At 56.8% G+C, this 108181-nt stretch carries 125 protein-coding genes, 1 tRNA gene and 1 pseudogene (1 of these 127 cut by a window edge); 62 read left to right on the top strand and 65 right to left on the bottom strand.

Going from position 1 to position 108181, the window contains the following annotated elements; translation table 11 throughout:
* Window positions 1-321 precede the first annotated feature (321 nt).
* The 3 genes from AC2FIT_RS17930 to AC2FIT_RS17940 form a co-directional block, all read right to left on the bottom strand.
* Window positions 322-519: a MerR family transcriptional regulator gene (locus AC2FIT_RS17930; protein ID WP_496831395.1), complete on the bottom strand. Its 198-nt coding sequence runs from the start codon at window positions 517-519 to the stop codon at window positions 322-324.
* Between the two features lie 82 nt (window positions 520-601).
* Window positions 602-1411, bottom strand: coding sequence for a hypothetical protein (locus AC2FIT_RS17935; protein WP_496831396.1), 810 nt, complete (start codon window positions 1409-1411; stop codon window positions 602-604).
* Window positions 1408-2574 carry a tyrosine-type recombinase/integrase gene (locus AC2FIT_RS17940; RefSeq protein WP_496831397.1) on the bottom strand — a complete coding sequence of 389 codons (1167 nt, stop codon included), beginning with the start codon at window positions 2572-2574 and terminating at the stop codon, window positions 1408-1410. The genes AC2FIT_RS17935 and AC2FIT_RS17940 overlap by 4 nt, the downstream gene beginning before the upstream one ends.
* 378 nt (window positions 2575-2952) lie before the next feature.
* Between AC2FIT_RS17940 and lptF the strand changes: the two genes are divergently transcribed.
* Window positions 2953-4092: an LPS export ABC transporter permease LptF gene (gene lptF / locus AC2FIT_RS17945; protein WP_496831398.1), complete on the top strand. Its 1140-nt coding sequence runs from the start codon at window positions 2953-2955 to the stop codon at window positions 4090-4092.
* On the opposite strand, the gene AC2FIT_RS17950 is transcribed toward lptF, so the two are convergent.
* The gene (locus tag AC2FIT_RS17950) at window positions 4089-4916 is read right to left on the bottom strand and encodes a LysR family transcriptional regulator (protein ID WP_496831399.1); all 828 of its coding nucleotides are present in this window, start codon (window positions 4914-4916) and stop codon (window positions 4089-4091) included. The genes lptF and AC2FIT_RS17950 overlap by 4 nt on opposite strands.
* 100 nt (window positions 4917-5016) lie before the next feature.
* On the opposite strand from AC2FIT_RS17950, the gene AC2FIT_RS17955 reads away from it, so the two are divergent.
* Window positions 5017-5607, top strand: a complete 591-nt coding sequence (locus AC2FIT_RS17955; protein WP_496831400.1) for an HD domain-containing protein — start codon at window positions 5017-5019, stop codon at window positions 5605-5607.
* Here the strand turns inward: AC2FIT_RS17955 and speB are convergent.
* From speB to AC2FIT_RS17995, 8 genes and pseudogenes are all read right to left on the bottom strand, one after another.
* Window positions 5604-6446 (bottom strand): agmatinase, encoded by an 843-nt coding sequence (gene speB / locus AC2FIT_RS17960; protein WP_496831401.1) that lies wholly within the window; start codon window positions 6444-6446, stop codon window positions 5604-5606. The two genes, AC2FIT_RS17955 and speB, sit on opposite strands and share 4 nt — an antisense overlap.
* The gene (nspC, locus tag AC2FIT_RS17965) at window positions 6443-7612 is read right to left on the bottom strand and encodes a carboxynorspermidine decarboxylase (RefSeq protein ID WP_496831402.1); all 1170 of its coding nucleotides are present in this window, start codon (window positions 7610-7612) and stop codon (window positions 6443-6445) included. The genes speB and nspC overlap by 4 nt, the downstream gene beginning before the upstream one ends.
* Window positions 7613-7722: 110 nt before the next feature.
* Window positions 7723-8934 (bottom strand): saccharopine dehydrogenase family protein, encoded by a 1212-nt coding sequence (locus tag AC2FIT_RS17970; RefSeq protein WP_496831403.1) that lies wholly within the window; start codon window positions 8932-8934, stop codon window positions 7723-7725.
* Between the two features lie 24 nt (window positions 8935-8958).
* Entirely contained in the window at window positions 8959-10848 is a 1890-nt protein-coding gene (gene speA / locus AC2FIT_RS17975) for a biosynthetic arginine decarboxylase (protein ID WP_496831404.1), read from the bottom strand.
* 121 nt (window positions 10849-10969) lie between these two features.
* Window positions 10970-12511, bottom strand: coding sequence for a di-heme oxidoreductase family protein (locus tag AC2FIT_RS17980; protein ID WP_496831405.1), 1542 nt, complete (start codon window positions 12509-12511; stop codon window positions 10970-10972).
* On the bottom strand, window positions 12471-12956 hold the full coding sequence (gene bfr, locus AC2FIT_RS17985) for a bacterioferritin (protein WP_068339295.1): 486 nt from the start codon (window positions 12954-12956) through the stop codon (window positions 12471-12473). The genes AC2FIT_RS17980 and bfr overlap by 41 nt, the downstream gene beginning before the upstream one ends.
* Entirely contained in the window at window positions 12904-13197 is a 294-nt protein-coding gene (locus AC2FIT_RS17990) for a (2Fe-2S)-binding protein (protein ID WP_496831406.1), read from the bottom strand. Before AC2FIT_RS17990 ends, bfr begins: the two co-directional genes overlap by 53 nt.
* 110 nt (window positions 13198-13307) lie before the next feature.
* Window positions 13308-14434, bottom strand: a pseudogene (locus tag AC2FIT_RS17995) (imelysin family protein); the annotation flags it as partial.
* Window positions 14435-14775: 341 nt separating this feature from the next.
* Between AC2FIT_RS17995 and AC2FIT_RS18000 the strand changes: the two are divergent.
* Window positions 14776-15258 (top strand): ZrgA family zinc uptake protein, encoded by a 483-nt coding sequence (locus AC2FIT_RS18000; RefSeq protein WP_496831407.1) that lies wholly within the window; start codon window positions 14776-14778, stop codon window positions 15256-15258.
* A gap of 240 nt (window positions 15259-15498) precedes the next feature.
* On the opposite strand, the gene AC2FIT_RS18005 is transcribed toward AC2FIT_RS18000, so the two are convergent.
* The 6 genes from AC2FIT_RS18005 to AC2FIT_RS18030 all read right to left on the bottom strand — a co-directional run bounded on the left by AC2FIT_RS18005 (window position 15499) and on the right by AC2FIT_RS18030 (window position 20673).
* A complete protein-coding gene (locus AC2FIT_RS18005; protein WP_496831408.1) occupies window positions 15499-15933 on the bottom strand; it encodes a c-type cytochrome in 435 nt (144 codons plus the stop codon).
* An 11-nt stretch (window positions 15934-15944) separates the two neighbouring features.
* Window positions 15945-16811, bottom strand: coding sequence for a CopD family protein (locus tag AC2FIT_RS18010; protein WP_496831409.1), 867 nt, complete (start codon window positions 16809-16811; stop codon window positions 15945-15947).
* Window positions 16812-16813: 2 nt separating this feature from the next.
* A complete protein-coding gene (locus tag AC2FIT_RS18015) occupies window positions 16814-17155 on the bottom strand; it encodes a copper resistance CopC family protein (protein ID WP_496831410.1) in 342 nt (113 codons plus the stop codon).
* 10 nt (window positions 17156-17165) lie between these two features.
* The gene (locus AC2FIT_RS18020; protein WP_496831411.1) at window positions 17166-17597 is read right to left on the bottom strand and encodes a c-type cytochrome; all 432 of its coding nucleotides are present in this window, start codon (window positions 17595-17597) and stop codon (window positions 17166-17168) included.
* Between the two features lie 1619 nt (window positions 17598-19216).
* On the bottom strand, window positions 19217-19777 hold the full coding sequence (locus AC2FIT_RS18025; protein ID WP_496831412.1) for a recombinase family protein: 561 nt from the start codon (window positions 19775-19777) through the stop codon (window positions 19217-19219).
* A gap of 149 nt (window positions 19778-19926) precedes the next feature.
* The gene (locus AC2FIT_RS18030; protein WP_496831413.1) at window positions 19927-20673 is read right to left on the bottom strand and encodes a hypothetical protein; all 747 of its coding nucleotides are present in this window, start codon (window positions 20671-20673) and stop codon (window positions 19927-19929) included.
* 293 nt (window positions 20674-20966) lie between these two features.
* Between AC2FIT_RS18030 and AC2FIT_RS18035 the strand changes: the two genes are divergently transcribed.
* On the top strand, window positions 20967-22199 hold the full coding sequence (locus AC2FIT_RS18035; RefSeq protein ID WP_496831507.1) for an AAA family ATPase: 1233 nt from the start codon (window positions 20967-20969) through the stop codon (window positions 22197-22199).
* On the opposite strand, the gene AC2FIT_RS18040 is transcribed toward AC2FIT_RS18035, so the two are convergent.
* The 3 genes from AC2FIT_RS18040 to AC2FIT_RS18050 all read right to left on the bottom strand — a co-directional run bounded on the left by AC2FIT_RS18040 (window position 22192) and on the right by AC2FIT_RS18050 (window position 24434).
* Window positions 22192-23610 carry a site-specific integrase gene (locus AC2FIT_RS18040; RefSeq protein ID WP_496831414.1) on the bottom strand — a complete coding sequence of 473 codons (1419 nt, stop codon included), beginning with the start codon at window positions 23608-23610 and terminating at the stop codon, window positions 22192-22194. The two genes, AC2FIT_RS18035 and AC2FIT_RS18040, sit on opposite strands and share 8 nt — an antisense overlap.
* A gap of 282 nt (window positions 23611-23892) precedes the next feature.
* Window positions 23893-23968, bottom strand: a tRNA-Ala gene (locus AC2FIT_RS18045).
* A gap of 139 nt (window positions 23969-24107) precedes the next feature.
* Complete coding sequence (locus tag AC2FIT_RS18050) at window positions 24108-24434, bottom strand: TIGR02300 family protein (protein ID WP_496831415.1); 327 nt, start codon at window positions 24432-24434, stop codon at window positions 24108-24110.
* 100 nt (window positions 24435-24534) lie between these two features.
* Here AC2FIT_RS18050 and AC2FIT_RS18055 point away from each other — a divergent pair, with 100 nt between their 5' ends.
* The 3 genes from AC2FIT_RS18055 to AC2FIT_RS18065 all read left to right on the top strand — a co-directional run bounded on the left by AC2FIT_RS18055 (window position 24535) and on the right by AC2FIT_RS18065 (window position 27147).
* Window positions 24535-25230 (top strand): M48 family metallopeptidase, encoded by a 696-nt coding sequence (locus AC2FIT_RS18055; RefSeq protein WP_496831416.1) that lies wholly within the window; start codon window positions 24535-24537, stop codon window positions 25228-25230.
* A 30-nt stretch (window positions 25231-25260) separates the two neighbouring features.
* Window positions 25261-25908 (top strand): GntR family transcriptional regulator, encoded by a 648-nt coding sequence (locus AC2FIT_RS18060; protein ID WP_068339278.1) that lies wholly within the window; start codon window positions 25261-25263, stop codon window positions 25906-25908.
* A gap of 111 nt (window positions 25909-26019) precedes the next feature.
* On the top strand, window positions 26020-27147 hold the full coding sequence (locus tag AC2FIT_RS18065; protein ID WP_496831417.1) for a lytic murein transglycosylase: 1128 nt from the start codon (window positions 26020-26022) through the stop codon (window positions 27145-27147).
* A 4-nt stretch (window positions 27148-27151) separates the two neighbouring features.
* Here the strand turns inward: AC2FIT_RS18065 and AC2FIT_RS18070 are convergent, their stop codons facing one another.
* Together AC2FIT_RS18070 and AC2FIT_RS18075 are read right to left on the bottom strand one after the other, a co-directional pair.
* Window positions 27152-28114, bottom strand: a complete 963-nt coding sequence (locus AC2FIT_RS18070; protein ID WP_496831418.1) for an acetyl-CoA carboxylase carboxyltransferase subunit alpha — start codon at window positions 28112-28114, stop codon at window positions 27152-27154.
* 168 nt (window positions 28115-28282) lie between these two features.
* The gene (locus tag AC2FIT_RS18075; RefSeq protein WP_496831419.1) at window positions 28283-28879 is read right to left on the bottom strand and encodes a LysE family translocator; all 597 of its coding nucleotides are present in this window, start codon (window positions 28877-28879) and stop codon (window positions 28283-28285) included.
* Window positions 28880-28952: 73 nt separating this feature from the next.
* Between AC2FIT_RS18075 and AC2FIT_RS18080 the strand changes: the two genes are divergently transcribed.
* Window positions 28953-29405, top strand: a complete 453-nt coding sequence (locus AC2FIT_RS18080; RefSeq protein ID WP_496831420.1) for an Lrp/AsnC family transcriptional regulator — start codon at window positions 28953-28955, stop codon at window positions 29403-29405.
* Window positions 29406-29522: 117 nt separating this feature from the next.
* The gene (locus AC2FIT_RS18085) at window positions 29523-30098 is read left to right on the top strand and encodes a PA14 domain-containing protein (protein ID WP_496831421.1); all 576 of its coding nucleotides are present in this window, start codon (window positions 29523-29525) and stop codon (window positions 30096-30098) included.
* 29 nt (window positions 30099-30127) lie between these two features.
* Here the strand turns inward: AC2FIT_RS18085 and AC2FIT_RS18090 are convergent, their stop codons facing one another.
* A complete protein-coding gene (locus AC2FIT_RS18090; RefSeq protein ID WP_496831422.1) occupies window positions 30128-31090 on the bottom strand; it encodes an L-malyl-CoA/beta-methylmalyl-CoA lyase in 963 nt (320 codons plus the stop codon).
* Between the two features lie 296 nt (window positions 31091-31386).
* Between AC2FIT_RS18090 and dgcN the strand changes: the two genes are divergently transcribed.
* The 3 genes from dgcN (at window position 31387) to AC2FIT_RS18105 (ending at window position 34288) form a co-directional block, all read left to right on the top strand.
* Complete coding sequence (dgcN, locus tag AC2FIT_RS18095) at window positions 31387-32388, top strand: N-acetyltransferase DgcN (protein WP_496831423.1); 1002 nt, start codon at window positions 31387-31389, stop codon at window positions 32386-32388.
* 63 nt (window positions 32389-32451) lie between these two features.
* Window positions 32452-33417: an N-acetyl-D-Glu racemase DgcA gene (gene dgcA, locus AC2FIT_RS18100; protein ID WP_496831424.1), complete on the top strand. Its 966-nt coding sequence runs from the start codon at window positions 32452-32454 to the stop codon at window positions 33415-33417.
* A 10-nt stretch (window positions 33418-33427) separates the two neighbouring features.
* The gene (locus AC2FIT_RS18105; RefSeq protein ID WP_496831425.1) at window positions 33428-34288 is read left to right on the top strand and encodes a D-amino-acid transaminase; all 861 of its coding nucleotides are present in this window, start codon (window positions 33428-33430) and stop codon (window positions 34286-34288) included.
* Window positions 34289-34327: 39 nt separating this feature from the next.
* Here the strand turns inward: AC2FIT_RS18105 and AC2FIT_RS18110 are convergent, their stop codons facing one another.
* The 3 genes from AC2FIT_RS18110 to AC2FIT_RS18120 form a co-directional block, all read right to left on the bottom strand.
* Window positions 34328-34642: a DUF1244 domain-containing protein gene (locus tag AC2FIT_RS18110; protein WP_496831426.1), complete on the bottom strand. Its 315-nt coding sequence runs from the start codon at window positions 34640-34642 to the stop codon at window positions 34328-34330.
* A 77-nt stretch (window positions 34643-34719) separates the two neighbouring features.
* Window positions 34720-34959 carry a DUF6868 family protein gene (locus tag AC2FIT_RS18115; protein ID WP_496831427.1) on the bottom strand — a complete coding sequence of 80 codons (240 nt, stop codon included), beginning with the start codon at window positions 34957-34959 and terminating at the stop codon, window positions 34720-34722.
* Between the two features lie 76 nt (window positions 34960-35035).
* On the bottom strand, window positions 35036-35773 hold the full coding sequence (locus AC2FIT_RS18120; RefSeq protein ID WP_496831428.1) for an N-formylglutamate amidohydrolase: 738 nt from the start codon (window positions 35771-35773) through the stop codon (window positions 35036-35038).
* Window positions 35774-35906: 133 nt separating this feature from the next.
* Between AC2FIT_RS18120 and pyk the strand changes: the two genes are divergently transcribed.
* The 6 genes from pyk to AC2FIT_RS18150 all read left to right on the top strand — a co-directional run bounded on the left by pyk (window position 35907) and on the right by AC2FIT_RS18150 (window position 41281).
* Window positions 35907-37352 (top strand): pyruvate kinase, encoded by a 1446-nt coding sequence (pyk, locus tag AC2FIT_RS18125; RefSeq protein WP_496831429.1) that lies wholly within the window; start codon window positions 35907-35909, stop codon window positions 37350-37352.
* A 234-nt stretch (window positions 37353-37586) separates the two neighbouring features.
* Window positions 37587-38024, top strand: a complete 438-nt coding sequence (locus tag AC2FIT_RS18130) for a universal stress protein (protein ID WP_224891753.1) — start codon at window positions 37587-37589, stop codon at window positions 38022-38024.
* Between the two features lie 14 nt (window positions 38025-38038).
* Window positions 38039-39589: an alanine/glycine:cation symporter family protein gene (locus AC2FIT_RS18135; protein WP_496831430.1), complete on the top strand. Its 1551-nt coding sequence runs from the start codon at window positions 38039-38041 to the stop codon at window positions 39587-39589.
* 182 nt (window positions 39590-39771) lie between these two features.
* Window positions 39772-39972 (top strand): 50S ribosomal protein L35, encoded by a 201-nt coding sequence (gene rpmI, locus AC2FIT_RS18140; RefSeq protein ID WP_010443552.1) that lies wholly within the window; start codon window positions 39772-39774, stop codon window positions 39970-39972.
* 14 nt (window positions 39973-39986) lie between these two features.
* Entirely contained in the window at window positions 39987-40352 is a 366-nt protein-coding gene (gene rplT, locus AC2FIT_RS18145) for a 50S ribosomal protein L20 (RefSeq protein WP_039523695.1), read from the top strand.
* A 245-nt stretch (window positions 40353-40597) separates the two neighbouring features.
* On the top strand, window positions 40598-41281 hold the full coding sequence (locus AC2FIT_RS18150) for a methyltransferase domain-containing protein (RefSeq protein WP_496831431.1): 684 nt from the start codon (window positions 40598-40600) through the stop codon (window positions 41279-41281).
* Window positions 41282-41379: 98 nt separating this feature from the next.
* Here the strand turns inward: AC2FIT_RS18150 and AC2FIT_RS18155 are convergent, their stop codons facing one another.
* Entirely contained in the window at window positions 41380-42771 is a 1392-nt protein-coding gene (locus tag AC2FIT_RS18155) for an aminotransferase family protein (RefSeq protein ID WP_496831432.1), read from the bottom strand.
* 222 nt (window positions 42772-42993) lie between these two features.
* Between AC2FIT_RS18155 and AC2FIT_RS18160 the strand changes: the two genes are divergently transcribed.
* Window positions 42994-44622, top strand: coding sequence for an acyl-CoA synthetase (locus AC2FIT_RS18160; protein WP_496831508.1), 1629 nt, complete (start codon window positions 42994-42996; stop codon window positions 44620-44622).
* Here the strand turns inward: AC2FIT_RS18160 and AC2FIT_RS18165 are convergent.
* The 3 genes from AC2FIT_RS18165 to AC2FIT_RS18175 form a co-directional block, all read right to left on the bottom strand.
* Complete coding sequence (locus AC2FIT_RS18165) at window positions 44619-44960, bottom strand: DOPA 4,5-dioxygenase family protein (protein WP_496831433.1); 342 nt, start codon at window positions 44958-44960, stop codon at window positions 44619-44621. The two genes, AC2FIT_RS18160 and AC2FIT_RS18165, sit on opposite strands and share 4 nt — an antisense overlap.
* A gap of 139 nt (window positions 44961-45099) precedes the next feature.
* A complete protein-coding gene (locus AC2FIT_RS18170) occupies window positions 45100-45297 on the bottom strand; it encodes a DUF2783 domain-containing protein (RefSeq protein WP_068339226.1) in 198 nt (65 codons plus the stop codon).
* A 5-nt stretch (window positions 45298-45302) separates the two neighbouring features.
* Window positions 45303-46913 carry an FAD-dependent oxidoreductase gene (locus AC2FIT_RS18175; protein ID WP_496831434.1) on the bottom strand — a complete coding sequence of 537 codons (1611 nt, stop codon included), beginning with the start codon at window positions 46911-46913 and terminating at the stop codon, window positions 45303-45305.
* 305 nt (window positions 46914-47218) lie between these two features.
* On the opposite strand from AC2FIT_RS18175, the gene AC2FIT_RS18180 reads away from it, so the two are divergent.
* Window positions 47219-48451, top strand: coding sequence for an adenylate/guanylate cyclase domain-containing protein (locus AC2FIT_RS18180; RefSeq protein WP_496831435.1), 1233 nt, complete (start codon window positions 47219-47221; stop codon window positions 48449-48451).
* A gap of 95 nt (window positions 48452-48546) precedes the next feature.
* On the opposite strand, the gene AC2FIT_RS18185 is transcribed toward AC2FIT_RS18180, so the two are convergent.
* From AC2FIT_RS18185 to AC2FIT_RS18205, 5 genes are all read right to left on the bottom strand, one after another.
* Window positions 48547-49356 (bottom strand): division plane positioning ATPase MipZ, encoded by an 810-nt coding sequence (locus AC2FIT_RS18185; RefSeq protein WP_224891761.1) that lies wholly within the window; start codon window positions 49354-49356, stop codon window positions 48547-48549.
* A gap of 303 nt (window positions 49357-49659) precedes the next feature.
* The gene (locus AC2FIT_RS18190) at window positions 49660-49887 is read right to left on the bottom strand and encodes a hypothetical protein (RefSeq protein ID WP_496831436.1); all 228 of its coding nucleotides are present in this window, start codon (window positions 49885-49887) and stop codon (window positions 49660-49662) included.
* Window positions 49888-50066: 179 nt separating this feature from the next.
* Entirely contained in the window at window positions 50067-50288 is a 222-nt protein-coding gene (gene rpmE / locus AC2FIT_RS18195; protein ID WP_068339212.1) for a 50S ribosomal protein L31, read from the bottom strand.
* An 11-nt stretch (window positions 50289-50299) separates the two neighbouring features.
* Window positions 50300-50683 (bottom strand): 50S ribosomal protein L19, encoded by a 384-nt coding sequence (gene rplS / locus AC2FIT_RS18200; RefSeq protein WP_068339209.1) that lies wholly within the window; start codon window positions 50681-50683, stop codon window positions 50300-50302.
* A gap of 98 nt (window positions 50684-50781) precedes the next feature.
* The gene (locus AC2FIT_RS18205; protein ID WP_496831437.1) at window positions 50782-51018 is read right to left on the bottom strand and encodes a hypothetical protein; all 237 of its coding nucleotides are present in this window, start codon (window positions 51016-51018) and stop codon (window positions 50782-50784) included.
* A gap of 46 nt (window positions 51019-51064) precedes the next feature.
* On the opposite strand from AC2FIT_RS18205, the gene AC2FIT_RS18210 reads away from it, so the two are divergent.
* A complete protein-coding gene (locus AC2FIT_RS18210; RefSeq protein ID WP_496831438.1) occupies window positions 51065-51865 on the top strand; it encodes a glycoside hydrolase family 25 protein in 801 nt (266 codons plus the stop codon).
* Here the strand turns inward: AC2FIT_RS18210 and trmD are convergent.
* The 9 genes from trmD to ffh all read right to left on the bottom strand — a co-directional run bounded on the left by trmD (window position 51862) and on the right by ffh (window position 58130).
* Window positions 51862-52659, bottom strand: coding sequence for a tRNA (guanosine(37)-N1)-methyltransferase TrmD (trmD, locus tag AC2FIT_RS18215; protein ID WP_496831439.1), 798 nt, complete (start codon window positions 52657-52659; stop codon window positions 51862-51864). The two genes, AC2FIT_RS18210 and trmD, sit on opposite strands and share 4 nt — an antisense overlap.
* A complete protein-coding gene (locus AC2FIT_RS18220; protein ID WP_496831440.1) occupies window positions 52656-53471 on the bottom strand; it encodes a hypothetical protein in 816 nt (271 codons plus the stop codon). Before AC2FIT_RS18220 ends, trmD begins: the two co-directional genes overlap by 4 nt.
* On the bottom strand, window positions 53471-53974 hold the full coding sequence (rimM, locus tag AC2FIT_RS18225; protein WP_496831441.1) for a ribosome maturation factor RimM: 504 nt from the start codon (window positions 53972-53974) through the stop codon (window positions 53471-53473). Before rimM ends, AC2FIT_RS18220 begins: the two co-directional genes overlap by 1 nt.
* Window positions 53975-54118: 144 nt before the next feature.
* Window positions 54119-54754 (bottom strand): 5,6-dimethylbenzimidazole synthase, encoded by a 636-nt coding sequence (gene bluB, locus AC2FIT_RS18230; RefSeq protein WP_496831442.1) that lies wholly within the window; start codon window positions 54752-54754, stop codon window positions 54119-54121.
* Between the two features lie 12 nt (window positions 54755-54766).
* Window positions 54767-55156: a 30S ribosomal protein S16 gene (gene rpsP, locus AC2FIT_RS18235; RefSeq protein ID WP_496831443.1), complete on the bottom strand. Its 390-nt coding sequence runs from the start codon at window positions 55154-55156 to the stop codon at window positions 54767-54769.
* 69 nt (window positions 55157-55225) lie between these two features.
* Complete coding sequence (locus tag AC2FIT_RS18240) at window positions 55226-55522, bottom strand: chorismate mutase (RefSeq protein ID WP_496831444.1); 297 nt, start codon at window positions 55520-55522, stop codon at window positions 55226-55228.
* Window positions 55519-56070 (bottom strand): GNAT family N-acetyltransferase, encoded by a 552-nt coding sequence (locus tag AC2FIT_RS18245; RefSeq protein WP_496831445.1) that lies wholly within the window; start codon window positions 56068-56070, stop codon window positions 55519-55521. The genes AC2FIT_RS18240 and AC2FIT_RS18245 overlap by 4 nt, the downstream gene beginning before the upstream one ends.
* On the bottom strand, window positions 56067-56621 hold the full coding sequence (locus AC2FIT_RS18250; RefSeq protein WP_496831446.1) for a GNAT family N-acetyltransferase: 555 nt from the start codon (window positions 56619-56621) through the stop codon (window positions 56067-56069). Before AC2FIT_RS18250 ends, AC2FIT_RS18245 begins: the two co-directional genes overlap by 4 nt.
* Window positions 56622-58130: a signal recognition particle protein gene (ffh, locus tag AC2FIT_RS18255; protein ID WP_496831447.1), complete on the bottom strand. Its 1509-nt coding sequence runs from the start codon at window positions 58128-58130 to the stop codon at window positions 56622-56624.
* Between the two features lie 307 nt (window positions 58131-58437).
* On the opposite strand from ffh, the gene AC2FIT_RS18260 reads away from it, so the two are divergent.
* A complete protein-coding gene (locus tag AC2FIT_RS18260; protein WP_496831448.1) occupies window positions 58438-58968 on the top strand; it encodes a prolyl-tRNA synthetase associated domain-containing protein in 531 nt (176 codons plus the stop codon).
* Here AC2FIT_RS18260 and AC2FIT_RS18265 read toward each other — a convergent pair whose 3' ends face one another.
* Window positions 58969-59709 (bottom strand): aspartate/glutamate racemase family protein, encoded by a 741-nt coding sequence (locus AC2FIT_RS18265; protein WP_496831449.1) that lies wholly within the window; start codon window positions 59707-59709, stop codon window positions 58969-58971.
* A gap of 73 nt (window positions 59710-59782) precedes the next feature.
* Entirely contained in the window at window positions 59783-60364 is a 582-nt protein-coding gene (locus tag AC2FIT_RS18270) for an FMN-dependent NADH-azoreductase (RefSeq protein ID WP_496831450.1), read from the bottom strand.
* 119 nt (window positions 60365-60483) lie between these two features.
* Here AC2FIT_RS18270 and AC2FIT_RS18275 point away from each other — a divergent pair, with 119 nt between their 5' ends.
* From AC2FIT_RS18275 to AC2FIT_RS18285, 3 genes are all read left to right on the top strand, one after another.
* Window positions 60484-61362, top strand: coding sequence for a LysR family transcriptional regulator (locus AC2FIT_RS18275; RefSeq protein WP_496831509.1), 879 nt, complete (start codon window positions 60484-60486; stop codon window positions 61360-61362).
* A complete protein-coding gene (locus AC2FIT_RS18280; RefSeq protein ID WP_496831451.1) occupies window positions 61359-62273 on the top strand; it encodes a DMT family transporter in 915 nt (304 codons plus the stop codon). Before AC2FIT_RS18275 ends, AC2FIT_RS18280 begins: the two co-directional genes overlap by 4 nt.
* A gap of 72 nt (window positions 62274-62345) precedes the next feature.
* Entirely contained in the window at window positions 62346-62759 is a 414-nt protein-coding gene (locus AC2FIT_RS18285; protein WP_496831452.1) for a universal stress protein, read from the top strand.
* A gap of 6 nt (window positions 62760-62765) precedes the next feature.
* Here the strand turns inward: AC2FIT_RS18285 and AC2FIT_RS18290 are convergent, their stop codons facing one another.
* Window positions 62766-63101 (bottom strand): ArsR/SmtB family transcription factor, encoded by a 336-nt coding sequence (locus AC2FIT_RS18290; protein WP_068339528.1) that lies wholly within the window; start codon window positions 63099-63101, stop codon window positions 62766-62768.
* 231 nt (window positions 63102-63332) lie between these two features.
* Between AC2FIT_RS18290 and AC2FIT_RS18295 the strand changes: the two genes are divergently transcribed.
* The 6 genes from AC2FIT_RS18295 to AC2FIT_RS18320 all read left to right on the top strand — a co-directional run bounded on the left by AC2FIT_RS18295 (window position 63333) and on the right by AC2FIT_RS18320 (window position 66954).
* Window positions 63333-63665 carry an AtpZ/AtpI family protein gene (locus AC2FIT_RS18295; protein ID WP_496831453.1) on the top strand — a complete coding sequence of 111 codons (333 nt, stop codon included), beginning with the start codon at window positions 63333-63335 and terminating at the stop codon, window positions 63663-63665.
* A 2-nt stretch (window positions 63666-63667) separates the two neighbouring features.
* Window positions 63668-64426 (top strand): F0F1 ATP synthase subunit A, encoded by a 759-nt coding sequence (locus AC2FIT_RS18300; RefSeq protein ID WP_496831454.1) that lies wholly within the window; start codon window positions 63668-63670, stop codon window positions 64424-64426.
* 69 nt (window positions 64427-64495) lie between these two features.
* Complete coding sequence (locus tag AC2FIT_RS18305; protein ID WP_005981269.1) at window positions 64496-64720, top strand: F0F1 ATP synthase subunit C; 225 nt, start codon at window positions 64496-64498, stop codon at window positions 64718-64720.
* Window positions 64721-64806: 86 nt separating this feature from the next.
* Entirely contained in the window at window positions 64807-65358 is a 552-nt protein-coding gene (locus AC2FIT_RS18310) for a F0F1 ATP synthase subunit B' (protein WP_496831455.1), read from the top strand.
* 5 nt (window positions 65359-65363) lie between these two features.
* On the top strand, window positions 65364-65924 hold the full coding sequence (locus tag AC2FIT_RS18315; protein WP_496831456.1) for a F0F1 ATP synthase subunit B: 561 nt from the start codon (window positions 65364-65366) through the stop codon (window positions 65922-65924).
* Window positions 65925-66093: 169 nt separating this feature from the next.
* Window positions 66094-66954 (top strand): glycosyltransferase family 2 protein, encoded by an 861-nt coding sequence (locus AC2FIT_RS18320; protein WP_496831457.1) that lies wholly within the window; start codon window positions 66094-66096, stop codon window positions 66952-66954.
* A 12-nt stretch (window positions 66955-66966) separates the two neighbouring features.
* On the opposite strand, the gene AC2FIT_RS18325 is transcribed toward AC2FIT_RS18320, so the two are convergent.
* On the bottom strand, window positions 66967-67737 hold the full coding sequence (locus AC2FIT_RS18325) for an FCD domain-containing protein (RefSeq protein ID WP_496831458.1): 771 nt from the start codon (window positions 67735-67737) through the stop codon (window positions 66967-66969).
* A 147-nt stretch (window positions 67738-67884) separates the two neighbouring features.
* Between AC2FIT_RS18325 and AC2FIT_RS18330 the strand changes: the two genes are divergently transcribed.
* The 4 genes from AC2FIT_RS18330 to AC2FIT_RS18345 all read left to right on the top strand — a co-directional run bounded on the left by AC2FIT_RS18330 (window position 67885) and on the right by AC2FIT_RS18345 (window position 73541).
* The gene (locus AC2FIT_RS18330) at window positions 67885-69084 is read left to right on the top strand and encodes an aminotransferase-like domain-containing protein (protein WP_496831459.1); all 1200 of its coding nucleotides are present in this window, start codon (window positions 67885-67887) and stop codon (window positions 69082-69084) included.
* A gap of 45 nt (window positions 69085-69129) precedes the next feature.
* Window positions 69130-69540, top strand: a complete 411-nt coding sequence (locus tag AC2FIT_RS18335; RefSeq protein WP_496831460.1) for a hypothetical protein — start codon at window positions 69130-69132, stop codon at window positions 69538-69540.
* A gap of 140 nt (window positions 69541-69680) precedes the next feature.
* Window positions 69681-73136, top strand: a complete 3456-nt coding sequence (locus AC2FIT_RS18340; RefSeq protein ID WP_496831461.1) for a chromosome segregation SMC family protein — start codon at window positions 69681-69683, stop codon at window positions 73134-73136.
* A gap of 54 nt (window positions 73137-73190) precedes the next feature.
* On the top strand, window positions 73191-73541 hold the full coding sequence (locus AC2FIT_RS18345) for a hypothetical protein (RefSeq protein WP_496831462.1): 351 nt from the start codon (window positions 73191-73193) through the stop codon (window positions 73539-73541).
* Between the two features lie 202 nt (window positions 73542-73743).
* Here AC2FIT_RS18345 and cbiB read toward each other — a convergent pair whose 3' ends face one another.
* Both cbiB and cobD read right to left on the bottom strand, forming a co-directional pair.
* A complete protein-coding gene (gene cbiB, locus AC2FIT_RS18350) occupies window positions 73744-74664 on the bottom strand; it encodes an adenosylcobinamide-phosphate synthase CbiB (RefSeq protein ID WP_496831463.1) in 921 nt (306 codons plus the stop codon).
* The gene (cobD, locus tag AC2FIT_RS18355) at window positions 74661-75626 is read right to left on the bottom strand and encodes a threonine-phosphate decarboxylase CobD (protein ID WP_496831464.1); all 966 of its coding nucleotides are present in this window, start codon (window positions 75624-75626) and stop codon (window positions 74661-74663) included. The genes cbiB and cobD overlap by 4 nt, the downstream gene beginning before the upstream one ends.
* 181 nt (window positions 75627-75807) lie before the next feature.
* Here cobD and AC2FIT_RS18360 point away from each other — a divergent pair, with 181 nt between their 5' ends.
* On the top strand, window positions 75808-76170 hold the full coding sequence (locus AC2FIT_RS18360) for a response regulator transcription factor (protein WP_496831465.1): 363 nt from the start codon (window positions 75808-75810) through the stop codon (window positions 76168-76170).
* Here AC2FIT_RS18360 and AC2FIT_RS18365 read toward each other — a convergent pair.
* Window positions 76152-77141: a glutathione S-transferase family protein gene (locus AC2FIT_RS18365; RefSeq protein WP_496831466.1), complete on the bottom strand. Its 990-nt coding sequence runs from the start codon at window positions 77139-77141 to the stop codon at window positions 76152-76154. The genes AC2FIT_RS18360 and AC2FIT_RS18365 overlap by 19 nt on opposite strands.
* 215 nt (window positions 77142-77356) lie before the next feature.
* Between AC2FIT_RS18365 and AC2FIT_RS18370 the strand changes: the two genes are divergently transcribed.
* Window positions 77357-77710, top strand: a complete 354-nt coding sequence (locus tag AC2FIT_RS18370) for a hypothetical protein (RefSeq protein WP_224891794.1) — start codon at window positions 77357-77359, stop codon at window positions 77708-77710.
* Window positions 77711-77960: 250 nt separating this feature from the next.
* Here the strand turns inward: AC2FIT_RS18370 and AC2FIT_RS18375 are convergent, their stop codons facing one another.
* On the bottom strand, window positions 77961-79133 hold the full coding sequence (locus tag AC2FIT_RS18375) for a MalY/PatB family protein (protein WP_496831467.1): 1173 nt from the start codon (window positions 79131-79133) through the stop codon (window positions 77961-77963).
* 94 nt (window positions 79134-79227) lie between these two features.
* Between AC2FIT_RS18375 and def (AC2FIT_RS18380) the strand changes: the two genes are divergently transcribed.
* From def (AC2FIT_RS18380) to AC2FIT_RS18395, 4 genes are read left to right on the top strand one after another with little or no spacing between them, the layout of a single operon-like run.
* Window positions 79228-79746 (top strand): peptide deformylase, encoded by a 519-nt coding sequence (gene def, locus AC2FIT_RS18380; protein ID WP_496831468.1) that lies wholly within the window; start codon window positions 79228-79230, stop codon window positions 79744-79746.
* Complete coding sequence (gene def, locus AC2FIT_RS18385) at window positions 79743-80237, top strand: peptide deformylase (protein ID WP_068339115.1); 495 nt, start codon at window positions 79743-79745, stop codon at window positions 80235-80237. Before def (AC2FIT_RS18380) ends, def (AC2FIT_RS18385) begins: the two co-directional genes overlap by 4 nt.
* A 2-nt stretch (window positions 80238-80239) precedes the next feature.
* Complete coding sequence (gene fmt, locus AC2FIT_RS18390) at window positions 80240-81154, top strand: methionyl-tRNA formyltransferase (RefSeq protein ID WP_496831469.1); 915 nt, start codon at window positions 80240-80242, stop codon at window positions 81152-81154.
* Between the two features lie 5 nt (window positions 81155-81159).
* Window positions 81160-81396, top strand: a complete 237-nt coding sequence (locus AC2FIT_RS18395) for a hypothetical protein (RefSeq protein ID WP_496831470.1) — start codon at window positions 81160-81162, stop codon at window positions 81394-81396.
* A gap of 153 nt (window positions 81397-81549) precedes the next feature.
* Here the strand turns inward: AC2FIT_RS18395 and AC2FIT_RS18400 are convergent, their stop codons facing one another.
* The 6 genes from AC2FIT_RS18400 to AC2FIT_RS18425 form a co-directional block, all read right to left on the bottom strand.
* The gene (locus tag AC2FIT_RS18400; protein ID WP_496831471.1) at window positions 81550-82176 is read right to left on the bottom strand and encodes a trimeric intracellular cation channel family protein; all 627 of its coding nucleotides are present in this window, start codon (window positions 82174-82176) and stop codon (window positions 81550-81552) included.
* Complete coding sequence (rnhA, locus tag AC2FIT_RS18405; RefSeq protein WP_496831472.1) at window positions 82173-82640, bottom strand: ribonuclease HI; 468 nt, start codon at window positions 82638-82640, stop codon at window positions 82173-82175. The genes AC2FIT_RS18400 and rnhA overlap by 4 nt, the downstream gene beginning before the upstream one ends.
* Window positions 82633-83217, bottom strand: a complete 585-nt coding sequence (locus AC2FIT_RS18410) for a class I SAM-dependent DNA methyltransferase (RefSeq protein ID WP_496831473.1) — start codon at window positions 83215-83217, stop codon at window positions 82633-82635. The genes rnhA and AC2FIT_RS18410 overlap by 8 nt, the downstream gene beginning before the upstream one ends.
* Complete coding sequence (locus AC2FIT_RS18415; RefSeq protein WP_496831474.1) at window positions 83214-83666, bottom strand: DUF3429 domain-containing protein; 453 nt, start codon at window positions 83664-83666, stop codon at window positions 83214-83216. The genes AC2FIT_RS18410 and AC2FIT_RS18415 overlap by 4 nt, the downstream gene beginning before the upstream one ends.
* Window positions 83663-84613: a 4-hydroxy-3-methylbut-2-enyl diphosphate reductase gene (gene ispH / locus AC2FIT_RS18420; RefSeq protein WP_496831475.1), complete on the bottom strand. Its 951-nt coding sequence runs from the start codon at window positions 84611-84613 to the stop codon at window positions 83663-83665. Before ispH ends, AC2FIT_RS18415 begins: the two co-directional genes overlap by 4 nt.
* Window positions 84614-84807: 194 nt before the next feature.
* Complete coding sequence (locus AC2FIT_RS18425; RefSeq protein ID WP_058283597.1) at window positions 84808-85383, bottom strand: LabA-like NYN domain-containing protein; 576 nt, start codon at window positions 85381-85383, stop codon at window positions 84808-84810.
* Between the two features lie 140 nt (window positions 85384-85523).
* Here AC2FIT_RS18425 and folK point away from each other — a divergent pair, with 140 nt between their 5' ends.
* The 13 genes from folK to recO all read left to right on the top strand — a co-directional run bounded on the left by folK (window position 85524) and on the right by recO (window position 96413).
* The gene (gene folK / locus AC2FIT_RS18430) at window positions 85524-86093 is read left to right on the top strand and encodes a 2-amino-4-hydroxy-6-hydroxymethyldihydropteridine diphosphokinase (protein WP_496831476.1); all 570 of its coding nucleotides are present in this window, start codon (window positions 85524-85526) and stop codon (window positions 86091-86093) included.
* An 86-nt stretch (window positions 86094-86179) separates the two neighbouring features.
* The gene (rpoZ, locus tag AC2FIT_RS18435) at window positions 86180-86533 is read left to right on the top strand and encodes a DNA-directed RNA polymerase subunit omega (protein WP_068339091.1); all 354 of its coding nucleotides are present in this window, start codon (window positions 86180-86182) and stop codon (window positions 86531-86533) included.
* Between the two features lie 27 nt (window positions 86534-86560).
* Window positions 86561-88693 (top strand): RelA/SpoT family protein, encoded by a 2133-nt coding sequence (locus AC2FIT_RS18440; RefSeq protein ID WP_496831477.1) that lies wholly within the window; start codon window positions 86561-86563, stop codon window positions 88691-88693.
* 16 nt (window positions 88694-88709) lie between these two features.
* Window positions 88710-89408 (top strand): DUF2062 domain-containing protein, encoded by a 699-nt coding sequence (locus AC2FIT_RS18445; RefSeq protein ID WP_496831478.1) that lies wholly within the window; start codon window positions 88710-88712, stop codon window positions 89406-89408.
* Entirely contained in the window at window positions 89401-90147 is a 747-nt protein-coding gene (locus tag AC2FIT_RS18450) for a pyridoxine 5'-phosphate synthase (RefSeq protein ID WP_496831479.1), read from the top strand. Before AC2FIT_RS18445 ends, AC2FIT_RS18450 begins: the two co-directional genes overlap by 8 nt.
* 39 nt (window positions 90148-90186) lie before the next feature.
* The gene (locus AC2FIT_RS18455) at window positions 90187-91164 is read left to right on the top strand and encodes an NADPH:quinone reductase (protein WP_496831480.1); all 978 of its coding nucleotides are present in this window, start codon (window positions 90187-90189) and stop codon (window positions 91162-91164) included.
* Between the two features lies 1 nt (window position 91165).
* Entirely contained in the window at window positions 91166-91585 is a 420-nt protein-coding gene (gene acpS, locus AC2FIT_RS18460) for a holo-ACP synthase (RefSeq protein WP_496831481.1), read from the top strand.
* Between the two features lie 57 nt (window positions 91586-91642).
* Complete coding sequence (gene lepB, locus AC2FIT_RS18465) at window positions 91643-92482, top strand: signal peptidase I (protein WP_496831482.1); 840 nt, start codon at window positions 91643-91645, stop codon at window positions 92480-92482.
* Window positions 92479-93156 (top strand): ribonuclease III, encoded by a 678-nt coding sequence (gene rnc, locus AC2FIT_RS18470; RefSeq protein ID WP_496831483.1) that lies wholly within the window; start codon window positions 92479-92481, stop codon window positions 93154-93156. Before lepB ends, rnc begins: the two co-directional genes overlap by 4 nt.
* Before the next feature lie 192 nt (window positions 93157-93348).
* Complete coding sequence (gene era / locus AC2FIT_RS18475; RefSeq protein WP_496831484.1) at window positions 93349-94257, top strand: GTPase Era; 909 nt, start codon at window positions 93349-93351, stop codon at window positions 94255-94257.
* Window positions 94254-94583, top strand: a complete 330-nt coding sequence (locus AC2FIT_RS18480; protein WP_496831485.1) for a DUF1491 family protein — start codon at window positions 94254-94256, stop codon at window positions 94581-94583. The genes era and AC2FIT_RS18480 overlap by 4 nt, the downstream gene beginning before the upstream one ends.
* 109 nt (window positions 94584-94692) lie before the next feature.
* A complete protein-coding gene (locus tag AC2FIT_RS18485) occupies window positions 94693-95592 on the top strand; it encodes a hypothetical protein (RefSeq protein ID WP_496831486.1) in 900 nt (299 codons plus the stop codon).
* Between the two features lie 95 nt (window positions 95593-95687).
* A complete protein-coding gene (gene recO, locus AC2FIT_RS18490; protein WP_496831510.1) occupies window positions 95688-96413 on the top strand; it encodes a DNA repair protein RecO in 726 nt (241 codons plus the stop codon).
* On the opposite strand, the gene AC2FIT_RS18495 is transcribed toward recO, so the two are convergent.
* The 3 genes from AC2FIT_RS18495 to AC2FIT_RS18505 form a co-directional block, all read right to left on the bottom strand.
* Window positions 96397-96789: an META domain-containing protein gene (locus AC2FIT_RS18495; protein ID WP_496831487.1), complete on the bottom strand. Its 393-nt coding sequence runs from the start codon at window positions 96787-96789 to the stop codon at window positions 96397-96399. The two genes, recO and AC2FIT_RS18495, sit on opposite strands and share 17 nt — an antisense overlap.
* Before the next feature lie 41 nt (window positions 96790-96830).
* Window positions 96831-97385 (bottom strand): hypothetical protein, encoded by a 555-nt coding sequence (locus tag AC2FIT_RS18500; protein ID WP_496831488.1) that lies wholly within the window; start codon window positions 97383-97385, stop codon window positions 96831-96833.
* Between the two features lie 200 nt (window positions 97386-97585).
* Entirely contained in the window at window positions 97586-99277 is a 1692-nt protein-coding gene (locus AC2FIT_RS18505) for an acyl-CoA dehydrogenase family protein (RefSeq protein ID WP_496831489.1), read from the bottom strand.
* 145 nt (window positions 99278-99422) lie between these two features.
* On the opposite strand from AC2FIT_RS18505, the gene AC2FIT_RS18510 reads away from it, so the two are divergent.
* A complete protein-coding gene (locus AC2FIT_RS18510) occupies window positions 99423-100187 on the top strand; it encodes a sulfite exporter TauE/SafE family protein (protein ID WP_496831490.1) in 765 nt (254 codons plus the stop codon).
* Here the strand turns inward: AC2FIT_RS18510 and AC2FIT_RS18515 are convergent.
* The 3 genes from AC2FIT_RS18515 to AC2FIT_RS18525 form a co-directional block, all read right to left on the bottom strand.
* Entirely contained in the window at window positions 100184-100726 is a 543-nt protein-coding gene (locus AC2FIT_RS18515) for a hypothetical protein (protein WP_496831491.1), read from the bottom strand. The two genes, AC2FIT_RS18510 and AC2FIT_RS18515, sit on opposite strands and share 4 nt — an antisense overlap.
* Before the next feature lie 33 nt (window positions 100727-100759).
* A complete protein-coding gene (locus AC2FIT_RS18520; protein WP_496831492.1) occupies window positions 100760-101050 on the bottom strand; it encodes a hypothetical protein in 291 nt (96 codons plus the stop codon).
* A gap of 383 nt (window positions 101051-101433) precedes the next feature.
* Window positions 101434-103032 (bottom strand): phosphoenolpyruvate carboxykinase, encoded by a 1599-nt coding sequence (locus AC2FIT_RS18525; protein WP_496831493.1) that lies wholly within the window; start codon window positions 103030-103032, stop codon window positions 101434-101436.
* Between the two features lie 347 nt (window positions 103033-103379).
* Here AC2FIT_RS18525 and AC2FIT_RS18530 point away from each other — a divergent pair, with 347 nt between their 5' ends.
* The 7 genes in view from AC2FIT_RS18530 to AC2FIT_RS18560 are tightly spaced (at most 39 nt apart) and all read left to right on the top strand, a layout consistent with a single transcriptional unit that may run on beyond the window.
* Entirely contained in the window at window positions 103380-104084 is a 705-nt protein-coding gene (locus AC2FIT_RS18530) for a response regulator transcription factor (protein ID WP_068339042.1), read from the top strand.
* A 32-nt stretch (window positions 104085-104116) separates the two neighbouring features.
* Window positions 104117-105835, top strand: a complete 1719-nt coding sequence (locus tag AC2FIT_RS18535) for an ATP-binding protein (protein ID WP_496831494.1) — start codon at window positions 104117-104119, stop codon at window positions 105833-105835.
* 4 nt (window positions 105836-105839) lie between these two features.
* Window positions 105840-106310: an HPr kinase/phosphorylase gene (locus AC2FIT_RS18540; protein ID WP_496831495.1), complete on the top strand. Its 471-nt coding sequence runs from the start codon at window positions 105840-105842 to the stop codon at window positions 106308-106310.
* Window positions 106295-107188, top strand: a complete 894-nt coding sequence (rapZ, locus tag AC2FIT_RS18545) for an RNase adapter RapZ (protein ID WP_496831496.1) — start codon at window positions 106295-106297, stop codon at window positions 107186-107188. The genes AC2FIT_RS18540 and rapZ overlap by 16 nt, the downstream gene beginning before the upstream one ends.
* Window positions 107185-107592: a PTS sugar transporter subunit IIA gene (locus AC2FIT_RS18550; protein ID WP_496831497.1), complete on the top strand. Its 408-nt coding sequence runs from the start codon at window positions 107185-107187 to the stop codon at window positions 107590-107592. The genes rapZ and AC2FIT_RS18550 overlap by 4 nt, the downstream gene beginning before the upstream one ends.
* A 2-nt stretch (window positions 107593-107594) precedes the next feature.
* Window positions 107595-107864 (top strand): HPr family phosphocarrier protein, encoded by a 270-nt coding sequence (locus tag AC2FIT_RS18555; protein WP_496831498.1) that lies wholly within the window; start codon window positions 107595-107597, stop codon window positions 107862-107864.
* Window positions 107865-107903: 39 nt separating this feature from the next.
* On the top strand, window positions 107904-108181 hold the start of the coding sequence (locus AC2FIT_RS18560) for a lysophospholipid acyltransferase family protein (RefSeq protein ID WP_496831499.1). Its footprint extends 622 nt past the window's final position; only the first 278 of its 900 coding nucleotides appear in the window; it begins with the start codon at window positions 107904-107906; its stop codon lies off the right edge, out of view.

Genomic DNA, 108181 nt, shown 5'->3' on the forward strand with positions numbered 1-108181 from the left:
ACAGGCCAAGTAGTGGGGCCTTGCCATCAGCTCCGCCTCCGAGCGGTACGAGACTATGCCCAACCGAGTGCAAACGCGCCATTTCGTCAACTGGAACGCAGTAGCCGTGGGCTTCAAACTTCCGTCCCATCACGAACCTCCTTGCGGTCGATCCGCTTTGCCGGGTCGCGGTGTTTGTCGTTTGAAAGATATTTTAAGCTCATGCTCATTTCCTCAAGCTTGCGCTTTAGGTCAGAACACGTTGCATTTCAGAAAGTCCTGCCACAGACTGTAAAACGAAATGTCCCGTGCCCATGATGACCCATGGAGCGCGGGTTTCGTCTATGCGGCTGCCGGATTGACGCGGTTCTTATCGAGCCAATTCAAAACATCCCGACCGAGATACAGAACGCGACTGCCAGACTTGATGTAAGCCGGTCCTTTCCCATCATGACGCCACTGTGCCAGCGTCTGAGGGGCACCAACTGTGCGCATCTCAGGGGCAGAAGATGGATAGTAGTTGTCCGGTTCAATCTTCATTTGCAGCACCTCCTTTCTATCTAAGGTGCTGCCAAATTACTTGAGGCTATATTGGACAGCAGGTAGCGCTGTCCAACTTTGTTTAATCCCCGTACCTTCTCCAAGTTTGCCTGTTAGCGTCGGGGCTTGTGCCAAGACCGTATTTCTTAAACACGATGCGACCTGCGTTTAAATCACTATGTCCTGCGGCAATGAGCGGACGCATTTTCTCCACTATCGCTTCTCTGTCGGATCTGTGTTTTTCGGAAGAAGCAGTGCCACCGGCAGAGCTTGCGGAAATCCATTCTTCGCCTCTTTGAGCGTTATCTTCATGCGCGCATTTTAGACGATATTCTTTTTCCAGCGCACCTAGCTCAACACCTAGCTCAACGGCTTCAATCGAGAATGGATTTTGGCCGGTGTTCCCTGCTAGTTCACGGGCGCGTACTATATCGAATTGGCAAAGTGTAATTGCCATGCGACACGCATACCAAAGTGGCGAGTGATCCTCCCTTGGACACACAATCCGGGACGCAAGGCGGTAGCCATCGTTAAGGATTTTTTCAATGCTGGATGGATATGGGCGGCCACAAACCGCCACTTCAAACCATGTTCGATAAGCCTCTCCGCCATCCGGTGGAATAAGCCAAAATGGGTCTATCCCACCTCGATAGTAAACAGGCAAATCCTCATTTCCCAGAAAGTCCTTTTTCTCATTCTCAAAAATTTTGCGACACTCCCCTTCTATGTTCGAGCGGAGGTCGTGAAATTTGCGAATTGGGTACAGTTGAAAATTTCCTGGAACGGGTTTGCCGGTAAGGAAGTCGTGTCTGAATCGGTCATCAATTAAGGTTTCCTCACGGTTGTACGTTGTGATTCCTTTGCCAACGACGAGGTTTTTTCTCGGCCTCATATTCGAACCACCCTTTCACACGTGTGTTCACCTTCGGCTTTAGTCACCGTAGCTGCCAACACCTCCAAAGCTTCACGCTTTTCATCCCGATAAGTCGCGCGGTCGTAGATGGCGGTAACGCTACTGTCAGAGTGACCCAAAACTCTTTCCACAATAAACCTGTTAGCCTTCCCGGATTCGTTGCCGGTTGTCATCAGCGTTGCGGCGGTGCGCCGGATATCGTGAAAGCGCCAGTCTGAGGTTTCAGAGTTTTTTTGCAGGGCTGCTTTTAACTTCGAACCGGGCCAGATTGGTTTTTTCCCGTTCGTGGAAAACACGTAATCACCGCGCCGCTTAACGCTGGCAATCAGCGCTGCCAGCGCCTTTGATAGCGGAACCTCATGGGCTGTAGCGTTTGCGGTGCGTGTGGCCTTTACCTTGTCCTTGGGGATAATCCATACATCGCCCTGAATCTCGTCGTAGCGCATTTGGGCAACGTTACTGATCCGCTGGGCGCTCAGCATCAATGCCTGAGTGAAGGGGCCAAAGGGGTAAGGCGTTTCGCATGCCGTCGCATAGAGTGCGACCCACTCATCAGTTGATAAAACCCGGTCTCTATTCCCCGCCTTGGCCCCCACTTTCAGCTTTTCCCAAGGGTTGCTCTTTATCATCTGTTCTTCGGCACACCATGCAAGAAAGGGTCGTAGATAGCTGACAACAGCACCGGCCCGGATCGGAGATGATTTCTTGCTGACATGTGTTCGTAGGTCTTGGCCGTGGTGAAAGGAAAGGTCGGTAGCTCTGATGTGTCCGATGCGATCCTTGGCCCAAATATCCCAAACAGATTGAATGTCGTGCCATGTCCGCAACTCACCTTCGCGGGCAGCCTTATAGGCGTCGAACAGGTCGGAAACGGTCTTAGCGTTGTTATCGACCCGCATCGTGTGCGCCCGTTCTTTGGCTTCTTCCGCCAGCTTGCGGGCTTCTTTTACGCTGATATGAGGGAATGTTCCAAGGCGTTCACGCTGGCGGCGCTTGCCGCGCGGTATCACTACTTCCCATACCTTTTGGCCCCGCTTGCCAACGCGCAGCACAAGGCCTCGCACGATTTCGTCCCTGACCTCATAGCCCCTGTCCTTGGGCTTGAGTTCTTCGGCCTTGCGCTCGTTCAATCGGATCTTCATTTTTTGTGCGTTTTTTGTGCGTTTTGTGCGTTAGGTAGCGATACTTCTTAATATACCGGGTTATACAAACACTGCAATTACATAGGGATATATGTGTGCGTGTATCGTCAGATATTAAAGACCCACGAACTCCAAAACCGTAGGTCGCGGGTTCGAACCCTGCTGCCCCTGCCATTTAAACCAATTTCAAAAAATAGGTGCCGGCCTGTCAACTCTCAGTGCTGTGCTTTTTGGCGGTGTGCGAGTAACTTCCTTGCCGCGCAAAATCTATTCCATAGAGAAACCCGGAATGGTGCCAGCCTATAGGTCGATCTCGGTTTCCTACAGCGGCGGAATGGCATATGGTTCTGTGTATTGCGAACACGCGTAAGAGGACCCATGTCGCGCTTCGATGGATATTTCCTGCGGCAATTGCTGATTCTGTTTGGCTTTTTCACCCTGGTTCTGGTCGGCGTGTTCTGGATTACCCGATCCGTCAGCCTGTTTGACCGTGTCATCAGTGGCGGACAGTCCGCCATGGTGTTCCTTGAATTTTCGGCGCTGACCCTGCCGACGCTGATCCGGACCGTAATGCCGATGGCGGTTTTCGCCGCGGCTGTTTATGCCACCAACCGCCTCAGCCGCGAAAGCGAGATGACGGTGATGCTGGCCACCGGCTCCAGCCCCTGGCGCTTGGCGCGTGCAGTGTTTCTGTTCGGCCTTGTGGCGGGCCTGATGATGGCGGTCATCAGCGTCTTTCTGCGCCCGGCATCGGTTGAACAGCTTGAACAGCGGCAGGCCGAGGTCGCCGGGGACGTAACCGCGCAACTACTCAACGAAGGGGAATTCCTGCACCCTACCTTCGGCGTGACGGTCTATATCGGTGGCATAGATCTGGATGGCACACTGTCCGAGGTGTTCGTCTCGGATCGGCGGGACGCGCTGAACCCGGTCAGCTATTCGTCGAAAACGGCCTATCTGGTGAATAATGAAACCGGTATTCACCTGGTGATGCTGGACGGGATCGCACTGCGGCTGGATCGGCAAGACCGAACCTTGTCTTCGACCCTGTTCGAAGACGCGTCTTATGACATCTCCGCGCTTGCCAACACGAATACAATGTCCGAGCGCAGCCTTGAGGCGATCCCAACTATCGAACTTCTGCGGGATCGTGATGCGATTAGCACGGCCGAGGGCTTTACCACGGGCGAATTGGTCGATGAATTGCATCAGCGGTTCTCATGGGTTGCCATTTGCGTCGCTGTGGCGCTTGCCGGCTATGCAACACTGATGTTGGGAAGCTTTTCACGCTTTGGTCTTTGGCCACAGATTCTTGTGGCTTTCACCATCCTGGTCTTGCTTGAAGGCGTTCGGGGCTTTGTTTCCCCGGTGGTGATCGACGAACCCCAGCTATGGATGCTGTTGTATCTGCCAGCGGCCATGGGCATTGGCATCTCGTGCCTGTTTTTGTTGGTGGCCGGGCGGCCCTTGATGCGAAGGCGACACAAGAACACCCAAGGCACGGTTGCGCAGGTTTAGGGTGGTGAACGCAGGTCGGTCAGGCAGGTCAGGATATCGTTGCTGGTAGAGCTGCCTCGTCGTGTCACCAGGTAGAGCGGCAGCATGAGGTCGACGGTACCTGCCACGGGGATCAGATCGTTGGAACACAAGTGGTCTCTGATCACGTATTCGGGGAAATAACCGGTGCCACCCCGCCGCAGGACATAGCGCAAAGCCATCAGGCAGTTCCCCAAAAACACGGTTTGGCCGGCGGCCTGCCGCGCGGCAGTGCGCACGTGGTCCTGGTAGACCTCACCCAGTTCCAGATTGACGAAAACGGGATCGTCCGTTGCCGGAGTTTTGACAAGCCGCAGACGCTCGGGGTTCAGTTCATGTGATTCAATGCGCGGGTCATTCGGTCGTTCGTGGGTCAGTGCAGCGTCAAGAACATGGGTGGCAACCGCGTCGATCATATTTAGGTCGTGATCAAAGTTTAGCGTCAGCAGAAGTTGGCCAAACTTTTGTTCAAACTGCACTGCAAGATCGACCAGCAATGGGTCCCAGATACTCAGTTGCGCGCCAAGGCGTAAAGCCACCCGGTTCTGTGTCTGCGCGGGCAGATCGCGTGCTGCAAAGGACCACAGCGACACCATTTGCTCTGCATAGGGCCGGAACTGCCTGCCGAATTCGGTCAGGTTGGTACCGCCTGCGCCGCGGGTGAACAGGGGCTTGCCGGTTTCTTCTTCGATCTGCCGAATACGTGCACTGATGGCTGTCTGAGTTACGTTCATTTTGCGTGCGGCGGCGTGGAAACCGCCCGTATCAGCGACGCATAGAAAGGTTTCAATTGCTTTGAGTTGCATACCGAAAGTATTTTTTCATCGTTCTGATAAAATCAATTCATTTTTTTGAGTATTCGATCTGTATTATGCTGTCGCCAGCAGACTAGCAAAGGACCACGCCATGCTGGACAAAAGCCACAAACCCACCTGGACCAGTTTTGAAGAGGCAACGAGGGCCGATTGGGACGCCGTGATGGAATATGAAGAGGCTTACAATGCCGCTTTGCCCGATCGGATTCTTGACGCGATCCGGTCTTTGAATGAGGACTGGACGCCCTATCCAGTGAACCGCTATCAACACAGCTTGCAGGCCGCCACGCGAGCCTATGAGGATGGTGCGGATGAGGAACTGGTTGTCGCAGCCCTGATCCACGACACTGGCGACATCCTTTCACCCTACAATCACGGCGAACTGTCGGCGGCGATGATGAAGCCGTATGTCAGCGAGAAAACCTATTGGATTCTAAAGCACCACTGCGTGTTTCAGGGTTACTACTACAACCATCATCTGGGCGGTGATCGCAACGCCCGCGACAAGTATCGCGACAGTCCCTATTGGGAGGATTGCCGCTATTTCTGCCATGAATACGATCAGAAAGCCTTTGACCCGAACTATCCAACCAAACCGCTGGACTTCTTCGAACCCATGTTGCGTCGCGTCCTGAACAAGGGCGAGGGGCATATGGAGTTGAACGAAACGGCCGAAGATTAACAGGCGGCCATCAGGCGATACACGATTTGCGCCGCGGTAAAGTCCCAGGCGGCATTGCCGTCGGGGGCTAATTCGACCACGTCAAAACCCACGCATTTGCGGCCTTTCAGAGCGTGTTCAACCAATCGCAGCGCCTGATAGTACCCCAATCCGCCCGGTACAGGGGTTCCAGTGGCAGGCATCAGTGACGGGTCCAAACCGTCTACATCGAAACTGACGTAAACCAGCTTGGGAAAGTCCTCGGGCAGGTCCATGGTATGGATGCCGCATGTGACCAGTTCTTCGGCATCCACATGGAAAACATGGTTTTTCAGACGGCTCTGTGCCTCTTCGGCTGAAAATGCGCGGACGCCGAACTGGGCCAGGCGGATGCCTTCCTCGGCCAGCAGATGCATGACCGAGGCGTGCGAGTGTTTTTCGCCATGATAAGCGTTGCGCAGGTCGGCATGGGCGTCGATCTGGACAATACCAATCGGTTGAGTCAAGGCGCGCGCCACACCCATGACTGCACCGTAGCTAAGCGAATGCTCTCCACCCAGTGTCACCGGGACTTTGCCCGCACGAACGGCAGCCTCGGTCCGCTGGGCGAGGCGGGCCATCACCTCAGGCATGGGGCCGGTGCAATCCAGCGGTTTTTCGGTGAATATCCCCTCGACGCAGGGTTCAGCATGGCCGGTAATGCGTTCAAGTTCATTGCTGGCCTCAATGATCGCGCCTGGGCCTTTGGCGGTGCCAGACCCGTATGAGACGGTCCGCTCCAGCGGCACAGGGATTACCCGGAACCGGGCGTCTTCGGTACGCTCTGATGCGGTCAATTCACTATCGAGGAAAATGCTCATGAGAGTCTGACCTTAAAGTCGTTGTAGCCGAATTGTTTGACGATTTTCAGTTCGTCCGTTTCGCTGTTCCACAGCGCAATGGTCGGCAATGGAACACCGTTGAATGTGTTGGTCTTGACCATCGAATAATGGGCCTGATCCAGAAAGGCAAAGCGCTGTCCGATTTCCAGCGGTTTGTCCCATGTGTAATCCCCGATCACGTCGCCCGCCAGACAGGATGGACCACCCAACCGATAAGTGTGGCCCGCGTTGGCCTCATCCATCAGGGCGGGGCGATAAGGGGCTTCGATCACGTCGGGCATGTGGCAGGTTGCCGAAATGTCGGTGATCGCAAGGTTCATGCCGTTGGTCGGCAGGTCGAGGATTTCGCCGATCAGAATGCCTGCGTCCAACGCGATGGCCTCGCCGGGTTCCAAATAGACATCGACGCCGTATTTCTCTCGGATGGTCTGGATAAAGGCGACCAGCCCGTCGCGGTCATAGTCATCTCGAGTGATGTGATGGCCGCCGCCGAAATTCAGCCATTTCAACTGTCCGATATAAGGCGCGATTTTGGGTTCAACGGCCGCCCACGTGCGCTGCAAGGGGTCAAACCCCTGTTCACAAAGCGTGTGCATGTGCAGACCGTCGACGCCTCGCATCACCTCGGCGGTTAATTGGCTGACCGGTGTGCCAAGCCGTGAGCATGGGGCGCAGGGATCGTATTTTGGAATCTCGCCCTCGGAATGTTCCGGATTGATACGCAGGCCGACCTGAACGCCCGCCGCATGCGCCTTGGCCTGAAAACGCGCCTTCTGGGCCGGAGAATTGAAGATGATGTGGTCAGACAGCGAAAGGATTTCATCTATATCGGCGTTTTTGTACCCGGCGCAGAAGGTTGCGACTTCGCCACCATATTCTTCGCGACCTAAACGAGCCTCGTAGATGCCGCTGGCGCAGGTTCCACCCAAATACTGGCGCACCAAAGGGGCCAGCGAGAACATCGAAAACGCCTTGAGCGCGCTCAGGACATGCGCCCCAGACCGGGCACCGATGTCAGCAAGGACCGTCAAATTCCGTTCGACTGCTGTTTCGTCGACCACAAAACAAGGCGAGGGCACGCGGCCAAGGTCGAAATTGCGGAAGGCGCCGGCGTCTCCGGCCTGTGTGGTCATCATGTCGGACATGTCCGGCGTCTCCTATTGTGGAAAGGCCGGGGGGCTCTGCCCCCCGAAGCCCCCCCGGGATATTTTTTGGCCAGATGAAACAGGGCGGCCGCACAGACCATCCTGAGCGATCAGAATTCGACCGGGCCGTCGAGCTCGTGGACCTGCCAGGGCAGGCCATGTTCGTTCAGCATATCCATGAAGTCATCGGGGTCGAGCTGTTCCATGTTCCACACACCCGGCTCGGTCCAATTGCCTTTCAGCACCTGAGCCGCGCCGATCATGGCGGGGACGCCGGTGGTGTAGCTGACGGCCTGCGAACCGACCTCGGCATAACATTCCTCGTGATCACAGATGTTGTAAATGTAATAGGTCTTCTCGCCCGAGCCGTCCTTGGCCTGACCCGTGGCGATGTCGCCGATACAGGCCTTGCCCTTGGTTTCCGCGCCCAGATCGCCGGGATCTGGCAGCAGGGTTTTCAGGAACTGGATCGGAATGATTTCCTTGCCGTCATGCATCACCGGATCGATGCGGGTCATGCCGACATTCTGCAGCACTTTGGCGTGGGTGATATAGGCGTCCCCGAAGGTCATCCAGAACCGGGCGCGCTCGATCTCGGGGAAGTGGGTCGAGAGGGACTCCAGTTCCTCGTGATACATCAGGTACATGTTTTTGGGGCCGATGGCGGGGAAGTCGAACTCGACCCTATGGGTCATGGCAGGGCTTTGATGCCATTTGCCATTTTCCCAATGACGTACTTCGGCCAGAACTTCGCGCAGGTTGATTTCCGGGTTGAAGTTGGTGGCAAATTCCTGATCGTTCGAGCCGCCATTGGCGTCCAGCACGTCGATCTGCCGGATTGTGTCCAGCTTGTGTTTTTTCAGCCATTTGGCAAAGACGGATGTCACACCCGGATCGAAGCCCGAGCCTAGGATGGCCGTCAGGCCGGCCTCTTTGAAGCGCTCCTGATAGGCCCATTGCCAGTGGTATTCGAACTTGGCCTCATCCTCGGGCTCATAATTCGCGGTGTCGAGATAGTGGATGCCGGCCTCAAGGCACGCGTCCATCAGCACAAGATCCTGATAGGGCAGCGCAAGGTTCACGAGGATTTCGGCGCCGGTTTCCTTGATCAGCTTGACCGTGTCGGCAACTTTGTAGGCATCCAGTTCGGCGGTCTTGATATCGACGCCCACGCGTTCTTTCACCGAATTGGCGATGGCGTCACACTTGGCCTTTGTCCGGCTTGCCAAAGTGATTTCGGTAAAGATGTCCGAATTCATCGCCATCTTGTGCACGGCGGCGTGCGATACGCCACCCGCGCCAACAACAAGTGTCTTACCCATGGGAAAAATCTCCTTTCGCCGGGGTTATTCGTAATAGGTGTACCCGTTGATCGAGTCGCGATACGCGCCCATCAGGGTTTTGCGATCCTTGGCCATCAGAGTACCGGTCGAGATCGCCTCGTCCACCATTTTGCGGAAAGCTGCAACACAGTCCTGTGGGTCGAATTCGACATATGACAGGACCTGGCTGATCGTGTCGCCCTCTTGTTCATGCAGCAGATCAAAGCCACCGTCAGGGCGCAGGTCGATGGTGACAACGTTGGTGTCACCGAACAGGTTGTGCAGATCGCCAAGTGTTTCCTGATAGGCACCGACAAAGAAGACGCCCATGAAGTATTCATCGTCTTCGGGTAGGGAATGCACCGGCAGGCTGGGCGATACACCGTCGGCTAGGATAAACCGGTCGATCTTGCCATCGCTGTCGCAGGTAATATCGGACAGAACTGCACGGCGATCTGGGGCCTGGTTCAGATTTTGTAGTGGTACGATCGGGTGCAGCTGGTCGATGGCCCAGACATCGGGCAGGGATTGGAACAGCGAGAAGTTGCAGTGGTAGATATCGGCGACTTTCTCAAGCTGCTCGTCCACATCGGTCTCCAGACCATCAGTTGCAGCCAGCGCCTTGAGACGGGCCATGAGTGACAGGTAGATGCGTTCGGCGCGGGCCATCTGGCGCAGGTCTACGTATCCTCGCCGGAACAGGGCGCGCAATTCGTTGCGATAGAAAGTGGCGTCGTTCCAGCATTCCTGCAGACGGTCGCTGCTGAGGTACCCATGAACAGCCGCCAGATCGGAAACAAGATGGTGATCTTCGGGCTCCACCCTAGGGCCGTTTGGTGCATCATAAAGGGTGCTTTCCAGCACGTTGAAGACCAGCATCGAAGATGTCGCCACCACTGCGCGCCCGCTTTCGGTGACAAGTGTGGGATGGTCCACTTCGGCCTCATCCATTGCGTAGGCTACGGTTTCGACCACATTGGCGCAGTATTCCTCGACCGTGTAGTTGATTGAGTTCTCGGCCGCCTTTTTCTCGCCGGTGTAATCGACACCCATGCCGCCACCTAGGTCCAGATGCGTCAGCGGCACGCCCTCGCGCGTCATTTCGGTGTAGTAGCGACACGCCTCACCCACGGCGCGGCGCACATCGTTGACGTCCTGCACCTGAGACCCAAGATGTGAGTGCTGCAATTTCAGGCAATGCAGCAGACCTGCTGCTTGCAGCTTATCGATCGTGGCGACCAGCTGGTCGGTGTTCATGCCAAAGGCCGAACGGTCGCCCGAGCTTTCTTCCCACTTACCGCTGATCTGGTTGGTCAGCTTCACCCGTACCCCGATCAGGGGTTCGATACCCAGCTTATTATAGACCTCAATGACCGTATCGGCCTCTTTCGGGCTTTCCAGCACGATGACCGTGTTGAAGCCGATCTTGCGGGACAGGATCGCCAGCTGGATGAACTCAGCATCCTTGACGCCGTTGCACACGATCAGGGCCTCGGGGGCCAGGCGATGAGCCAGAGCAACCACAAGTTCCGGTTTTGAACCGGCCTCAAGCCCGTAGTTGTATGTCTTGCCAAATTCGACAATCCGGTCGACGACCTGGGCTTGCTGGTTCACCTTGATCGGGAAGACGCCGCGATAGTTGCCTTTGTAGCCGACGCGCGCGATGGCGTCGCTGAAGCTTTCGTTCAGATGTGCGATCTCGTGTTGTAGATAGGATGACACACGCAAAACCATCGGTGATTTGATGCCGCGCTGGTCCAGATCACGCAGGATACCGGGCAGGCTGATCGCCGCCGCTTCGGGTGCCATGGGATTGCGCAGACCGATCTCGCCATGTTCAGTTACCTCGATGAGATCTCTGCCCCATTTATCAACCCCGTAGATGGAATGCGGTGCGTCGGGCGTCTGTTTCAATCAAGTCGGTCCTTAAAGTGAGGGTGCCAATTCAGCGCCCGCCAATACGGCAGCTATTTGATTCTTCCAAGTGTAATCTATGTGACAGGATTTGCCGAATTTACGCGGCGGCGCGGATCGTTTAGAGGCTTTCAAGAAAACGGATCAGGGCGTTGCGGTCAGCTTTGGGCATGGCAACCACCTTGTCGCGGGCTGCCTGTGCTTCGCCTCCGTGCCATAGAATAGCCTCCAGCAGCGTTTGCGCGCGGCCGTCATGCAGAAACTGGGTATGACCCGAGACCTGCTTGGTCAGCCCAATTCCCCACAGCGGGGGTGTGCGCCACTCGCGGCCCGTCGTGCGCCCTTCGGGGCGGTTGTCGGCCAATCCCTCGCCCATGTCATGCAGCAACAGATCGGAATAGGGCCAAATCAGTTGAAAGCTGTGTTCGGACCGGTCCGGCATACGATGGGTGACAAAGGCGGGCGTATGACATGATGCGCAGCCTGTGTCGTGAAAAACCTGCTTTCCATGCAGCACCTGCGGGTCGTCCACATCACGTCGCGCCGGGACACCCAGATTGCGGCTGTAGAAGGCGACAAAGTCCATCCCCTCATGGCCGATCTCAAATACGCGGTCATCACCATCGCCATGCACCGCGTCAACGCAGTCAACCTGTGCTGCGGTACAATCGCCATGGGCTGCAGGATAGAGCGGGTTGGAGATTCCGATATCGCCAGCGAAAGCCGACGCAGATTGATCCATGATCGTGGGCATTCCAGCCTTGTGTCCGAACCGCCCGATCATCGGCGCGCCATACTCTATCGCCCACACGATATTCGGGCGACCTGAAACCCCGTCACCATCCTCGTCCTCGGGGTCGGCATTGGCCAGCAGATCTTTTACCGGGATGGCCTCAAGCAATCCAAGGCCGATCATCTGAGGCGCCACGCGCGGGCTGAGCATCGCCTCGGGGTGCAGCGGGCCGTAGCGCGGGTCAGCCACAGTGTAGGTTGGATTGCGCAGGGTGACGACCTCACCATCTGAAAGGGTCACGGGCACGTCTTCGTACGCGATGTCCAAACGGTATTCGGCCGGATGGCCTGGCAGGGCCAAATCCTGCATTTGACCGCCATAGGTCGGCTCGGGCTGCGTGGCTATGTAATCTTCGATTTCGGCGTAGTCTTCGCCACCGGGGATCGACACACGCAGGAACATCGAGATTGCGTTGTCATTCGGGCCGTTGGGCGTGTGCCCGCGCCCGTCCTTGATATGACACCGCTGGCATGATCGCGCATTGTAAAGCGGCCCCAGACCATCCGACGCTAGCGTCGACGCCGGAGAAGATACCCAGATTTTCTTGAACAATCCGTTGCCGACCTTGAAATCCAGCTCTTGCTCAAAACTCAGGTTGGCTGAGGGCTGAGAGAACGCATCCGCATCGGTCCGGGCGCGGACGGTGGCGGCCCCGGCAGACAGTTCCTCGTAGGGTTGCGGGGTGCTGAAATCGTCGGTGGCAGCGATGACGCCGGCGATACGCGCGCGTTCATCCTTGGTGCGGGGTTCGAAATTCAGGTGGAGATCTTGCAGCTCGGCTGCGGGGGATTGCGTGGCCGCCAGAGCGGCCACCGCTAGGGCAACGAGACTACTCGCCCTCGTCCATTTTCGATGCGTTAAGCTGCGCATAATTGGCTTCACCGATCCTTTCGTACAGGTCGAGCTGCGTTTCGAGGAAGTCAATATGGCCCTCTTCATCGCTGATCAGGTCCTCGAACAGGGACATCGATACGTAGTCACCAGCCTCGCGGCAGTATTCGCGTGCCTCGACATACAGGGTTCGCGCGTCATGTTCGGCGGCAAGATCACATTCAAGCGTTTCCTTGGGGGTCTGACCGATCCTCAGAGGGTCAAGTTTCTGCAGGTTGGGATGGCCTTCCAGAAAGATGATGCGTTCAATCAGCTTGTCTGCGTGCCCCATTTCTTCGATGGATTCTTCGCGGCTTTTCTGGGCCATATGGCCAAGGCCCCAGTCCTCCTGCAAGCGATAGTGCAACCAATACTGGCTGACGGCGGTAAGCTCATGCCGCAGAGATTTGTTGAGATAGTCTATGACCTTGGGATCGCCCTTCATCTGCACTCTCCTGTGATGCCTCGGTGCGCAACGCACGAAGCTGCATGGGTACTTCCAGATTATCGTTCGATCTCATCGTGTCCAGAAAAAGCGGCATGCATCCGCCGCAATCCGCTGATTTTCCAAGGGCATGGTAGATCTTGCCAGGGGTGATGATCGCTTCCGAATCCGAGGTTCGCATCCAGTTGATTGCGGCCCGGATATCGTGATCAGTTATGTTTGTGCAGTGGCATACGATCATGGCGAATCTGTGCTCAGAATATTTCCTACTTAATTAGTCAGTTTTATAATCCGGGTCCAGTCGAAATTGCAGTGACCGGCAGGCCGGACGCATTAGCGCCTACGTGGTCCTTACTGGAAAACCGCGTCCGGGTTATCCAAGCTGTCGGATCCTTCGAAGTCGATCTGATCCAACTCCAAAGTGGTCACGATACGTTCAATTCTTCGCGCCTGGTCAATCAGCCCGTTGACGCCACCCATGATCAATTGTTCGCCACCTTCGTTGCCGCGCTCAAGCATCTGGTCGTAGGCAAATCCGGCCTCAGCAGTTGACTTGATCCGCCCCAAAGCTTGCATCGTGTTGGCCAGCTTGGCCTTCATCTCGGCGTCCAGTGCCGGGTCTGATGCGATCACCAGGTCAGACAGCGAAGCAACGGAGTGCCGTCGATGCGCGTGTAACTTCCCAGATAAACGTTCTGAATGCCCAAGCCGTCGTAATAGTGGCTGTTATGGGTGTTGTCCGAGAAGCAATCATGTTCTTCCTCGGGATCGTTCAGCATCAGGCCAAGGCGCATGCGCTCGCCAGCCTGTTCACCATAAGACAGTGATCCCATGCCGGTCAGGATGGCCGCGACGCCTGCAGTTTCATCCGCACTCAGGTACTGAGCGCGGCGATCGCAGTTGCCGCCGGTGCAGCCGTCACTCTGAACATAGTCGGTGTAAGGACGGTTGCCTGCGCCCGGACCGTGGCCGTTCAGGTCTTGTCCCCACAGCAGGAATTCAATCGCGTGATAGCCCGTGGCAACGTTCGCCTCGATCCCGTCGGCCTCGTGAAGTGTCTCGCCCAGCAGTTCCGGGGTGATCTGACCGGCGTCGATGGTTTCACCTGAAAGCTCGAACAAGGGGTTGGCGATCACGTTCAGCGCGGCGAATTCGTTTTCATCGGTCGGATCGCCATACGCGGCGTCGACATAGTCGATTAGCCCCTCGTCCAGCGGCCACGCGTTCACCTTGCCTTCCCAATCATCGACGATCGCATTGCCGAAACGGTAAACCTCGGTCTGCTGATACGGAACGCGAGCGGTAATCCAGGCTGCACGGGCTGCATTCAGCGTGGCATCCGAAGGTTCAGCGATAAGGGCGTTCACGGCTTCTTGCAGCGCTTTGGCCGCGATCAGGCTGTCATCGTATTTCGCTTCGGCGATGTTGGCGTAGGTGTTCAGAACATCAGCCTTCGACGGCGCATCCGCTGCACCGGCAGCAGAGGGTCAGAATGCTGGTGGCGTTAAGAAATCGGATCATTTGGATGACATCTTCCTGTCAGAAACAAATTCACAGGCGTCGCAGACGACGCGTTTGGCGCAATAACTGGTAAAATAGTCAGTTATGTCAACCTAAGTATTCTTTTCGGAACGACCGGCCCAAGCGCTTTTCTCAATCTTTGGCTTTTTGGTCCAAATTGAGTTAAGATTGCACGCAAAAACCAAGACTCTGCGTGACCTTAAACTTCGTAGCATGGAGCACACGATTCCTTGTTGGGCGGTGTCCGATTATGAAAAGTCCCGCTGTCTATCTGACCCTGATGTCAGGGGCCGCATTGTTGTACCCTGATGAGGCTTTTGCGCAGGAAATCGGTACAGGCCGCATGGAAATCGTGTTTTCAGATACGGCTTTTTCGGTGTCACTAAACCTGCCAGCCACAGAAATTCTCGGGCCTGAACAACCATCAGAAAATAGTGCAGCCCAGACATCGATTGCAGTGGCGATTTCTGATCTGTCCGAACCGCTGAAACTGTTTGTGGTAGCTGATAAAGCGGGATGTTTCACTGCGGTGGCCAATGTCACGCTGTCAGCCGTGGGGCTGGGGCAGGCCACGGACACCGCGCAGGAATTAAGTGGAAACCAAAACGATTTTCAGGCTGAATACCAGATACGATGCCAGAACATCCAAGCAGTCGAGACCATGCGTTTTGCATTCTTTGATCGCTTCCCGAATGTTGAAAAGCTGCTTGTTTATGTCAATCGATCCGGTTACCGCGGTTCTAAGGAAATATCGCGGACTGCGCCTGATTTGTCGCTCTGATGTGCGCGCGCGCAACCACATCTGGCCGTATGTAGAAGTTTTACTGCAACTATGCCGATAGTATTGTGAAATGTTTTGGTGGAGCCTAGGGGAAACGCCGCCGAACGCCTAATACACTGATAGTAAACACTATTGCTGTGTGTTGGTTTGCAGTGTGTCTCACCCTAGTGTCACACTTTGAAGTGCGCAACCTGCTACGTCGAACTGTGCATGCCCAAACCTACACCGGACTACTGCCTTCTACTGGTGCGGCAGGTTGCGGCTGGCCTGCATTTGCTGAACATCGTCGGGCCAAGTGGAGCGTATGTAGGCCAGCACGTTCCATATGTCTTCGTCGGTCAGAGTGCTTTCAAAGCCGGGCATGCCACTGTTGAAGTCTTTAATACCGCGTGCTGCCAATGCGTCTGCTCCACCTATTTTGGTATACTCGAACAGTAGCTGGTTATCATGGTGCCATGTGTGCCCTGTCACGTCATGTGGTGGAGCAGGCAACACTCCGTCATCGTCGGGTGTCTGCCAGTTGGGTTGGCCTTCCAGATTAACTCCATGGCATGAGGCGCAGTGCTCTGCATAGAGTTCCTGCCCATTCGCAAGGTCTCTATCTAACAACTCATGGTCTGCAGCGACGCTAGTACCAATAATGCATATAGCGAGTGCACACAGGTGTTTATTCATCTCTACCTACCTTAACTCGGAAGCGTTAGTACGCTCGTGAGTGTGGCTGTTGTCGCCAAAACCACTAATACGACTATTGCCTCAACCTCGATAGATCGGGCGAGGTGTCGCGCTGCTTTGGCCTCTCCACTTTGCATGGACGGAACAAATCGGAGCTTGTTCGCGGCTGCGAGGAACAACAACAGCCCCACAAGGAACACTTTGAATAACAGTGCCTGCCCGTAGCCAGTGAACAAGAGCCCTTGGAGATTGCCGACAAGTAACCAAGCCATCCATAGGCCAGCACCGATCAAAGCCGGTACAACCAACGCGGCAGTTTGCCCAAACCTATGACCTAGTTCAGCAGCATCTGTCAGATGTTCAGGCATGAGAGCCATACTCCGCAGCGGGCTAAAGATGCCCACCCAGAAGGCTACACATAGCAGGTGCAACAGGAGCAAGAGTTTGACGCCAACACTCTCTAGATCAGGCACGTGCCCGATCTGTGCAAAGGACCACAAAGCCACCGTGCCACCCAACAATGCTATCCATAGACCAAAGTGAGGAATAGATAGTCCCACAAGGATCATCACTGCGCCAAAAACGCGGTAAACAAGTACGTCGCCTACGGATGTCTGCCAAAGTAGACCAAGCATGTCTGGATCGACCATGCCGTCAACTCCGCCTGTTAAGGCGGCCCCACGAAGCATGAAGCCAACCACCGTTGCGGCGAGAGCAAGGCACGCTAAGGCCCTAGCTTGGCGCTTCATCACTCGGTGTATCGGTGAGACAAAGCGGGAATAGAGGTAACTAATAATCACAAGCCCGGTGGACCCCGCAAAGCCGATGTAGAGCCCTAGCTTTGCGAGGATCGTGGCAATACCCCACATGTCTGGCATGCTCATTCCACGGTAAAGGAAAACTCGCCCTGCATCGCATGGCCGTCTTCACCTAAACCACGCCACTCGATGACATAGGTGCCCGTTCCATTGGTCGGCAGTGGGATCGTGAACTCCTGACCAAAACTTGTCTGGTCGCCCAAATCCAGGCTTACGGCCGAGTGTTCTTCATAGGCCATCTCTATCCGTGTCAGCCGGATATCCTTAGAGAAGTTGAGGCCAATTTCAGCGGGCACAGCGGTTATTGTAGCTTCGTCGGCAGGGGTTGTTTCTTCGACCTTGGAATGCGCCAGTATGCCGCTGGGAAGAGCAGCCATGAGTGCGAGCGTTATGATCTTTTTCATGGTCCAGTCCTCAATTTATCCCGTTGGCACGTTGAATTTCTCGAATGTACGCGATCACCATAGCAACGTCACCTCGCGTCAGACCTTCCACTGGCGGCATGTCTCCAAACTGCCAATGGTGGCTTCTTACACCTTGTGAAACCGCCCGCTGAAAGGCTTCATCGGCATGGTGGCTGGGTTCGTATATTTTGTGGATCAGAGGTGGTCCTGCGCCTTTTACACCGACCGCATTGACGCCGTGGCAGGAGGCGCAGGAGACCTCAAAGACACGCTGGCCGATTGCGGCATTACCGTCTATGGGCGGCATCTGAATTGCGACTATAGCATCGCCTTCAACTGCCTCCTGCGGCGCGGTCTCTTCGATTGAACCGGGCCGAAGGGTTATGAAAGCGGCGACGGCAGCGACAGTGCAAACGCCGACTAGTAAGTAACTTTTTTTCATGGAGTAATCCTGACATTTTGGAAGCTGATAGTGCTGCGGATCATTGCGAACAGCAGCACGCGCAGGTCGCAGATGTTCGCAAGGATTTACGCTGCTTCAAAGGTCAGGGGGCTTGTATGGGTTATCTGGTTCAATCGGCTTGGCTTGAGCTCCAATCTGGAACTCGGGTGCAATTTCACGTTGATCCTGCGCGGCTTCTCCGTTCTGGGCGAGCAAAACATTTGCTTGGCAGATAGAGGGATTACACTCGCTGGTTCCTGAACTGTCCGGGTCATGGTGGCCGTGTAGGGTCGATTTATCGGTGCTATTATTCGCCACGGAAGCGTGTTTCGCCGATTGCATGTGGCTTTCACAGTGAAGGCCGATGCAGCCATCTGATCGCGCGTGAGCAACGCCTCCGAACCCGGTCATGATGACCAGAATGCCAGCGAGTAGCAAAAGTGAGTATCGTCGGATGACCATGGTTTGGGACGCTACCGCACGAGAATACGTATGACAACGCCAGCCCTTTGGATTTTCAGATAACGACCAACTTTAGTTCGGGCAAATTATTGAAGCTCCCCCTTATTCTCAAACAGCATTACTAGAAGAACGTCTTACTAACCCTTTAACTGTAGTGATGTGGACGACGTTTCAGTAGAGCGTTGACTTGTGTCAAAGCGTCGGTTGCCAAGTGGTTGGTAAGGTGTTTTGCATATGGATGAGAGCCGCTGCATAAAAAACATCCGAAGAACGGTGACGCTTTTTGCCGTACTAATATCTATGGCCGCATGCACGGGCAGGCATCACCATGGTGACTGGCACGGCCACGGTGCAGAAGGTTGCTATGGACCTCATCACGACGTTATTAACGAGGCTCATTGTGGGGCATTTGAGTAATCTGCTTTGCAAGGGTGCACTCACAAGCAACCGGTTCAGTCACTTTATGTTTGGTGGTCGCGAGGCAGCTTTTGATTTTGTATCCAATACTGCAGTCATTGGCCCGATACTATGTAAAGTATTTTGTAAAACAAACAGATAGAGTTTCTCATGTCTTGTGTTCTTACCAAGGTCACTAATGTTGATAGTGATATAGGGTAATCATGTAGTTCGGTAAGTGTACCGGTGTACATCTCTCTGTGGATATCCGGTTAGCTACACTGTGCTATCTAATGTATATACAGCCATTAATTATTTTAACGTATATCGGTTTACTATCCGGAATGTATATACATTGTGTGGTGTTAGTATATTATCTGGTTAACTAATAGCATATATACATAGAATAGTATCCGGTATCTTAACAGTATTGTATATACAGTGCATAGCAATAGTACAGTGCGCTAGTTCATATTATATTGTATATGCAGTGCATAAGTATAGCGTTAGCCAAGCTATCATATCTCTATGTAATCTGAATTATTAACCGTGCAGCGGCAGACAGATGACACATTCGGTAAATGCAATCTGTCGGCTATTTGCTCATCTGAGGGAGGGATAAGCCAATATCAGCACAAGTGCACACATGATTGCAAAGAAGATAGATTATCTCGCATAAACGCACATGTGTCAAACTGTCCATTACGGCCATGGTTCCGCCCTTTAACACCCGGGTCATTTTATCTCCGGGATGCGGATGGTCAGTTTGAACCCGTACTCATTATCCGGTAAACCGATGCGCGGCTGATACCTAGGTGTTTAGCGATCTTAGTTGCGCCGACGCCTTCACCCGCCAGAGCAAGTACCTCATCCGACTTTGCCAAAGCAGTTGGTTTGCGCCCTTTATATTTCCCGGCAGCCTTAGCCTTAGCAATTCCTTCCCTCTGACGTTCCAGCATGATCTCACGCTCAAACTCGGCGACGCTTCCCAGCAGGTTCAACATCAGCTTGCCTTGAGCCGTTGAGGTGTCGAGACTAAGGCCCAAGATCGTCAGGTGTGCTCCAACGACCTCAAGCTGACTGCGGATTTCCATCAGATGGGCCATAGAGCGCGCCAAACGGTCCAACTTGGTCACCACTAGGTGATCGCCTTCCCGAATGAAGTTAAGCGCCTCTGTGAGCTTCTCACGCGCTCTCACGTCCACTGAGGATACCTGTTCGGTGAATACCTTCTCGCACCCGGCCCGTTTCAGTTCCCGAAGTTGAGCATCAAGCCCCGCTGTTTGATCCAAAGTGGAAGTCCTAGCATAGCCAACAAGCATGATTTGTTCCGTCTCTTAAAGTCTAAGATATTGAGATACATACCGTCTCAAAATTCATAGTCAACATCTGTGAGACACATTTTGCGTTTATGCCAGTTGTGTCGCTGGGGCAGGGTCTAGTGAGGCAGTTGTTGGTATGTAGTACGCCTTCAATCCACACTTTCCGTAAAATACTCCGACACCAACATTTCTTTGGCGTCATTGAGTTCATTTAGACCGATCATTACTTCCTCACCCCGTTCTCGGAGCCCACAGGCAATTACGAGCGCGGCAATGAAGCCGTACTCAACACAGGCATATAGCGACTTGTTATATTCGAACGCTCCCAGAGAGTGGAGAGCAACAAGCCCGACTTCGATTTTACCGTCCTCGCGTTCTTTATCTATCCGTAGATGCGGTAGGACAGATTTGGGATTTGGGTGAGCGCCGAAGTCTATGGATGCTTGGTAGGCTTCATTTATTAGCTGCTGCGCACCAACTGAAACGTCGTCTTGCGCCTCAATGAGCTTTGCGGCATCAGGAACCGCCGACCTAAAGGCTTTTCTGCAAGCGCCGCCTGCCTCTTCACTTTTGTGTCGGTTGAGCCAGATCGCATCTTTGTCGCTATCGTGGCCAACTAAATAGGAATAACATGCCGCTTCTAGTGACGTCCTCAGCAGTGGTAGCGTAGCTGTAGCGTGTCCTGATAGGGCCACTCGGGTTGCACTAAAAAGTAGCATACGTGCATGCATTGCGAGGATGCCTTGCGTTGCCCCCATCTTGAGGTTTCCTGCAAGAAGCCGTTCAGCAAAGAAACGGTCACAAAGCTCGATGCCTTGAATTAAGGCAGAGTGCTCATTGAGTGCCTCCAAATTGTTCTCGTCTGCCGAAGCAAGGTACTTCCGTAGTTCAGACATAGAAGCGTCCTTCATGGCGATGCTACCCCTTTGGTTGTTCTCAAATAATCAACGCACAAATCGATTAAGACGTTTGCGTTGTAAACTCACTTATTTCACCGAGGGGTTATGGGGGAGTTTGCCACTCAGGGGTCTATAGATAGGGGCTTAAAAAAATATGTCGGAAATTGTGGAGCATAGAGAAGTAATTGCATAGGTTGTGACGGCAAAGTGATTTTAGGTGCTTGATGACCCAAAAGCTAATTAGTGATCGACCGGTTCTAACGTACAACGAACGGGACTTTGGGAACCTGATGGGAAGGGTACTTTCCCCTTCGAGGCCGCTTCAGTCTGAAGAGTTTCTGAAAGGTCGACAGCGCCAATTGGCTGAGATGAAGCAGGCACTGTACCAGCCGGGGCGACATGTATTGATCCATGGGCTAAGGGGCGTCGGTAAGTCTTCACTTGCCCAGACCGCAGCATACAGCCTTTCAGAAGGCGGTGACCCAATACTGGTTGGCTGCGATCACCAAAGCACTTTTACATCCATTGTCCGTGAAATTTTTGATGAAGCCGAGAACCGTGATCCCAAAGTGCGTGAGCGCGCCACCGAGATGGGAGGTGCGTTTGAACGGTTTGGGATTTCGCTGGGCAGAATACAAACCGTTACTGAAGGTCCAGTTCAAGCGCCTGTGTCCACCAACGACGCTGTTAGGTTAGTACAATACCTTACCGATCACTTTACTCAATTCCCTGTAATCGTCGTGGACGAGTTCGACCTTATTACTGACGCAGAGGAACAGGAACGATTTGCCACTTTCGTTAAGCAAATCTCCGACAAGCACGTCAATGTTAAGTTCATCATTTGCGGTATCGGTGAAAGCGTAGATGCTCTGATGTCGGCGCACGCTAGCGCGGATCGGTATTTTCACACTGTTGGTCTTGGGCAGCTTCCTTGGGAAGCGCGTGTAGAGATAATGGGTGAAGCGGCTAACGCTCTTGGTGTGAATGTAAGCCGCGACACTGCTATTAGAGTAGCTAGGATATCTGATGGTTTCCCACACTACGTGCATTTTCTGTCCGAGATGTTGTTCTGGCGGATTTATCACGATGCTAGCGATGGCGATGAGACAACAGAGCATTTCGAAAATGCCATGGCCGACGCATCGCAATCCATGGAAATGAGGCAGAAGGGCCCGTACGAGAGGGCAATACGCAAATACAACAATGACTATGAAAGCGTGCTATGGGCTGCCGCTGATGGCCATGAGCTTCAACGCAGAAGCAGCGACATATTCGATAGCTACCAGCGCATAATGCGGGAAGGCGAGGCTGAAGCACTGGATCGTACGCGCTTCAACCAAAGGCTCAACAATCTGAAGAAAGATGCCCACGGCAATATCATGACGGGCTCTCGTCAGGGTTGGTACGAGTTCACCGAGAAAATGATCCGGGGCTATGTAAGGCTACGTGCAGAAAGGGCCGGTGTACGGCTTGATAAAGACCATCCCCGCGCCCAGACAATAACTAGCTCTTACTTCACGTGACCGCAAAGGCCTCTAACGCTTCCTTCGACTGATCAAGCGAATAGCCCTCTTTAAAGTAGACTTGGTGCGTCACACTCTGTCGCTCATGTCCAATGATAAACTGTATGCGTTCAGTTTCTACATTTGCCCTAGCTAACCGAGTTGCGAATGTGTGGCGAAGTCCGTGGAACACGTGCGCATCAGACTTTATGCCCAAGTTCGTTGTGAACGTACGGTTGAACCACTTGCTGAGCTTTCCTCCATAGCCGTGCTTCGGGTCGTATGTGAAGTCTGGAAACAGTCTACTATGGCCTTGCGCTTGGCGTTTAGCCACCAAGTCCAATAGACCTAGTTCAATTAGCTTCGAATGGATCGGTACGCTTCGGTCCGCTGCATCGCTCTTTAGTCGTTTATTGTCTTCGCCTTCTTCGGTAAAGTCGATCACCCACATCCCGCTGTCGCGTCGAATGTCTTTGATTTGCAGCTGCGCTACTTCGTTCTGGCGTGCACCACTGAACATTGCGATCAGTGTAGCCCACCGATGGCTTTCTTTTTTGAAGAACTTGCTGTGTGGGTCTGTTAGGGCATCGTACGTCTTCTGTAGTGCGTCCTGTGTGAAGGGTGCACGATCCTTGATGGCACCTCCCTTTCTCTTCACAGTCAGGTCTTGGAACAGCGCGTCTTGTGCGTAACCATGCGCCTCTGCCCACACCCAGAAGTTTTTGTAGGTGCTTAGATAGCTGTTCACTGTGGCGTTGCTGATACGTTGCACATCTTCTAGTGCTATCGCCTCACGCAATGTCAGTCCTTGTGTGGCTGCGGACTTAGCTCTGTTCGCTGGTAAGGACAAAACCGCATTCTTTAGCTCTGCCGCTTCTTTCTTGCCAACTTGGTTCATGCCGCAATCTGCACCAAACCATTCTACAGCAATTGCCAATCCCGCTCGGCGTTTCTGAACTGTTCCGGGCGTCCAGTTTCCGATCTTCGCCTGCTCGGTGAAATAGGCTTCAACAGCTTGAGAAAGCGTAGGGCCGGTATGCTGGGGCGGCGTTGTTGTGTTGGGTGCTTCAGTGGCCTTCTCTGCGGCTATGAAGTCGTATTTCTCAAAGGTCTTATCGTGTTCCAATAGGGCTTTGGCTTGTGCTAATTGAGCTTTCTTGATTTCACCTAAAATCAGAAAGGCGTCTTCCCGCGTCTTGGGCTGTTCAACACCCGCGCCGTTACAGAACTTATCAAGTTCTAAGCGGGCGTAGTCTCTGCCAAGCAAGTCCCAATAGTCTTCATTGTCCGCTTCATAGTAGCGGATGGTTTCTATCAGGCGCTCTTTCTCATGCCGGGTATAGGGTCCGAGTTCGTCCCTGCGTGCCTTTGCCTTTTGCACTACTCTCTTGAAGTGCTCATGCACCTTTGTGCGCAGTTCGCCGTGGTTCATGCCCGATGCTTTAATATGGTTAGTTAGCGTTTCGCCGCACACTGCAAGATGCCGCGCCAGACTACCAGCCTCTTTTGGACATCTCGTACGCAACGACACCCTGAGGGTACTTCGCGTGGTGCTTGGTCTAGTGTGGGGTTTTGGTCTTGTGTTGGGCAGTGGCCAACGAAAGTAGTAGATGCCGTGTCGGGACAGTGAGAGATACGCATGCAGCTTCATTTTGTGTCACACCTGTGTGTCACACCGCTCTAATGCATACTATCTAGTTGTATTGTTAGGTTTTGGTGGAGCCTAGGGGAGTCGAACCCCTGACCTCTTGCATGCCATGCAAGCGCTCTCCCAACTGAGCTAAGGCCCCATTCAGGTACTGCCGAAGCAGTGGACGGACGTTTATGAGACGGCGGCTGCGAGTGCAAGTCCAAAAATGGAAATCCGCAAAACTTTCCGCGGTGCGTCCGTGGGGGCATGAGGCGGCAAGGCGCCGCCTCTGACCGGTTTCAGTTCTCGTCTTCCGAGGACATGTCGGTGATATCGTCCAGCGAGACTTTATCACTATCGTCGTCATCATCGTCCAGCAGATCGTCGTCCAGTTCGACGTCAACATTGTCGTCATCATCCAGAACCAGATCGTCGTCCGATGATTCTTTGCGCGCTTTGGCCGATGCGGCGTCTTCCGCGTCAGCGGCGATCATCCGGCTTTTGCCGGTCTCAAGCTCAACGATCTCGCCGGTATAGGGGCTGATGATCGGGTCCTTGTTCAGGTCGTAAAACCGCTTACCAGTGGTCGGGCAAACGCGCTTTACGCCCCATTCTTCCTTGGGCATGTCAAATCCCCTTGATATCAGGTGAGTCGTAATAATGATTCAGGTCACGTGCCACATGCGGCGGGCACTGTCAAAGCCTTTGAGCAGGAGAAACAGGCATATGGGAGATCACGCATTGCCGGGAACGCCTCCGGTGCCGCTGACGCTGCGTAAATCGGCGCGGGCGCGGCGGATCAGTCTTCGGATTTCCCAATTGGACGGGCGGGTTACGCTGACCTATCCGCAAGGCGTTCCTGAGGCAGAAGCGTTGAGTTTTGCGCGCACGAAAGAAGAGTGGATACGCCGACATTTGGACGACCAACCCGACCCGGCTGTGGTTCAATTCGGTCAAACCATTCCCATTGAGGGTCTGGAACGACGAATCGTTCCCGCACAGGGGCGACGTGTCCAACTGCAAGGCGACGAGATTGCGGTTCCAAAAGGCGCCGAAGCGCGGCGACTGGCACGTTTTCTTAAGGAATTGGCGCGGGACCGTCTGACCGGGGCCTGCGATGACTATGCGGCAATGCTGGGCCGGTCCTACTCTGGCCTGACCATTCGCGATACGCGATCGCGCTGGGGGTCTTGCAGCTCAGCCGGGGGGCTGATGTTTTCATGGCGTCTGATTCTCGCCCCGTCCGATATCCTGCACTACGTGGCGGCGCACGAGGTCGCGCACTTGATTGAGATGAATCATTCACCCGCATTCTGGGCGCAGGTTGAGCGGATTTTCGGTGACTACAGCGACCAGCGGCGATGGTTGCGCGACAACGGGGCAAAGCTGCATCAATACAGATTCGACGCGGTCATGAGTTGACCCTGCCGTCATTTGTGATCACATAAGCGGATGTTGACCACGCGCACTTCTGAATCCCAGACCGCCACACATGACCGCGTGTATCGCACCCTGCGCGCGCGCATTATGCACGGTGAGATAGCACCGGGGCAGGCGTTGACGCTGCGTGGGATCGGCAAGGAATTCGGCGTGTCGATGACCCCGGCGCGTGAGACTGTGCGTCGGTTGGCCGCCGAAGGGGCCCTGTTCCTGTCCTCTTCGGGCCGTGTTTCGACGCCAGAGTTGACCAATGACCGGATCGAAGAACTTGCCGCCCTGCGCGCGCTGCTTGAGGTCGAACTGGCCAGCCGTGCTCTGCCACGGGCGCATATGGCTTTGATCGATCGCCTGCAAAGCATCAATGTAACCGTGGCTGAGATGGTCACCAAACGGGATGCCGTCGGCTATATCCGCAGCAATCTGGAGTTTCACCGCACGCTTTATCTCCGGGCGCAAGCCCCGGCGATGTTGGCGATTGCGGAAACTGTCTGGCTGCAACTTGGCCCCACGATGCGCGCGCTTTACGGCCGGTTGCGGCGTACCGAACCGCCGCATAACCATAAGCTGATCATCGCCGCCCTACAGGCCGGGGATGAGCCCGGATTGCGTCTGGCGGTCCGTTCGGACGTGACCCAGGGCCTGCGCTTGCTGGTCAGCTAGGCGGCTTGTTGCCGAAGCTCTGAAATTGCGTCTGTCTGGCGTCGTGGTTCTGGTTTGAAGGCCGGGTCTGAGTTACGCTGTACCAAATCAAAACAAGAGCAGATTTCAGCCATGATTAATCGACGGATTTTTTCTTTGGGACTTGGGTCGACCCTGTTGGCCGCCTGTTCAACCGGAAGCTCAACCAGTACGCCAGCATCGCGGATGCAGGCCGTTCCCAATGCCGGATGGGACGCATGGGTGGCCGGTTTCAAAGGCCGGGCCGCGGCGCAGGGGATCTCGCAAACAACGATCAACACCGCCTTTCGGGGGGCTGGCTATTTGCCCGATGTGATCGAGCGCGACCACAATCAGGTCGAATTCAAACGCTCGCTTGAGGACTACTTGGCCATCGCGGCCTCGGATGATCGGATCGAGACCGGCAAACAGATGCTGGTGCGGTACGCCGGAACCCTGTCGCAGATCGAGGCGAAATACGGCGTCAACAAAGAGGTAATCGTGGCTGTATGGGGTTTGGAAAGCCGGTACGGCGCGCGGCGCGGGGATGTGCCAGTCGTGTCGGCGGTTTCGACGTTGGCTTATGACGGGCGGCGCGGTGCGTTTTTCGAAAAGCAGTTGGTGGCCGCCCTGAAAATAATTCAGGACGGAGACACCACCCCCGCGAACATGACCGGCAGCTGGGCCGGGGCGATGGGGCACACGCAGTTCATTCCGACATCGTATCTGGCCTATGCAGTGGATTTCACTGGTGACGGGCGGCGCGACATCTGGTCTGAGGACCCGACAGATTCGCTGGCCTCGACCGCCGCCTATCTGTCCCGCGCGGGTTGGGTACGTGGACAGCCTTGGGGGGGCGAGGTTGGTACGGTTTCGGGCACGCCTGCTGCAGTGTTGCAACCACAGAAGCCCGGGCCGCGCATTGCAGTGTTCCGTAATTTCCAAGTGATCAAGCGCTACAACAATTCGGACAGCTACGCGATAGGCGTCGGACATCTGTCTGATCGCATCGCAGGTGGTCCGCCGTTTCAAGCCTCGTTCGGACCGGATGCGACGGGTCTGACGCTAGAGGATCGCAAGGACCTTCAACGCCGCCTGACTTCGGCTGGCTATGACACACAGGGTGCAGACGGAGTGATTGGAAACAACACCAAATCGGCCATCAGCGCCTATCAACGAGCCTCCGGTCTGCCTGTGACCGGCGAACCTTCGGTCGCGTTGTTGCGCAGTTTGGGCGGCTGACGGGTTACGCCGCCAACCCTTTTGAGCCGATATCCAGGAACTTTTGACGGCGGTCCTTGATCAGGGCTGCCGCGTCTTTGCCGTCCAATTCTTTCAGCATCTGGGTAACTGCGTCTCGGACAGAGTCCATGGTGGCGGGGCAATCACGATGGGCGCCGCCCTTTGGTTCTTTGATGATAAGGTCGCAAACACCCAGCTTGTGTAGGTCTTGCGCGGTCAGGCGCAGCGCCTCGGCGGCCTCGCGCATTTTCTCGGCATCCTTCCACAGGATTGATGCGCAGCCTTCGGGTGAGATCACCGAATAGACCGAATGTTCCAGCATTGCGACACGGTTCGCCGTGGCAAAGGCCACAGCCCCGCCCGAACCGCCTTCGCCGATGATGACGGACACCAAAGGCACGCCGATCTTCAGGCACATCTCTGTCGAGCGTGCGATGGCCTCTGATTGGCCGCGTTCCTCCGCCCCTTTGCCGGGGTAGGCACCTGCCGTGTCGATCAGGGTGATCACGGGCAGGCCAAAACGCCCGGCCATCTCCATAAGGCGCACGGCTTTTCGATAGCCTTCGGGCCGGGCCATACCGAAATTGCGCTCGATGCGCGATTTGGTGTCTGACCCTTTCTCGTGTCCAATGACCATGACAGGTTGGTCATTGAACCGGGCCAAACCGCCGATCACAGCAAGATCGTCGGCAAAATTCCGGTCGCCCGCAAGGGGGGTGAACTCGGTAAACAGCGCCTCGACATAATCCTTGCAATGGGGGCGTTCCGGGTGGCGCGCCACCTGGCATTTCCGCCAGGGGGTCAGATCGCCGTAAAGCTCGTCCAGCAGCTTGGCAGCTTTGGCATCCAGGGCCGCAGCCTCTTCGGACACATCCATTTCTTCGTTGGCACGGGCCAACGCGCGCAACTCCTCGGCCTTGCCTTCGATCTCGGCCAGGGGTTTCTCGAAATCCAGATACTGGGTCATGACGCCTCTTAACGCGGAATTACCCTGCTATATGACCTGACGTCGCCCGGGATGCAACTCAGCAAGATTTGTGCGCGTGGAATATGCGACCACGATTGCGCAAAGAGAAGGAAGATATGCCAGCGGCAAACAGCTATCGGACCAAATTCTGCCCACCCTTGGCGCAATTCAGTTCGGCAATACAACGGGGTAGAGCGAGGCGACAAGCAAGGCGGCCATTGTCCAATTGAAAGCCGCCAACCGGCGCGGGTTTGTCAAGACCCGCGCCATCTGTTGCCCAAGCACAGTCCATGTGCTGACCGACGGCAGGTTCACCGCGCCGAAAACGAGGGACACGATGAGGATGGCCTGTAGCGTGTGATCCGGCGTATAGGCTGTGGTGGCCGTCAGCGCCATCGCCCATGCCTTGGGGTTCACCCACTGAAACGCAGCAGCTTGCAGAAAGGTCATGGGGTTGCCTGTTGTGTTCGTGCCCCTTACGGGGGCCGCATGCGCAATTTTCCATGCCAGGTACAGCAGGTAGACGACCGATACGACCTTCAGCACCGTGTAACTTACCGGATACCGGTCGAACATTTGCGCCAATCCGGTGCCGACCAGCAGTACCATAAAGCTGAACCCCAGCCCGATACCCAGCATATGCGGGATGGTCCGACGGAATCCGAAATTGGCACCTGACGCCATCAGCATCAGGTTGTTCGGCCCCGGTGTTATCGAAGAGACAAAAGCAAAGGCGATTAGGGCCAGAAGGATATCATAGGTCATGGTGCGGATATTTACCGCTGTTTGGCCAAATGAAATTGCGTTTTAGTGCATGATTACGATAATCTTGCAATTAATGACGAAGATGGATCCGATAAACAAACGAATATTGCGTGAAATTACGCGTGATGGGCGTATCAGCAACCTCGAACTTGCGGATCGCGTGGGCCTGTCGCCGTCAGCCTGTTTGCGCCGGGTGCAGGAGCTTGAGCGTACAGGCGTTATCTCGGGGTATCGCGCGGTGCTGAACCCGGCCGCGCTGGGCGTGGGGTTCGTGGCCTATATTGGCGTTGGTCTGGGGGAGCATACCAAGGCTGCGCAGGAGGGGTTCGAACGTGCGTTGCAGCGTGCGCCGGAAGTCGTCGAATGCCACAATATAACCGGAACGATTGAATATCTGTTGCGCGTGGAGTGTGCCGATCTTCCCGCCTACAAAACATTCCATACTGATGTGCTGGGTACGCTGCCGCATGTGACTTCGATCACCTCTTACGTGGTGATGGGATCGCCCAAAGATATGCGGGCCTGAAGGCTGGAAATGTCGCCTTTAACCGACTTGCGGGTGAAATCCTCAGGTCTTACTGTCATCTCAACGGGCTCGCGAAAGAGGACAAACCCCACCGACGCCACACACAGGGAGGTGACCATGACATTTGTTAGGACCGCAGTGATTGCCGCAGCCATTGCGTTAATGGCCGGGGCAGTTTTTTCCGCGCCGCTTAAACTGCAACCTGCCAATCCGCAGCCTAACCCAAAGGCCGGGTTGGATGTGAAGTACATTGGCAAGGGAACGCAGCGAAAAATCCGCGATCTAAGCCAGGCAAAAAGCCTTCTGGCTGACGCAAAGCCAGGGCAACCGCTTATTGGGTTGGACTACAGGGACACCAATAAGGGTGAGCCGGTCCTGACCTTCACTGACCCCTACAATGTCGCGGCCGAGATTACCGGTTACATGAAATTCGATTCCGCCGGAGTCTATGAAATTGAAACCTGGTCGAATGACGGGATCGAGGCGTGGGTTGGAGGCCAGCAGATTGGCCTTGTCCGGGGCATTCAGGGGTGCGAAGCCAATCAAAGAACCGAGGTCGAGGTGCCGCAGGCCGGATGGTACCCTTTGAAAATATACTATTTTCAAAAGCTTGGAACGTCCTGCCTGATGATGAAGTCGGGCAAGAAAGGTGAACGGTTCACCTGGACACCGAACAACGTCTTCGGGCGTTAGCAGTAAGGCACCCCGCAGGGTGCCTTTTTTCATCCATTGGCAGCAATCAGTTTGGCCTGTGCGACGATCACCTCGGCCTGTTTGATCGATGCGATATCGACCAGACGCCCTTTGTAGACGGTGGCCCCTTCACCATTGGCCTTGGCCTGTTCCATAGCAGCCAGGATTTCGCGCGCTTCGGATACGGCCTCGTCCGATGGAGTGAAAACCTGATTGGCCAATGCGATCTGTTTGGGGTGGATAGCCCATTTGCCGACCATGCCCAACGTGGCCGAACGTTTCGCCTGGGCGATGTAGCCCTCATCATCCGAAAAGTCGCCGAACGGCCCGTCGACTGGTAGTACGCCATGGGTCCGGCAAGCGGCGACGATGGCGGCTTGCGCCCAGTGCCACGGGTCGGACCAGTGTTTTTCACCTTCGCGCAACATGTAATAGTTCTCTTGCGTTCCGCCGATTCCGGTGGTCTGCATCCCCATCGAAGCCGCAAAATCAGCCGCCCCCAGACTCATCGCCTGCATGCGCGGGGACGAGGCCGCGATTTCCTCGACATGGGCGATACCGGCGGCGGATTCGATGATGACCTCGAAGCTGATCGGCTTGGTCCGACCTTTGGCGCGCTCGATCGCGGTGACCAGCGCGTCAACTGCGTAGACATCCGCCGCGCAGCCGACCTTTGGTATCATGATCTGATCCAGACGGTCACCAGCCTGTTCCAACAGGTCCACCACATCCCGGTACCAGTAGGGCGTGTCGAGGCCGTTGATCCGCACCGACATGTATTTTGTGCCCCAATCGACGCTGTTCAGTGCCTCGATCACGTTGGCGCGGGCAATGTCCTTGTCCGAAGGGGCGACCGAATCCTCTAGGTCCAGGTTGATCACATCCGCAGCCGATGCTGCCATTTTCGGAAACAGCTTGGTGTTGGATCCCGGCCCGAACAACTGACAACGGTTGGGGCGCGCAGGTGCGGCGGGTTGAAGGCGAAAACTCATCTGGACCTCTTCCGAGAAATGAAATTACAATTTTTTCACTCATTGAGGTATTAAATTGCGTGGCCATGCGCAAGCGCCTATATGCAGGTGCAGCAATGCAATTGCAGCACTTGCGGCAAAGTGAGTGTTCGGCTGGTGATTAAAGATTAATCGCTCTGAAAACTTGAGAGAAAATTTCAAAAGACTTAAATCTAACGCAAAATTTTCCCGCATGACCCAGTGATGCCAGAGGAAAACGCGAAACACTCGTCGGGTATGTCCCATAGGTTGCGATGGAAACAAAGGAGCAAACCGCGATGATCGAGACACCGTACCTGCTGTTTTTAGGCGATGCGCCCGACCAATTGGCGGCCAAAGTGGCAATTGGCATCAAGGACTGGCGTCCGGAAAATGCCGTTGGCCAATACCGGATGGATGGCTGCAAGGCTGATCTGGGTCTGACGGATATGTCGTTGACCGAAGCGAAAGAGGCCGGGGCAAAGACCCTGGTCATAGGTGTGGCCAATCGCGGTGGGGTCATCAGCCAGGAATGGAAAAAGGTTCTGGTGATGGCGTTGGAGGAGGGCTTCGATCTTGCCTCGGGCCTGCATAACTTGCTGCGCGATGAACCCGATCTGGTTGCCGTGGCCGAGGCGACCGGCCGCAAGTTGCATGATGTACGCGTGCCAGAAGTGGACTATCCGATTGCAAATGGCATCAAGCGCAAAGGCAAGCGTTGCCTTGGCGTTGGCACCGATTGCTCGGTCGGCAAGATGTACACGGCGATGGCGATGGATGCCGAGATGCGCAAGCGCGGCATGAAATCCACGTTCCGTGCCACCGGTCAGACCGGTATCCTGATCACCGGCGACGGTGTCCCGCTGGATGCTGTGATCGCGGATTTTATGGCTGGCTCGATCGAGTGGCTGACACCGGACAATGACGACGACCACTGGGACCTGATCGAAGGGCAGGGTTCGTTGTTCCACGTGTCGTTTTCGGGCGTGACCATGGCGCTGGTTCATGGCGGTCAGCCGGATGCTCTTATCCTGTGTCATGAGCCGACGCGAGAGCACATGCGCGGCCTGCCGACCTATCAACTGCCTTCGCTGGAGACACTGCGCGACACCGCGCTGGAGCTGGCGAAAGTCGCCAACCCGGACTGTCGGGTCGTCGGCATCTCGGTTAACACTCAGCACATGAGCGACGAGGACGCGACCGCCTATCTGGCAAAGCTGGAATCGGACATGGGTTTGCCTGCGACCGATCCATTTCGCTTCGGTGCGGGCAAACTGGTCGACGCACTGGCCGCAATGTGATGAACGGGCCCGGCCAGACATGTGTCTGGCGATCCTTTTAGGGAATGATGAAGGAGCGGTTGTGTGAAGATTGATGTCACGCGTGATGTGTTCCGGCTGGCGCAGGTCTTTACGATCTCGCGCGGGTCGCGGACCGAAGCGAAGGTGCTGACCGTGCGTGTCTCAGATGGTGTGCATCGGGGGTGGGGCGAATGTGTTCCCTATGCGCGCTACGATGAGACGCTCGGGTCCGTCGAGGCGGAGATCGCTGGTTTGCCAGCAGAATTCACCCGCGAATCGCTGATGGACCTTCTGCCCGCTGGAGCCGCCAGGAATGCCGTGGATTGTGCGTTGTGGGATCTGGAATGCAAACGCGCGGGTAAGCGGGCGTGGGAACTGGCCGGCCTGCCGGTGCCCGGCCCGGAGATTACTGCTTACACCCTGTCGCTGGACACGCCCGAGGCGATGCAGGCTCAGGCCGCAGCAAATGCGGATCGCCCCGTGCTGAAGATCAAGCTAGGCACACCGGACGACATGCCACGGCTCGAAGCTGTCCGCGCAGGTGCCCCCGGCGCCAAGATCATTATCGACGCCAATGAAGGCTGGTCGGCAGAGGTTTACGCCGATCTTGCGCCCCATCTTGTGCGGCTGGGTGTCGAACTGGTCGAGCAACCTTTGCCCGCAGGGGAAGATGACGCGTTGATCGGGATGGATCGCCCTGTGCCTGTCTGCGCTGACGAGTCGTGCCACGACCGGGCAAGCTTGCCCGCTTTGAAGGGCAAATATGATGTGGTCAACATCAAGCTCGACAAGACTGGCGGCTTGACCGAGGCGCTGGCCCTGCGCAGTCAGGCATTGGCCGAGGGCTATAAAGTAATGGTCGGATGCATGGTTGGCAGTTCTCTGGCCATGGCCCCTGCGACATTGTTGGCGCAGGGTGCGATGGTAACGGACCTTGACGGCCCGCTTCTGTTGGCCGAAGACCGCGACACCCCGCTGATTTTTGATGACGCCGGAGTGCATCCGCCAAGTGCGGCGCTCTGGGGTTGAGGAGACATATATGACCCGCACCGTTTACGTGAATGGCGAATACCTGCCCGAGACCGAGGCAAAAGTTTCGATCTTCGACCGCGGTTTCCTGATGGCCGATGCCGTTTACGAGGTCACCAGCGTTCTGGATGGCAAACTGATCGACTTCGACGGGCATGCGGTGCGACTGAAGCGTTCATTGAATGAGCTTCAGATGGCCGAACCCTGCAGAAAGGATGAACTGCTAGAGGTTCACCGCAGGCTGGTGGACCTGAACGGTATCGAAGAGGGGCTTGTCTATTTGCAGGTCACCCGCGGCAGCGATGGCGACCGGGATTTTGTGTTCCCGCCTGCGGACACCAAGCCAACGATGGTTCTGTTCACTCAGAACAAACCGGGTCTGGCCGACAGCGCGGCGTCAAGAACAGGTGCCAAGATTATCTCGATCGACGATATCCGCTGGGGCCGCCGGGATATCAAGACGACGCAATTGCTGTACCCCTCGCTTGGCAAGATGATGGCCAAAGCCGCCGGGTGTGACGACGCGTGGATGATCGAAGACGGCTATGTCACCGAAGGCACCAGCAACAATGCGTATTTCGTCAAGAACGGAAAGATCGTGACCCGGCCACTTTCGAATGACATCCTGCACGGCATTACGCGCAAGGCCGTGCTGCGCATGGCGGCCGAGGCGCAGATGGAAGTAGAAGAACGCCTGTTCACCATCGACGAAGCCAAAGAGGCCGATGAGGCCTTTACCACGTCTGCCAGCGCCTTTGTCATGCCTGTAATTGAAATTGACGGTGTCACGCTGGGTGATGGCACGCCCGGCCCGATTGCCAAACGACTGCGCGAAATCTATTTGGACGAAAGCCGCAAGGCGGCGATCTAAAAGGCAGGCCCGCCCGATCAGCGGGCCTTTTTTAGCGCTTCAGTCGGCTTTCCCGACATTCTCTTCAAACGCGACCTTGAAGGCGGCTTGCTTTTCCGGGCTGGCATCCGTTTGGTAATTGGCTTTCCAGTCATCCATGGTCATGCCATAGAAAATTTCGCGCGCTTCGTCTTTGCCCATCTCGATGCCTTTTTCATTGGCGGCTTCTTGATACCAGCGCGACAGGCAGTTGCGGCAGAACCCAGCCAGATTCATCATGTCGATATTCTGCACGTCTGTACGATCTTCCATCAGGTGCTTTTGCAACCGACGGAAGGCGGCGGCCTGAAGTTCGATTTCGGTTTGCTTGTCCATGGGCTGGCTCCGGGTGTTTTTGCTAGGGTCTGCACCTGACCTAGCGGTCCGGAGGCGATGTTTCAATAAACAGCACGTTAGGCAAGCCTCAAGGCTAGCCAAGGCACGATGCAGAAGATGAGGGTCAGAATTTTATAGGTGGCAAGATATCGGAAATACGTTCGTCTTACATCTGAACGCTCCATCTGGAACATCCTGCCGTGAACATCTGCGATCCAGTCCCGCATCAGTAAAATCATTATGGTGCTAAACAGCAGAACAGCGATGTTGAGCACGGCCATCCAACCAAAGAAAGAGGTCAGTAATTCTTGTGTCATCGTCGCCTCCTTTCTTTTGATATCTGGGGATTGGCGACCTGAATCTCAACGGTTTCGGCCTTGGCGGCACCTCGGCTTAAAGGCCGCTATCCACCAAGGCGTCTTGCAGGATGACAGCAAGCCGCTCAGCCCACGTGCGTTGTTGCACGTGGTCGGCGATCAGATCATTTCGCAGTTCGATCAGGGCGTTTGGCCGCCCGCGGGCGGTACAGTGCCGATCAATCGCATCCCCGGGCAGAACGCCTGTATAGGGTTCGTTGACACCCACGCACAGGTCGGGTTCAGCCTTTAGTCGGTTGACCAAAGGGCGCGAGAACCTTTCGTCCCGAGTGTGCAAAACCCCAACATGCCAAGGCCGTGGGTCGCGGCCGCGCAATTGGCGTGTGAATGAATGCATGGAAACGATCACCGCGTGCGGCAGGCTCGCCAAGCGTCCTAATTCCGCGTGGTAGGGGCGGTAATACATGTTCAGACGCCGTTCACGCTCGGCCGCATCAGCATGGCGGTTGCCGGGGATGATCGAGCCGTCATAGAGCTTCATCAAAAGGGTCGGGTCGTCCTCACCCCGGTTCGGATCAATCACAAGGCGCGAAAAATTGGCTGCGATCACAGGTGCGTTTAGTATCTCACCCAGATGTTTTGACACTTCATACGCACCCACGTCATAGGCAATGTGGCGTTCCATATCCTCGCGTGGCAGGCCAAGGTCTCCGCCATTGACTTCGGGTGGCACCGTGTTGGTAGCGTGGTCACAGGTGATGAGCCAACGCGAAGGGCGATCAGCCCCATGGATAAAAAACGGAGAATACGTCATAAGCCTGTCATCTTGTTTGCCGCAGGTTTAGGGCAGTTGCTTCGGAAATGGAATTGCGCAATAAGCGGCATGAAGAAATGTTTGCGGTAACAATTTTGCAAAATCAAGAAAACACCCAAGGAGTGCACCGCCAATGCGACGCCTGAGAAATGTAAAAATCGTGGCGACGCTGGGACCGGCGTCCAATGACTATGACACCATTCGCGCCCTGCACGAGGCAGGTGCCGATGTGTTTCGCCTGAACATGAGCCACGGTAGCCACGATGAGATTCGTGAACGGCATCGGATCATTCGGCAGGTGGAAAAGGACCTCGACAGCCCAATTGCGATTCTGGCGGACCTTCAGGGGCCGAAACTGCGTGTGGGTGTTTTTGCAAATGACGCGGAAGAATTGGAAGAGGGCGCCGTTTTCCGTCTGGACCTTGATCCGGCGCCGGGTGACGCGGGTCGTGTGTGTCTGCCGCACCCTGAGATTTTTGCGGCGCTGGAGCCGGGCGCGCGTCTGTTGGTCAATGACGGGAAAATCCGCCTGATTGTTCAGGACTGCGGCCATGATTTCGCCAGCTGCACGGTTGAGGTCGGCGGAACGATCTCGAACCGCAAAGGTGTGAATGTTCCTGATGTCGTACTGCCCTTAGCGGCGCTTTCGGTCAAGGACCGCGACGACCTGGAGTTTGTCTGCCAACTGGGTGTTGACTGGCTGGCGCTTAGCTTTGTTCAGCGCGCCAAGGACGTGTTCGAAGCCCGCGCGCTGGCTGATGGCCGCGCCTCGATCTTGTCCAAGATCGAAAAGCCAGCAGCAGTTGAGGCGTTTGACGATATCCTCGACGCATCGGACGGGATCATGGTTGCGCGGGGCGATCTGGGGGTTGAACTGCCGGTCTCTGCCGTGCCTCCGATCCAGAAACGACTGGTCCGTAAGTGCAGAAGTGCTGCCAAGCCCGTTATCGTGGCCACTCAGATGCTGGAAAGCATGATCGAAAGCCCGATGCCCACACGGGCCGAGGTTTCGGACGTGGCGACCGCCATCTACGAGGGCACCGACGCCATCATGCTCAGCGCGGAGTCTGCAGCCGGTGCCTATCCGATTGAGGCCGTGCAAACCATGAACAAGGTCGCGATCGAGGTCGAGGCTGACCCGACCTACACGCAGATCATCGCGGCGTCCCGGACGGCACAGGGGACAACGATCGCAGACGGCATTGTGGCAGCGGCGCGCGAGATCGCGGAAAAGACCGACATCAAGGCGATTTGCTGCTTTACCCAAAGCGGCACCACGGCGCTGTTGACCGCGCGGGAAAGGCCCGGTGTGCCGATCATTGCAATGACGCCTGCCACCGGAACCGCGCGGCGTCTGTGTTTAAGCTGGGGGTGCCATTGCGTGATGACGCCCGAGCTTGAGCGTTTCAAAGGCGCCGTGGTAAATGCTGCCCGCGCCGCCCGTTCCGGTGGTTTCGCGGCCGAGACCGACCAGATCGTGGTCACGGCCGGTGTACCGTTCAACGTACCCGGAACCACCAATATTCTGCGTATCGCGCCATGCGACGAACGTCTGATCTATAACACTGATCCGGGTTGATCCGGGTCAGTTTGGTGCCTTGAATCCTGGCTGAGCTTAAAATTTAAGCATAATAAAAACAATAATATCAATAAATTATGATGTTAATAGGTGAATTATTCAAATTTACCTCTATTTTTTGGTGTTTTTCCCCGATACTGGCGCCGTAGGGGCAGTCTACTCAACAAGTTCCAGGTTCCGGCTGCCCCGCCGGAGTGCGGGCTCCGGTATAATCTACAAAAACGGAGGAACGTTATGACAACCAAGATTGTCATTGGACTGGACGGGACAGAAACCGGGGAACGTGCAATCGCATTTGCCAAGGATTTGGCCGGGCGCATCAGCTCATGTGAGTTGCTTGTGGTTTATGTGATTGAATGGTCCCCATTCACTTTCCAGACACCAGAAGAAAACGCGCAGCGTCACAAGCGGCGCGAGGAAGAGATCGAACTGGCCACAACGCGTATCGTTACCCCTGCGGTGGACGCATTGAACGCCGCCGGTTTCACGGCTCATGGTATTGTACGTCATGGCGACGTCGCCGAGACGCTGAATGCAATCACGGTGGAAAATGGCGGCAACCAGATCGTCGTTGGGCGCGCCTCTGCAGACGGTTTCAAGAAACGTCTGTTTGGCAGTTCAACCCAGAATCTGGTGATGCACGCAGATGTACCCGTCACAGTCGTGAATTAAGGGGAGGGACAAGAATGACTATGTTTCGCAATCTGAGCCTTGCTGCTATCGCGTCCATGTTGGCCAGCCCCGTGCTCGCGCAAGACGCGACGGGTCTGGACGATAGGATCAATCAAGCCTTCGCCGATTTCACTGGCCCGTTTGTCAGCTTTATCTTCGCCCCGTTTCCGGGCACCGGCTTTCCGTGGATCGTCGGGTGGCTTGTCGTCGCGGCAACCGTGTTTTCGCTGTATTTCGCTTTTGTACAGTTCCGCTTTTTTGGTCACGCCATCAGCCTTGTAAAAGGCGATTATTCCGATCCAAATGACGCCGGAGAGGTTAGCCATTTCCAAGCCCTTGCCACGGCGCTGTCGGGCACTGTTGGCCTTGGCAATATTGCTGGTGTGGCAGTGGCTGTCGGCATCGGTGGACCGGGTGCCACCTTTTGGATGATCGTCGCGGGCCTGCTGGGCATGGCGTCGAAATTCACGGAATGCACGTTGGGCGTAAAATATCGCAACGAATACGAAGACGGCACCGTTTCGGGCGGACCGATGTATTACATGTCCAAAGGCTTTAACGAGTTGGGCTTGCCAGGCGGCAAGATTCTGGCCGTCCTGTTCTCGATCTTCTGTATTCTTGGCGCGCTGGGCGGCGGCAATATGTTCCAGGCCAATCAGGCGCACCAGCAGATTGCAGGCATCGTCGGCGACTTTCCCGGCTGGATCACGGGTCTGATCTTTGCCGGTATCGTCTTTGCAGTGATCGTGGGCGGCCTGAAGTCCATCGCGCGTGTGACTGAAAAAGTCGTGCCGTTCATGGGCATCATGTATGTGCTGGCCGCGCTAGTGATCATCATCATGCACGCCGATCAGATTGGGTGGGCATTTGGTCAAATCTTTGCAGGCGCTTTCACTGGTCTGGGTGTTGCTGGCGGCATGGTCGGCGCACTGATCCAGGGCTTCCGTCGCGCTGCGTTTTCGAACGAGGCGGGCGTTGGCTCAGCAGCCATTGCACACTCGGCCGTTCGGACCAAAGAGCCGATCACCGAAGGGTTCGTGTCCTTGCTTGAACCGTTCATCGATACGGTGGTGATCTGTACCATGACCGCGCTGGTGATCATCATCACCCAGCAGCTGATCATTGATCCGGAAACCGGCAACTACATGCTGAACGAAGCGGGCAACGCGATTGCCACCGTCGATGGCAACTCGGGTGTTAGCCTGACCTCGGCCGCCTTTGCCAGCGCCTTTGGCTGGTTCCCCTATGTGCTGGCTGTCGCGGTCGTTCTGTTCGCATTTTCGACCATGATCAGTTGGTCCTACTATGGCCTGAAGGCTTGGACCTACCTGTTTGGCGAGGGTCATACTACTGAACTGGTGTTCAAGGTCATCTTCTGCGTCTTCGTGGTTATTGGTGCGGCGGCCAACCTTGGTCCGGTGATCGATTTCTCGGATGCGGCGATCTTTGCGATGGCGGTTGTGAACGTCTTTGCGCTCTACTTCTTGATGAAAGTGGTGCGGCAAGAGCTGGCTAGCTATGCAGGTCGGTTGAAAAGTGGCGAGATCCGCAAATTCAGCCACTAGAACAATTTACCGGGGCAGCTGCGGTTGCCCCGGTGCCCGACCGCTGTACGAAAAGCGCAGATTCCGGTCGAAACCCCCTTGCCAGTATGAACGAACTTGCGTAAACGGCGCTTCTGATCGCGTGACCGGCCGAGATGGCATGCCGAGTCGCGTTTAGTACCGAACCCTGAAAGGAGACGGAAATGCCTAAGATGAAGACAAAGTCGAGCGCCAAGAAGCGCTTCAAGGTGACTGCAACCGGTAAGGTCCTTGCTGGCCAGGCCGGCAAACGGCACGGCATGATCAAGCGGACAAAGAAATTCATTCGCGATGCCCGTGGCAACACCACCCTGTCCGCCCCCGACGCAAAGATCGTCAAGGGCTACATGCCCTACGACCGCTAAGAGGAGATTAAGAGATGTCCCGCGTTAAAGGTGGAACCGTAACTCACGCCCGTCACAAGAAGATCATCAAAGCCGCAAAAGGCTATTATGGTCGCCGTAAAAGCAACTTCAAAGTTGCAACCCAGGCCGTCGACAAGGCCAATCAATACGCAACTCGTGACCGCAAGAACCGCAAGCGCAATTTCCGCGCACTGTGGATCCAGCGGATCAACGCTGCTGTGCGTAGCCATGACGAGGCTCTGACATATTCCCGCTTCATCAACGGCCTGAACCTGGCTGGTATCGAAGTGGACCGCAAAGTTCTGGCCGACCTGGCCGTGCACGAACCGGAAGCGTTCGGCGCGATCGTCGCCAAAGCTCAGGCCGCCCTGGCTGCCTGATCCTCTTTCAGAGAGACAGTGAAAGAAGGGCCGTCCCGTTTGGGGCGGCCTTTTTTTGGCAAATTCGAAAATTGTGGTTTCGAGCCCAAAGCAGACATACATACTGAAAAATGCTAAGTACGAAACTGGTCAATTGGTACTTTGTTGTTGGCATGCTCGAATTTGATACTGAGACAACTCGTTTATTAGATACCGTATATGAAGGTGCCGACGTCACGCGGAGGCGCCAAGGATCATTCGACGCCTTGAGACCAGCACCCGGAGAGGTCATTGCGGACATAGGATGTGGAAACGGCCTTTTGACGGCTGAGCTTGCCCGTGCGGTAGGTTCAACTGGTCGCATATTGGGCATTGATCCCAGTGAACCCATGCGGCGTTCGGCCAAAAGCCGTTGTCGCGCGTATGACTGGGTCGAAATAATCGACGGTGAGGCCGGGCAACTTCCTGTGGAAGACGCTGCGTTTGATAAGGCTGTATCAGTACAGGTTTATGAATATTTGGAGGATATTCCCGGCGCTGTGGCAGAGGCTTATCGTAGCCTAAAGCAAGGCGGTCGGCTTGTCATAGGTGACATCCATTTTGGCAGCCTGGTTTGGTTCAGCCAGAACCCCGCGAGGATGGAGCGAATGATAAGAGCTTGGGACAATCATTTTGTAGAAAGAGCAGTGCCTGCAGTCTTGCCCCCAATTCTACGTGAGGCCGGGTTCACCGTAGAAAGCGTAACGCCAATCACAATTTGCGATACCCAGCTCCGGCCAGATGGGCTAGCCAATATGATGATAATATTGATGAAAAAATTCGCCGAAACCAAGGGGCTTGTTCCGGACCGGGAAGCCATGGAGTGGGCGGAAGAGCAAAGCTTGTTGGCAAAGAAAGGGAACTTTTTCTTTTCGCTAACGCATTTCGTTGTCATCGGTCGCAAGCTTTAACAGTCGACCTGGTTTTGCCCCTTCCTTGAAAGGGATACCCACAAAAACTGAAACCGGCGCGGTGGGCACCGGTTTCTTAGATCAAACCGACGATTGGTCTACCCAAACACACGACCCAGCGCGCCATCGACTGCGTCGGTGATCTGGTCGATGTCATCCGCAGTTGCGATCAGCGCGGGTGAGAAGCATAGCGTGTTGTTTTTACCGGGAACCGATCGGTTGGTTGCTCCGATGATCACACCCTGCGACATGCAGTCGGCGACAACGGCTTGTGCCATCTTTTCGTCCACCGGTTCTTTTGTCGCACGATCCATCACCAGTTCAGCCCCAAGGAACAGGCCCTTGCCGCGAACGTCGCCGATGACCTTGTGTTTCTCCATCAGCGCCTGCAGGTTGCCGACCATTCGGTTGCCCATATCGGTGCAGTTTTGCAGCAGGTTCTCATCCTGAATAATGCGCATATTCTCGATCGCCGCGGCCGGACCGGCGGTGCAACCGCCGAAGGTCGAGATGTCGCGGAAATAGTTCAGCGGATCGGACGCATCATCCTTGAACATGTCAAAGACTTCTTCGGTCGTCACCATGCAGGCAATCGCCGCATAGCCTGAGGCAACGCCTTTTGCCATGGTCACGAAGTCCGGCTTGACGCCATACTGCTGATAGCCGAACCAGGTGCCGGTGCGGCCCACGCCACAGACGACCTCATCAATATGCAGCAGGATATCGTATTTCTTGCAAATCTCCTGCACGCGCTGCCAGTAGCCCTCGGGTGCTTCGATCACACCGCCGCCCGCTGTGACCGGCTCAAGACACAGGGCGCCGACAGTGTCAGGGCCTTCGCGCAGGATGACCTGTTCGATCTGATCTGCGGCCCATTCACCAAAGTTTTCTTCGGGCGCACCGTCCAGCTCGTGCTTGCGGTACTCCATGCAATGGGGCACGCGCACAAAGTCTGGCGCGAACGGTCCGTATTGTGCGTTGCGCTCATCCTGACCGCCTGCCGACATGGCGGCCAAGGTCGACCCATGATAATCGCGGTCACGGTACAGAATCTTGGTCTTTTTACCGCCATACCGCTTGTGTGCGATCTGACGAACCATCTTGAACGCCTTCTCGTTGGCCTCGGACCCCGAGTTCGTATAGTAGACGCGGCTCATGCCCGGCATTTTTTCGATCAGCATCTCGGCAAAGATAGATCCCGGTATCGAGCCAGCAGAGTTGGCGAAATAGCACAGCTTCATCAACTGGTCATAAACCGCCTTGCAGATCGATTCGCGGCCATAGCCCACGTTCACAGTCCAGACCCCGCCAGATACGGCATCCAGATGCTCTTTGCCCTTCTGGTCCCAGACACGCATGCCCTTGCCTTCGACAATGATGCGGGGATCATTGGTTTCAAAAGGTTTATGCTGGATCAGGTGGTGCCAGACGTGGGCGCGGTCGGCTTCGACCACGCGGGAAAGATCGTTTTCGTTGAACGTGCCGTCCATGACATGTCCTTTCAGTCAAATGCGGTGCGCGGAATGCGGGTTCAAGCCCGAACCGGCAGGTGTTTTCGATGGCACAGATCACCGCGAATGGCCTGCCGGAGATAGGGCCAGATTGCATCATCCCGTATGACCAGTCCATCCCTGCGCCGTATTAATACGGATTTGTCAGCCGCGCATCTTTATGATCAAGTCGCGCACAACACGAGTTGGGAGGATCGGCAGATGGGAGCCACGCAGATTTACGAGCGTCATCTGGATAAATGCCGCGCAAACTATACGCCTTTGACGCCGCTGAGTTTTATTGAGCGAACGGCGCAGGTGTATCCGGATTACCCTTCGGTCGTATATGGGGATCGCCGCTATAGCTGGGCGGAAACCTATACCCGGTGTCGGCGACTAGCCGGTGCATTGGCGGCGCGGGGTATAGGGCGGGGTGATACGGTGTCGATCATCGCCGCAAACATCCCTGAACTGTATGAGGCCCATTTTGGCATCCCAATGGCCGGGGCTGTTCTGAACGCGATCAACACGCGGTTGGACGCGCCGATTATCGCCTTTATCCTGAATCACGCGGAATCCAGGGTTTTGATGGTCGATCCCGAATTTTCGGGCGTTGTGAAAGAGGCATTGAAAGAGGTTGATCACGACCTGTTGGTGGTCGACATCGAAGATTCCAGCTTTGAGGGGGGCGAAAAGCTGGGCAGCCTGACCTATGATGCGCTGCTGGCAGAGGGCGATCCGGATTTCGCATGGTCTTTGCCCCAAGATGAATGGGACGCGATCACGCTGAACTACACCTCGGGCACCACGGGCAACCCGAAGGGCGTGGTCTATCATCATCGTGGGGCAGCGCTGAACGCTCAGTCCGATCTGTTGGACTGGGACATGCCCAAACACGCCGTCTATCTGTGGACGTTGCCGATGTTCCACTGCAACGGCTGGTGTTTTCCCTGGGCGATGGCGGCCAATGCAGGTGTCTCAGTCTGTTTGCGCGCAGTACGGGCCGAGCCGATTTATGCAGCGTTCCGCGATGAAAAGGTAACTCATTTCTGCGGCGCGCCGATTGTGCTGAACATGCTGGCCCATGCACCGGACCACCTGAAAGACTTCGACCATCAGATTAAGGTGATGACAGCCGGTGCTCCACCGCCCGCTGCCGTTATCGAAGCGATGGAGGCGATGGGGGTCGAAGTGACCCATGTCTATGGCCTGACCGAGACCTATGGCCCCTCTGTGGTTTGCGCCTGGAAGGACGAGTGGAATACTAAGGACGCGAAAGAGCGTGCCGCGCTGAAAGTCCGGCAGGGGGTTCCTTATTCCGCCCTGTCCGGTCTGATGGTGGCAGACCCCGAGACGATGGAGCCCGTGCCTGCGGATGGCGAAACCATGGGTGAGATTTTCATGCAGGGCAACGTCGTTATGAAGGGTTACCTGAAAAACCCTGACGCGACGGACAAGGCATTCAAGGGCGGGTGGTTTGCGTCCGGCGACCTGGGGGTGATGTATCCTGATGGCTATATCGCGCTTAAAGACCGGTCCAAGGACATCATCATTTCTGGTGGCGAAAATATCTCATCCGTGGAGGTTGAAGACGTCCTTTACAAACATCCGGCCGTGATGGAGGCCGCGGTCGTGGCGCGCCCAGACGACAAGTGGGGCGAAACCCCATGTGCCTTTGTTGAGCTCAAGCCAGAGGCAACCGTGACCGAAGCCGAGTTGATTGCCTTCTGCCGGGACAACATGGCCAATTTCAAAGCCCCGAAAACGGTTGTGTTCGGGGCATTACCCAAAACATCGACAGGCAAGATTCAGAAATTCGTTCTGCGAGATCAGGCTCGGGCGCTGACCTAGTCGCCCATCTTGTCAAATATTGACAGGTTCAGCTCCAGCATCCTACCCATCCAAACGGCCCGGTCCCGGTGATCTTCAAGGTGTTCGCCGGTCTCGGGATGGGTGAAAATGGTCAGCCCACGCCGGTTCAACATCAGCCAGGGCAGGACCTGATCCAAGGCATCGGGTGCAAAGGCCAATTGACAGCTCCAGCGCGGATGCGGACCGACATTGCGTTCGTGCACACGGCCCATTTCAACAGGGAACAGTCGCGCGACCTCTGAACAAACCTGTCGCGCCAGATCAACTGTGTCTGCGTCAAAGTAGACATGGGCGTGATAGCCAGTGATCTCGGGCATAGCGACCTCATCAAACCGTTGTGAATGACCTGTGCCTATCCTACAGCTATTCCACGCAAGATACTCCTGCGATTTCCGGTACTGGGCCTTCCAATCAGAAAAAACCGCAGGGTTCGCAAGTTTGATAAAGACAGGCGCGCTATGCGTCGCGGAGCGTTGCCAGTTTTATTGCCTGATCCAGAACATCTGCGTCGCCGATATGGTTGGCAAGCACAAACACAAGGCGCGCGTTCAACGCATCGCTGTCTGATTTCTCCAACCCGTCATGGGCAGCCAGCAGGCGGGCATAAAACCCATCGGCATCGTCGAGATTTGGGATGAGGGTCAGTTCAGCCATATCGACTACTCCTTACCGGTGGCCCGACGAATGGCCTGCCGAAATGCGTTTTCTTCGAATGTTTCGCGGCGCGCGGCGACATGCTGATCAGGCCGGATCAGATAGACCGCGCTGGTAGCATCGCCCAGATACCGCCGCTTGAGATCCAGTGTCAGGTCATCTTTGACCGAAAGGGCAAGCCGGGTGGCTACGACACCGTCCTCTTCGATCCGTTCAGGTGCGTCGGCGTCAATTGTCAGCAGGGTGAACTTGCCCGCCAGTTTCGGCAAAAGGAATTCGTCACCCAAAGGCGCATCAGGGCAGGCTGAACCGGGCCGTGTGATTTCTGGCCCGTTCAGAGCATCCGCTGAATTCAGGGACGACCGGTGGTAGGTACACGGTGTGCTCAACCGTCCGGAATTGACCAGAGGCCTGGCGAACTGATGCCGCGCGCTGAGGTCTAGCACCGCGTCGCGAAGCAGCCGGGACATTTCGGATTTGGGAGTGATGAAACTCGTGGACTGGCTGGATTTCGTGATGTTCTCATCCGCTGCCTGCGCCCGTTCAAGGCTGTAGCTGTCCAGCAGCAGTTCGGGCGCTTTGCCATCGATAACCAGTTTCAGTTTCCAACACAGGTTGTCTGCGTCCTGCATGCCGGAGTTTGCCCCCAGCGCCCCGAACGGGCTGACCTGATGGGCGCTGTCGCCTGCAAAAAGCACACGCCCTTGGCGGAAGCGCTCCATCCTGCGGCACTGGAAGGTGTAGATCGACACCCACTCCAACTCAAAATCAACGTCTTCGCCCAGCATTGCCTTGAGGCGAGGAATGACATTCTCGGGCCGTTTTTCACGTTCCCTGTCAATATCCCAACCCAATTGAAGATCAATCCGCCAGACATTGTCGGGTTGTTTTTGCATCAACGCCGACTGACCGCGATTGAAGGGCGGATCGAACCAGAACAGACGCTCTGAGGGGAAATCGGCTTCCATCACCACATCTGCGATCAGGAAGTTGTCTTCGAAGATTTGCCCTTCGAAATCCAGCCCAAGCATCCGTCGCGTGGGCGAACTTGCCCCATCGCAGGCAATCAGCCATTCAGCCTCGATGTTATACGGGCCTTCGGGTGTTACGACCTCAAGCGTGACATGGCTGTCATGCGTTCCGATGGCTTCGACCTTGTTGCGTCCACGAATTTCGATCGGCGCGCCGTTGGCCTGCAACTCTCGCACGCGCTCAACAAGAGCCATTTCAAAATAGTATTGTTGCAGGTTTATGAAAGCCGGATGTGCATATCCGGTATCCGGTTGCAGATCGAACTCATAAATCTGACGGTCGTGGAAATAGATCTTGCCCTTATCCCATTGCACACCCTTGTCCACCATTGGCCGTACCGCGCCCAGACGATCGGCGATATCCAGCGTGCGTTGCGAGAAACAAATGGCGCGGCTGCCGAAACTGACCTTGTCATTGTCATCCAGCACCACGACCTCGACACCTTTCTGGGCAAGGTCAATCGCCGTGGCCAACCCGATCGGACCCGCACCGATCACGATTACCTTGTGGCGCACAGTGTTAACCGAGTCCTGATCTGGGCTGCGTTCATAAGCATAAGCCGGGACTTCGAAAATCTTGTTCATCGGCTCCCCCCCGATTTTCCGGCGCTGGTAGTGCGCAAAATCTTGGCAGCCTCTCGCCAGAGGTTTTGCCTATAATTTCATCGAAAAAGCCGCCGGAAAACGATCTGGATCAAATGCGGTGGAAATTCTCTAATCTTAAAAAATGTCTCAGATTCCAAGATGCGGCTAAGTCGCTTATGTGGAAAGAGTGCCGATGCTCCATATTCGATGAAGGCGCGCTTGCGGTAGCTGGCGCGCCTGGGGTGGGACTGGTAATTCCTGCATACTGTCCCCAGATGACACCCAGAGCGGACACTGGAAAAAAAATGACAAGCCCTAATGCCAGAACGGTAAAATCAATTGATCTAAGTGACTGGCTGGTGGAACGCGGTCTGGAAGGTGCCTCGAAAGAAGAGCTTCTGGACGGGTATTGCAACAAATTGTTGGATTTGGGTGTGCCACTGATGCGTTTTCATGCAGCGCAATCCGCGTTGCATCCGGTTTATGGGGGTACAGGGTTTAGCTGGTATCAGGGGCAGGGCGGTAGAACCGAGTCTTTTGAGTATTCTGACGAGCCTATAGAACAGTGGCGGCAAAGCCCGCTTTACGCAATCCTCAACGAGGATATCGAGGTCATCCGCGAACGTCTGATCGATCAAAACGAGGCCAGCCGCTTTCCGCTGCTGAACGACCTGCGCCAGATCGGGGCTACTGATTATTACGCCACCGGGGTCAATTTTGACGCCCCGACGCACAGTGAACCCAAAGCCGCAAAAAAGGCTGTGGACGGCGTGTTGATGTCGTGGACGTCTAACGCGCCCGATGGGTTCGCGGATACGGATCTGGACCTAATCAATGCAGCACTGCCGCATCTGGGGCTGGCGCTGAAATCTGCTGCAAGTGCGCGGGTGTCAAAGGACTTGATGCGGGTCTATCTGGGTCGGGACGCGGGGCGGCGGGTATTGTCGGGGGAAATCCGGCGTGGCTCGCTACAACAAATTGATGCCGTGATGTGGAACTTTGATCTGGAAGGTTTCACCAGCCTGTCCGAAGAGCTTCCGGGCAATGAAATCATCGACATGCTGAACGACTATCTGGCTGTGGCTGTCAGTGTCGTGCATGACCATGATGGCAATATTCTGAAATTCATGGGTGACGGGCTGATGGCGATGTTCGATGTCGGTGACATCGATGAGGACGCCCGCGCCGCCCTGAAGTCGGTGCCGGTTCTGCAGCAGCGGATAGAGGCGCTGAACGCCCAGCGTGAGGCCGCAGGTCTGCCGGTGGCCAGCTTTACCCTTGCCTTGCATGCGGGGGAAATTCTGTACGGCAATATCGGGTCGGAAACCCGGCTGGACTTCACAGTCATCGGCCCGGCAGTAAACCAGACCGCGCGGATTGCAGGCATGCACAGGTCGCTGGGGCAGCGCATCCTAATCTCGGATGACGTGGCACGCGCGGCCCAACCGTGCGCTCAGGAGCTGGTCTCGGTCGGGCGTTACATGCTTCGGGGTGTGCAGGAGCCAAAAGAGTTGTTTACGGTCTATAACGGCCGCTGATAACAGGTGGTAATCCTGACAGTTGCCAGGCTGTGCCTTCAACCTGATCTGGGGGCCCCTCAGCCCGGGCAGGGGAATGTCGGGTCAAGAAGATCTTAGAAATCAATCTCCACGCCCGGCAGGTTCAATTCTTTCATCATGTCGCGCAACTCTTGCCGGGCTGCGATGTTCGAGATGTTCAACTGTTTGACGCCGATATCCTTGAGATCCAGCAGTGTCAGGCCACGTGGGAACAGCTCGCGGAAGATGACCCGTTCGGAAAAGCCCGAGGCCACGCGGAAACCGATGCGCTGCGACAGCATCTCGATCGCGCGCTGCATCTTTTCCTTGTTCACCATACGCTGTGTGCCTACACGGTTGCGCACCACCACCCAGTCAATCGGTTTCAGCCCCGCCTGCGCACGCAACTGGCGCGCGTTCCAAACCATTTCTGAATAGACCGAGGGCCCAAGTATTTTTTCGCCCTTCGAGTCGATCCGCGCCAGCAAGTCAAAATCAATAAAGCTGTCGTTGAGCGGCGTGATCAGCGTGTCCGCCAGCGAATGAGCCACCTGGCTGAGACGGGTATGGGACCCGGGGCAGTCGATCAGGATAAAGTCGCTGTCGCTTTCCAGTTCGGACACAGCGGCGGACAGGCGATGGTCATAGATATTCTCGCCGGGTTTCAGCTTGGTCGCATCAATTTCGGGTAGGTCGTGGTGGCGGGGGCTCGGCAGGCTCAAGCCCGAGTTTTTCAGGAAATTGGCGCGGTTCTCAAAATACCGACCAAGGCTGCGCTGCCGTAGATCCAGATCCAGCGTGCTGACCTTGTGCCCCAATCGCGCCAACGCGGTGGCCACGTGCATGGAGACGGTCGATTTGCCTGCGCCGCCCTTCTCGTTCCCCACTACGATGATATGTGCCATGCCTGTATTCCCATGTCCTGCCGTGTTTATCCACACGTTGTTGTGAGCTACTATATGTTGTGGAAGCCGGGAAGGGAAGGACCTCAAGCAGTGAACTGAGGCTGTTAGTTGCAAAACCAAGGCCCGGAACCGGGTTTGGCTGCATGTATGACACACAGGCAGAGTTGTTTAATGCTGGCCGCAGGAGGGTGTAGCTGGAGCATCGGTTGGACCTTCTGGCGGCGGTCGCTCAGGAAATTGCCTCACTCGTGATGCTGATACGTCCTCAATTGGAGGTACGCCAGTGCCTCGGACCGGTTGCGCTTATCCCCCAAGGTAGACCCCGTCTTTAGGGCGATAAAACACCTTCTGGTCGTGCAACTTGCCCAGAAGTTCGTGAACCTGACGAAGCCTATCTTCGCGTTCAGTCCTGTTTTCTTCGGTTTCCTCCAACACCCCAAGCGACAAAGACGCTGCCGTATCTCGCAAGGCGGTTTCGATCAGGTCCATATCTGCGACGGAAAGTTCGAACATGTCATTGTAACTAGGCATCTTCAGGATCTCCGTGAGGCTGAGGGGATGTTCCAGGCCAGTGTAGCATCCGACGCACCATGGTGTCGCGATAGGATTGGACCAGAGTATCCGCGCCAGCATTCAAGGTCTGACCGGGAGCGGTGCATAAAAAAAGGCCGCCCAAGGGGACGGCCTTTCGCATGCAAACCAGGTCAGGCTTAGAAGCCCAGCCCCTCGTATTTCTTCTTGAACTTGGATACGCGGCCGCCGGCGTCCATCAGGCGGGACGAGCCACCAGTCCAGGCGGGGTGCGAAGAGGGGTCGATTTCAAGTGACAGAGTGTCACCTTCGCTGCCCCAGGTCGATTTCATCTGAACCACGGTGCCATCGGTCATTTTGACGTCGATGAAGTGGTAGTCGGGATGGATGTCTTTTTTCATCTTTCCGCTCCTTACGCCTCGGCGCCAGCCTTGGGCTTGTAGTTGGTAACCTCTGCGATACGCGCGGATTTACCACGGCGGGTGCGCAGGTAGTACAGTTTGGCGCGGCGAACTTTACCGCGGCGGACAACGGTGATGCTGTCGATGTTGGTCGAATGCAGCGGGAACACGCGCTCCACGCCTTCGCCAAACGAAATCTTGCGGACAGTGAACGAGCCGGCAATGCCATTGCCGCCTTTGCGCGCGATGCAGACACCTTCGTAGTTCTGCACACGGGTGCGCGATCCTTCGGTCACTTTAAAGCCGACACGAATGGTGTCACCGGCTTTGAAATCGGGGATGTCTTTCCCCAGGGCGGCAATCTGTTCCGCCTCAAGCTGTGCGATCAGGTCCATCGCAGTTACTCCTATATGCTCGTGGTTTGTCCACGAAGTTAAGCACGGCCTGAGAGCTCTTGGTCTTCTACCGGGTCCTGCGAACAGCCCGCCAGAGGTCAGATCGAATGTTCCTTTGGTTCGGTTCGCCCTGACGCGCCATGGCCGAAGAAAACCGGGCGCTGCGCCACGATGCAAACCAAAACACCGGAGTCGCGTCTCGCGGCACCGGATTGCGTTGCTTTACGGGCTTTGCGATCAGTGATCAAGACAAAAAAGCCACGTTTTTCAGGTTTGGGCGGTAGGATTGCGCCGTTAGGAATCTGACCCGTTGCCTTATTGGTCCGATCAGGCATTCTGGAAAGCAATTATAAGAGCAGACATTTAAAACAGGAACAGATCATGCGTTTAGCATTGATACTGACAGCTATCGCCTTTGCGGTGCTGTCCTGCGGTCGCGGCACCCCTCCGCCACAACAGGTCGAGGCCAAAGCGTTTCTGCGCACCACGTCCCCTGCAGTCATATACCCGGCCTTCGGTGACGCTGATCCGCACGACTGGGATGGGCGGCACCCCGGCTATTATCCGGTACACGGGTTGGACGTGTCGCGATGGCAGGGGCCAATCGACTGGCGCAAGGCCAAAGCCTCGGGTGTCAGTTTCGTGTTCATCAAAGCAACCGAGGGCGGCGACGTCGCCGATCCCATGTTCGATGACCATCGGCGTGGCGCACAGGCCGCTGGGGTGCCTTGGGGTGCATACCACTACTACTATTTTTGCCGCCCTGCGCATGAACAGGCGCGGTGGTTCATAAAGAACGTTCCCAAGGGCGCAGATCTGCCCCACGTGCTTGACATGGAATGGACGCCGCACTCCAAGACCTGCCGGTTACGCCCCGACGGGGCTAAGGTCCGGGCCGAAGCGAAGCGGTTCCTCGATATTCTCGAGCGTCACTACGGGCGTCGTCCGATTGTCTATACGACCGTGGATTTCCACGCTGACACAAATATCGACCGTCTACGTGGAACCGAATTCTGGCTGCGCTCTGTTGCGGGGCATCCGCGCAATGTCTACCCCAAGGCATCTTGGCGGTTCTGGCAATATACCGGCACCGGGCTGGTGCCGGGCGTGCAGGGCAGGGTGGATATTAACACGTTTAACGGACAGCCCGAGACTTGGGCGCGCTGGAAAGCGGGGGGCTAGCCCCGCGTTTTGAGGTAGTTTTCCCAAAGATCAGGCCGTCTTTCGCGGGTGATCTGTTCTGACATCTCGTGCCGCCACTCGGCGATGCGGCCATGATGACCGGACATCAGGATGTCAGGGATCGCGCGGCCCTTCCATTCGGCGGGGCGGGTGTATTGCGGATGCTCCAGCAGGCCCGAGGAAAAGCTTTCTTCTTCAGCCGAGGCCTGATTGCCCAGTACACCTGGGATCAGCCGCACCGTCGCGTCAATCAGTGCCTGGGCTGCGATCTCGCCACCGGTCATGACGAAATCCCCTAGCGAGACCTCCTGAACGCCGTAATGTTCCAGAACCCGTTCATCGACGCCTTCGAACCGGCCGCACAGCAGGGTCATACCATCACAGCGCGCGAGGTTTTGCATCATGCGCTGGTCCATCCGGCGACCACGCGGGCTGAGATAGATCAGCGGCCAGTTCCCCTGCACACCGCCCATAGTGTGTTCGATCGCTTCGCCCAAGACATCCGCGCGCAGCACCATGCCCGCGCCTCCGCCCGCAGGGGTGTCGTCCACGTTGCGATGCTTGCCGATGCCGAACTGGCGCAGATCGACGGTTTCCAGTTGCCACAGCCCCTCTTGCAACGCCTTGCCGGTCAGGCTTTCGCCAAGGACCCCGGGAAAGGCTGACGGGAACAGGGTAATGACCTTTGCTTTCCACACGCCGTGCAGGTCTGGTGTGGGGGTCAATAGCTCACGCGGTTTCAGGGTCGGGCGGATCGCCTTGCGACCGTGGGATTTGCCGGGCTTTTCTGTCATGTCGTGCCGATCAGCGCCTTTTTTGCGCGTTCAATTGTCGCCGTCTTTTGCGCGATCAGGGCGGCCTCGTCCAGACGGGAACGGTTCAGGTCCAGCAGTTCTTGCAGAACGTCTTCGGGCAGGCGGGTGTTGACCTTGGACGGCGGCACCAAAAGTCTGGCTTTGTCGCGCGGCAGATTCAAGAATTCGGCAAACGGCGTGCCAGTGCCAAAGCGCTGCAATTGCAAGTCTTCAAGCCAGCCTGTTGTTACGGTAACGGTGGGCAGCCTATCGCGGATTTGATCCACCGTGTGTTGCAGAGAGGGCAGATGATCCATGCGCAACCTGAACGTCTCAAAATCCAGCACTTGACGCATGCGTTGCAGATCATGCGCCCAAAGACTGCGCAACCAACTACCGCGCTGGCGCAAGGACAGGTAGATGGTGATCTGAACCTCTTGCCCGGCAAAGCGGTGACGGACCGCATCAACCAGACAAGCGGCAAGCTCTGGGGTGGCGGCATAACCCTGTTCGACATTGCGGCTGGGACGCAGGCCGGCAAAGTTTTCTTCGCTGACGATCAACCCGCGCCGGGTTGCGAAATCCAGCGTGTCGAAAAACGAGCGCAGCCGCGCGCCGAACTCGGACAGGGTGCCAACCGTACCATAGATGGAATGGCTGATCGCCGCTTGCGACAGGCCGGACTTTCGGGTGCGATAGGGCAGTGCCAGCGAAAAATGCGGCCAGATGAGTTCACGATTGTCGTAGAGGAACGATTGCGCCGCAGTGGTGCCGGTTTTGTGCAGCCCCAAATGCAGCAAAACCCGCCGCATCAGATCAGCCCTTCTGGCGGGTCGGCGATGATGCGGCCCTTGTCCAGATCGACGGTTGGTACGGCGTCACGCGTGAAGGGCAACAATACGGTGGCTTTCATACCCGGCCCATGCAACTCCAGCAGATCCGCCGCGCCATGGTTCTGCACCGATTTAACCCTGCCCAACAGGGTGCCGCCAGTGTCATAAACCTCAAGCCCGATCAGGTCGGTGTGATAGAATTCGTCATCCGGCAGCGATGGCAATTGCGCGCGACGTGCGAACAAGCGCAACCCTTTGAGGGCGTCAGCCTCTTCTTTGGTTTCAACACCGCCCATCCGAGCGGCAAAGCCGTTCTTGATCGGGCGGGTCAGTACCAGAGGGTAGCGTTCGGCCCCGCTTTCATCCGTCAGGGGCGAATAGGCTTCGATATCCTCCGGGATCGCGCAATAGCTTTTAAGACGTACTTCGCCGCGCACACCGTAAGAGCCCGCAATGCTGCCAACGCAAATCAGATCACTCATTTGGCTTATCCACTGTCACACATAGCCCATCTTGCCAATCACCGCGCACCTCGCATGCTTCACGTTGGTTCGAGCGTTCAAAGAACACGCCCATAATAAATGCGATCATCAGCAGTATGGGAAGTCGAATAAGGCCGAACATCCTCAACGCACCTCAATCGGCAGCGCGTCTTCCCGGTCTTCCCAGCCGACACGTTCCAGTTCCGGCGTGTCGGAAAAGTCTTCGGTCCAGCCGATGCAGAAATAGCCAATAAGGTGCCAGCTATCGGCTACGCGCAGGTCACGCGCCAACTGTTCGGGGTTCAGAATGGACACCCAGCCAAGCCCCAGCCCCTCTGCCCGAAGGGCGAGCCAGAACAGAGTTACGGCACAAACGACTGAGTAATGCCGCATCTGGGGCATGGTTCCGGCACCCAAGCGCTGCCCCTTGTCAGTGGCATCGTCGCAGAAGACTGCCAGCTGCACCGGTGCTTCTTGCATGCCAGATAGCTTCAATTGGCTGTAAAGTTTTGCTTTTTCGCCTGAATACCCATCCAAAGCCTGCGCGTTTGCGGTTTGGAAGTTTTCAAGCGCCGCAGCACGAGCGTTAGGGCTATCGACGCGAATAACGCGCCACGGCTCGCTGAGACCTACGGACGGGGCCAGCCGAAACGTGTCGAGGCAGCGCATCAGCACGGCCTCGTCCACGGGATCGGTGCGGAACCGGCGCACGTCGCGCCGGAGCCGCATCAACAGATTGAACTGCGTACGGAAATCGTCGGTAAAAGCCTGACCCTGCACGCGCCCGCCTGTTTATTCTTCTGCCGCTGCTTCTTCAGCAGGTGTAGCCGCCGCTTCGGCAGCTTCAGCAGCCTTGGCAGCTTTCTCTTCAGCGCGTTCCTGCGCCTTCTTGCCTGGGGTGCCTTTCTGCGGGTTGTTACGCTCGGCCTTGTCGCGGGTGCCGGCGGCTTCCAGCATACGTGCGATCCGGTCGGTCGGCTGTGCGCCTTGATCCAGCCAATACTGAATGCGCTCCATGTCCATTTTCACGCGCTCTTCGCTGTCTTTCGGCAGCAGCGGATTGTAAACGCCAAGTTTCTCGATGAAACGGCCGTCGCGCGGCATGCGGCTGTCCGCCGCTACGATGCGATAGAAAGGACGCTTTTTCGAGCCGCCGCGGGCGAGACGAATTTTCATTGCCATGGTGGTATCTCCTTTGAATGGCGTGACCGGTCGCGGACCGGGTATTCTTGGTATTCGTGGAAACGCGGGTTATTCCTGATGTTTCCGGTGGTGTCGGATGACTTCCTGAATGATGAAATTCAGGAAAGCTTTGGCGAAATCAGGGTCCAGATCGGCCTGTTTCGCCAGGTCTTCTAACCGAGCGATCTGCGCAGCCTCGCGCGTGGGATCGGACGGGGGAAGGTCGTGTTCGGCCTTGAGCTTGCCTACAGCCTGCGTGTGCTTGAACCGCTCGCCCAGTGTATAGACAAGGATCGCGTCCAGCCGGTCAATGCTTTCGCGGTGGTCTTTCAACAGCGTGGCAGCCTGTGTCACGGGGTTGGTCATTGGCCGGTCCTCTCAGAGGTCAAAGCAGGTTCGAGAATGTCGATCTTGGGATGCCGCCAGACTTGGCAGGGCTTGCCTACAACTTCGCCTTCGCGTTCGTAGGTTGCGCCCAGCCGCTCGGCCAAAGTACGCGAACGGTCATTAGAGTGCGCGATATAGCTGATCACGCCATTCAGACCCTGAATGCGCGCGGCATAGTTCCGAGCAGCGATTGCTGCCTCGAACGCCAACCCCTTTCCTTCGGCCTCATCCATTACGGTCCAGCCGATCTCGGGCTCATCCCAACCCGGAACATCAATAATGCCGGCCCAGCCTGCAAAGGCTCCGGTTGCCTTGTCGCTCAGGTGCCACAATCCATAACCCTTCAGCATCCAATGCCCCAGGCGACGGCTAAGCGAGCCCCACGCCTCGGCCGGGTTTAGTGGCCCACCGACAATATGGCTGCGTTCGGACGCGTAAAACGCAGTCATACGCGGCAGGTCATCCGCATGAGGTGCCCGCAGGATCAAACGTTCGGTTTCAATGATCGGGATGGTGAACGTGGTCATGCGTATGCCTCGATCCCGCCATTCACCAGATCGGCCGGGGAAGGGTGCCGCCAGATTTCCGACTTACCAAACTTCGGATGGTCAAAGTGATATTCGAACTGCGCACCCAAACGCTGTGCCACGGCCTTGCTGGCGTTGTTGTCCGGGTCAATCAGCGAAATTGCCGTGTCCCATCCCAACACATCATAGGCATAGGTGCGTGCTGCCAGAGCCGCCTCGGTCGCATAGCCCTTGCCCGTGGCATGGTTCATCAGTGTCCAGCCGATTTCGGGTTCAGGCCAGCCCTCTGGGTACCACAGACCGACATGGCCTACATAGGTGCCGGTTTCCTTTTCCTCGACGCCCCAGAACCCATAGCCGCGCAAAGCCCAGTGACCCAGCAGCGTGGCAATTGCCCGCCAAGTCTCATCCCGGCGCAGAGGTCCGCCGACAAAACGCGAGGTCTCGCTGGCAAAGAACTCTGCCTCGGTGTCCAGATCAGCCTCGGACGGCGCGCGCAGGATCAGGCGCTCGGTCTCAAGCTGGGGGATATGAGGGGTGAGGGCGTGCATTTACTTTTTCTTGCCGAACCCGCTGAGGCCCGGAGGCAGTCCCATGCCACCGCCCATGCCGGGCAGTCCGCCGGGCATCTTGCCACCCATCGCCTTGGCTGCCTGTTCCAAAGCCTTGGGGTCCATACCTGCGGCCATTTCTTCAGGGCTGGGGCCGCCCTTGCCGAACATGCCTTTCATGGCCTGTTTCAGCATCTTGCCTTTGCCCATCTTACCCATCTTCTTCATCATATCCGACATCTGCCGGTGCATCTTGATCAGCTTGTTGAGGTCGCTAACTTCCATGCCCGAACCCGCCGCGATCCGTTTTTTTCGGCTTGCTTGCAGCAGTTGCGGGTTGGCGCGTTCTTTCTTGGTCATGGACTGGATCATGGCGATCTGCTGGCGCAGGATCTTGTCATCCAGACCCGCCTGATCCATCTGCTTGGCCATCTTGCCCATGCCCGGCATCATGCCCATCATGCCCTGCATGCCGCCCATCTGGATCATCTGCTCCAGCTGCATTTTCAGGTCGTTCATGTTGAACTGACCCTTGACCATGCGCTTCATCATGCGCTCGGTCTGTTCCATCTCCATCGTTTCCTGGGCCTTTTCGACCAGGGCAACGATGTCGCCCATACCCAGAATACGACCGGCGATCCGGTCCGGCTCGAAGGTTTCGAGCGCATCCATCTTCTCGCCCAGACCGACAAAGCGGATCGGCTTGCCGGTGACCGCACGCATCGAGAGCGCTGCACCGCCGCGCCCGTCACCGTCCATCCGGGTCAGAACCACGCCTGAGATGCCGACCTTGGCATCGAAGTCCTCGGCGACTTCAACCGCGACTTGACCGGTCAGGCCGTCAACCACCAGCAGGGTTTCGCGTGGGTCGACCACGTTGCGGACCTGCTCAACCTCGTCCATCAGGACTTCGTCGATATGCAGACGGCCCGCGGTGTCGAGCATGTAGACGTCGTAACCGCCCAGCGTCGCCTGCTGTTTGGCGCGTTTGGCGATATCGACCGGTTTCTGGCCGGGAACGATCGGTAGCGTATCGACGCCGACCTGAGTGCCCAACACAGCAAGCTGATCCATCGCCGCCGGGCGGTAGACGTCGAGCGAGGCCATCAGGACCTTCTTGCCCTCTTTCTCTTTCAGGCGCTTGGCGAGCTTGCCGGTTGTGGTCGTTTTACCCGAGCCTTGCAGACCGACCATGAGGATCGGGGCAGGCGGGTTGTCGATCTTCAGCTTGCCGGGGTCTTCTTCCCCACGCAGCACGTCAACCAGCGCGTCATGCACGATCTTGACGACCTGCTGGCCGGGAGTGATAGACTTAGTGACAGCCTGACCAGTGGCCTGATCCTGAACCTTCTTGACGAATTCGCGCGCAACCGGCAGCGAGACGTCGGCCTCAAGCAGGGCAACGCGAACTTCGCGCAGGGCGGTTTTGACGTCTTCCTCGGACAGCGCGCCTTGTTTCGTCAGCCGGTCAAAGACGCCAGAGAGGCGTTCGGATAGATTTTCAAACATGCCTTCGGCCTCCTATGCCGGTTTAGATGTGGCATCCCCTAAGTAGGAAACGCCGGTTAAATGCACAATTGCCCCCTCCCACTGAATTAGACGTGGGGGTAATGCCAAATGGCATTGCCCCCACGGGCGAAACTCGCTGGTGGGGGGCGATCCCTGAACGACTCAAGGGACCGGAAGATCAGACGCTTCCGGATGTTTGGATGGGGCTTTAGGCGGGATCGGTGTCAGAGTCAACCATGTGCGCTGCAGCCTGCTTGCATCGCGGCCGCGTATTCGTCATGACGACCGGAACGCGCAGGAGGTTCCCATGGACGCATCATCGAATTTTCAGGATACATTGCCGCTCAGTTCGGATGCGCTGCTGGCGCAGTTGGACAGCTGGGGGCTGGGATATCGCCTGCATACCCATGTTCCACTGCGCACAGTTGAAGAGTCGAAGTCTGTCGAAGATCAGTTTATGGTACCGGGCGAAAATGCCCTGCGCCTTAAGAACCTGTACTTGCGAGACAAGAAAAAGCGGAACTACCTCGTGACATTGGAGCAGAGCCGCGAGATTGATCTTAAGGCGCTGGGTGCGGAGCTCGGGGTGGGCAATCTATCGTTTGGTTCGGCGGATCGGTTGATGCAGAACCTTGGCATTCGTCCCGGCGCGGTCAGCCCGCTTGCAATGATCAACGGGGTGCAAAACAACGTCAGCTTCTTCATGGACGAGGCAGCGCAGCAGGCGGATGTCATTTACATGCACCCTCTGGTCAATGACCGCACGGTGGCAATGGCGCGCACAGACCTGATGGCATTTTTCGACAAGATCGGCTGCGACGTTCGCTGGCTGCATTGATCAACCCTCAAGCGCTTCTTTCAGAGCGGCTGCGACATGAGCCGCCGATGGATTGACGAAAAGATGCCCGTCAGCCTCGAAAACCGGTTCGTCCAGATGATGCGGAAACGCCAGCGGCAATTCTGTGCAGGCTAGCAGAATGGCGGTTTCCGGCTCTGCATGTCTGTTGCAATAGGCCAGCAGCCTGTCGTGCGCAGCCGCTGAAGCACCGCCATAGAACTCGCTGTCGATCATGGCCTGCATTTCGGCGATCTCGGCTGCGGGTAAGCGATCATTGGCTGTAATGCCCTCTTGGGCCAGTTGGTCGGCGTAGTCGGTCGCCTGCATGGTGACGGTTGTTCCCAAGACCAGCGCTTCGGACGCGCCCGTTGCGGCAGTTTCTCGGGCCGTGGCGTCGAAGATGCTGAGGATCGGCATCGAGACACCCTGCCTGATCGCATGTAGCCTGGCATGCGGGGTGTTTGAGGCGATTATTCCAAAATCACATCCGGCACGTTCCAGTGTCAGCAATGCGTCGCGAAAGACGGCGTCAAACCCGGCCCAGCTGCCCTCATCCCCGGCCACGCCGCGCAACGCGCGGGTTTTGGCTTGTGTTACAGACTCGATGGTCATCGGCGGGACAGGCAGCGGAGACCCATGCCCGCGTTCGGCAAAGTACCGGCCTGCGCCCTGGGCAATTGCCCGATAGTAATCCAGGGTAGAGGCCCAGCCCACGCCGCCCAGAATGCCAATTTTCTTCATGATAAACGCCCAGCCTGCGAATTCTGTTTCAGACGCAGACTGGACGTTTCCCGGCGCAAAGGCCAGATTTCGTTTAGGCGGCCAGCTCGGTCACGGCCTTTTGGGCGTTGCTCAGCGCGGCCTCGGCGTCGATGGCCATCGAGTCGGCGGCGACAATGTCAACATCGGTGATACCGATGAAGCCCAGCATGTGACGGACGTAGCCGGTGGCAAAGTCGATCTCGGACCCGACCGCCGTACCGCCCGACGCAATTGCGAGAACCACGCGCTTGTCCTCTAAAAGACCTTTGGGGCCATTCTCGGTGTACGAAAACGTAACGCCTGCGCGAGCGACCAGATCAATCCAGGCTTTGAACGCCGCGGGAACGGAAAAATTATAGATGGGCAAGCCAATGACGATGGTGTCGGCGTCTTGAAGCTCATTCACCAAGCTATCGGACAAAGCCAGTTGGTCGTGTTGCGCATCGCTGCGTTGATCCGCTGGCGTGAAGTTGGCGTTGATCCATTCTTCGGTCAACAGGGGCAGCGGCTTTGCCAGATCGCGGCGGATGATGCGGCCGGCACCCAGATGCTTGACGATACGGTCAGATAGGTCACGGCTTGCGGAACCTTCGCGGCGGGCAGAAGCGTCGATATGAAGGATTGTTTTGGTCATGTCTTCGATCCTTAGGTTTATGAAATTTATTCTGGGGTCGTATATGAATATTGCGTGACCGAACAAAAGTCGGATATATCAACAGGTATTGTTGGAAATTGCACAGTATTGGTGATGATGTGGACAATTGGGATGAAGTGAGAACCGCGTACCAAGTGGCCCGCATGGGTACCGTCAGCGGCGCGGCCGAGGTTCTGGGCGTTCATCACGCTACCGTTATCCGCCATATCGACTCGATCGAGGCGCGGTTGGGCGTTAAGCTATTTCAGCGGCACGCCCGTGGTTACACGCCCACCGAAGCTGGTGAGGATCTGCTGCGCGTGGCGCAAGCGACCGAGGATCAGTTCAACCAACTTGTTGGACGGATGAAAGGGCGCGGCGACGATGTTGCCGGTGAGCTGGTCGTGACTTCGCTGTCTTCGCTGGCGCCTTTGGTCGTACCGGTGCTGAGCGAGTTTCAGAAGCTGCACCCAAGTGTCATCGTGCGCTATCTGACAGGTGATCGGCTGTTCCGCCTGGAATATGGCGAGGCACATGTGGCGATCCGCGCCGGGGCTGCACCGGATCAGCCGGACAACGTTGTTCAACCGTTCTGGACCCAGCAGATGGGGCTTTATGCCAGCGAAGACTATGTCGCGCGGCACGGTATTCCGTCGGGTATCGAAGATTTCGCGAACCACCACTTTGTTGGAAATGACGATGAAAACAATCGGGCCCCGTTTTCACTCTGGCTGCGCGAAAATGTGCCAGAGAAAGCGATTACCTTCCGATGCTCGAACAACTTTACGATGCGGCAGGCGGTGTTGGCCGGGGCCGGGATCGGGTTCATGGAGCGATGGGAAGCTGCACGTAGTCCCGATTTGCAGGAGGTAATAGACAGTTTGCCTGAATGGTCAGGTAAGCTGTGGCTGGTGACGCATGTCGACCTGCATCGGACCACAAAGGTGCAGGCGTTCCTGACATTCCTGAAAACCCGCGTGAAAGAGTGGGTGGTGTGACACCTCAAGCCCAGGGCCATCTGGCGATGCTGGTCTTTTCGGCGCTGGTTGCCGGCAGCTTTTCGCTTGGGTCATTGATCGCCAACCAGATCGCGCCCGAGGCGATCACCGCAGCGCGGTTCCTGATCGCCTCGGTTGTGATTGGGGTGGCTGCCGGGATGACCACTGGTCTGCCCCGCATTGCGGCAAAGGCACCGTGGCGATACGTGGTGCTTGGCGGTCTGTTTGCCAGTTACTTCGTGCTGATGTTCCACGGATTGAAAACCGCGCCACCCGTCAGTGCGGCGGCTGTTTTCACGTTAACTCCGGTGCTGTCCGCCGTGGCGGGGTGGGTGCTGCTGCGGCAAATCACGACACCAAGGATGGCTTTGGCATTGACCGTTGGCGCGGTTGGTGCGCTTTGGGTCATTTTCCGTGCAGATTGGCAGGCGTTTGTAGCGTTTGAGATCGGCGGCGGAGAGATCATCTATTTCTGGGGCTGTGTGGCCCATGCGATCTATACGCCGATGGTGCGCAAACTGAACAGAGGTGAACCGGCTGTCGTATTTACCTTTGGAACGCTGGTCGCGGGGTGTGTGTTGCTTACCCTTTATGGCTGGTCCGATATACGGGCGACCGATTGGACAAACCTGCCATTGATCGTCTGGGTCGGTCTTTTGTACGTCTCGATCTTTGCCACGGCGGTCAGTTTTGTATTGGTTCAGTTCGCGGCATTGCGCTTGCCTTCTGCAAAGGTGATGGCTTACACCTACCTGACGCCCAGTTGGGTGATCCTGTGGGAGGTCGGCCTGGGTCAGCAGTGGCCAACCTTGATTGTTTTCGTTGGGGCGCTTCTGACCGTTATCGCGCTTGTTCTGCTGTTGAAGTCCCACGATCAACCAAGGGCCGCAGCAGAGCCGGTGCAGGATTAGACCCTACCGTTGAGACAGATCAAGGTCGCCTTTGGCAAAGTCCCTTAGTTCAGGGGCAAGGAGGATTTCGCTATGTACGCCCATATCATGTTCCCTGTTGACCTGCATCTGCCGCCCGAAGTTCGCAAGGCGGCCGATGTCGCGGCTGAAGTTGCAAAATGGCAGGGCGCCAAGATTACTCTTGTCACCGTGACCGGCACACAGCCCGGTGATCCTGCCCTGACGGACACGGCGATAAGCGAAGCGTTGAACGCGTTTGCGGACCAGCTCGCTGAAAGTAGCGGAACCGACGTTGACTTTCGCAACATCCATTCGGTCGATGTTGCGGTTGAGGTGGACGGTGACCTAAAGCGCACCGCCGAGGAAATCGGTGCTGACCTTATTGTTGTCGGAACCCACGCCCCGCGGATCACCGACTATATCTTTTCAAGCCACGCAGGGTATCTGGCCAATCATGCCAGCGTTTCAGTCTTCGTGGTGCGTTGATTGGGGCTAGGGGTCGTCAGAGGCGGGCAGCTCGATTTCAAGAAACCGTTCGAACGCGTCCAGATTGACCGGTTCGAATTGCCCGAACCCCTGCATCCAGACCGAGGCCGCGCGCAGGGCGTCAGGCTCCAGCTTGCACCATTTCACACGGCCTCGTTTTTCCTGAGAGATCAGCCCGGCCTTGGTCAGGATCACCAGATGTTTCGAGATTGCCGCCAGCGACATCTCGAACGGCTCGGCCACGTCTGTGACGGCCATGTCATCCTCAAGCAGCATCGCGAGGATGGCGCGGCGCGTAGGGTCGGCGAGGGCCGCAAACACGGTGTCGAGATCATTGGACATGCAACCGCTGAACCACAGCGCCCCGGTTTGGTCAACCATTTGGTTGAATATGCTGAATCCTGTCTTTCAGGCGTTACCCCTGCGGCTGATCGAATTCACGATTGGGCGGCAGTGCAATAAAACATATTAAAATCAGTTTGTTAACCTGCGGCATTTCCGACCTTTAAGGCCGTTGACTCTGTTCGTCTTGCCCCTTAGCACCTAGCTCAAGACTGTGCGAGGAAAGCGCCCGTGACTGATGATGACCAAAAGCAGCGCCTGACGCAGCTGGAGGCCAAGATCGACGCGGCGAAAAAGGCCAAAAAGCCCGAGACCCGCGCAGACAGTGACATATCCGGGGGCGAGCTTGCCTGGCGGATGGTCATCGAAATGGTATCCGGTCTGGGGATCGGATTTGGCATCGGATACGGGCTGGACAGCCTGCTCGGGACGATCCCGATCTTTCTGGTGCTGTTTACATTGCTGGGCCTTGTCGCCGGGGTGAAGGTTATGCTCCGCAGCGCCAAAGAGGTTCAAGAGAAACAAGCGGCGGCGACGGCCGCCGAAAAGGACGAGAGGGACTGAACGTGGCAACTGAGACCACCGCAGCAGAGGGCAGCAGCCTGGTTTTCCACCCGATGGATCAGTTCATCGTTAAGCCGTTGTTCGGTGACGGTGCGGTGGGCATGTTCACGATCACCAACGTGACGCTATGGCTGTTCCTGGCGATTGTGGCCATCGTGCTGCTGTTGATCTGGCCGACCTCAAAGCGCGCGATTGTTCCGACCCGGATGCAGTCGGTGGCTGAACTGGCCTATGGCTTCATCTATAAAATGCTGGAAGACATCTGCGGCAAAGAGGGTGTCAAGTACTTCCCTTATGTCATGACCCTGTTCATGTTCATCGTCTGCGCGAACTTCCTGGGCATGATCCCCATGTCCTTCACCACCACATCGCATTTCGCTGTGACCATCCCGCTTGCACTGGCCGTGTTCCTGACCGTGACGGTTCTGGGCTTTGTCAAAAACGGCGCTGGTTTCCTCAGCCTGTTCTGGGTGTCGAGCGCGCCTCTGGCGCTGCGCCCTATCCTGGCGATCATCGAGCTGATTTCGTACTTTGTACGTCCTGTGAGCCACTCCATCCGTCTTGCTGGTAACGTCATGGCAGGCCACGCGGTTATTAAGGTGTTCGCAGGCTTTGCCGCGGTGGCCGTGATTTCGCCGGTGTCTGTTCTGGCGATCACCGCAATGTATGGCCTTGAGGTCCTCGTGTCCTTCATTCAGGCCTACGTTTTCACCATTCTGACCTGTGTTTACCTGAAGGACGCTCTGCATCCGCATCACTGATCAGGGGCGACCCTGAGCACAGCAACGATAACCCAACATCGAAACTTCCAATTCGTAAGGAGATACATCATGGAAGGCGATCTCGCACACATCGGCGCAGGCCTGGCAGCAATCGGTTCCGGCGCAGCCGCAATCGGGGTGGGCAACGTAGCAGGCAACTTCCTGGCCGGCGCCCTGCGCAACCCTTCGGCTGCTGCGTCGCAGACCGCAACCCTTTTCATCGGTATCGCGTTTGCAGAAGCTCTGGGGATCTTCGCATTCCTGGTCTCGCTGCTGCTGATGTTCGCCGTCTAATCTGCGGAACCTGATCCTTACGCGCAGGTGGGTCCAAGCCATAGCGGCCCACCTGTTGTAAAGACAACGTTCCGACGGAGGACATCATGGCGACAGAACCCGTACACGAAGAAGTAGCTGGCTCGTGCGTCGACGCTGGTGGCTCTGCCATCGGGATGCCGCAGCTCTGCTTCGAATGGTTCCCCAACCAGATTTTCTGGCTGGTCATCACGCTGGTCGTCATCTTTCTGGTCCTGTCCCGCGTGGCCTTGCCCCGCATCGCGGCAATCCTGGCCGAGCGCAAAGGGACCATTACAAATGACCTGGCTGCGGCCGAAGATCTGAAGGCCAAGGCGGTCGAGGCCGAAGAGGCCTATAACAAGGCGCTGGCCGATGCCCGTTCTGAGGCTCAGCGTATCGCAGCGGAAGCCCGCGCTGAAATCCAGTCTGGTCTGGATGACGCGATTGCCAAGGCGGATGCGGAAATCGCTGCAAAGGCGGCTGAATCGGAGAAGGCAATTGCCGAAATCCGTGCCGGGGCGCTGGAAAGCATTCAAGTGGTTGCCAAAGATACGGCGGCTGAACTGGTCACTGTACTGGGCGGCGAGGCAGATGCCAAAGCCATCGACAGTGCCGTTGACGCGCAGATGAAAGGATAAGTTACATGCGGAACACTCTTGCCCTTATCCTGACCTTTGGCGCAGCCAGTCCGGCATTGGCAGCCAAAGGCCCGTTCTTCTCGCTTGGCAACACCGACTTTGTCGTTCTTATGGGCTTCATCGTCTTCATTGCGGTCCTGTTCTATTTCAAGGTACCGGGTATGATCGGCGGTGCGCTGGACAAACGTGCCGAAGGCATCAAGTCCGAACTAGACGAAGCCCGCGCCCTGCATGAAGAGGCCCGCAGCCTGTTGGCGTCCTACGAGCGCAAACAGCGCGAAGTTCAGTCTCAGGCAGATGCCATTGTGGCGGCCGCGAAAGACGATGCTGTTCTGGCGGCCGAGCAGGCCAAGGCCGATCTGGAAAGGTCCATCGCACGCCGTTTGGCCGCTGCACAGGATCAGATCGCGTCAGCCGAAGCCTCGGCTGTGAAGGAAGTGCGCGATCAGGCTGTCACCGTGGCTGTTTCGGCAGCAAACGCGGTGTTGGCAAAGCAGATGACGGCAGCGCAGGCGAACAAATTGATCGACGAGTCCATCGAGGATGTAAGCGAAAAACTGCATTGATAAATCAGTGCAAAGTGAGGCGTGCCACAGTGTTTCAGGGACGCTTTGCATGGCTTGATCGAATTCGAAACAGGCGAGGGTGCATGCATCCTCGCCTTTTACTATCGGTTTGATTGTTTTTTTGAAATAGTTTACCACCTAAGCGGTTATTCTCGATATAGAGCGAAACATGCCTGAGTTGCCGCGGATCAGCCTCGTGATCCCTAATCTGAATTGCGCTAAGTTCATTGAACGCACGATAAGGTCAGTCCTTGATCAGAATTATCCCAATCTCGAACTGATCCTGTCCGATGGCGGCAGCACGGATGGATCACTCGAAATCATTGAAAAATATCGACCCCATTTCTCGCACATGATTTCTGAGCCGGATTCCGGTCAGGCCAATGCGTTAAACAAGGGTTTTGCCTTCGCGACCGGTGAAATCTTGGGGTGGATCAATTCTGATGATATCTTGCTGCCCGATAGCTTGTCGCTTGTCGGATCACTGTTCACGCTCAACCATAAGACGGAATGGTTGACCGGACGATTGACCGTTATTGACGAGAACGACCAGGTCCAGTGTGCCGTACGCCCTCGACCCCTGACACGCGAGCGGTTATTGGCGGCCGACTATCAGTGGATACAGCAGGAATCGACCTTTTGGCGGCGCAGTCTTTGGACGCGCGCGGGTGGTTATTTGGACGAATCCCTGAGTCTTGCCGTAGATGGCGAGCTTTGGTTGCGCTTCTCACGGTATGCCCAACTAACGTCGGTTTACAAACAAATCGGCGCGTTTCGGATTCGCAGGGGACAAAGGTCCGAAGCGATTGATGAATACCACGCTGAGATGCTGAAAGTCATCGACCGCGAACGACGGAATGCAACGGGAACGAATGACTTGACCAAGGCGATTTTGGATGCGCCCCTTCAACTGCGCCAACGCAAAGAGGCCGAAGCGACCTTTCCGGGCTTAACGAAACGTGATCCTAAGCCGTTCAAGCGGCCCAAACTCTGGAAACATGCGCTTTTGCGCCGAATGCATCATATCTAAGGGGCCGCAAAACTAGCGGTTCCCAATCTCATGGTGCAGGCGCTGTCGTGCTATGGCTTCGTTGCGTTCGGCTTTTTGGTGATCTTCCATGCAGCGCTGAACATAGTCCAAATGTCGGTGGATTGCGCTGCGCGCACCTTCTGGGTCTCGGGCTTGGAGGGCCGTGTTAATGTCGCAATGCTGATCCAGAATTGCGCTGCGCGTTGTGTGTTGCTGAAACATCATTTGGCGATTGTAGAACACGCCTTGTTGCAGCAGGTCGAACATGGACCGCATCATGTGCAGCATTACGACGTTGTGACTGGCCTCAATAATGGCCATGTGGAACTGGGCATCCAGCCGGGCTTCATCTTCGGTTGCATTGCGCTCATGCGCTGCCTGCATTTTGTCGAAAATCGCCTGTACAACCTTCAAATCGCTGTCCGAACCCAGCCGTGCGGCGCGCGCGGCAGCCAGCCCTTCCATGTCCCGCCGGAATGAAAGATAGTCGAACACCGCCTCGTCATGACTACCGAACAGGCGGACCAATGCCGGAGAAAAGGCTGACCCCAAAACCTCGGCCACATAGATGCCGGACCCAGCCTTTGCGGTAAGTAGCCCTTGGCCCTGAAGGTCCGAGATCGCCTCTCGCAATGACGGGCGCGAGACGCCCAGCCGGTCGGCCAGTTCGCGTTCGGCCGGTAAGCGCTCACCCGGTCGCAGGATGCCACGCAGGATCAGCAGCTCGATCTGTTTCACCACTGCGATAGACAACTTTTCGGTCTGGACTTTTTGAAAGGGCATGCGGGGTTATCTCAATTTGGTTAGATTACTTGACCACGTATCGTTTGCCAGCTCAAGACACCGCATACCCCTTGCAGAAAGAAGGTCAGAATTGTTGACATTTATGGGTGACGACCTAGGCTGACGATGTGAGAACGGAGGAGACTCATGTCGACAAAAGACCTGTTCGCCACCCGGACATCGCGAATGAAGGCGTCCGAGATACGCGAGCTGCTCAAGCTGCTGGACCAGCCTGACATCATTTCATTTGCGGGCGGCATTCCGGACCCGGCCCTGTTTCCGACGGACGAGTTTGCCGCAGCCTTCCAGCGCGCGCTTGCGCCTGACAGTCGGGCCCTGGCGCTGCAATACTCTGTCAGCGAGGGGTATCTTCCATTACGCGAATGGCTGGTCGATCACATGCGGCAGATCGGGGTTGAGTGTGGCATCGACAACGTCCTGATCACCTCAGGGTCGCAACAGGCGCTGGATTACCTTGGTAAATTGTATTTGTCTCCAAGGGATACTGCGCTGGTTGGGTGGCCCACCTATCTAGGCGCGCTGGCCGCTTTTAACGCTTATGAACCACGCTTTGACCGGCTTCACATAAGTGGTAATCGGGGGGCGTCTGAATATGCCGCCGCAGCGGGCGAAGGCGCGGTGAAATTCGCCTATCTGTCACCTGATTTCGCCAACCCAACCGGAGAGACCGTAGACCCGCGCGGTCGCGAAGATCTGCTGGATTTGGCAGACGATTTGAACTGCGCGGTGATTGAAGACGGAGCCTATCAGGCGCTGCGATACGACGGTGAACCGATCCCGCCGGTGTTGGCGCTGGAATTGGCACGCAAAGGTTCGATAGAAGACTGCCGGACTGTGTACTGTGGCAGTTTCTCGAAAACCCTATCGCCCGGATTGCGCGTGGGGTGGGTTGTGGCTGCGAAGCCCGTCATCTCACAACTGGTGTTGATGAAACAAGCCGCAAATCTGCACTCGGCCACGATCAACCAGATGGCGATCAACGACGTGGCGCGTGCTTGCTTTGACACGCATATCCCCAAGCTGCGCCGCGTCTATGGCGCACGTCGTGACACAATGCTGGGCGCGCTGCAGCGGCACATGCCGGACGGAGTGGAGTGGACCCGACCCGAGGGCGGCATGTTCATCTGGGTGACCCTTCCCAAAGGCGTAAACGGGGCCGATCTGTTAGAAAAAGCGCTTGAAACGGTCAAGGTGGCTTTTGTTCCCGGCCAGGCATTTTTCCCGGACGCCACCGGGTCCAATACGATCCGACTGAGCTTTTCGAACTCGGATGAGGATACGATCCGTGATGGCATTCGCCGGTTGGGGGACGTCTTGTGGGTCTGAGTACTGGAAAGGATCTGTTAACCAAATTGCGGCAAAGCTGTTGGCATGATCCGCTTTCTGTTCCTCCTGTTGGTGCTGGCCGGGTGTTCGGCTGGCACCCCTTTTTTCCGTGACATACCAGCCACCCGCATCGCGGTGAATGGCAGTGTCTTTGATGTGCGTGTGCGCGGATATCTGGCTGAGGCCGTGCGGATCAACACCCAATATGCACCGCGCCTTGGTCCGATCCGGGACAGGGCCGGATTGGCAATGGCGCAGGTTTCTGGCTGTCCCATTCTGGACGTGCTTGGGGATGCCGCGGTAACGGTCGGTGTGTTGGGGTGTGATCGTGAGGCTGGCGAGCGACTGCTGCTGACCGCTATCTCAACCCCGAACTACGAATGTGTCGACTATGGTATTTATGAAAACTTGGGGCATGGCTACGGCTACCAGGTATTTGAATGCACGCCATACTGACATACGCAGAATTTCGCGTATTTTGGCAAGATATTGTGGATAATTGGCGTCGATGACCCATATCCTGCGCTACGCCGTTGACTCAAGCCCACTCCGTTGCGCAGACTTCCAGTACGTAGGAATCACGGGACCCGTCACCTTTGCGCTTCAGCAAACTTAAACTCACCGGCTTCAAAAGCTTTGTCGATCCAACCGATCTGATCATCGCGGATGGGTTGACCGGTGTGGTGGGTCCGAATGGCTGCGGCAAATCCAATCTTTTGGAAGCCTTGCGCTGGGTGATGGGGGAAAACCGCCCCAAATCCATGCGCGGTGGTGCAATGGAAGATGTGATCTTTGCGGGGGCCGCCACGCGCCCGGCCCGCAATTTTGCCGAGGTTGTCCTGACCATGGACAATTCCGAACGGCTCGCGCCGTCCGGGTTTAATGACACCGATCAGTTGGAAATCGTAAGGCGCATTACCCGCGACGTGGGCAGTGCCTACAAGACCAACGGCAAGGACGTGCGCGCCCGTGATGTGCAGATGCTGTTCGCGGATGCCTCAACCGGGGCGCATTCGCCCGCGCTTGTGGGGCAGAACCGCATTGCCGAGTTGATTAACGCCAAACCCCGCGCCCGCCGCCGTATCCTGGAGGAGGCGGCTGGAATCTCGGGTCTCTATCAGCGCCGTCACGAGGCCGAGCTAAAGCTTAAAGGCACCGAGGTCAACCTGACCCGCGTAGATGATGTGCTTGAGCAATTGGGCACGCAACTAGCGCAGCTTGCCCGGCAGGCCCGTCAGGCCGCACGCTACCGTGAAATTGGCGAGCAGCTGCGTCAAGCCGAGGGTATGCTGCTATACCGCCGTTGGAAAGAGGCCGACATCGCCCGCCAGCAGGCCGAAGAAAAGCTGCGCGACAGAACAACCGAGGCGTCCCGCGCTGAGGCCGAAGCCCGCGCCGCTGCCGCCAAGCGCGCCGAGATAGAGGAGGCTTTGCCTCCTCTGCGTGAGGAAGAAGCCATTGCCGCCGCCGTGCTGCAACGCCAGCAGGTGCAGCGCGATCAGCTTTCGGATCAAGAAACCCGAGCCCGCCAGACGATAGAAACATTGACCAACCGCATTCAGCAGTTGAGCAACGATATCGAGCGTGAAACCGGATTGAATCGCGACGCGGGCCAGATGATCGAACGTCTGGAATGGGAGGCGCGCGAGCTTGCCAAGGCCGCCGAGGGGCATGGCGATAAGGTGGCCGAAGCCGCCGAGATCGCGCGCGAGGCTGCCTCGGTCCTGAAGGACCGCGAAGATCTTCTTTCGCAGGAAACCGAGGACATGGCGCGCCTCGTCGCCCGGCACCAATCCGCGCAGCGTTTAGTCGAGGACAGTCGCAAAACACTGACCCGATCCGAGACCGAAGAGGAAAAAGCGCGCGGCGCAGTGGATCAGGCGCGCGAGGCGTTGAATAATGCAAGCGAAGCTTTTGAGGCCGCGCAAGAGGGTGAAGAAGAAGCCCGCGAAGCCGCGGAAGCTGCCGAGGAAGCCCTCGCCGCCGCAGACGAATTGCGCAACGAAACCCAAGCGCGCGAGGCCGAGGCACGCGCGCAAAGGTCCGAGGCCGAAGGTGAGCTTGGGGCGATCCGCGCGGAAACCTCTGCTCTGGCCAAGCTGGTCGAACGCGATACTGCCGAAGGTGGTCAAGTTCTGGATCTGCTGCGCGTCGAGCCGGGTTATGAAAAGGCGCTGGGTGCGGCGCTGGCTGATGATTTGCGCGCGCCTTTGGTCGAAGGCGATGGTCCATCAGGATGGGTTCAGGTCGCAAGCTACGACTCTGACCAGCCGATGCCGGACGGGGTCGAACCTCTGGCTTTGCATGTGTCCGGCCCTGATCGTCTGAGCCGCCGGATCGCGCAAATCGGTCTGGTTGATCCGGATCAGGGCGCGCGACTGCAAGCCCTACTGAAACCGGGGCAGCGTCTTGTGTCACGCGCGGGCGACCTGTGGCGCTGGGACGGATTTCGCGCCTGGGCCGAAGACGCGCCAAGTGCCGCAGCCCTGCGTCTGGAGCAGTTGAACAAGCTGGAAGCTTTGAAACAGGAGCTTTCTCAGGCCGACGCGCGGGCCGACGGCGCCCGTGCAGCGCATGAGACGCTGTCGCAGCAACTGGCCGATGTGACGGAGGCTGATCGCCGCGCGCGTGAGGCACGCCGGGCCGCGGATCAGCGCATGGCCGAAACCGCGCGCCAACTGAGCCGGGCTGAGGCTGATCGCAATTTGGCAGAGGGCAAGCTGGAAACCCTGACACTCGCCGTGGACCGCCATAAACAGGACGCGATGTCAGCCCGCGGGCAATTGCGTGAGGCTGAAGGCGCATTGGCTGGGTTGGGTGATCTCGACACAGCCCGCGCGCAGGTTGAAGACATTAAGCAAACGGTCGAGGCCGCGCGGATCACCATGCTGACCCATCGCTCGACCCATGACGAACTGCGCCGCGAAGGCGAGGCTCGGACGCGACGCGCGCAGGAAGTGACCAAAGACCTTAGCGGTTGGAAGCACCGCTTGGAAACAGCAGAAAAGCGGATCGCGGAACTGGTCGAACGCAAGGAAAGCTCGGAAGAGGATCTGTCCGAAGCCATGGCCACCCCTGGCGAGATCGCCGAGGCGCGCGAAGAACTGAATGAGCTAATCGAAACCGCCGAGGCCCGCCGCGCCGAAGCAGCCGACAAGTTGGCCGAAGCTGAATCGCAGCAACGCGAGGTTGTGATGGCCGAACGCGACGCTGAACGGCGAGCCTCGGAAGCCCGCGAAGCCCGCGCAGCGGCCGAGGCCCGCAGCGATGCCGCGAAAGAAAGCGTGACGGCTGCAGCTGAGCGGATCGCCGAGGATCAGCAACTGACGCCCAATCAGCTTTTGAACCAATTGGATGTCAACGCGGATCAAATGCCCGCAGCGGACGCTTTGGAGGCCGAGGTAAACCGCCACAAACGTCAGCGCGATGCGATGGGGGCGGTCAATCTGCGGGCGGAAGAGGATGCCAAAGAAGTTCAGGTAGAATTCGATACGCTGAACTCGGAAAAAGCTGATCTGGAAGAGGCGATCAAGGCGCTGCGCAGCGGAATAGCCAGCCTTAACCGCGAAGGGCGCGAGCGTCTGCTGACCGCGTTTGAGCAGGTAAACTCGAACTTCGCGATGCTGTTCAAGCATCTGTTTGGCGGCGGTGAGGCAAATCTGGTCATGGTCGAAAGCGATGACCCGCTGGATGCCGGGCTTGAAATCATGTGCCAGCCGCCGGGTAAAAAACTGTCGACCCTAAGTCTGCTGTCGGGTGGCGAGCAGACCCTGACGGCGACGGCGCTGATCTTTGGCGTTTTCCTTGCCAACCCGGCACCTATCTGTGTGCTGGATGAGGTTGACGCACCGTTGGATGACGCCAATGTCACTCGTTTCTGCGATTTGCTGGATGAAATGTGCCGCCAGACAGACACGCGGTTCCTGATCATCACGCACCACGCGGTGACGATGGCGCGCATGGATCGGCTGTTTGGCGTGACAATGCAAGAGCAGGGCGTGAGTCAGTTGGTATCGGTCGATCTTAAGAAGGCCGAGCAGATGGTTGCCTGATCCATCACCGGAACGTGACACCGGTTTCTGCACCAACTGGAGTAGGGTGCCATCATGATCAGATTTGTTATTCTTGCATTGCTGACGGCCACCCCTGTCGCGGCCGCCGACTGGCCCATGAAACCCGGGGATACCCGCCTTTCGCCCCAAGAGCTGGACGCTTTAGCGGGTCAGACGCTGACGTTTTATGATGATGGGCAATCCAAATTTTCGGTCGGCGGGGCTTATTCCTATACTTATGCAAGCGGAGAATCTGCGTTTGGGACGTATTCCATCGCCGAAGATGGCAGCGTCTGTATCGCTTATCGAAACGGGTTCAGCCGCTGTGACCTGTACGTTCATAGTGGAGAGCGTCTCATTTTGATTGATCAAAAGGGGGATCGCTATCCCGTCAGGCCCGAGTAAGGCTTTTCCGGCGGCGGGATACGTCTTTCAGGATTGCTAGCTGAATTTTCGGTGCTGGATACTGGCGTCATTTTCAGGTTCATGCTTATCGCCAAATCCCTTTAGATCGTGTTCGGCTGACCCACAGGTATTTCACCTGAATCGTAACAGCCCTTGCTGTATTCGGGCTTTGTGACGCTGCGCGTCTCGAAAGGGGCTTTGGTCAAAAGAAAAGGTCTATCCCGCTCCACACCGCCAAAATCCCAACCGCAAGTCCCCAGACGGTCCACATCATGTCACATGCGCTGAAAACCTCCTCCGCGCCGATTTCTCTACGGGCCGCGCCATTAACCCATGCCAGATCACGGACCTGACCGTCGTAACTTCGCGGGCCAGCAAGGGCCACATTCAGGGCGCGCGCCATCGCTGCCTCTGGCCAGCCGGCGTTAGGAGAGATATGGCGGCGCGCATCGGCCACTATGTTGGACCAGCTTGCCCATTGCCCGGTCAGACCCATGATCATGACGCAGGTCAGGCGTGCGGGTATGAGGTTAAGCACATCGTCCATCCGGGCAGCCGCCCATCCGAACTCACGGTATTTTTTAGTGCGGTAGCCAATCATGCTGTCCGCCGTGTTGACGGTTTTGTAAATCAAAAGTCCCGGCAACCCGGCGACCAGAAACCAGAAGGCCGGCGCGATGACGCCATCGCTCAGGTTTTCGGCTGCGCTTTCGATGGCGGACCGCGCGACCTGCGCTCTTGTCATATCGCCTGTGTCCCTGGATACGATCATCGCGACACTGGCGCGACCTTCAGACAGGGAGCGGAGTAGTCCGTGGCCCACATCACGAACATGCGAAACCAGCGATTTCTGCGCAAGCAGGATGGCGCAGGCAAGGATTTCAACCCATGGCCCAAGCAGAGACAAACCACGGCCCAAAACAAATGCACCGATGACCAGCAGCACGAGCGCGACCGCCCCTTTCAGTCGCCGACGGCCTCCGTGGTTCAGGCGCTTGTCCAACCACCCAACACTGTTCCCCATCATCACAGCGGGATGGCGAACCCGGGACCATAGCCAATCGGGTTCCCCAAGTGCCGCGTCCAGACACATGGCGCAGACCAGCAGAATTGGGGTGCTCACAATGCGGCCTCCAGCCTGTTCCAGCCCGTCGCGGGCGGCAATCCCAGTCGCAGATATGTTTTGGAATAAGGAAAGACACGGCTCCAGATCCGGGCGCGGGCCAGCCGGTCCTGCCACTCATTGGCATCGTCCACGTCATAGAGCCGGAACAGAGCGGTTCCCCCCACAAGGTCTGCCCCCCTGGTCGTCAAAAGCCGATCCAAGCGCTTCGTGTCAGCGGTCAATCGGTTGCGGGTTGCATTAGCCCAGTCGGTGTCACACAGCGCCCGTTCACCGATCTTGAGGGCTGGACCTGAGACCGCCCATGGTCCGATCAGGTCGTTCAGTCTGGCGATGAGCTCGGGCTGGCCGATGGCAAACCCCAGCCGCAACCCCGCCAGACCCCAGAACTTACCAAAGCTCTTTAGGACGATCACACCGGGTCGAGCAGCGAGATGTATCAGCGAGGCTTCGGGAGTGACATCGCAAAAGCTTTCGTCAATCACGGTCAGCGGGGCGCTTGCATCCGCTTCTTGCCACAGTCGCCCGTCGGGGTTGTTCGGGTGCACAATCACACGCGCCTCCGCTGGGTTGTCTGCCTGAACGCTCCAGCCCTGCGCGGCGAAGGCAGCGGCGTGCTCGTTATAGGTGGGGGTGGTGATCTGAACGCGGCCCGACGCGGCCAGCGCTGGAATCCGCGCGATAATAGCTGAGGCACCGGGCGCGGGCAGAATTGCCGCCCCCTCGGGCACCGCCCAAAACTGGCGGGCAGCTTTGCTTAGTCGTTCGAATGCACCATTATCGGGCAACTCAGACCAGTCTGAAGACGTCAAACCTGTTACATCATAAGGTACGGGATTGATCCCCGTGGACAGGTCCATCCAATCTGAGCGCGCGCCGCCAAAACTTGCTATCGCCCCGTCCAGCCCACCGCCGTGATCGCGCGTGGTGCGAGGGGTGAAGTGTTTCTTCTGGCCCGCCATCGAAACCTCGTTAAAATTGCCGGTTCAGGCTCTTTTCAAGCGGATTTTCGCCGTTTGCACAAGCAAATGTGCGTGATCCAGGTGATGCGTCGGAGGTGTTAACGCTTTGTTAACGAAATGGCGTGATCACGGATCAAAGGAATGTTTATTTCCTTCTCTAACAAGTGCCCAGGTTATTACGATGAATGTTTTGATAGTTGAAAGTAACCCCGACCTCGGTCGGGTTTGGAAGCGGCATCTGGAGCGGTACGGCGCCGAAGTGACGTTGGTGACCGGGCAAGAGGCTGCCATTCTTGCGCTTTACGGGCAAGACTTTGAGATTATCGTGCTGGACCTGGTTCTTGAAAAAGGCAGCGCATTGGCAGTTGCGGATTTTGCCAGCTACCGAAGGCCCGAAGCGCGGGTGATCTTTGTCACCAACACGACCTTTTTCTCGGACGGGTCCATCTTTGCCCACAGCCCAAACGCCTGCGCCTATGTTCAAAGCGCAACGCCGCCAGAAGACCTGGCGGCGATGGTTCAGCACTACGCGGCGGATCGTTGACCGCGCCCATGCGGCTCCATGTAGTCCAACACAGGGTTTACCGGAATGATCCGGTTGGGGTTGATCGTGTCATGGCTATAGTGGTAGTGGCGCACGATGTGGTTGATGTTTACCGTCTCGGCCACACCAGGCCACTGATACAGCTCTCGCGTATAGGCCCATAGGTTCGGATAGTCGATCAAGCGACGCTTGTTGCATTTGAAATGCAGGTGGTAAACCGGGTCGAACCGGATCAGCGTAGTGAACAAACGCCAGTCGGCTTCGGTTACGCGATCTCCCATCAAGTACCGGCTGTGGGCCAGTCGATCCTCTAGCCAGTCGAGGGTTTCAAACAGGGGGTGAACAGCGGCGTCGTAGGCCTGTTGCGACGTGGCAAAGCCGGATTTGTAGACGCCGTTGTTGACATCGGAATAAATCCGCGCGTTGACCTCTTCAATTTCGTCCCGCATCGCTTCGGGCCAGTAGTCGTCGGTGTTTCCGGTAATGCCGTCAAAGGCCGAGTTGAACATTCGGATGATTTCAGAGCTTTCGTTCGAAACGATCGTTTGCTGCTGTTTATCCCAAAGGATCGGCACGGTGACGCGGCCCGAATAGTTTGGATCGGCTTTGGTATAGATTTGGTGGGCATAGTCGAGACCAAACAGCGTATCGCCGGTCGCGCCGTGCTCGTCCGTTTTGAAGATCCAGCCCTTGTCCAGCATGTCGGGATGCACAACCGAGACCGAGATCAAATCGCTGAGCTCCTTCAGCTTGCGGAAGATCAATGTCCGATGTGCCCACGGGCAAGCAAGGCTGACATAAAGGTGATATCGGCCCGGTTCAGCCTTGAAACCTGCCTTGCCAGACGGACCGGCACTGCCATCGGCAGTCAGCCAGTTGCGAAACTGGGCAGTGCTGCGTTTAAAGGCGCCACCAGTGGATTTGGTGTCGTACCAAGTGTCATGCCATTTGCCGTCGACCAACAGGCCCATTAGGTGTCCTCCGCATTGCGATTTCTTCAAACATAAGAGGTTGCACGCGGCCTTCCCACATCAGGCACCGCGCATTGGGTCTGCACCTGCGCACAGAGGGGGGGGCTGGGATTTCAATGCAACAGGTTCGATATGCGCAAATCTATATGGCCGGCTTTACTGGATTTTTACAATCCGGACTTCACAATAGAGTCCGTTGCCCGGGGAATTGTGCCATGACGACTTATATTTCAAAGGAAATAAGCGCTGAATTGGATGCTGCGCGAATCGCGGGGTTGAAAAAGACCAGCCGCCTGCGCGTCGAGTTTGGCGACAATACATTTAAAATACTCAGATTGTGGAAAGACGGCTTTACGGTTGAGGCTGAAACAACACCGCAATTGCGCGGCCTTGTGGATATCTACGACGGGGCGCGCCACCTTTACCAATGCCTGATCATCGCCGATGAGGAAGAAGCCGGTGAGATGCGGTACGAATTCAAACGCAGTACAGCCGCCGCCGATAGGGCTCCGCTCGACTTCTATCGCCCACCTGATGCGCCGATTGCGTTGCTGGGGTACGAAGACTAGCCAGATTTGCATGCTTCGGTATCGATTGGACGCAGTAGTTCACAAAACGCACCAGAACAGCATGCTGACGCGCAGTGAATATCTCGCGTCAGCAGGTGGTTGGCCTATGTGCATGGTCACCGAATGCCTTGAAAGATGGTCACAACCATTGGCTGTTCGTGTAGACGTGCGCAGCTTGGATGCCAGCCAAAACGCGCTGCGCCGGGCGAAAAACGGAAAATGGATTTCAGCAAGGCCCGGCGCGTGACCGTCATTGAAGATCGGAAAACGCGTGTTTCAACCGCTTGCAGGCCTCTTCTACCCGTGCGTGTTGCGTGGCCAGATTGAACCGTTCAAAGGTTTCTCCGCCGGTGCCGAAGCCCGGGCCGGATGATGTGGCGATCCGGGCATCCTTGCGCAGACGCTTCATCACCTCGTCATGCGTCATTCCTGCACCTGAAAAATTAACCCAGGCCAGGTAGGTGGCCTGCAGGGGCATTGACCAAAGTCCCGGAATTTCGGCAATGGTTGCATCGAACAGTTTGCGGTTGCCATCCAAATGCACCATTTGCGCGTCCACCCACTCCGCGCCTTCGGGTGTATAAGCCGCTGTGACCATAGAAACGCCTAACGCACTGGGCATGTAATCCAGTGTTTTCAGCCGATGCCGCATGGCGGCGCGCAAGTTGTCATCAGGTATGATCATATTTCCCGTGCGCTGCCCCGCGATGTTGAATGTCTTAGAGGCCGCGGTCAGCGTCACCGTAAAGGGCTGCGCTTCGGGCGCGACCTTTGCCATAGGCACGAAAGTTTGGTCGGGATAAACAAGATCCTGGTGGACTTCGTCCGACACGAGGATCAAGCCATTGCGCATGGCGAATGCAGCTACAGCGCGCAATTCTTCCTTCGTCCACACTCGGCCCGAAGGGTTTTGGGGCGAGCACCACATCAACAGCTTTTCCGACCCGTCCAACCGCGACTGCGCATCTTCGAAATCAATGCCATAGCTGTCGCCATCCCGCACCAGCGGGCATTCCACAACCCGTCGTCCGGTCTTGTTAATCTTGTGGGCGAACTCGTGATAAACGGGGCTGAATATTACGACGCCATCACCGGGATCGGTCCAGACATCCAGACACAGAGCAATTGCATTGCCCAACCCTTGCGAGGTCAGAACCCAATCCGTGTCGATCGACCAATCGTGGCGGTTCTGCATCCACCACTGGACCGAGGCCAGATACGCCGGATGTTCCCAGGAATAGCCGAAGACACCGTGATCAGCTGCGTTTCGGACCGCCTGTCTTACGCAGGGCGCAGTGGGGTAGTCGGAATCTGCGGTCCACATGGCCAACCCGTCCTGTGGCGAGACGCCATACAGGTCTTCCATCTTGTCCCATTTTGAACTGTTCGTCCCCCGGCGGTCGATCACGTCATTGAAAGTCATGTTTTCTCCATCTGTCCGCTGCGAAGCTAGTCACAATCGCGGCAGGTGCAAGGGGGGCGTTGCGGCGGGGGGCGGGATGGCCTAAATCAACCCTATGAAACGCAATATCCTGATCCATCCCGACCCCCGTCTGAAAAAGGTCTGCGCCCCTGTCACCGACCTGTCGGATGAGCTGCGCAATTTGGCCGATGACATGCTGGAGACAATGTATGATGCGCCCGGCATTGGGCTGGCCGCGCCACAAGTCGGCGTTCTGGATCGGCTGATCGTGATGGACTGCGTGAAAGAAGAGGGGGAGGCGCCGCGCCCGTTGGTCATGTTCAACCCCGAGGTCATCGCCTCGTCTGACGAAACCAATGTCTACGAAGAAGGTTGCCTGTCGATACCTGAGCAATTTGCCGAGGTGACGCGGCCAAAGGTTGTTGATGTGACCTGGCTGGACCGCGACGGCAACTTGCAGCAAGAAACGTTTGACGGGCTTTGGGCGACGTGCGTTCAGCATGAGATTGATCACCTGAACGGCAAGCTGTTCATCGACTATCTCAAACCGCTGAAGCGTCAGATGATCACGCGCAAGATGCAGAAGCTGAAACGCGAGATGGCCCGTACATGACGATTCGCCCCTGCCTGCCATGGCCCGATAAACGCTTGCGGACCAAGGCCGAAGATGTAGCTGAAATCACGGATGATATTCGCGCCATCTGGGACGATATGATCGACACGATGGAGGCGATGCCCGGTGTTGGTCTTGCCGGGCCGCAGATTGGTGTCATGCTGCGGTTGGCGGTTGTTGATGGCTCGACCGAGCGCGGCCGGGCGGTGCGCATGGCGAACCCCGAAATCCTGCACAGCTCGATTGAACTGCGTGAACACGACGAAGCCAGCCCGAACCTGCCCGGTGTTTCGGCCAAGGTAAAACGTCCTCGTGCTGTGACGGTGAAGTACCTGAACGAAAAAGGCATTGTGGATCGCCGTGATTTTGTTGGGATCGAGGCCACCAGCGTGCAGCATCAGATCGATCATCTGAACGGCAAGATGTATTTTGACCGGCTGAGCAAGGTGAAGCGCGATATACTGCTGCGCAAAGCCAGAAAGCAGGGTTAGGGATGCGCGTCGTTTTCATGGGCACGCCGGACTTCTCGGTTCCAGTGTTGGACGCGCTGGTTGAGGCCGGGCATGATATTGCTGCGGTGTATTGCCAACCACCCCGGCCCGCTGGGCGTGGCAAGAAAGACCGACCAACGCCGGTGCACGCACGGGCCGAAGCGTTGGGTCTACCCGTCCGTCATCCGATGTCGCTAAAGTCGTCTGAGCAGCAAGAGGCCTTTGCCGCGCTGAACGCTGACGTTGCGGTGGTCGTGGCCTATGGTTTGTTATTGCCACAGCCCATTCTGGATGCGCCGACGAACGGGTGCCTGAATATCCATGCAAGCCTTTTGCCGCGCTGGCGTGGGGCTGCGCCGATCCACCGCGCGATCATGTCGGGGGATGCAGATACCGGCATTTGTATCATGCAAATGGAGGCTGGGCTGGACACTGGTCCCGTTCTGCTCCGTCAGACCACTGACATCGGGCCTGAGGAAACTACCGCGCAGTTGCACGATCGTCTTTCTCAGATGGGCGCGGACCTTATCGTCGAGGCGCTGAGACGTCTTCCTGATCTGACACCCGAGCCTCAGCCCGAAGATGGCGTGACCTATGCGTCGAAGATCGACAAGGCCGAAGCCCAGGTGGACTGGACCCGCCCTGCGGTTGAAATCGATCGCCAGATCCGTGGCCTTTCCCCGTTTCCCGGGGCCTGGACCAAGATAGGCGGTGAAAGAGTCAAGCTGTTGGCCTCAAAACAAGCCGATGGAGAGGGTACGCCCGGGACGGTCCTGAACGGACGGCTCCGCGTGGCATGTGGTAAGGGCGCGGTTGACCTGCTGCGCCTGCAACGGGCGGGCAAAGGCGCACAGGACGTGGAAATCTTTTTGCGGGGCTGGCCAGTAACTGCCGGAACCTGCCTGAGTTCGGAGTAGGCCAGATGTTCTTGGTTCTGATGGGCACTGTCGTGATCGCCGGGATCGTGGGATACCTCTCCGAGAAAACCGGCTTTACCCACAATGGATACGTGCCTTCGATCATCATTTGTGTGGGTGGCGCTTTCCTGTTTTTCTTTGTGCGGATCATGTTCGGCATCAGCTTTGGCCCTCCGGGTCTTGATGCCGTCCTTTCGTCCATCGGTGCGCTGATCATCGTGCCGACGCATTGGAGGAAGTGATCCAAGTGTGATCAGGGCCGCAGCTGGGTGAAAGGTTGCCAGTCGATGGTAATTGGTAATCAACGTATTGGCGTGCTGCCGGACGGCTAAGTGCTCAAGATGCTATACGTTCACGCAATGATCGCAAAAATGCGTCAGTTCAAACGCCACGTCTTACTGGTTGCGAGGGGGGCGGCTTTTGTAGACCGGCAGTGTCCAACCAAATAGCAACGATCCTGCCCGCAAAGTCCAGCAAACCAGCGCGCACGCCCCCAGTGTGATCAATTCATCGAACCCAAGGCGGTGTACGATCACCGCGGTCATGGCGCCAGCAAAAGCGCATGAAACGTAAAGCTCACCTTGTTTAAGAACCAACGGCACTTCGTTGCAGACCACGTCGCGCATCAACCCGCCAAGGCACCCTGTGCAAATCCCCATCAACACTACGATTGTACCGGATTGCCCGAGCGATAAGGCGACACCAGTTCCGGCGGCAACCGCTATAGACAGGGCAAAACTGTCCAGCCAGATCAGCCAATTGTACCGGCTTTCAACCAAGTGGGCGGTCAAGAAGACAAGCACCGCTGCACCGGTTCCGATAAGAATGTAATCCGGTTGACCGACCCAGAACACCGGATGCCTGTTCAGCAACAGATCGCGCACCGTGCCGCCGCCCACCGCCGTAAGACAGGCGATGAAAGCAAACCCAACCAGATCAAGCTGCGCCCGGCTGGCCACCAATGCGCCGGTCAACGCAAACACCAGAACCGAGGCATAATCCAGCAGGGCCAGACCGTTCACGATTTCGCCTTTTGAGGTTTGAAAGGTGCCATGCCGGCGCGGGCCAGTTCATCTGCTTTTTCGTTTTCGGGGTGACCTGCGTGGCCCTTGACCCATTCCCAGGTTACGTCGTGCCGGATCTGCGCCTCATCCAGCCGCTGCCATAGATCGACATTCTTGACAGGTTTCTTGTTCGAGGTCTTCCAGCCGTTCCGCTTCCACCCGAATATCCATCCTGTCACACCGTTCTTAACATAAGCGCTGTCGGTGACGATGGTGATTTCCGAGGCACGCTCAAGGGTTTCCAGCGCGCTGATCGCGGCCAGCAGTTCCATGCGGTTGTTGGTCGTGTTGGCCTCACCCCCCTTGAGCTCACGTTCTTTCAGAACGGTGTCGCCATCCATCGCGCGCAGCAAGACGCCCCAGCCGCCCGGTCCGGGATTGCCGGAACACGCGCCGTCGGTATAGGCGAACAGCTCAGGCATGGGCCATCACCAGGATAAAGCCGTCATAGGATCCGGCCAGCCCTTTGCCTATGCCGGTTGTGATACGGTCGATTGAGAACCCTGCCTGTGCCAGCGCGTCCTCGATCGCGGCCTGCGAGAAGTAGGTATAGGAGCGGTCCAGTTCGTCGCGGTGTTCGCCAGTGCCCAGTTTCAGGCCAAGGAAAAAAATTCCACCCGGTTTCAGCGCCTTGTGGATGGCGGCCAGATGGCGCGGGAAGGCCTCGCGTGGGGCGTGCAGCAAGGAAAAGCTGGCGTAGATGCCGTCATACGTGTCCACTTCGGTCACATCGTCGAAAGTGCCCAGATGTGCGTCCACGCCATTGCTACGTGCATGTTCGACAAATTCAGGCGTTGCGTCCAGCGCCCGCACTGTCAGCCCCTCACGCATAAAAAAGGCACTGTCTGATCCGGGGCCAGAGCCTAAGTCCAGTACAAGCCCAGCACCGACCGCTTTGGCAAACGCTTGACGGGCTTCGATCTGCTCCGGCGGCAGAGGGATATTCAGGTAATCTGCCACGCGGGTGGAATAGGCTTTGATTGTTCTTTCGTCGGTCACAGGTATACCCCCACAGCTAGGCAGGCCAGCACGATGGCCGTCAGTAACACACGCAGGCGCAACCACCAGGTCGGGGTCAGCCGCCAGTATGCAAAAATGGCATCAAGCACCAAAAGGCCGGTAAATCCATAGATCAGGTTGGTGCCCGCACTCACCGGTCCTCCGCCAGTTTGTACAAAGGCCCAAAGCGCGGGAAGCACGGACAGGGTATAGCAGGTCGCGGCCTTGCTGCCCGACGTCTTGGTGGCGAAGCCCCACAGAACGCCGGACATAAAGCTGAGGATGACCGAGCCGTAGAAAAGTTGGACATACGGCCCCACAAAACGCGACCCGAACGCTTGGGTCCCCCACGCGTGCAGGTCGTCATTCAGGTAGGTGAGCGCGCCCCATATAAAGGGGATCAACCCAGCTAGCCCAAGGAACAGCGGAGCCCTTGGTATACCGCTCATGCGGGTACTCTCAGGACGCGCGGGACTTTGAATTCAACGTTTTCCACGGCGGTTTCCACCAGTTCGACGGTCACGTTGTAATGTTCGCGGAAAGCGTCGATTACCTCGGTCACCAGGATTTCAGGGGCCGAAGCACCCGCCGTGACGGCAACCGACGAAATCCCTTCAAGCGCGCGCCAGTCTATCTCGGTCGCGCGTTGCACCAGTTGCGCGTAATTGCACCCGGCGCGCGAGGCGACCTCGACAAGGCGACGCGAGTTGGAAGAATTCGGCGCACCTACAACCAGCAGCGCATCCGATTTCGGAGCTACGGCTTTCACGGCTTCTTGCCGGTTGGTGGTGGCGTAGCAGATATCTTCCTTATGAGGGCCGACGATGGCCGGGAACCGTGCCTCAAGCGCTGCTATGATATCTTTGGTGTCGTCCACAGACAGTGTGGTCTGCGTGACAAAGGCCAGCTTTTCCGGGTCACGCACCTGCACCGTCGCGACGTCCTCGACGGTTTCGACCAGCAACACCTCACCCTCAGGCAGTTGGCCCATGGTTCCGACAGTTTCGGGGTGGCCCTTGTGACCGATCATTATCATTTGTAGTCCAGCATCGGCGTGGCGCTGTGCCTCAACATGCACTTTTGAGACCAGCGGGCAGGTGGCATCGACGTAGATCATCTCGCGCGCCGCGGCCGAGGCAGGCACGGATTTCGGTACGCCATGTGCGGAAAAGATCACCGGTCGATCATCGGGGCATTCGTCCAGTTCCTCGACAAACACCGCGCCCTTGGCGCGTAACCCGTCGACGACGAATTTATTATGCACTATCTCGTGGCGCACGTAGACGGGCGCACCCCACTTCTGCAACGCCATTTCCACGATTTTGATGGCGCGGTCAACTCCGGCGCAGAATCCGCGCGGGGCAGCAAGGTAAAGGGTCAGGCGTGGCTTTGTCATGTCGCGATCTCCATAGGGCACAGGTAAGTCTTTTCGTGGCCTTGGTCCAGACGCGACCGTGTCATTTACCTGACACGAATCGATGTTAGCTGGTTGGTATTTAAGCACCTGTTCATTGGTATAACAAAGGCGCGGTCAGACGTAACAATCTGACCGCGCCGAATTCTTGAACCGGTTTTGTGCGAAGCTTACGCTTACTGACCGCCGGCGGCAGCGACGCTGCGCGGCTCCATCGGCATTTCGCGCGGCGGCCGCCCGATCACGTCGCGCAGATCTTCCAACTCGATGAAGTTATCCGCCTGACGGCGCAATTCATCCGAAATCATTGGCGGCTGGCTGCGGATGGTCGAAACAACCGATACGCGCACGCCCTGCCTTTGAAGGCTGGCAATCAACGGACGAAAATCCCCATCGCCCGAAAACAGCACAATATGATCGACGCGCGGCGCCAGTTCCATGGCATCGACGGTCAGTTCGATATCCATGTTTCCTTTGACTTTCCGACGCCCCATGCTGTCGGTGTATTCTTTTGCCGGTTTGGTCACCATGGTAAAGCCATTGTAATGCAGCCAGTCGACCAAGGGACGGATCGGCGAATACTCGTCGTTTTCCAAAAGCGCTGTATAGTAAAAAGCACGAAGCATCTTGCCGCGGCGCATGAATTCCTGACGCAGCAGTTTGTAGTCGATATCAAACCCCAGTGCTTTTGCGGCTGCGTAAAGATTCGAGCCGTCGATGAACAGCGCTAGCCGTTCGTCTTTATAAAACATAAATAGATCCTTCCGGTACAAACCAGCGGCGCCGAGTGGTAGGTGAGTGAGCTAGTGAATGAGCAACACGCTGATATGCCTATAATTAGGGCAATTTAAACGTATCGCAAGCAGGCAATTTGTCAAATATGGGGGGTGAAATGCGCAAATCTTCGTCAGAAGCGGTGATAGCATTGGGTGCAAATCTCAGTTTGAGCGCATCAAGACCCAGAGTGACACTTGAAAGAGCAATTGACGCAATTTCGCGTCAGGGGTTTGTGATTCGCGCCATCAGCCGCTTCTTCGAGACCCCTTGTTTTCCTGCCGGAGCCGGGCCGGATTATGTGAATGCGGCTGTCGTGGTCGAAACTGACAAGACCCCGCTCGAGCTGCTGAACATGCTGCACGACGTCGAGCATGAATTCGGTCGCGAGCGGGTGCAGCGCTGGGGCATGCGCACGCTCGATCTGGATTTGATTTGCTACGATGATCTTGTCCTGCCGGACACGGCCGAGTACGAACGATGGCGGGTATTGCCGCTTGACGCGCAGAAACAACAGGCGCCGCAAGAGCTGATCCTGCCGCACCCACGCCTGCAGGACCGCGCCTTTGTGCTGGTCCCGATGGCGGACGTGGCCCCGGATTGGCGTCACCCGGTGTTGAGGCGCACTGTCACCGAGATGCTTGCAGAACTGCACGCTGATGAGATCAAGGCCGTCACCCCCGTGTGATGGATGCCATTTCCTGCTTGTCAAGCCGGGGATTCGCGCATAGATAAACGTCTTCCTGACATGGATTCAGTAACGGAGAGCGCCCAATGGCCCGCGTGACGGTTGAAGATTGCGTAGACAAGGTTCCAAACCGGTTCGAACTGGTAATGCTCGCCGCTCATCGTGCGCGCGAGATTTCTGCCGGTGCGGCGATCACCGTCGACCGTGACAATGACAAAAACCCTGTCGTGTCACTGCGCGAGATTGCCGACGAAACCCAAAGCGCCGATGAACTGCGCGAGCGCCTGATCGAAGCGAACCAAACGCAGATTGAGGTCGATGAGCCTGAAGAAGACCAGATGGCTCTTCTCATGGGTGCGGAATCGGACAAGCCTGTCGAAGATGACATGTCCGAAGAGAAGCTGTTGCGCGCTCTGATGGAGGCTCAAGGCCAGGGGTAACCCAAGCTTACACAAGGTGCGGACCGGATGATTTCTGCTGACGACTTGATTGCGCTGGTCCGCAACTACAACCCGAAAACCAACGCAGACCGCATTACCCGCGCATTTGAATTTGGACGTCAGATGCACGAAGGGCAGTTCCGCCATTCTGGCGAGCCGTATTTCACTCATCCTGTTGCCGTTGCCGCCATTCTGACCGAACAGCGACTGGATGATGCCACCATCATCACGGCACTTCTGCATGACACGATCGAGGATACCAAAGCCAGCTACGGCAAGGTGGCCGATTTGTTCGGGGATGAGGTCGCCAAGCTTGTCGATGGCGTGACCAAGCTGACCAACCTGCAACTTTCCAGCCGTGAAACCAAGCAGGCCGAAAACTTTCGCAAACTCTTTATGGCGATGTCCAAAGACCTGCGGGTTATCCTGGTTAAACTCGCCGACCGTCTGCACAACATGCGCACGATCAAGGCGATGCGCCCGGAAAAGCAGATCCAGAAAGCGCGCGAGACGATGGATATCTATGCACCGCTTGCGGGCCGCATGGGTATGCAATGGATGCGAGAGGAGCTGGAAGACCTTGCTTTTCGGGTGCTCAATCCCGAAGGACGTCAGTCAATCATCCGGCGTTTTATCACGTTGCAGCGTGAGACCGGCGATGTGATCCATCGCATCACCGGCGACATGCGGCATGAGCTGGAAAAGGCAGGGATCGACGCAGAGGTCTTCGGACGGGCCAAGAAACCGTATTCGATCTGGCGCAAGATGCAGGAAAAGGATCAGGGCTTTTCGCGCCTTTCGGATATCTACGGTTTCCGCATCATCACCCAGACTGAAGAAGACTGCTATCGCACGCTGGGCGCGATCCATCAGCGCTGGCGCGCCGTTCCTGGGCGGTTCAAAGACTACATAAGTCAACCAAAATCGAACGGATACCGCTCAATCCACACGACGGTTTCTGGGCGCGATGGCAAGCGGGTTGAGGTTCAGATACGCACCCGCCAGATGCACGACGTGGCCGAAACGGGCGTGGCGGCGCACTGGTCATACCGCGATGGTGTGCGTTCGGAAAACCCATTTGCCGTGGACCCGGCCAAGTGGATCGCGAATCTGACCGAACAGTTCGACAGCGAAGAGGATCACGAAGACTTCCTCGAAGCGGTCAAGCTTGAGATGTATTCGGATCAGGTCTTCTGTTTTACGCCCAAGGGCGACGTGGTGAAACTGCCGCGTGGCGCGACGCCGATAGACTTCGCCTATGCCATCCATACGCGGATCGGACACGCCTGCGTGGGCGCCAAGGTTGACGGAATCCGCGTACCGCTGTGGACCCGGATCAAAAACGGGCAATCGGTCGACATTATTACCGCTGATGGGCAGACCCCGCAGGTCACATGGCTTGAGATCGCGGTGACCGGAAAGGCCCGGACATCGATCCGCCGCGCGCTGCGCGAGGTCGACCGCGAGCGATTTATTAAGCTTGGCAAGGAACTTGCCCGGTCGGGCTTCGACCATGTGGGTCGTAAAGCCACAGACAAAGCCTTGGATACGGCCGCCAAGCACTTGCGGCTCAAGGATCGGCACGAGCTGTTGGCGCGCCTTGGAAGCGCCGAATTGACGGCGCATGACGTGGTCAGCGCCGTCTATCCCGAACTGACACAGGATGACGGCGATGCTATTTCCCCGCGCCGCGCGGTGATCGGTCTTGAACCCGGACAGAAATTCGAACGCGCACCGTGCTGTCAGCCTCTGCCTGGTGAGCGTATTGTCGGTATTACGTATCGCGGCAGGGGCGTGGTTGTGCACGCAATCGATTGCGATCGACTGTCTGAATACGAAAGCGAGCCTAACCGCTGGGTTGACCTGCACTGGCATTCCGGCACGCACCCGGCGGTGTATGGTGTGACGCTTGATCTGACTATCGGGAATGACGCTGGGGTACTGGGGCGTATTTGCACATTGATTGGCGAGAAAAAGGCCAATATCTCGAACCTGGAATTCGTTGATCGCAAACCGGATTTTTACCGCCTTCTGATCAGTGTTGAGCTGCGCGACCTTGAACAATTGCACTCGCTGATGCTGACACTTGAGGCCGAAAGCGACGTCGCCGCGGTTGATCGGTATCGCGACAAGGAAAAAACCGCTGTAGCGGCTGTTTGAGAGAGGGTGATCAGGAGTGGTTTTTAAGCGCCGAGACCGACGCTCACCCATTCAGATCGCTTCGGAGTTCGTTTATCCGCGCGGCGGATGGACCCGTGCCTTTCACTACGTCAAACACCGTATCCGGCGCCTTCCCGATTCACCTGAACGTATTGCGCGCGGCGTTGGGGCGGGCGTGTTTACTGCGTTCACGCCCTTCTATGGGTTTCATTTCTTTATCGCAGCGCTGATCAGCCGATTGATCAATGGCAATCTGCTGGCTTCGCTGAGCGGTACATTTTTTGGCAACCCCCTGACTTACGTTCCCATCGCCGTGGTCTGTCTGCAAACGGGTCATTTTCTTTTGGGGGACGATTTTGAAGAGGGCGAAACCCATGGCCTGATGGACAGTTTCGTTCAGGCGCTTGGTGATCTGAAGAACAACTTTTTGGCCATGTTCACAGATCGCGTCGCTGATTGGGGCGGGTTGAGTATTTTTTACGACGAAGTGTTTTTTCCCTATATGATTGGGGGCATCTTTCCGGGGCTCATTGCCGGGTTCGTCTGTTATTACCTCAGCCTTCCGGTGGTCCGTACCTATCAGCAACGGCGTCGTGCGCGGATCAAAGCGAAATTCGAAGAAATCAAACGTTTGGCCGAAAGCAAACCTGCCGTTCCGGTGTCAAACCCTCTAGGCTCGGGCCAGAGTTCGGGAAAGGAATCAAGCGATGTCTGAAAACCACCTGCGTCTGGGCGTGAATATCGACCATGTCGCTACCGTGCGGAACGCGCGCGGTGGAGACTATCCCGACCCGTTGCGCGCCGCCAAACTGGCGGAAGAGGCTGGGGCAGATGGGATCACCGCCCATTTGCGCGAAGATCGCCGCCATATCTCGGACGCGGATATCGATGGTCTGATGGAGGTGTTGTCGGTGCCGCTGAACTTTGAAATGGCCGCGACGCCGGAAATGCAAAAGATCGCCTTGCGCCACAAACCCCATGCCGTTTGCATCGTCCCGGAAAAACGCGAGGAGCGTACAACCGAAGGCGGGCTTGAGGTCGCGCGCGAGGAAAACAAGCTGGCCCATTATATCGCGCCGCTGCGCGAGGCGGGGTGTCGCGTGTCGATCTTCATCGCGGCCGACCAGCGCCAGATCGAGGCGGCGCACCGCATCGGTGCCGAAGTGATTGAGCTGCACACAGGCGCTTATTGCGACGCCCATGCCGAAGGCCGTGTGGATGAAGCCGCGACCGAGCTGGAAAGTCTGCGCGAGATGTCGGCCTTCGCCCATTCACTGGGTCTTGAGGTGCACGCAGGGCACGGTTTGAACTATGAAACGGTGCAACCCATCGCGGCTTTCCCCGAGGTGCGCGAGTTGAATATCGGCCATTTCCTGATCGGTGAGGCGATTTTCCGTGGTCTCACCCCGGCAATAGCCGAGATGCGTCGCCTGATGGATGAGGCGCGGGCCTGATCAGGTTGCGCAACACACGCCGGATCAAGAGGGGACGCCATGAAAGCAATCACTTATCGTAGCTTTGGCACGGCAGAAGACGTGCTTGAACTGGTCGACATGCCTGACCCTGTTGCGGGACCGGGTGAGGTCGTTGTTCAGGTGAAGGCCACCGGGATCAATCCATCGGATGTCAAACTGCGCGGTGGCGCGCGCCCCGGGGCGGTCATGCAGTATCCAGTTGTCATTCCACATTCGGACGGTGCTGGGGTTATCGTGGCCGTCGGTGCGGATGTCGACCCGACTCGGGTCGGTGAGAGGGTCTGGATATGGAATGGCCAATGGCAACGCGCGTTCGGAACTGGTGCAGAGTACATCGCCCTGCCGTCCGAGCAGGCGGTTGTGCTACCGGAGACGACCAGTTTTTCCGAAGGGGCTTGCTTTGGAATCCCGGCGATGACGGCGTGGTACGCGTTGTATGCTGACGGGCCGATTGCGGACAAGACGGTTCTGGTGACCGGGGGTGCGGGAACCGTGGGGCGCTACGCCTGCCAGATGGCCGCGCTTGGTGGTGCGCGGGTCATTACAACGGTGAGTTCACAGGAAAAGGCCGCACATTCTGGCGCGGATGAGTTTGTGAACTACCGCACTCAGAATGTGACGCAGACTGTAATGGACATGACCGATGGCGCCGGTGTTGACCGTATTGTCGAAGTCGATTTTGCAGCTAATCAGGAAGCCTCGCTAGGTTTGATCCGACCGGGCGGCACCATCGCAAGCTATGCATCGGTGTCCCGGATGCGCCCAGAACTTGATTTCTACGGCTTCATGTTCAAGAACATTCGACTGCACATGCTGATCGTGTATCAGTTGGACGCCGCCGCACGGCGCAGGGGCGAAGCCCAACTGACGGAATGGTTGGAACAGGGCGTTTTGACCCATGCGGTCGTGCCTGCGGGGCATTTGGCCGATGCTGCGGCAGCTCACAAGATGGTCGAAGCTGGTGAGAAGATGGGCACTGTGGTTCTGGAGGTGTGATGTGATCCTTGGCATCGGCACGGACCTCGCGAATATCGAACGCATTCAGGGCACGCTCGACCGTTTTGGCGACCGGTTCCGCAACCGTGTCTTCACAGAAACCGAGCAGAACAAGGCCGAACGCCGGGCCGACACCGCGGGAACCTACGCCAAGCGCTGGGCGGCGAAAGAGGCTTGCTCAAAGGCTTTGGGCACCGGTTTGCGCATGGGCATTTCGTGGCGGGATATGGCAGTCACCAATCTGCGCACGGGTCAGCCCGTGATGCATTGCACCGGCTGGGCCGCCGAACGTCTGAAAGAGATGACGCCCGAGGGGTACGAGGTCATCATCCACGTCACCTTGACTGATGACCACCCATGGGCGCAGGCCTTCGTTGTGATTGAGGCCCGCCCGCTTCAAGATCACTCCGCTCAGTCTTGACTTGCCCCCAACGGCCCCGCATGTAGCACCCCAACAACTCAAGGACCGGAGAGCAGTATGGCCGAGGACGTCAAAACCGGAAATCCCATATGGGAGACGATCAAAACCATCGTCTACGCCCTGTTGATCGCAGGCGTTTTCCGTACCCTGTTCTTTCAGCCGTTCTGGATTCCTTCCGGTTCGATGAAACAGACCTTGCTGATCGGGGATTTCCTTTTCGTTAATAAGATGGCCTATGGCTATTCCTATGCGTCCTGTCCCAGTCTGATCATCCCCAGTGTCGGCTTGAATATCGATGCCGAAGATATCTGCGGCTGGATACCAGGAGGAGACAATTCCCGTATCCTGGGCGGAGAGCCCGAGCGCGGCGACGTCATTGTTTTTCGCCATCCGGTCACCGGGCGCGACTATATCAAGCGTCTGATCGGCACGCCGGGCGACCGTATTCAGATCCGCGACGGACAGGTTATCCTGAACGGGACCCCGGTGCCGCAACAACCCGATGGCGTTTTCACCGAGATCGCCGAACCGCAGGGGCCGCAACGATTGCGCCCGCGTTGTGAGAACGGCCCCGTCGGCATTGGTGGTGCCTGCGAAAAACCCCGCCTGATCGAGACCTTACCTAATGGGGTGTCCTACGATGTCTTGAACATCGGCAATCAGGCTTCGGACAATACGGGCATCTACACCGTGCCCGAAGGCCACTATTTCTTCATGGGTGACAACCGCGACAATTCCAGCGACAGCCGTCTGCCGCAATCCGCCGGTGGTGTTGGCTATGTGCCGTATGAAAACCTGATTGGTCGTGCGGACCGGATCATGTTCTCGTCTGCGGGACGGTCGATGCTGTTCTTCTGGACATGGCGCAGCGATCGCTTTTTTAAGGCGATCAATTGAAGCTATCGGCCGAGATAAAGGCGTTCCAGCGGCGTCTTGGGTATGAGTTTTCTGACCCGGAACTACTGGTGCGGGCGCTGACCCATGGCTCGGTCTCATCGGCAACGCGGCCAGACAATCAGCGCCTTGAGTTCCTTGGCGATCGCGTATTGGGGCTTGTCATGGCCACAGCGCTGCTGGAGGCCGACAAAAAGGCGTCCGAGGGCCAACTTGCCCCGCGTTTTAATGCGCTTGTCCGCAAAGAGGCTTGCGCGGACGTCGCCCGTCAGATCGATCTGGGTGCAGTGCTAAAGCTGGGTCGGTCCGAGATGCTGTCTGGCGGCCGCCGCAAGCAGGCTTTGCTGGGTGACGCGATGGAGGCCGTCATCGCCGCGATCTATCGCGATGCAGGGTTCGAAGCTGCACGAGATGTGATCCTGAGGCTATGGGGTGATCGCATCCACAAGGTCGAAGCCGACGCGCGCGACGCAAAGACCTCGTTGCAGGAATGGGCGCAGGCGCGCGGGCAGAGGCCGCCTTCTTACGTCGAACTCAAACGCAGCGGCCCCGATCACGCGCCCGTTTTTACCATCGCTGCCCGCTTGCAGGACGGGGCAGAGGCCCAAGCCACCGCAGGGTCCAAACGACAGGCTGAACAGGCTGCGGCCAAGGCGTTGTTGGACCTTCTAACCTGAACGCACCTTCCGTGTGGGTGGGTTGACGGGTGGTATTAAGCCCTTATTGGGACGTGGCATCACACCAATCGCTAGCAGTGCCTGATAACGGCGTGGCACTGGGGGCGCATGGCAGCAATGCGACAAATCCCTCTGGTCCGTCAGGCGTTTCTGCTATAGGGGTGCGCACTTGCTAACAGGATCGCAACACATATGAGCACACGCGCCGGATTTATCGCCCTGATCGGAGAGCCAAACGCAGGCAAATCCACCCTTTTGAATCGCATGGTCGGGGCCAAGGTCTCGATCGTGACGCACAAGGTTCAGACGACTCGCGCCCGTATTCGCGGCGTGGCGATGGAGGGTGACGCGCAGCTGGTTTTTGTCGACACGCCCGGCCTGTTCAAGCCCCGTCGTCGCCTTGACCGCGCCATGGTCGCTGCTGCGTGGGGCGGGGCTGCGGACGCCGACATTGTCGTGCTGATGGTCGAGGCCCATCGCGGCATCACCGAAGGGGTCGAACGCATTCTTGAGGGGCTGCAAGAGATCGGGCAGGGCCGTAAGATCGCGCTGGCGATCAACAAGATCGACAAGGTTCCGTCCGAGACACTACTTGCCCTGACCAGCGAGTTGAACGCGCGTTATCCTTTTGCCGAAACCTTCATGATTTCGGCGGAAAAGGGGCACGGCGTTGACGATCTGCGCAAATGGCTGGCTTCGGAATTGCCCGAAGGCCCGTGGCTTTACCCTGAAGACCAGATCGCCGATCTGCCCCTGCGCATGATTGCCGCCGAGATGACGCGCGAGAAGCTGACCCTGCGTCTGCATCAGGAGTTGCCCTATCAGTTGACGGTCGAGACCGAGAACTGGGAAGAACGCAAGGATGGCTCGGCCAAGATTGATCAGGTGATCTATGTCATGCGCGATGGTCACAAGGGTATTGTTCTCGGCAAACGCGGTGAGACGATCAAGGCCGTCAGCCAAGCGGCACGGGCAGAGCTGGAAGAGTTTCTGGACCGCAAGATCCACCTGTTCCTGCAGGTCAAAGTCCGGCCCAACTGGTTGGAAGAGTCCGAGCGCTACTCGGAAATGGGTCTGGATTTCAAAGACGGTAACGCATGACTCGCCTGACGGCTGAATTCTGGGTTCACGCATATTTGGCGCGGCTTCGCTTTCAGGAAATCCCGGCCTTTGTCGTGACCCACGGCGACGATACGGCAGGTGCGGTTCTGATCAAGCTTAACACGTTGGACGGGCAGGCCACCGCCTTCCAGCGGAGCTTTGATTTGATGAGCGGTGAACGCAAATGGGTCGAGCTCTCCTCTGGCCCCGAGACCGAGGTGGATCAGGCCATCCAGCGCCAGCGCAGTTTTGATCCCGACCTTTGGGTGATTGAGGTCGAGGACAGACAAGGCCGTCACCTTCTGGGCGAAGAGGGCTTGGACTAGGTTTCAGTCCTGGTTGACACAGTTTAACATTCTATGTCTGCGATACGTTCTACCATTCGCACCAAAGTGTTATGTGTACGCGTAACCCGCTCCCATGAGGTTGAACTTGATGAAGACAATTGCTCGAACGTGCTACGTTGCTGCGATGATTTCCGGTTTTGCTGCGTCACATTCGCTTGCGCAGCCCCGGTTGGGATGGGGCTATCAAATCGATGGTCTCGCTGCGTATCAGGGTGACGCAGATTTGAGTGAGGGTGGTGAGTTCTCTGCAAGTCGCGTTTTCCTGCGCACCACAGCTCTTTATACATTTCAAAATGACACGTCGCTTGGGTTGTCGGCGAGCTTTGGCCGCTTGCACTACAATTTCAGTCAGGCAAATAACCAACCATGGGAAGACATTCGGGACATCCGTGTTGCGGCACCGCTTCGGTTTGGTGTTGGGAATGCGACCACGGTTTTCATCTCACCGCAAGTCAGGTGGGACTATCAAAGCGGGGCCGAGGCCAGTGATGGCAGAACTTATGGCGTTTTTGCGGGCGTTGCTTGGAAGTTGAACGAGCGGCTGACCATCGGACCGGCTTTTGGGGTATTTTCGCAGATCGAAGACAATGATATCGACTTTTTTCCGGCTCTGCTTGTTGATTGGGACATCAATGACCGCTGGAACCTGAATACGGGCTCGGGGATTGGGGCCACGCAGGGGCCGGGTCTGACGCTCAGCTATGCGCTCAACGACACGATGAATCTTTCCCTGTCGGCCCGGTATGAGCGTATTCGCTTCCGGCTGGACGATGATGGGCTGGCGCCAAATGGCGTGGGCGAAGACAAAAGCATCCCCGTGGTGATCTCGTTCGGGTATAACCCCAATCCCGGTGTTTCGCTGAATGTCTTTGCGGGGGCCGAACTTGATGGGCGCTTGACGCTGGATGACTCAAATGGAACAGAGCTTAGCCGCCAGAGCTATGACACAGCCCCGCTGGTAGGTGCGGCCTTCAGGGTCAGGTTTTAGGCGCGCAAAATTCTGGTCATCACAGCCCTTGCGGATACTGGCGCCTTGCGATCTGTTGCGGGCAACGGGAAACCCGCAGGCAAAAGGAGCCCATGTTGGACTGGCGCGATCACGGTATCCTTTTGACCACGCGTCGCCATGGGGAAACGGCGGCCATCATCGAGGTTTTCACCGAAAGCCATGGCCGCCATGCCGGTGTTGTGCGGGGCGGGACCAGCCGCAAGATTGCCCCGATCCTGCAACCGGGGGCGCAGCTGGATGTGCTGTGGCGCGCTCGGCTTGAGGAACATATCGGAACCTTTCAGGTTGAACCGTTGCGATCGCGTGCCGCGGCTGCATTCTCTGGCCGATTGGCCCTGGCAGGATTAAACGCAGTTGTTGCGTTGCTGACGTTCTGTCTGCCAGAGCGGGAGCCTCATCCGGCGATTTATACGCAAACCGAACGGTTGATGGACTTGCTCGGGCAGGACGAGATTTGGCCGCTGGCTTATCTGCGGTGGGAGTTGGCCTTGTTGGAAGAACTAGGGTTCGGTCTTGATCTTTCGTCCTGTGCAGTGACCGGTTCAACCAGCGGTTTGGCCTATGTCTCACCCAAAACCGGCCGCGCGGTCAGTGCCAAAGGGGCAGGGGAATGGGCAGACAGGCTGTTGCCGCTGCCCCCGTGCTTGCGAGGAGAGGGGCGCGCACCCGACGCAGAGATTGCACTTGGCCTTCAGACAACAGGATATTTTCTGGCACACCATCTGGCCCCGTCGCTGGGGAATCACCCTCTGCCCGAGGCACGGGCGCGTTTTGTGGATCAGTTTACTCGACGGCTGTGAACACCATCTCGTGTCCTGCATCATTGCGCAGGATCAGAACGTTGCCAGATACCTCGGACTGGGTCATGGCCATCAGGGCGGCAAAGTAGAACCCTTCGGCTTCAAGCCCGGCGCAGGCGGCGCGGGTGGCAGTCAGATCAGCGATTTCGAACCATGGGTAAGGCGCGGTCAGGGTGCCGCTATAGCTGTTGCAAGGGGCATTGCCCTCGATCCTGTCTTGTTCAGGGAAGCGTAGCAGGGCGCTGGCCTGGTAAGGCTGACCATCGATTTCTTGCAGCGCCCAGGTCGTATCGGCCGCGCCATAAGCGGCGACGGTCTCGTCCTTGTCGCATTGAAACAGGACCAACATCGGCAGGGTCAGGATCAGGCGTATCATGTAACCGGTTTAACCCACCAAACGCACGGACGGAACCGCTGCTACAAAGGCAACTCACCGTTCAGCAGCTCTTGCCGCACTTCCAGTCGGGGGCGCCAGTTGTACTTGGTGTCTTCCTGTACCGGCGCCCATGTCAGTGCACCGCTGGCCCGCCAAGGATCAAGGATGATCCCGTCATACATCGAATCTCCTTCGGCGCTGATCAGGGCCGAGTGATGGATGATCCTGAATTGGGTGGGTGGTGATGTCGCCCAATGTATATCCAGCGTGCGAAAATCTTCCTGCCGCAGGCGCTTGGTCATGGCTTCGGCCCAGTCATTGCACAAACCGCGCTCACGAAAGCCATTGATAACCTTGGCATTGTGGATGATGGCCGAGTCAGTGACATTCCAGTCCTGCTTTAGCTGCTGTGAGTAGGTATACGAGAGGGTAGCGGCCGTTCGCGCCTCGACCGGATCGACATCGGGACCAAGGGATTGGATCGCATATGCCAGCGTGTCGATATCGTTTTGGCTGGCCGTCGGCTGTGTGGTGGCGCAGCCGCCCAGCACAAGGGCAGTCACGATTGCCCAGACTGCGAATAGTCGTGTGGTCATTCCTGCTGCGATCCTTTGTATCAGGGCCAGTAGGTGATCTATCGGGGATCAGGGCCAAGTTCAAAGGTGAAATTCACTTGTCGGAGGATGACCACCGACGTTTGAGCCCCCGTGCCCGTCATTTGTGCAATTTCAATTTCGCAAGAAAAAACCCGGCGCGCAGGCCGGGTTAGTTGGGGAAACAGGAGTGCCGAATTCGGTCACCCAAGCAAACGTCGGGCTATGACCTGTGCCTGAATTTCGGCTGCTCCCTCGAATATGTTCAGAATGCGTGCGTCGCACAGGACGCGGCTGATCTTGTATTCCAGCGCAAACCCGTTGCCGCCGTGAATTTGCAGGCCATTATCCGCAGCAGCCCAAGCCACGCGCGCGCCCAGCAGCTTGGCCATTCCGGCCTCAAGATCACAGCGGTGCCCGTTGTCCTTCTCGCGGGCCGAGAAATAGGTCAGCTGACGGGCGATCATGATCTCGACCGCCATCATCGCCAGTTTGCCCGAGACACGGGGGAAGTTGATCAGGGACTTGCCGAACTGCTTGCGGTCCTGTGCGTATTGCATGGCGATATCCAGCGCGCTTTGGGCCACACCGACAGCACGCGCGGCGGTTTGGATACGGGCGGATTCAAAGGTCTCCATTAGTTGTTTGAAGCCTTTGCCCTCTTCTCCGCCCAGCAGGTTTTCCGCCTTCACGTGGAAGCCGTCAAAGCCCAGCTCGTATTCTTTCATGCCACGATAGCCCAAAACCTCAATCTCGCCGCCGGTCATGCCCGGGGTTGGGAAGGGGTTTTCTTCCGTTCCCGGCGTTTTTTCGGCAAGGAACATGGACAGGCCACGGTGATCGGTGCTGTCCGGGTTGGTGCGGGCCAGCAGGGTCATCACATGAGTGCGCGCGGCATGGGTAATCCATGTCTTGTTACCGGTAATCTGGTAATCGCCGTTTTCATCCTTCACGGCCCGCGTTCGCAGGCTGCCAAGGTCAGAGCCGGTGTTCGGTTCGGTGAAAACAGCTGTTGGCAGGATTTCGGCGCTGGCCAGTTTTGGCAACCAATTGGCTTTTTGCTCTTCCGTGCCGCCTGCAATGATCAGTTCCGCCGCGATTTCCGAGCGGGTGCCCAGCGAGCCCACACCAATATAGCCGCGCGAAAGCTCTTCCGAGACCACGCACATCGAGGCCTTGGACAAGCCAAACCCGCCATATTCTTCCGGTATGGTCAGGCCAAAGACGCCCATCTCGGCCAGTTCTTCAATGACTTCCATCGGGATCAGTTCATCCTTCAGGTGCCATTCATGCGCGTTTGGCTCGACCTTTTCTTGGGCGTAACGTCGAAACTGGTCGCGGATCATTTCCAGTTCCTCGTCCAGCCCCGAAGCACCGAACATGGTGGCCCCTGCCTGATCCTCCATCAGCGCGACAAGGCGGGTGCGCGCGGCCTGAGTATTGCCGTTTTGTGTAAGGGTCATGACCTCGGGCCCCATCAGGGCACGCATGTCATCCTGGCCTAATCCAAGATCCTGAAGACGGACGATTTCCCCCTGGTTCATCTGGATGCCGCCGTAGATCTGCCAGAGATATTCGCCAAAGGCGATCTGGTGCAGCAGCTGCTCCATCTCGCCAAACCTGCCGTCGGCATTCAGCGCTTCAGCCCAGTGCTGCATCTGTTGCAGCGATTGGGTGTAGGTTGCCAGCCATGCAAGTCCATGAGCGGCCGTTTGATGCGCCTCAATCAATGCACCAGATACACGCCCATCCTCGGTCACAGAGTTGCGCACAATCGCGCGAGCACGATCAAACACCGTTTCCACCGCCGGGATAGCCGCACGGGTCAGTGCCAGAAGGTCGGGCAGAATAGCGGATGGTGTCATCTGGGTAACATCTTGTCCGTCAGGGGCCATGAATCACGTCCTTTTCTGGTGTCGTCTGGTCTTATCATGCTGCACGTGCAGCGCAAGAAAAATACGAATTATCAAGCAAAATAGTTCTAAAATTGCTTTATCAATTTTGCAGTGCAGCGCGCGTCAATAGTGGTATCACGGGGCCATGACACTGCTTTCCTTGCTTAACCCAAACGAACTGTTTTTGGCCGCTGGCGTTGCGCTTGTGGCTGGTTGGGTCAAAGGTATGGTTGGATTTGCCATGCCGATGGTTCTGGTTTCAGGGCTTAGTATGTTCCTGCCGCCGGACTTGGCGCTTGCCGGGTTGATTTTGCCGACTTTGGTAACGAATGGCTTTCAGGCCCTTAGCGAAGGTATTCCGGCCGCCATATCCGCGATGAAGGCGTTTCGCGTGTTCCTGGCCGCAGGGCTGGTGTTTTTGTTGATCGGGGCTCAGGTGGTCAGTTCGCTGCCCGCGTCAACGTTTCTGTTGATAATCGGCATCCCAGTTTCGTTGTTTGCCCTGATTCAGGTTTTGGGCGTGCAATTGGTCCTTCGTAATCCGTCACCTCGGATTGAATTGGGCATTGGTTCTGTTGCGGGATTTGTCGGAGGAATGTCGGGCATCTGGGGGCCGCCAACCGTTGCGTATCTGACTGCGCTGAACACACCAAAAGCAATGCAAATGCGGGTTCAGGGGGTGATCTACGGCTTGGGGGCCGTTGCCCTGATGGTTGCCCATGTGGGGTCGGGGATATTCCGGGCCGAAACGGCACCGTTCTCGGCCGCATTGGTCATACCTGCGGTCATAGGGATGTGGATCGGTCTGCAATTGCAATCACGGATCGATCAGGCGCTGTTTCGAAAAGTGACGCTGTTGGTCCTGCTGGTAACTGGATTGAACCTATTACGACGAGGGTTGATGGGTTAACCGCGCTTGTCGGCAATACGAAAGGCGAAGTACAAAGCCAGCATCAGGAAGAAAAGCCCTGAAATATCACCGATTAAAAAAGCGACATACTCGGCGCGTGCGCTACCGAAAGCTATGTTGGTCAGACCTGAGACAAGAAAAGACGTTATGATCCCCACCGCCATCACACAGGCCCAACACGGTTTGCGGTCAGGTCGGGGGAACAAGTCCCAACCAACCCATTTGCATATGTAGAACACCGCCGGAACGGTCGTGACGGCAATGACGATGGCCATCAATCGGCTTGGCAGGAAAACATCACTGCCACCCAAAAGGGCGAAGACGACAAATACGCCGGGTAAAAGCGCGAAAACCGCCCGCCATCCCAGCAGCCAAGCTGCTATAACCCGCACACCATGCGGCAGGAACAGCAGACTGGCCCGACTGGGATATTCGGGGAAAAACATGTTCTGAAGCGGCGTCAGAACTTCGAACGTCAGCAGCGATGCCACGACATAGGCCAAAGATGAGTAGAACGTGTCCGTAGCCCACCTGCGCACGAGTTTCAGCCACGTATGCGCAGGTTTGCGGTGTTACTTGGGGGCATGAACGATGTACCGCCCTCGGTTTGCGGTGCCGCTTTGCGACAGATATCCTTTTTGAACCAGCGATTTCAGCGCGCGAAAAAAGGTCGGGCGCGAAACGCTTCGCACCAAGGTATGCTCGATCAAACCGAATGTGCGTACCTCGTCGTCTGACTTCGAAAGCTCTTCGGCTGCGTAGTATATGTCGCGCTCCACCGGAGACAGTTGCTCAAGGCCCAGCGTGCGTTCCATACTCTGCATCAGTTTACGCAGTTCAGTCAGTTTTGAGATTTCCGTCATAGTCTACCTGTCTTTACTTGTGCCAACCGTTGCCGCCTTGCGGTACGACCAGAGATGCCAATTCTTTGGCGGCGTCCAAAAGGTCGCATGTTGACACTCATCCCCTCTGTCGCAGACGTATTTTGTCATTGGGTGGCAAATGTGTTGATTTGAGAGTTTGCCCGAGCGACCCAACGATATTTACGTCCCGCCCGAAGAAAAGGCTTCGGGCTTTTTTTATTTCGACAGATGCAAAAGCTAATTGAATAGCGCGTTTCGGGCAACGCGTTTTGTGCAGACAATGTGACATACAACGATATTGTGATGTTGCCGAGATAATTTGGCGATATTGTCTGGTAAGCTGCCCAAAAGGACATTGGGGGCAGGATGCCCCCAAAGTCAGATCAGCCGATTGCCACGGCTTTGATGTCTTCGTCGATGAAGGGCAGGTACTGTTCGAAATTCTCTGCGAACATCTGCACCAGTTTGTCGGCCTGTTTGTCAAAGGCGGCCTGATCGTCCCACGTACGGCGCGGGTCCAGAAGAACTTCGGCCACGCCGGGCACGGCCACGGGCACGTCAAACCCGAAATTGGCGTCCTTGCGGAACTCGGCGTCGCGCAGCGAACCATCCAGCGCAGCGGTCAGCAGCGCGCGGGTCGCCCGGATTGGCATCCGCGACCCGACACCGTAGGCGCCGCCGGTCCAGCCGGTGTTCACCAGCCAGCATGTTGCACCGTGCTGAGCGATTTTTTCACGCAGAAGATTGCCGTATACCTCCGGGCGGCGCGGCATGAATGGGGCGCCGAAACACGTTGAGAATGTCGGCTGGGGTTCGGTGATGCCGCGTTCGGTCCCTGCAACTTTCGAGGTGAAGCCCGACAGGAAATGATACATCGCCTGCGCCGGGGTCAGCCGCGCGATCGGAGGCAGAACGCCAAATGCGTCGCAGGTCAGCATGATGATATTCTTCGGGTGACCGCCAAGGGCGCTGCTGGAGGCATTCGAGATATATTCGAGCGGGTAGGCGCAGCGCATGTTTGCCGTCAGCGAGTCATCCTCGAAGTCCAGCTCTTTGGTTTCTGGGTCAAAGACCATATTCTCGATCACCGTGGCGAACTTGCTGGTTGTCGCGTAGATTTCCGGCTCGGCCTCGGGGTTCAGGTTGATGGTCTTGGCATAGCAGCCGCCTTCAAAGTTAAAGGTGCCGCGGTCCGACCAGCCATGTTCGTCGTCACCGATCAGGGTGCGCGCAGGGTCGGCGGACAGCGTGGTTTTTCCCGTGCCGGACAGGCCAAAAAACACGGCGGTATCGACCGGGTTGCCAACGGCATGGTTGGCCGAACAGTGCATCGGCATCACACCTTTTCCCGGCAGCATGTAGTTGAGTAGGGTGAACACAGATTTCTTGTTCTCACCTGCATATTCGGTGCCACCGATCAGGATCAGCTTACGGTCAAAGTTCAACGCGATCACGGTCTCGCTGCGACAGCCGTGCCTGGCCGGATCCGCCTGGAAACTGGGGCAGTTGATGATGGTGAAGTCAGCGACGAACTCGTCCAGATCTTCGCGATCCGGGCGACGCAGCAGATGACGGATGAACAGGTTGTGCCAGGCCAGTTCTGTGACCATGCGAACGTTTATTGAAAAGGCAGGGTCGGCACCGCCTACCAGATCCTGCACAAAGTAGTCGCGGCCCTTCATATGGGCCAGCATGTCATCGTGCAAAGCGTCAAAGCCTTCGGGGCTCATCTCGGCATTGTTTTCCCACCAGATAGTGTCAGCAACGCTGTCGGTCTTGACAACGTGCTTGTCTTTGGGAGAGCGACCTGTGAACTTGCCGGTGGTGACCAAAAAAGCCCCGCCATTGCCAAGAGTGCCTTCGCCGCGCTTCAGCGCCTCTTCGATCAGGGCTGGTTCCATGAAGTTATAATAGACATTTCCCAGACCCCCGATGCCCTGATCTTCGAGGCGGAATTGCGGGTTGACCCGTCCAGATGTCATGTGTGTCTTCTCCTTTGGCGGCGCTTCGGCGGGTGGGCCGCATGCGCTCTTGGGGCATTTTGCCGGATCGTTCCGGCGGACAGGCGGGTCTTATCATGGTCATTTAGGGCGTGAACAGGACGGTTTGGCGCAGTTAGCGCAACCAAATTCAGGTTTAGCGCCACCAGGAATTTCCTGACGGAAATCAATGCGCGTTTCTGAAGCCATTAACGGCTTTTTTGCCGCAGCTGTGTGACAACAAACGCACGATTCGCAGATACGGATTGATTCGCGGACATAAAAAAGACAAAGATGCCCTACTAATAAGCGAAATATTGCATGAGTGAGCAGGAATAGGGGTAAACCCGATGTCGAAGATTGCACTGGTGGACGACGACAGAAATATTCTGACGTCTGTGTCCATGACTCTCGAAGCCGAAGGGTTCGAGGTTGAAACCTATAACGACGGGCAAGCAGCCCTGGACGCATTCAACAAAAAACTGCCCGATATGGCCGTGCTGGATATAAAAATGCCACGCATGGACGGTATGGACCTGTTACAAAGGCTGCGGCAGAAAACCCAGATGCCGGTCATCTTTCTAACGTCGAAAGACGATGAAATCGATGAGGTTCTTGGCCTGCGTATGGGCGCGGATGACTATGTGAAAAAGCCCTTTTCACAGCGGTTGCTTGTTGAACGCATCCGTGCGTTGCTCCGCCGGCAAGAGGCTACGTCCGGCGATGTGACCAATGCCGCTTCGGGCGATACCAAAGTGATGGAACGGGGTGACCTGCGGATGGACCCGCTGCGCCATGCGGTCAGCTGGAAGGGGGCGGACGTTTCACTGACCGTGACCGAGTTTCTGTTGCTACAAGCGCTGGCACAACGCCCCGGTTTCGTCAAAAGCCGTGATCAGCTGATGGATGTCGCTTATGATGATCAGGTCTATGTCGACGACCGGACCATCGACAGCCATATCAAGCGCCTGCGTAAAAAAATGCGCGCCGCAGACCCAGAGTTTTCGGCAATCGAAACACTGTATGGCATCGGATACAGGTACAACGAAGAATAAGCGTGGCCACTGAGAAGGGGTAACCGAACCTCGTGCGCGATACAGAGCAAGCCAGCGAATTGCGGGACGGCGACGTCGTTCTGGGGGATGACTGGGTCATCCCGCAGGATCCGGAGTCGGCCGAGCTGCGGGCGTCGCGCCAACGTCGCAACATGTTCTCGTTGCGGGGCTCGCCTCTGGCGCGCAGGATTATCACCTTCAACCTGATTGCTCTTGTTATCCTTGTTACGGGGCTGCTGTACCTCAACGATTCCCGCGAGGACCAGGTCCAGCAAACGGCGCGCAATCTTATCGGTGACGCGCAGCTTGTCAGCAACGTGTTCGAAACCCAATTGCGGCAGAACCTGATTGGGCATTCTCAGGTCACATCTGCACTGGATGTCAAGGATACGCTGGCTGGGCTCAGCCTGCCAGACGGGGGCGAAGTTTTTGTATACGACGCAGACGGCACGCTGATTGGCTGGACGCGCGGGGTGGCGGCCCCTTCGCAGAACACTGCGTTGCTAAAAAACGGCTCCGAGGTTCAGACCGGCAGCACTTTGATCAGTGATGCGCTGAACGCCGTCTGGACTGGATTGTCCCGGGTATTTACACGCTCGGAAATCGATGAAGCGCCGACTTTGGCGCAGCGCGTGCAAGACCTCATTCCTGACGCCTTGAGGGGAGAGTTGCAGGTCGAAGCGGTAAAGGATGCAGCCGGCAAGACAGTTATCGTCGCGGCGGCTCCGATCCTGCAGGATGGGGCGCCTATGGGGGCTGTGGCAATGGCCGGTCCTGCTGGTGAAATCGACGCGCTGGCCCGGCGCGAACAGGAACGTATCCTGCAAATGTTCGTCGTGGCGCTTTTGGTCTCTATCGGCCTGAGCCTTGTTCTGGCATCCACCATTGCCAACCCGTTGGCGGATCTCGCCGCTGCGGCTGAGACGGGCAAAGACCGGGGGGCCGGTGTCAATCCGGGCCGTATCCGCATTCCCGACCTCAGCGCGCGGCCAGATGAAATCGGGCGTCTCAGCCAGGCTTTGCGGGGGATGGTTTCGGCATTGTACAACCGCATCGATGCAAACGAACAGTTTGCTGCTGATGTCGCGCACGAAATCAAGAACCCACTTGCGAGTTTGCAGTCGGCCGTTGGAACTTTGCGTGTGGTCAAGCGCGACGACCAACGCGATAAATTGCTGGGCGTGATCGAACATGATGTGCGTCGGTTGGATCGTTTGGTCAGTGATATCTCGAACGCGTCACGTCTGGACGCTGAGTTGGTCAAGGAAGAGGAACAGCCTTTCGATCTGCTCAAGCTTTTGGACAATATCGGGCAGTATTTGGGTGAAGATGCCCGCGCCAAAGGCATTGATTACATTACCGATCTTCCGCGTCAGCCGATTGTCGTCAATGGGCTTGAGGCGCGTCTGGCGCAGGTTTTCGTCAACCTGATCACTAACGCGATTTCATTCTGCGAAGACAGCGACGCCATACGCGTCTGGGTGCGTCGCCGAGAAAACCGGGTGCTGATCGTGGTCGAAGACACAGGCCCCGGCATTCCGGATCAGGCGTTGACCAAAATCTTCAAGCGGTTCTATTCGCAGCGACCGGAAGAGCATTTTGGCAACAATTCCGGCCTTGGGCTGGCGATCTCGAAACAGATTGTAGAAGCTCATGGCGGTGTGATTTGGGCCGAAAATATCCGCCCGACCGAGGCAGACATTACATCGGACCCGCTGGGTGCGCGATTTGTGGTGGGGTTGCCGGTGTAAACGCATGAGTGGCCAGACCCTCTTGGACATTCGACATCAGAACACAGCTATCGTTCACGGAACATGCGTGGCCGTCGAAGGGCGCGGCGCTTTGGTCGTGGGACCTTCGGGATCAGGTAAATCGGCGTTGGCCTTGCAGATGATGGCATACGGGGCAGCGCTGGTTGCCGATGACCGTGTTGCCCTGACCATGGTTGACGGAAAGGTTATTGCGGATGCTGTTCCGACGTTGCGCGGAGTGATTGAGGCTCGGGGCGTTGGACTGCTTCGTGCAAACGCCGCTGGGACAACGCGGGTCTGTTACGTGGTGGATCTTGATCAATCCGAGCCCGCCCGTTTGCCGGCCCCGGTTACAACCGTTGTCCTGAGGCAAACTGTGCCCTTGCTTCGGGCGGCAGGCATCCCCAATTTGTCCGCAATACTGATGCAACTTTTGAAAATGGGGCGTTTAGACCCGGAATGGCCCAGCACTTAAAACCGCAACGGCGTATTGTTTTGGTCACGGGCCCATCAGGCGCGGGCCGTTCGACTGCAATCCGTGTGCTTGAAGACCTGGGCTTCGAAGCCATCGATAATCTTCCCATGGGTCTGTTGATGCGCCTTTTGGATGGGCCGCAGGATGATCGGCCGATGGCCCTGGGTATCGACGCGCGCAACCGCGATTTCTCGACAATCGGGTTCATAGAACTGGCCGTGCGCCTGAGGCGCATGGAACAGGTTGATTTGACAACGCTTTACCTTGATTGCAATGACGAGGTTCTGCTGCGGCGTTTTTCGGAAACCCGCCGCCGACATCCAGTGGCCACCGATGCAAGCCCGGAAACAGGTGTGAGGCAGGAAAAAGAGCTTTTGGCCCCGATCCGCGAGATTGCAGATACGCTGATTGACACCTCCCCGCTGAATGTCCACCAGCTGCGAGAAGAGGTCGAGCGCTGGTTTGCTCCACAAGGCGGGCGGCACCTCGCGGTTTCGATCGAGTCATTTTCGTACAAACGGGGCCTTCCGCGCGGGCTTGATATGGTCTTCGATTGCCGGTTTCTGGCCAATCCATATTGGCGCTCGGAACTGCGGTCGGAAGATGGTCGAAACCCGGACGTTGCCAGCTATGTACAATCTGATACGAATTATGCTCCGTTTTTCGATCGGGTTGTTGATTTGCTGAACCTGTTGCTGCCAAGCTTCCGTGCAGAAGGCAAAGCACACCTGTCAGTGGCTTTTGGCTGTACCGGCGGGCAACACAGGTCAGTTGCCATGGCAGAAGCGGTCGCAAAGGCTCTTGCAGAGAAGGGGCAGCAAGTGGCAATTAGGCACCGCGAAATGGAACGTCGATCGTTGAATGTGAGGCCGGATTGATCGGGATTGTAATCGTAGCACATGGTGGGTTGGCCAGAGAGTATCTGGCAGCCGTGCAGCATGTGGTTGGAAAGCAACCCGGTCTGATCGCAATTTCGATTGAGGCAGATCATAATCGCGAAGAAAAGCAGGCCGAAATTTGTGTGGCCGCTGACAGTGTGGATGTTGGGGATGGGGTCGTTGTCGTGACCGACCTGTTTGGGGGAAGTCCGTCGAATCTGAGCCTGCGCGCCTGCGCCCCGCATGATCGTCGTATTCTTTACGGTGCAAATCTGCCTATGTTGATTAAGCTGGCCAAAAGCCGCCACCTGCCTGTGGCCGACGCCGTGCGGCAGGCGATGGAGGCTGGACGTAAATACATCAATGCGCAAAATGTGACATTAGAAGAAGACCGGACTGATTAAGAATGACCAACCGAAGTTTGAAAATAGTAAACGAAAAGGGTTTGCACGCCCGCGCCTCGGCCAAGTTGGTTGAGGTGGTCGAGGGCTTTGATGCCCAAGCCGAAGTATCCAAAGACGGTTTTTCTGCTTCGGGCGACAGCATTATGGGCCTTTTGATGTTGGCAGCATCGCATGGAACGACTATTGACGTCGAGACGTCCGGACCGGATGCTGAGGCGTTGGCTGATGCTTTGGAAACCCTGGTGAATGACAAGTTCGGGGAAGGGTTCTGACCTCATCGGCCGCGCGATGAAGAACGGGATGACCAGGAATTGGCGGAAACTACGCACGAGACCAAGACAGGCTCTTTGGTGGATGGGGCTAAAGATCAGGGCGAAATCTACGACCGTAGAACCCTGACTTACGCGAACTCGTTCGACGATGTCTGGACCTCAACCGCCATTCGCGCGATTGAATGGTGCACCGGCAAGCTGACCATTCTGCGTATGGTCAACAAATTCGAAAAGAAGAACGAATATTACCGCGGTCAAAGGTTCTGGGGCGGCGCGCTTGAGGTTATGGGAATCGACCTGACCACGCCGGAAGAGCA

It is taken from the genome of Ruegeria sp. YTSA135 (assembly GCF_059610165.1).

What these genes read in the sequence shown, in the direction of transcription:
- AC2FIT_RS18260 (WP_496831448.1), top strand. Translation starts at nt 58,438, where the DNA reads ATGGACGCATCATCGAATTTTCAGGATACATTGCCGCTCAGTTCGGAT.
- AC2FIT_RS18175 (WP_496831434.1), bottom strand. Translation starts at nt 46,913, where the DNA reads ATGAACAAGATTTTCGAAGTCCCGGCTTATGCTTATGAACGCAGCCCA.
- def (WP_068339115.1), top strand. Translation starts at nt 79,743, where the DNA reads ATGACGATTCGCCCCTGCCTGCCATGGCCCGATAAACGCTTGCGGACC.
- AC2FIT_RS18250 (WP_496831446.1), bottom strand. Translation starts at nt 56,621, where the DNA reads ATGCACGCCCTCACCCCTCATATCCCCCAGCTTGAGACCGAGCGCCTG.
- AC2FIT_RS18155 (WP_496831432.1), bottom strand. Translation starts at nt 42,771, where the DNA reads ATGGACGGCACGTTCAACGAAAACGATCTTTCCCGCGTGGTCGAAGCC.
- AC2FIT_RS18480 (WP_496831485.1), top strand. Translation starts at nt 94,254, where the DNA reads ATGACTCGCCTGACGGCTGAATTCTGGGTTCACGCATATTTGGCGCGG.
- AC2FIT_RS18035 (WP_496831507.1), top strand. Translation starts at nt 20,967, where the DNA reads ATGGGAAGGGTACTTTCCCCTTCGAGGCCGCTTCAGTCTGAAGAGTTT.
- AC2FIT_RS18110 (WP_496831426.1), bottom strand. Translation starts at nt 34,642, where the DNA reads ATGGACAAGCAAACCGAAATCGAACTTCAGGCCGCCGCCTTCCGTCGG.
- AC2FIT_RS18025 (WP_496831412.1), bottom strand. Translation starts at nt 19,777, where the DNA reads ATGCTTGTTGGCTATGCTAGGACTTCCACTTTGGATCAAACAGCGGGG.
- AC2FIT_RS18425 (WP_058283597.1), bottom strand. Translation starts at nt 85,383, where the DNA reads ATGTTTTATAAAGACGAACGGCTAGCGCTGTTCATCGACGGCTCGAAT.
- rnhA (WP_496831472.1), bottom strand. Translation starts at nt 82,640, where the DNA reads ATGCCTGAGCTGTTCGCCTATACCGACGGCGCGTGTTCCGGCAATCCC.
- AC2FIT_RS18365 (WP_496831466.1), bottom strand. Translation starts at nt 77,141, where the DNA reads ATGGGCCTGTTGGTCGACGGCAAATGGCATGACACTTGGTACGACACC.
- AC2FIT_RS18310 (WP_496831455.1), top strand. Translation starts at nt 64,807, where the DNA reads ATGGCGACAGAACCCGTACACGAAGAAGTAGCTGGCTCGTGCGTCGAC.
- AC2FIT_RS18185 (WP_224891761.1), bottom strand. Translation starts at nt 49,356, where the DNA reads ATGGCACATATCATCGTAGTGGGGAACGAGAAGGGCGGCGCAGGCAAA.
- rpoZ (WP_068339091.1), top strand. Translation starts at nt 86,180, where the DNA reads ATGGCCCGCGTGACGGTTGAAGATTGCGTAGACAAGGTTCCAAACCGG.
- AC2FIT_RS17940 (WP_496831397.1), bottom strand. Translation starts at nt 2,574, where the DNA reads ATGAAGATCCGATTGAACGAGCGCAAGGCCGAAGAACTCAAGCCCAAG.
- nspC (WP_496831402.1), bottom strand. Translation starts at nt 7,612, where the DNA reads ATGTCCGACATGATGACCACACAGGCCGGAGACGCCGGCGCCTTCCGC.
- AC2FIT_RS18070 (WP_496831418.1), bottom strand. Translation starts at nt 28,114, where the DNA reads ATGACCCAGTATCTGGATTTCGAGAAACCCCTGGCCGAGATCGAAGGC.
- AC2FIT_RS18270 (WP_496831450.1), bottom strand. Translation starts at nt 60,364, where the DNA reads ATGACCAAAACAATCCTTCATATCGACGCTTCTGCCCGCCGCGAAGGT.
- fmt (WP_496831469.1), top strand. Translation starts at nt 80,240, where the DNA reads ATGCGCGTCGTTTTCATGGGCACGCCGGACTTCTCGGTTCCAGTGTTG.
- AC2FIT_RS18030 (WP_496831413.1), bottom strand. Translation starts at nt 20,673, where the DNA reads ATGTCTGAACTACGGAAGTACCTTGCTTCGGCAGACGAGAACAATTTG.
- AC2FIT_RS17935 (WP_496831396.1), bottom strand. Translation starts at nt 1,411, where the DNA reads ATGAGGCCGAGAAAAAACCTCGTCGTTGGCAAAGGAATCACAACGTAC.
- rimM (WP_496831441.1), bottom strand. Translation starts at nt 53,974, where the DNA reads ATGAGTGATCTGATTTGCGTTGGCAGCATTGCGGGCTCTTACGGTGTG.
- AC2FIT_RS18370 (WP_224891794.1), top strand. Translation starts at nt 77,357, where the DNA reads ATGACGACTTATATTTCAAAGGAAATAAGCGCTGAATTGGATGCTGCG.
- AC2FIT_RS18120 (WP_496831428.1), bottom strand. Translation starts at nt 35,773, where the DNA reads ATGACGTATTCTCCGTTTTTTATCCATGGGGCTGATCGCCCTTCGCGT.
- AC2FIT_RS18325 (WP_496831458.1), bottom strand. Translation starts at nt 67,737, where the DNA reads ATGCCCTTTCAAAAAGTCCAGACCGAAAAGTTGTCTATCGCAGTGGTG.
- AC2FIT_RS18055 (WP_496831416.1), top strand. Translation starts at nt 24,535, where the DNA reads ATGGGAGATCACGCATTGCCGGGAACGCCTCCGGTGCCGCTGACGCTG.
- AC2FIT_RS18135 (WP_496831430.1), top strand. Translation starts at nt 38,039, where the DNA reads ATGACTATGTTTCGCAATCTGAGCCTTGCTGCTATCGCGTCCATGTTG.
- AC2FIT_RS18205 (WP_496831437.1), bottom strand. Translation starts at nt 51,018, where the DNA reads ATGCCTGATCGGACCAATAAGGCAACGGGTCAGATTCCTAACGGCGCA.
- AC2FIT_RS18165 (WP_496831433.1), bottom strand. Translation starts at nt 44,960, where the DNA reads ATGCCCGAGATCACTGGCTATCACGCCCATGTCTACTTTGACGCAGAC.
- trmD (WP_496831439.1), bottom strand. Translation starts at nt 52,659, where the DNA reads ATGACAGAAAAGCCCGGCAAATCCCACGGTCGCAAGGCGATCCGCCCG.
- AC2FIT_RS18495 (WP_496831487.1), bottom strand. Translation starts at nt 96,789, where the DNA reads ATGATACGCCTGATCCTGACCCTGCCGATGTTGGTCCTGTTTCAATGC.
- rpmE (WP_068339212.1), bottom strand. Translation starts at nt 50,288, where the DNA reads ATGAAAAAAGACATCCATCCCGACTACCACTTCATCGACGTCAAAATG.
- AC2FIT_RS18265 (WP_496831449.1), bottom strand. Translation starts at nt 59,709, where the DNA reads ATGAAGAAAATTGGCATTCTGGGCGGCGTGGGCTGGGCCTCTACCCTG.
- AC2FIT_RS18335 (WP_496831460.1), top strand. Translation starts at nt 69,130, where the DNA reads ATGATCCGCTTTCTGTTCCTCCTGTTGGTGCTGGCCGGGTGTTCGGCT.
- AC2FIT_RS18005 (WP_496831408.1), bottom strand. Translation starts at nt 15,933, where the DNA reads ATGAATAAACACCTGTGTGCACTCGCTATATGCATTATTGGTACTAGC.
- AC2FIT_RS18240 (WP_496831444.1), bottom strand. Translation starts at nt 55,522, where the DNA reads ATGACCAACCCCGTGACACAGGCTGCCACGCTGTTGAAAGACCACCGC.
- AC2FIT_RS18085 (WP_496831421.1), top strand. Translation starts at nt 29,523, where the DNA reads ATGACATTTGTTAGGACCGCAGTGATTGCCGCAGCCATTGCGTTAATG.
- AC2FIT_RS18180 (WP_496831435.1), top strand. Translation starts at nt 47,219, where the DNA reads ATGACAAGCCCTAATGCCAGAACGGTAAAATCAATTGATCTAAGTGAC.
- AC2FIT_RS18015 (WP_496831410.1), bottom strand. Translation starts at nt 17,155, where the DNA reads ATGAAAAAGATCATAACGCTCGCACTCATGGCTGCTCTTCCCAGCGGC.
- ispH (WP_496831475.1), bottom strand. Translation starts at nt 84,613, where the DNA reads ATGACAAAGCCACGCCTGACCCTTTACCTTGCTGCCCCGCGCGGATTC.
- AC2FIT_RS18360 (WP_496831465.1), top strand. Translation starts at nt 75,808, where the DNA reads ATGAATGTTTTGATAGTTGAAAGTAACCCCGACCTCGGTCGGGTTTGG.
- dgcN (WP_496831423.1), top strand. Translation starts at nt 31,387, where the DNA reads ATGATCGAGACACCGTACCTGCTGTTTTTAGGCGATGCGCCCGACCAA.
- speB (WP_496831401.1), bottom strand. Translation starts at nt 6,446, where the DNA reads ATGAGCATTTTCCTCGATAGTGAATTGACCGCATCAGAGCGTACCGAA.
- AC2FIT_RS18075 (WP_496831419.1), bottom strand. Translation starts at nt 28,879, where the DNA reads ATGACCTATGATATCCTTCTGGCCCTAATCGCCTTTGCTTTTGTCTCT.
- AC2FIT_RS17970 (WP_496831403.1), bottom strand. Translation starts at nt 8,934, where the DNA reads ATGGGTAAGACACTTGTTGTTGGCGCGGGTGGCGTATCGCACGCCGCC.
- AC2FIT_RS18510 (WP_496831490.1), top strand. Translation starts at nt 99,423, where the DNA reads ATGACACTGCTTTCCTTGCTTAACCCAAACGAACTGTTTTTGGCCGCT.
- AC2FIT_RS18160 (WP_496831508.1), top strand. Translation starts at nt 42,994, where the DNA reads ATGGGAGCCACGCAGATTTACGAGCGTCATCTGGATAAATGCCGCGCA.
- AC2FIT_RS18415 (WP_496831474.1), bottom strand. Translation starts at nt 83,666, where the DNA reads ATGAGCGGTATACCAAGGGCTCCGCTGTTCCTTGGGCTAGCTGGGTTG.
- AC2FIT_RS18375 (WP_496831467.1), bottom strand. Translation starts at nt 79,133, where the DNA reads ATGACTTTCAATGACGTGATCGACCGCCGGGGGACGAACAGTTCAAAA.
- AC2FIT_RS18245 (WP_496831445.1), bottom strand. Translation starts at nt 56,070, where the DNA reads ATGACCACGTTCACCATCCCGATCATTGAAACCGAACGTTTGATCCTG.
- pyk (WP_496831429.1), top strand. Translation starts at nt 35,907, where the DNA reads ATGCGACGCCTGAGAAATGTAAAAATCGTGGCGACGCTGGGACCGGCG.
- AC2FIT_RS18060 (WP_068339278.1), top strand. Translation starts at nt 25,261, where the DNA reads ATGTTGACCACGCGCACTTCTGAATCCCAGACCGCCACACATGACCGC.
- bfr (WP_068339295.1), bottom strand. Translation starts at nt 12,956, where the DNA reads ATGAAGGGCGATCCCAAGGTCATAGACTATCTCAACAAATCTCTGCGG.
- cobD (WP_496831464.1), bottom strand. Translation starts at nt 75,626, where the DNA reads ATGGCGGGCCAGAAGAAACACTTCACCCCTCGCACCACGCGCGATCAC.
- lepB (WP_496831482.1), top strand. Translation starts at nt 91,643, where the DNA reads ATGGCCGAGGACGTCAAAACCGGAAATCCCATATGGGAGACGATCAAA.
- AC2FIT_RS18105 (WP_496831425.1), top strand. Translation starts at nt 33,428, where the DNA reads ATGACCCGCACCGTTTACGTGAATGGCGAATACCTGCCCGAGACCGAG.
- AC2FIT_RS18290 (WP_068339528.1), bottom strand. Translation starts at nt 63,101, where the DNA reads ATGTCCAATGATCTCGACACCGTGTTTGCGGCCCTCGCCGACCCTACG.
- folK (WP_496831476.1), top strand. Translation starts at nt 85,524, where the DNA reads ATGCGCAAATCTTCGTCAGAAGCGGTGATAGCATTGGGTGCAAATCTC.
- AC2FIT_RS18285 (WP_496831452.1), top strand. Translation starts at nt 62,346, where the DNA reads ATGTACGCCCATATCATGTTCCCTGTTGACCTGCATCTGCCGCCCGAA.
- AC2FIT_RS17980 (WP_496831405.1), bottom strand. Translation starts at nt 12,511, where the DNA reads ATGCGCAGCTTAACGCATCGAAAATGGACGAGGGCGAGTAGTCTCGTT.
- rpmI (WP_010443552.1), top strand. Translation starts at nt 39,772, where the DNA reads ATGCCTAAGATGAAGACAAAGTCGAGCGCCAAGAAGCGCTTCAAGGTG.
- rplT (WP_039523695.1), top strand. Translation starts at nt 39,987, where the DNA reads ATGTCCCGCGTTAAAGGTGGAACCGTAACTCACGCCCGTCACAAGAAG.
- AC2FIT_RS18020 (WP_496831411.1), bottom strand. Translation starts at nt 17,597, where the DNA reads ATGAAAAAAAGTTACTTACTAGTCGGCGTTTGCACTGTCGCTGCCGTC.
- AC2FIT_RS17930 (WP_496831395.1), bottom strand. Translation starts at nt 519, where the DNA reads ATGAAGATTGAACCGGACAACTACTATCCATCTTCTGCCCCTGAGATG.
- AC2FIT_RS18170 (WP_068339226.1), bottom strand. Translation starts at nt 45,297, where the DNA reads ATGGCTGAACTGACCCTCATCCCAAATCTCGACGATGCCGATGGGTTT.
- AC2FIT_RS18315 (WP_496831456.1), top strand. Translation starts at nt 65,364, where the DNA reads ATGCGGAACACTCTTGCCCTTATCCTGACCTTTGGCGCAGCCAGTCCG.
- lptF (WP_496831398.1), top strand. Translation starts at nt 2,953, where the DNA reads ATGTCGCGCTTCGATGGATATTTCCTGCGGCAATTGCTGATTCTGTTT.
- AC2FIT_RS17950 (WP_496831399.1), bottom strand. Translation starts at nt 4,916, where the DNA reads ATGCAACTCAAAGCAATTGAAACCTTTCTATGCGTCGCTGATACGGGC.
- AC2FIT_RS18065 (WP_496831417.1), top strand. Translation starts at nt 26,020, where the DNA reads ATGATTAATCGACGGATTTTTTCTTTGGGACTTGGGTCGACCCTGTTG.
- AC2FIT_RS18305 (WP_005981269.1), top strand. Translation starts at nt 64,496, where the DNA reads ATGGAAGGCGATCTCGCACACATCGGCGCAGGCCTGGCAGCAATCGGT.
- AC2FIT_RS18080 (WP_496831420.1), top strand. Translation starts at nt 28,953, where the DNA reads ATGACGAAGATGGATCCGATAAACAAACGAATATTGCGTGAAATTACG.
- AC2FIT_RS18090 (WP_496831422.1), bottom strand. Translation starts at nt 31,090, where the DNA reads ATGAGTTTTCGCCTTCAACCCGCCGCACCTGCGCGCCCCAACCGTTGT.
- AC2FIT_RS18485 (WP_496831486.1), top strand. Translation starts at nt 94,693, where the DNA reads ATGAAGACAATTGCTCGAACGTGCTACGTTGCTGCGATGATTTCCGGT.
- AC2FIT_RS18210 (WP_496831438.1), top strand. Translation starts at nt 51,065, where the DNA reads ATGCGTTTAGCATTGATACTGACAGCTATCGCCTTTGCGGTGCTGTCC.
- AC2FIT_RS18555 (WP_496831498.1), top strand. Translation starts at nt 107,595, where the DNA reads ATGACCAACCGAAGTTTGAAAATAGTAAACGAAAAGGGTTTGCACGCC.
- rapZ (WP_496831496.1), top strand. Translation starts at nt 106,295, where the DNA reads ATGGCCCAGCACTTAAAACCGCAACGGCGTATTGTTTTGGTCACGGGC.
- AC2FIT_RS18500 (WP_496831488.1), bottom strand. Translation starts at nt 97,385, where the DNA reads ATGACCACACGACTATTCGCAGTCTGGGCAATCGTGACTGCCCTTGTG.
- AC2FIT_RS18010 (WP_496831409.1), bottom strand. Translation starts at nt 16,811, where the DNA reads ATGCCAGACATGTGGGGTATTGCCACGATCCTCGCAAAGCTAGGGCTC.
- AC2FIT_RS18040 (WP_496831414.1), bottom strand. Translation starts at nt 23,610, where the DNA reads ATGAACCACGGCGAACTGCGCACAAAGGTGCATGAGCACTTCAAGAGA.
- ffh (WP_496831447.1), bottom strand. Translation starts at nt 58,130, where the DNA reads ATGTTTGAAAATCTATCCGAACGCCTCTCTGGCGTCTTTGACCGGCTG.
- def (WP_496831468.1), top strand. Translation starts at nt 79,228, where the DNA reads ATGAAACGCAATATCCTGATCCATCCCGACCCCCGTCTGAAAAAGGTC.
- AC2FIT_RS18505 (WP_496831489.1), bottom strand. Translation starts at nt 99,277, where the DNA reads ATGGCCCCTGACGGACAAGATGTTACCCAGATGACACCATCCGCTATT.
- AC2FIT_RS18320 (WP_496831457.1), top strand. Translation starts at nt 66,094, where the DNA reads ATGCCTGAGTTGCCGCGGATCAGCCTCGTGATCCCTAATCTGAATTGC.
- AC2FIT_RS18050 (WP_496831415.1), bottom strand. Translation starts at nt 24,434, where the DNA reads ATGCCCAAGGAAGAATGGGGCGTAAAGCGCGTTTGCCCGACCACTGGT.
- AC2FIT_RS18440 (WP_496831477.1), top strand. Translation starts at nt 86,561, where the DNA reads ATGATTTCTGCTGACGACTTGATTGCGCTGGTCCGCAACTACAACCCG.
- era (WP_496831484.1), top strand. Translation starts at nt 93,349, where the DNA reads ATGAGCACACGCGCCGGATTTATCGCCCTGATCGGAGAGCCAAACGCA.
- AC2FIT_RS18115 (WP_496831427.1), bottom strand. Translation starts at nt 34,959, where the DNA reads ATGACACAAGAATTACTGACCTCTTTCTTTGGTTGGATGGCCGTGCTC.
- AC2FIT_RS18455 (WP_496831480.1), top strand. Translation starts at nt 90,187, where the DNA reads ATGAAAGCAATCACTTATCGTAGCTTTGGCACGGCAGAAGACGTGCTT.
- AC2FIT_RS18330 (WP_496831459.1), top strand. Translation starts at nt 67,885, where the DNA reads ATGTCGACAAAAGACCTGTTCGCCACCCGGACATCGCGAATGAAGGCG.
- rpsP (WP_496831443.1), bottom strand. Translation starts at nt 55,156, where the DNA reads ATGGCAATGAAAATTCGTCTCGCCCGCGGCGGCTCGAAAAAGCGTCCT.
- AC2FIT_RS18530 (WP_068339042.1), top strand. Translation starts at nt 103,380, where the DNA reads ATGTCGAAGATTGCACTGGTGGACGACGACAGAAATATTCTGACGTCT.
- AC2FIT_RS18525 (WP_496831493.1), bottom strand. Translation starts at nt 103,032, where the DNA reads ATGACATCTGGACGGGTCAACCCGCAATTCCGCCTCGAAGATCAGGGC.
- AC2FIT_RS17990 (WP_496831406.1), bottom strand. Translation starts at nt 13,197, where the DNA reads ATGATCGTATGCCACTGCACAAACATAACTGATCACGATATCCGGGCC.
- AC2FIT_RS18220 (WP_496831440.1), bottom strand. Translation starts at nt 53,471, where the DNA reads ATGCGGCGGGTTTTGCTGCATTTGGGGCTGCACAAAACCGGCACCACT.
- AC2FIT_RS18395 (WP_496831470.1), top strand. Translation starts at nt 81,160, where the DNA reads ATGTTCTTGGTTCTGATGGGCACTGTCGTGATCGCCGGGATCGTGGGA.
- AC2FIT_RS17955 (WP_496831400.1), top strand. Translation starts at nt 5,017, where the DNA reads ATGCTGGACAAAAGCCACAAACCCACCTGGACCAGTTTTGAAGAGGCA.
- AC2FIT_RS18540 (WP_496831495.1), top strand. Translation starts at nt 105,840, where the DNA reads ATGAGTGGCCAGACCCTCTTGGACATTCGACATCAGAACACAGCTATC.
- AC2FIT_RS18130 (WP_224891753.1), top strand. Translation starts at nt 37,587, where the DNA reads ATGACAACCAAGATTGTCATTGGACTGGACGGGACAGAAACCGGGGAA.
- AC2FIT_RS18450 (WP_496831479.1), top strand. Translation starts at nt 89,401, where the DNA reads ATGTCTGAAAACCACCTGCGTCTGGGCGTGAATATCGACCATGTCGCT.
- AC2FIT_RS18520 (WP_496831492.1), bottom strand. Translation starts at nt 101,050, where the DNA reads ATGACGGAAATCTCAAAACTGACTGAACTGCGTAAACTGATGCAGAGT.
- rplS (WP_068339209.1), bottom strand. Translation starts at nt 50,683, where the DNA reads ATGGACCTGATCGCACAGCTTGAGGCGGAACAGATTGCCGCCCTGGGG.
- AC2FIT_RS18190 (WP_496831436.1), bottom strand. Translation starts at nt 49,887, where the DNA reads ATGCCTAGTTACAATGACATGTTCGAACTTTCCGTCGCAGATATGGAC.
- AC2FIT_RS18345 (WP_496831462.1), top strand. Translation starts at nt 73,191, where the DNA reads ATGATCAGATTTGTTATTCTTGCATTGCTGACGGCCACCCCTGTCGCG.